Here is a 115,343-nt window from a genome sequence, read left to right on the forward strand (position 1 = left end):
GGCGTTCTTCCCCGCGGGCAGCGACTACGTGATTGCCGAGAACTCGTATCGTCTCGGGTTTCACGGCTTCTCCGCCGGCCGCTGGCTCGCCCAGAAGCTCGAATCCGAGTTCGGGATGTCGTGCGACTACTACGATTTCGCCACCGACATCACCCACTACAGCAGGGTGAACACGAAGCCGCGCAACGAGGTGGTGTTCTACGCACGCCCACCCACGCCGCGGCGAGCCACCGAATTCGGGCTGTTGGCGCTGCTCGAACTGCATCGCCTTCGTCCCGACGTCACCATCAACCTGGTCGGCTGGGACATGTCGACGTACGACGTGCCGTTCCCCTATGTGAACCACGCCGCCGTCGACATTTCGAAGCTCAACGCGATCTACAACCGCTGTGCAGCGGGGTTGGTTCTCTCGCTCACCAACATGTCTCTGGTGCCGATGGAGGTCATGGCGAGCGGCGTTGTCCCTGTCGTCAACGACGCCCCCAATACCCGTGGCGTCTTCGACAGCGAGTACATCGAGTACGTTCCGATGTCGCCGCGGGCCATCGCCGAACGGATGATCGCGATTCTCGACCGTCCCGACCAGGCCGAGCATTCCGCGGTCATCGCCGACTCGCTCGAGGGCGTGGAATGGGAGGACGAGGGTGCGGTGTTCGCGACCTCGTTCGAGCGAGCCATGACCACCGCGCTCTGACCTCGTGACGACGTCATCCTCCGAGGCAGCAGCGGATGCCGCCGCTCCGGCAACCCTCGACGCCACGGTGATCATCCCGACCCTCGACGGAGACCGGTATCTCGCCGAGGTGTTGGACATCCTCGCGCAGCAGGATTTCGCCGGCACTTATGAGGTGCTGGTCATCGATTCGGGATCGACGGATGCGACCCTGTCGATCGTGCGCGACCGTCCGTGGGTTCGGCTCCACCAGATACCGAACGCGGAGTTCGGCCACGGCCGCACGCGCAATCTCGGCGCACGCCTCGCGTCGGGGCGGTTACTCGCCTACCTCAGTCAGGACGCGATCCCGGGTGACCGGTCGTGGCTCGCCCGAATCACCGAGCCGCTTGACCCGGCCGGGGTGAACGCGGTCGCCGTCGTCGGACTCCAGGTTCCCCGGCCCAGCTGTTTTCCGCTGCTTAAGTACGAGATCGATGGAGTTTTCGCCGCCATCGGTCCTGCCGACCGGGTCACCGTCGTCGAGCGTGGGGATGCGATTCCCGAGGAGGAAGAGCTCGATCGGCTCGCCTTCTACTCCGACGTGAATTCGGCGACTCGACGAGAATTTCTGCTCGACGTGATTCCCTATCAAGACGTTCTGTACTCCGAGGATTTCGCGTTCGGCAAAGACGTCATTCTCGCCGGATATCGCAAGGCCTACGCCCCCGCCGGGTTTGTCGTCCACTCCAACGACCTCACTCTGCGTGAGTACCGCAAGCGGGTCTTCGAGGAGACGATCTCTCGCCGTCGCGTGGGTAACCTGGTGCCTCCGGTCGGGGTGATCGGGGCAGTTCTGCGCGCGGGTTACGGTGGTCTGCGCGACGTGCCGCGCATCGTGCGGGATGCCGACTACAGCGCGCGCGCAAAGCTCGGCTGGCTTCTGCGAAATCCGCTCTATCACGCGGCAAAGTGGCTCTCCATCCACTCGGCGAGCACGCTGTCGCTCGACGACCACGCACGCATCGCCCGCGGCTCTCTCGAGGCCGAACGTAAGCCCGACCGCGCCTGAACCCCGGCGTCACCGCCCACGTTTGCCCGAATATGCAGAGTTGGGCACCCCAAAACCTGCATATTCGGGCAAACGTGCGAGATGCGCGGATTAGGCGGTTGTCGCGGCTCCGGGCAGCGGTGCGTTGTTCGGCCGGTAGGTGATCGGCAGTCGTCGGTCACGTCCGAAGGCCATCCCGCTGATCTTCGGCCCTATCGCGCCCTGCCGACGCTTCCACTCTGCCCGATCGACGAGGCGCGTCACGAAGTCGACGGTCTCCGGGTCGTAGCCGAGGTTGACGACATCCGCCCGTCCCAGTTTCTTGGCGATGTACCCGTCGAGGATGCCGTCGAGGATGTCATAAGGCGGCAACGTGTCTTGATCGGTCTGGTCGGGTCGCAGCTCGGCACTCGGGGGCTTCTCGATCGAGTTGGCCGGGATCGGCGGGGTCTCGCCACGGGACGCCGCATACTCGTTGCGCCAGCGGGCGAGTTCCCAGACCAGGGTCTTCGGCACGTCTTTGATCGGAGCAAAGCCGCCAGCGGCATCCCCGTAGATTGTCGAATAGCCGACCGAGATCTCGGTCTTGTTGCCGTTAGTGAGAGCCAGGTGGCCGTGCATGTTCGACTCGGCCATCCAGATCATGCCGCGGATGCGGGCCTGCACGTTTTCGGCGGCGACGCCGGTGAGCTGCAGCTGCTCTTCGATCGGCGCGACCAGGTCGGCGATCGGCTGCACCGAGTAATGGAAGCCGATGCGCTCGGCGAGCTCGCTGGCGTCATCGACCGATCCACCGGAGCTATATCGACTGGGCATGGCGATGCCATATACGCGGTCGGCTCCGATCGCGTCGGCCGCGATGGCGGCGACGACGCTCGAGTCGATCCCGCCAGAGACTCCGAGCACGACGCTCGGGAAGCCGTTCTTCGTCACGTAATCGCGCAGCCCGAGCACGAGTGCATTCCAGATCTGCTCACGGTCGTCCGGAGGCACGGCGATGTCCGACTGCAGAAACGACGGATCGGCCGACGGCGCATCCAGCGACACCCACCGCACATTCTTGGGCAGTTCGGCCGCGGTCGCCGGCTCGACATCGAGATCGGCGACGAGCAGGTATTCGCGAAACTGCGGCGCGCGCGCCACGATCTCGCCCGACGTGTCGACGATCACGCTGTCGCCGTCGAAGACCAGATCGTCCTGCCCGCCGACGATGTTGACGTAGGCGACGATGGTGTCGCTCTCGATCGCCCGCCGGGTTACCAGGGGGAGGCGCACATCGTCTTTATCGCGCTCGAACGGCGAGGCGTTGATGACCAGCAGAAGGCCGGCATCCGCATCGAGCACGCGGGCGAGCGGGCCGCCATCGCGCCAGAGGTCCTCGCACACGATGAGCGCGACATCCACGCCCTTGATACGCAGCACGAGCAGCTCGTCGCCCGGGATGAACACGCGATACTCGTCGAACACCGAGTAGTTGGGCAGGTGGTGCTTGGTATAGCGCGCCTGCACGGCGCCGTGCTGCAGCACGCTGGCCCGGTTCTTCGCGATCGCCGTGGGGGCGCTGCTGGTGCCGAGCAGACGTGGTTCGAATGGTCCGTCCGGATGCCCGACGACCACGGGCAGCTCGCCGAGCCCCGCGTGCTGAAGTTGCCGTGCCAGGAGGTCGACCGCGTCGTGGCATTCGGCGAGGAACGAGGGGCGCGAGGCGAGATCTTCGATCGGATAGCCGGAAATGGCCATCTCGCCCACTGCGAAGAGGTCTGCACCGGCGGCGGCGGCCTCACGAGCGGCATTCAGGATCTGAGCCGAATTGCCCTCAAGATCGCCGATGATCGGGTTTGTCTGGCCGAGCGCCAAGCGGAGTCGAGGCATAGCCACTAGCCTAATAGTCGGGTTGCAGCACCCGCTCCCGGCCGGCCCGTATGGCCAGCACGGAGCCCCATGAACACGGAGCCCATGAGCCCGGAGCAGGTAAATAAGGAGCAGAGTGGATAAGCAGCGTGACTTCGTTCTCCGAACCATCGAAGAGCGCGGCGTCAAGTTCATCCGACTCTGGTTCACGGATGTCGTGGGCACCCTCAAATCCGTCGCCATCGCCCCGGCAGAAGTCGAGGGTGCATTCGCGGAGGGCCTCGGTTTCGACGGTTCCGCCATCGAGGGGCTGACCCGCTCGTACGAGGCGGATGTGCTCGCCCATCCCGACCCCGCGACGTTCCAGATCCTGCCGTGGCGCGGAGAAATCGACCCGACCGCTCGGATGTTCTGCGACATCACGACACCGGACGGTCAACCGGCCGTGGCCGACCCACGCAATGTGCTCAAGCGCACCCTCGCGACCGCCGCCGACCGCGGTTTCACCTTCTACACGCATCCCGAGGTCGAGTTCTACCTGCTGAAGAGCTCGCAGTACGGCCCGGACGGGCCCGTGCCGGTGGACAACGCCGGCTACTTCGACAACGTCCCCGGCGGCACCGCGCACGACTTCCGTCGTCGTTCCGTGCGGATGCTCGAAGACCTCGGAATCTCGGTGGAGTTCAGCCACCACGAGGCGGGGCCCGGCCAGAACGAGATCGACCTGCGCTACGCCGATGCTCTCACCACTGCTGACAACATCATGACCTTCCGAACGGTCGTCAAGGAGGTGGCGATAGAGCAGGGCGTGTACGCGACCTTCATGCCGAAGCCACTCTCGGGCGAGCCCGGTTCTGGCATGCACACGCACATGTCGCTGTTCGAGGGTGATGCCAACGCGTTCTTCGACGCAGGCGGCCAGTACCAGCTCTCGACCATCGGCCGGCAGTTCATCGCCGGACTGCTGCGCCACGCGCCGGAGATCACGGCCGTGACCAACCAGTTCGTCAACTCCTACAAGCGACTCTGGGGCGGTGCGTCGCAGAACAAGCTCGGCGAGGCGCCGAGCTTCGTCACCTGGGGGCACAACAACCGTTCCGCGCTCGTGCGCGTGCCGCTCTACAAGCCGGGCAAGGGGCAGAGCGCTCGCGTGGAGTATCGCGCCATCGACTCGGCCGCCAACCCGTACCTCGCGTACTCGCTGCTACTCGCTGCCGGCCTCAAGGGCATCGAGGAGGGCTATGAACTCCCTCCCGAGGCCGAAGACAACGTCTGGGAGCTGTCCGACTCTGAGCGCCGTGCGCTCGGCTACAACCAGCTGCCGGCGAGCCTCGACCACGCGGTGTCGCTCATGGAAGACTCCGAGCTCGTGGCCGAGACCCTCGGCGAGCAGGTCTTCAACTTCGTGCTGCTCAACAAGCGACAGGAATGGCGTGAGTATCGGGCCCAGGTCACCCCATACGAGCTGAAGAGCAACCTGGAGGCGCTCTAACCGTCACGAATCCGCGTTTCGCGGAACGAGGTAGGTCGAGGGGCAGGCAGCGATGACGCGAGCGCAGACCAGCCTCACCGAGCTCGCCCGCTTGGGCTTCGCCGAACTCGACTCGACGGTGGCATTGCTCGACGAGCTGTCGGCCGCGGTCGAGGTATCACGGGTGCTGCCATTGTTCGCTCTGGCCGCCGATGCCGATCAGGCTCTCGGCTTGCTGTGCGCGTTGCAGAGGCAATCCCCGAGCGACACTGCCGCCGCTCTCGGTGACGCCGACCTGGCTCAGCGCCTGGTGCGGGTACTCGGCGCATCGGCGGGTCTTGGCGAGTTTCTGCTGCGACACCCCGACGAACTCGAGGCGCTGCGAGGTGATCTGCCCAAGCCGCTCGGCGCCGACGAGTATCGCGCCGACCTTCGAGCGTCGGTAACGGATGTCGACGGGGAGGAGGCCGCCTGGAACGCCCTCCGAACGCGCTACCGGCACCACCTCGTGCGTCTGACCGCCTTCGATCTGGCCCAACCCGACCCGCTTGCCGCAATCGCGACCGTGTCGGCCGCGCTGGCCGATCTGGCCGCCGGCGCGCTTGACGCCTCCCTGGATGTGGCGCGAAAGAACGTCGGATTTCCGCCCGATCAGGTCGCGGCAACCAGGCTCGCCATCATCGGAATGGGCAAGGCCGGCGCGCGCGAGCTCAACTACGTCAGCGACGTCGACGTCATTTTTGCTGCCGAGCCGGCATCCGTTCTGCTCGGGGGAGAGTTCGTCGGCGATGGGGCGCCGGAACCCCTGTCTACCGCGCGAGCGGTCGAGATCGCGACCAGGCTGGCCATGCTCACGATGCGAGGAATTCACGAGCTCGCTCTCGAGCCTCCCCTCTGGGAGGTGGATGCCAATCTCCGCCCGGAGGGCAAAGACGGCGCCCTGGTGCGCACGCTCGAATCGCACATCGCCTACTACGACCGCTGGGCGAAGAGCTGGGAGTTTCAGGCACTGCTGAAGGCCAGACCGCTGGCCGGCGACCTCGACCTGGGCAACGCGTACGTCGACGCTATCGCTCCGAAAGTCTGGAATAGCGCCTCGCGAGACGGCTTCGTCGAGGGCGTGCAACGGATGCGCGAGCGGGTCACGCAGAACATCCCCGGCGATGAACTCGACTATCAACTCAAGCTCGGCCCGGGCGGGCTGCGGGACATCGAGTTCACGATCCAGTTGCTCCAGCTGGTCCACGGGCAGACCGACCCGGAGGTGCGCCAGGGCGGCACGCTTCCCGCGCTGGCCGCGCTGGCCGAGCAGGGCTACATCGGTCGGGTCGAGTCGGCAGAGTTCGCGCGGGACTACCGCTTTCTCCGACTGCTCGAACACCGGTTGCAGCTGGCCAAGCTGCGCCGCACCCATCTGATGCCGAGCGATCCCGATGCCGTGCGCATCCTGGCGAGAGCAACGGGGCTGACGTCGAGCGGCGCCGACCTGATCGAGCGCTGGAGCCGCACGAAGCGCGCCGTGCGAAGTCTGCACGAGCGGCTGTTCTACCGTCCGCTCCTCTCGGCGGTGGCGGCCTTGCCCGAAGAGGGCATGGCGCTCACCAGCAGTCAGGCCGAGGCCCGCCTCGCCGCCATCGGGTTCCGCGACCCCCGCGGCGCGCTCGCCCACATCGCGGCGCTCACCACGGGCGTCTCGCGGCGAGCGAACATCCAACGCCACCTTCTTCCCGTGATGCTGCAATGGTTCGCCGAGGGTGCTGATCCGGATTACGGGCTGCTCGCCTTCCGCAAGCTCAGCGATGACCTGGGGGAGTCGTACTGGTTTCTTCGCATGCTGCGCGACTCCTCCGGCGCGGCCCAGCGGCTGACTAGCGTGCTCTCGGCATCCCGATTCGTCGGTGTGCTGCTCGAGCGCATCCCCGAGGCAGCGGCCTGGCTGGAACAGGAGGAGGAGCTGCGCCCGCGGTCGCTCGAGGCCTTGCTGGAGGAGGCGGCGGCGACTGTCGCCCGCCATCATGACGAGGCGGCCGCCGCGCTTGCCCTGCGTTCGGCCCGACGTCGGGAGGTGCTGCGACTCGCCATGGCGGCGGTGCTTGGCCAGATCAATGTCGAGGAGCTCGGCCGAGCGCTGACCGACATCACCACGACGCTGCTGACCGGGGTACTGTCGGTCATCCGCTCTGCTGATCCCCAGGACGGCATCGAGTTCGGCATTATCGCGATGGGCCGCTACGGCGGTGCGGAACTCGGCTTCGGCTCCGATGCAGACGTGGTCTACGTGTATCGGGCGACCACCGCGACACCGGAGACCGCGCAAGCACGCGCAGAGATGATCGTGTCGTTTCTGCAGCGCTACACCGAGGACCTCCGGCTGCCCCTCGACCTCGACATCGGATTGCGCCCAGAGGGCAAGAACGGTGCCGTGGTTCGTTCGCTGGACTCGTATCGGGCCTACTATCGCCGGTGGTCGCTCACCTGGGAGGCGCAGGCGCTGCTTCGCGCCGACGGCGCCGTCGGCGACGAGGGCCTACTGCTCGACTTCGTGACGATGGCAGACGAGGTGCGGTATCCCGCGAACATCCCGGAGCACGATGTTCGCGAAGTGCGACGGATCAAGGCGCGGGTCGAATCCGAGCGCCTGCCGCAGGCCGCCGATCCCGCACGCCACCTCAAGCTCGGCCGCGGCTCGCTCAGCGATGTGGAGTGGTTCGTGCAGTTGATCCAGCTCCAGCATGCCGCCCGCATCCCGGCCCTTCGAACCACGTCGACGCTCGATGCCCTCGATGCTGCGCGCGACAATGGGTTCGTCTCGGACCTCGAGGCGCGAAGACTTCGAGACGCCTGGATCTTCGCTTCGCGTGCCCGCTCGGCGATGACGCTATGGACGGCCAAGACCGCCGATGTGCTCCCGACCGATCGGCAGCAGTTGGAGGGTGTGGCCCGACTTCTGGAATACCCGCCGGGTTCGGCCAGCCGGCTCGAGGAGGACTACCTGCGGGTGACTCGTCTGGCGCGAGCAGTGTTCGAGAAGCGCTTTTACGGCTGAGTAGAGAGTCGTCTCGACGCCAGCTATGACGCGGATTTGATGTCGGTCATGTTACGAGTCGGTAAACGTTCCCAACGCGGGGTTTCGTCACTTTTTCTCTCAGGTCGTTGCGACGTTGTACCCCTTTCGGGCCACACTGGTCATTCTCGGCGAGCCGTGTCGACGAGTTGTGTACCCGGTGCGCGCGTTGAATCGATGCAAAACCATGTATCTAAAAGACCCTCTGAACAGCATTTACGTCTCAGTGGTCCTACCTCTTGCGGACCAGCCCGGGGTGGGGCGGGCAGGGCCTCGCTGTCCGCACAAGGGGGGTCAGCACAATGGTCGGCACAAGTGCTGACACCGCCCTGAATTCCAAAAATGAACATTAATTGAAAATGGTCGACAAGCTGGTCTACCCCCGTTTCGACCCTGTTGCGCCCCCCTCGTTTGCGTGTCAATAATCGGTCAACCCGAAGAAATGACCAGTTCCCCAGCGTCGCGGAAACACAACACAGCATCACATCGAGGAACTCGTGTTCATCTTCATTCTCCAAATCAGGCACATGCTCGAAGGTCACCTTGAGGTCTATGCCTTCGCCGTCTACTCGGCGTTGATCTGGATCCTGTGGCTTCTCAAGCTCATCATCTCAAGCCGTTACAAGCCGTTCACCGGCACTTACACCGGTACGACGAGCGTTGTCGTCCCGGTGGTCGACGAACCACTCGACCTGTTCCGCGACGTCATCTCGCGCATGGTCGAACAGATGCCCGGCGAGATCATCGTGGTCATCAACGGTGCGGTGAACGTGCCGCTCCAGGAAGTGTGCGAGGAGTTCGCGCCCCTGGTGCGCTGGGTTCACACCCCGATCCCCGGCAAGCGCAATGCGGTGATGATCGGCACGGAGATGTCCAACGGCGACATCACGGTGCTGGTCGACTCCGACACCGTCTGGACCGAGGGCACGCTCGCCGAACTGGTGAAGCCGTTCGCCGACGAGTCGGTGGGTGGCGTAACGACGCGCCAGCGCATCCTCGAACCGGAGCGTAGCTGGATCACGCGCTGGGCGGACTGGCTGGAGAACTCGCGGGCGCTGTACTCGATGCCGGCGCAGAGTGTGCTCGGTCAGGTCGGTTGCCTGCCAGGACGCACCATCGCCTTCCGACGCACGATCTTGATGCGCGTCATGGAGAAGTTCATGACTGAGCGCTTCATGGGTGTCTTCCTCGAGGTCAGCGACGACCGTACCCTCACGAATCTCACCCTCAAGGAGGGCTACCGCACGGTGTACCAGTACACGTCGCTGGTGTACACGGATGCCCCGCTCCAGATCAAGAAGCTGTTCAAGCAGCAGCTGCGCTGGGCTCGCGGCAGCCAGTACAACACCCTGCGCATGCTGCCATGGATGCTCGGACATGCGCCGGTGCTCGCGCTGTTCTTCGTGATGGATATTATTCTGCCGTTCATCTTGGCCGGAGTCATCGGCGGCTGGATTTACCGAGCGTTCACGGGCCAGGGCTACAACTTCTATGAAGGCATTCTCAAGGAATACGGCTTTGGGAGCGGCATCGCTTTGGTTGTCTCGTTGATGGTCGTCTCGTCCGTGCTCAGCATGGCGATCCGGCAGATCCGCCACCTCTCAGAGAAACCGTTCGACTTCTTCCGGCTCCCGATCTTCATCATCGTGTCAACGGCGTTCCTCATGCCGATCCGCCTCATCGGGTTCTTCCGCATGGGACACGCCAGCGGATGGGGCACCCGAGCCGGTGCCTACGGTGGCGGCGCCTCGAACGACGACCTGATGGACGAGCTGACCAGTGTCGACCTCCCCGCGGCCCCTCCCGGAGGCGATGCGCTACTCCCCACCCCTGTGCTCGTCGACACTGCCTCGGCGAACGCCGACGGGCTCGCGGCGCTCGGCCTCCAGCCGTCTCCGGTCGGTGCCGCGTCGCACGCCGCAAGCATCGAGGCGTCCCCACGTCGTGCCGGGGCATCGCGAGCGGCCGCGCCGAAGGCGCAGAAACGCCGCCGTCTCAATCCCAAAGCAGCTTGGCCATACGTGATCGGAATCGCGATCTTCGCAATCGAAGGGTACTTCGTTGTCATCAACTAACCGCACGCTGTCCTGGTGGGCGCATTCGAGCACTCGGGCCCGATTCACCCTCGCTGGCGCAGCGCTCATCATCCTCGCTCTCATCTCCACCTCCGTGGTGGTCTGGAATTCGCCGTCCAACCCGATCGCTAAAGCAGTCGCGGCCGTGTCGAAGGAAGACATCGCGCAGCAGAAAGTGCTGCGCGAGCGCAATGCGCTTCTGAGCCAGGTGGTCGCGCTGCAGAAGCAGCTCGTGGCCAAGCAGTCCAACCTGAGCACGACGAAGAACCAACTGGCGTCGATTCAGCAGCAGCTATGGTCGGCGCAGGGCAAGCTCGACGCCGCTGCCGCTGCCGCTGCCGGTGCCGCTGTTGCTCCCGTGGCGCCGGTCAAGAAGCCCACGGTGAAGACCGCGAAACCGGCCGTTGTTCCCGCGGTCGTGTCTGCGCCGAGCAAAGCAGCGATCATGGCACCGACCTCGCCGTATTTCGGTCTGTATACGGAGCAGGCGCCCTTCAGCTTCTCGTCGTACGACGCGATCTCCGACCGGATCGGATCCAGCCCGAACGTCGTCGGCTACTTCGGAGGCTGGGACCAGACCTACCGCGGAGACGTGGTGGCGAACTCCTGGAAGCGCAACACGCTTCCGATCTTGACCTGGGAGTCTCGTCCGATCAACGCCTCCAATGCGGTAGTGGACGAGCCCGACTACGCCTTGCCGAAGATCATCGGGGGAAACTTCGACGCCTATCTGCACCAGTACGCCAAAGACATCGTGGCGACCGGATTGCCGCTTGGCATCCGTCTTGACCACGAAATGAATGGTATTTGGTACCCCTGGGCCGAAGACGACGGCAAGGGTAAGTCGATCAACGGCAACAACGCCGGTGACTACGTCAAGATGTGGCAGCACGTTCACGACATCTTCCAGCAGGAGGGCGCGAACGCTCTCGTGGTCTGGATCTGGGCACCAAACATCGTCAATAACCTCCCGACCACCCACAAGACGAGCGCCTATCTCGACGGGCTGTATCCGGGGGATCAGAACGTCGACGTCGTGGGACTCTCCGGCTACCTCCGCCCGGCCTACAAGCCGGACAACAACTTCACCTTCGATTACACCTTCGGGCCGACGCTCAAGGAACTGCGTCGAGTAGGACACGGCAAGCCGATTCTCCTCGCTGAGATCGGCGCCTCCGAAACTGGCGGTCACAAGCCGGCCTGGGTGACCAGTCTTTTCTCTGGGCTCAACAACCCTGCCAACTCGGACATCATCGGATTCGTGTGGTTCGACCTCGCCGTCACCACGTATACCGAGGGCCAGCTCGGCACCAACGACTGGCGAATCGACTCTCGACCGGAGACCCTGGCGGCCTTCATCGCGGGACTCAACTCGCCCGGCAGCAGGTTCCACCTCCTCCCGCGCTGACGCTGTCACCGCCCCCGTCACCGGGCCGAGCCGGCTCACCCGCACTGCGCCTCGCTTGAACCAGCCCCTCTCGAACCAGCCTTTCTCGAACCAGCTCCGCTCGAACCAGCTCTAGCTCGCTCCCAACACCTAGCTTCCCCTTTCCGTCCCAACCGCATCATTTGGAGGACACCATGAAGAAGAACGACGATAATTCAGAGACCGAGCAGGCGATCGTGTCTGCCGAGCACCCGCCGCAGGCTCCCCGCATCAGCGTCGTCGGCACCGGATACCTCGGTGCGACGCACGCCGCCGCAATGGCCGAGATGGGCTTCGAAGTCATCGGAGTCGACAATGACCCGGCCAAGGCCCAGGCTCTGAGTGAAGGGCGTGTGCCCTTCTTCGAGCCCGGTCTGCCGGAGCTCATCCGCAAGCACGTGAAGAGCGGTCGACTGCGATTCACCACGGACATTGCCGAGGCAACGGCATTCTCCGACGTGCATTTCATCTGTGTGGGAACGCCCCAGCAGCGCGGCAGCAATGCGGCCAACCTCAGCTACGTCGAAGAGGCGACGATGCAGGTTGTGCGCAATCTGACGCACGACGGGCTCATCGTCGGCAAGTCGACCGTGCCGGTGGGGACCGGCATGCGTCTTCGGTCGATCGTGGCGGAGAACGTCCCGGCCGGGATCGACGCCGAACTGATCTGGAACCCCGAGTTTCTCCGCGAAGGCAAAGCGGTCGACGACACGCTGACGCCCGACCGCATTGTGGTTGGCGGGACATCCGCCCGTTCCGAGGCGCTGATGCGAGAGGTGTATGCCAAGCCGATCGCCACCGGTACGCCGGTGATCGTGTGCGATCTGCCCACTGCCGAACTGGTCAAGGTCAGCGCCAACGCCTTCCTGGCCACGAAGATCTCGTTCATCAACGCGATCGCCGAGGTCTGCGAGGCGGCCGGCGCCGACGTGACGGTCTTGGCGGATGCGCTGGGTCACGACGTGCGCATCGGTCGTCAGTTCCTGAACGCCGGGCTCGGCTTCGGAGGCGGATGTCTGCCGAAGGACATCCGCGCCCTCATCTACCGCTCGAGCGAGCTCGGCGCCACCAAGGCGGCGTCACTGCTGCAGCAGGTCGACGAGATCAACATGTCTCAGCGCCAGCGCGTCATCGACATGGCCATCGAGGCGTGTGGGGGATCGGTGCTCAACCGTCGCATCGGCGTGCTGGGCGCGGCGTTCAAGCCGCTCACCGACGACGTGCGCGATTCGCCGGCGCTCAACGTGGCCGCGGCGCTTCACCTGCGCGGGGCACAGGTCGTGATCTACGACCCCGAGGCGAACGAAACGGCGCAGCGCATGTTCCCGACCCTCACCTACGCGGAGTCGGTCGAGGAGGCCGCGACCGGGGCCGACGCGCTGCTCGTGCTCACGGAGTGGAAGGAGTTCTCGGCCGCCAAGCCCGAGGAGATCCGCAGCCTGGTCGCGCGTCCCGTCGTGATCGATGCCCGCAACTGCCTGGATGCGGCCGCCTGGCGCGCCGCCGGCTGGTGGTTCACCGGTCTCGGCGCCTCGCCAGCGCCGACCGCGGTGACCACGGCGACCGGACCCCTGCTGGTCAACACCATCGGACAGCTGGTCGGAGCGCACTAGCCAGCCACAGCCCACGAAGGCCGCATCCTCTTTATCGAGGGTGCGGCCTTCCTCGTCTTCGTCCCTGCCGACCGCCCCTGCCCACCGCCCCCTGGTCACCAGGCCGCCGAAGCGATTAACGACGAAGGCCGCACCCCTTAGGGGTGCGGCCTCATCGTTTGCGGGGTTTAGACGCCGTAGTACAGCTCGTACTCGAACGGGGTCGGACGCTGCGCGGCCGGGATGATCTCGGTCGACCGCTTGTACGAGATCCAGGTCTCGATCAGATCCGGGGTGAACACTCCGCCTGCCGTGAGGAAGTCGTTGTCGGCCTCCAGTGCCTTCAGGGCCTCCTCGAGCGAGCCGGGAACCTGCGGGATGTTCTTCGCCTCCTCCGGGGGAAGCTCGTACAGGTCCTTGTCGACGGGCTCGTGCGGCTCGATGCGGTTCTTGATTCCGTCGAGACCGGCCATGAGCTGCGCGGCGAAGGCGAGGTACGGGTTGCCCGAGGCATCCGGCGCGCGGAATTCGATGCGCTTGGCCTTCGGGTTTGTGCCGGTGATCGGGATGCGGATCGACGCCGAGCGGTTACCCGCCGAGTACACCAGGTTGACGGGCGCCTCGAAGCCGGGGATGAGCCGGCGGTACGAGTTGAGCGTCGGGTTGGTGAAAGCGAGAACCGCGGGGGCGTGCTTGAGCAGGCCACCGATGTACCAGCGTGCGATGTCGCTGAGTCCGCCGTAACCCTGCTCGTCGTAGAACAACGGCTTGCCGTCGCTCCACAGCGACTGGTGGGTGTGCATGCCCGATCCGTTGTCGCCGAAGAGCGGCTTCGGCATGAACGTCGCGGTCTTTCCCCATTCGAGCGCGGTGTTCTTGACGATGTACTTGAACTTAAGGATGTCGTCTGCCGCGTGCACCATCGTGTCGAAGCGGTAGTTGATCTCGGCCTGGCCGCCGGTGCCGACCTCGTGGTGGGCGCGCTCCAGGATGAGACCGGCATCGATCAGCTTGAGGCTGATGTCATCGCGGAGGTCGGCCTGCTTGTCGACCGGGCTGACGGGGAAGTAGCCGCCCTTGTATGCGGTCTTGTTGGCGAGGTTGCCGCCCTCTTCGACGCGTCCCGTGTTCCAAGCGCCCTCTTCGGAGTCGACGGAGTAGAAGCTCGTGTTCTGCTTCACTTCGTAGCGAACGTCATCGAATATGTAGAACTCGGCTTCGGGCGCGAAGAACGCGGTGTCGGCGATTCCGGTCGAGGCGAGGTACTTCTCCGCCTTCTTGGCGATCTGGCGCGGGTCGCGGGCGTAGATCTCGCCGTTGCGCGGGTTGTAGATGTCGAAGACCATGATCAGTGTCTTCTCGGTGCGGAACGGGTCGACGTAGGCGGTGCTGACGTCGGGAATCAGCTGCATGTCCGATTCGTGGATCGATGCGAAGCCGCGGATGGAGGAGCCGTCGAACAGCTGCCCGACGGAGAAGAACTCCTCGTCGACGGTCGACGCGGGGATGTTGAAGTGCTGCTGCACACCGGGAAGGTCGGTGAAGCGGATGTCAAGGAACTTGATGTCGTTTTCCTTGATGAACTTCAGCACCTCTGAAGAATCATTGAACATGTGAGGTACTCCAATGAGTTTGGTACGGGGATGGCCAAAGACAGCCACTGCGAGGCTAGACGGACGGAGTTTCCCCGTGGTGTCGCTATTGTTTCGCGCAGGTTACGTGTCACGTGAATCCGTAGACTCGACGGCATGGCCCCTGCGAATCCGACCGTCGACCGCGCCCAGCAGGATGATTGGCCCGGACGCCAGCTCGGCCTTCCGGCATCCGGCCCGCGATCGATCGCGCGCCTGGGGCGTCGCATCGCCGGCATCGCCATCGATTGGGCGATCGCGGTTCTGATCTCCTTGGCGTTCTTCCACTACAACGGGGGAGCCACGCTGGCCGTCTTCGCGATCGAGCAGGTGCTCTTCATCTCACTGTTGAGCGGCAGTGTCGGGCATCTCATCCTCGGGATGCGCGTGGTTCCGCTCGCGGGCGGCTGGGTCGGTGTGTGGCGACCCGCCGTGCGAACCGTACTGCTCTGCCTGGTGATCCCCGCCGTCATCTACGACAAAGATCAGCGCGGCCTGCACGACAAGCTCGCGGGTACCGTGCTGGTACGTCGCTAGCGCGGGCCGGACTGCGTTAAGCCGGACTGCGCTAGAGCGGACTGGGCTAGCGCGGTCGAGGTGCGCGCGCCCGCAGCGGGTCGACGCCCTTGGGGATCGGCAGCTGGTTCTTGCCCAGCGAGCTGAGGCGGTTGCTCACCGCGTAGACCTCGGCCTTGGTGAGCGAGCGCTTGAAGCGCGCCATCCGGGCCGGAAGACGGTGCAGCGGAACCGAGTCGGCATCCGGACCCACCTGAAGGTAGTTGACCGCCACGTTGGGGAGGATTCGGGCGACCCGACGGCGCTCATCTTCGAGCATCTTCAGGGTGCGCGACTTGGGACCCTCGCCGATGAGGACGACCCCGCCGGTTCCCACCGCACGATAGACGGCATCCTGCGTCTTCGGACTCACCGCAACCGGCATCTCGCTCGCGGTCCAGCCGCGACGCAGAGAACTCTTGAGCACCGCGCCGACCGCACCGGGCTGACCCTCGATCTGACTGTAGGCGGCACGCTCGGCCTTGCGGCCGAGCACCACGAGAAAGAGCAGCACTCCACCGAGCACGCCGGCGACGATCCAGAGCACGAGTCCGAAGGGGTTGTCGCGGGTGAGGATGAACCCCACGATGAGTGCGACCGCGATCGGCGCGACGAACGCGAGAATCATCCACCACACCGCGGTCGAGTCGTACCGACGGGTCATCTGGAAGACCTGGAACATCTGCTTGAGACGACCGGGCTCTTTCGCCGGTTTCGCCGACGAACTCTGAGTGCGTGCCATGGAGTCAAGGATACGGCCTGGTGACGGTCGTGGCCGCACGGTTCCGCGGCGAGCGGACGACAATCTCCGCTCCTCCACCGGCGGCTGTGGTGACGAGCTCTCCACCGGGCCGCACCGTGATCTGCTGCGCGGTGTGGGCTCGGAGCACCATGAATCGTATGGAAACCGTGGGCGGCTATCGACTCGTGCGGAGATTGGGCGAGGGCGCCCGTGCCGAGGTCTGGTTGGGGCACGCCACGCGCCATGACGATCGGGTGGCGGCGATCAAGCTCTTCCGAGAAACGACGCTCGACGAGCAGATCGATATCGAACTCGACGCGATTGCTCGCTGCACATCGCGGCACCTGCTTCGTCTCGACGATGTCGGTTCGGCTCCAGACGGAAGGCCGTGCCTGATCCTTCCGCGCCTCGGCACCAGCATCGCTCGGCTTCTCGGCGCGCGAGCCGCCATCGGGATGGGGGAGCTGGTGACCGCCGCTGCGCCCGTGGTCGCCGCCGTTCAAGAACTCCGGCGGGTCGGTGTCGTCCACGGCGCCATCGGGCCATCGACCGTGCTTCTGGATGATCTCGGCGCTCCGGTCGTCGCCGCGTTCGGTTACGCCCGCGTGGTCGGCCCTGCGCCGGAGGCACTGGACGCCTCGAGCCTCACCCCGGCCGAGCGGCATGCCGAACCAGAACTCCGCATCGATCTGACACGGCTCTGCGGCTACGTCGAATCGCTGGCGGTACGGGCGGCCGACCGACGAGGACTGAGGCCGCCCGCCGTTGACGATCTGATCGGCTGGCTCGGCACGATCTCCGGTGGCGAGGGTGGAGACGGTGACGCGTTTCTCGACGAGCTCGGCGGTCGCCTGTTCGATCTGGCTCCGGCCGCTCCGATCGCCACCGACAGCGCGCCGGCGGCACCAGCCGTGGTCTCGCGGCACATCCCGGTTGCCCAGATGCCTGTTACCCACGTGCCTGTTGCCCATGTCCCTGTTGCCGATGTCCCTGTTGCCCATACCCCTGGCGCCCGCGACCTCGCCACGCCGGCCGCCGCGCCCGACCGCGCAGCTGATCGGCTGAGGGACCGCGTTGACGTCAGCTCAGTCGACGCGCTCCGGGCGGCGCTCGGCTCGCGGATTCGTTCAGCCCTTGCTCCCGTTCGCACCCCAGTGTGGATCGCCGGCGGCGTTGGACTCATCGCGTTGCTGGTGGGGGTGATGGTGGTGCCGGCGCTGGGTGACGAGGGCGATGGGCGCGGCACATCCAGCGAGAGGGCACACGCCACGCCGCCCGCGAGTGTGAGTCCTGCACGCACGCCACCCGCCAGCGCGCCACCCGCCAGTACGTCAGAGGGAGCGGTCCCGCCCGATGCCACGGCAGCTCTCGCGGGGGACGACCCCGTGGCGGCGGCATCCGCTCTCGTCGCCGGTCGCGCGCTGTGTTTGGCGGCGCGAAAGGTCGCCTGCTTCGACGGCATCGATCAGCCGGTGTCGGCCGCGCTCGAATCCGATCGCTATGCCGTTCGGACCAAGACCGGTGCTGCAGCGCGCGGTGCGCGCCCACTCCCGAGCGCGCCCATCGCGCTGGTGCAGTTGCTCGGAGAGTCAGCGATCATCGGGCTGGGACAACCGACGGCGACGGATGGCGCGGCTGACGCGCCGCCCCAGACCTATCCGGCGTCGCTGCTCATCGTGAAAACGACGAACGGCTGGCGGATCCGGGATCTCACCACCGGGGTGAGTCCGTGATCAACCAGCCGTTCAGAGCCGAGTCGACGGCGTGCCGTTTACCCGTTGTGGGAAGTGGCCGCCGCGTCGTTATATGCCGAGATTGCCGGCGAAGTTGCCGCCCTCGAGGCGGTTCTTCACCGCCACCAGGAAGCGTGCGGCGTCTGCACCGTCAACGATGCGGTGGTCGTACGACAGCGCGAGATATACCGTGGAGCGGATCGCGATAGCGTCTGAGCCGTCGACGGTCACCACGACGGGCTTCTTGGCCACGATGCCCGTGCCGAGAATGGCCGACTGTGGCAGGAACACGATCGGGGTGTCGAACAGTGCCCCGCGCGACCCGGTGTTGGTCAGCGTGAAGGTGCCGCCGGCGAGCTCATCGGGCTTCAGCTTGTTGTCGCGGGTGCGGGCGGCGAGATCGGCGATCTGGGCCGCGAGACCGGCGAGGTCGAGCGAGCCGGCGTCCCGGATCACCGGGGTGAGCAGACCGCGCTCGGTGTCGACGGCGATGGAGATGTTCTCCTGTGCCGGGTAGACGATGGTCTCGCCGTCGATCGTCGCGTTGATGATCGGGTAGGCCTTGAGTGCCTCCGCCGCGGCGAGGGCAAAGAACGGCAGGAAGGAGAGCTTGAGGCCGGTCTTGGCCTGGAAGTCCGCCTTGACCTGGTCGCGGTACTTGGCCACCAGGGTGACGTCCACCTCGACCACGGAGGTGAGCTGCGCCGAGGTCTGCATAGAGATGACCGCGCGCTCGGCGACGACCTTGCGCAGACGAGACATCGGAACGCTGCTTCCGCGCAGGGGCGAGGTCTCGAGCGAAACCGGAGCGACGGGTGCGGTGACCAGCACCTCGTTGCTCGCGGTCGGGACCGCAGCGAGCACGTCCTCCTTGCGGATGCGGCCGCCGACACCGGTGCCGATGACCGCCGCGAGATCGATGCCCTTTTCGTTCGCGAGCTTGCGAACGAGCGGGGTCACGTAGCCGGCGTTGGCGTCGACCGAGGTCGCGTCAGCGGCGGGCGCCGAACTGGCCGGTGCTGCAGCGGCCGGAGCCGGTGCTGCGGCGGCCGGAGCCGGTGCTGCGGCGGCCGGAGCCGGAGTTGCGGCCGGAGCCGGAGTTGCGGCCGGAGCCGGAGTTGCGGCCGGAGCCGGGGCAGCAGCAGGCGCCTCGGCAGCGGGCTGCGCGTCCTCGGGAACCGGGGCAGAGACGGGCTCTGCTGCCGGCGCCGGGGTCGGTTCGACCGATGCGGCTGGAGCAGCGGCGGGCTCGGCAGGTGCCGCGGCCTCTGCCGGAGCGGCCTCCGGAGCAGCAGGTTCTGCTGCCGCCGGTGCCGAGCCGTCGCCGATGGTGACGAGCGGGGTGCCGACCTCGACGGTCTCGTCCTCGGCGACCAGAATGGCCTCGATGACTCCGGCGATCGGCGAAGGGATTTCGGTGTCGACCTTGTCGGTCGAGACCTCGAGCAGAGGCTCGTCGACCTCCACCCGGTCGCCGACGTTCTTCAACCAGCGGGTGACCGTACCCTCGGTGACACTCTCGCCGAGTGCCGGGAGGTTGACGGATTCGCTCATCAGTGATGCTCCTTATGCGGTTCTTGTGATTTTTAGTTTAGAGACTGCGGCGCTTACAGCGCGTGCAGCGGCTTGCCCGCGATGGCGAGGAATGCCTCGCCGAGAGCTTCGTTCTGGGTCGGGTGCGCGTGGATGAGCGGGGCGACGTCCTCGGGGTACGCCTCCCAGTTCACGGCGAGCTGAGCTTCGCCGATGAGTTCGCCCACGCGGGCGCCGATCATGTGGACGCCGATGACGGGGCCGTCGACGACGCGGACGACCTTGACCGAACCCGACGTGCCGATGATGTGGCTCTTGCCGTTGCCGGCCAGGTTGTAGTCGTAGCTGGCGACCTTGTCGGCGCCGTATTTCTCCTGCGCCTTGGCCTCGGAGAGGCCAACCGACGCGACCTCGGGGTCGGAGTAGGTGACCTTCGGGATGTTCGTGTCTTCGATGACGATCGGGTTGAGGCCCGCGATCTCCTCGGCCACGAAAATGCCGTGCTGGAAGCCACGGTGTGCGAGCTGCAGGCCGGGGACGATGTCGCCGACCGCGTAGACGCCGGGGATGTTGGTCTGCAGGCGCTCATTGGTGAGCACGAACCCGCGATCCATGCCGATCCCGACTTCCTCATAGCCGACATTGCTGGTCATGGGGCCGCGGCCGACGGCGACGAGCAGCAGCTCCGCCTCGAAGGTCTGGCCGTCTTCGAGAGTGACGACGACCCCCTGGTCGTTCTGCGTCACGCTCTGGAAGCGCTTGCCGAGGCTGAAGTTGATGCCGCGCTTACGGAAGGCGCGCTCGAACTGCTTGCTGATGGCCTCGTCCTCGTTGGGAACCAGGTGGGGGAGCGCTTCGATGATCTGCACATCGGCGCCCCACGACTTCCACACGCTCGAGAACTCGACGCCGATGACTCCGCCGCCGAGGACCAGCACCTTCTTGGGCACGAAGTCGAGCTCGAGTGCCTGCTCGGACGTGATGACGCGGCCACCGATCTCGAGGCCGGGGAGCGAACGCGAGTACGACCCGGTCGCGAGCACGATGTTCTTGCCGGTCAGGGTGATGTCACCCACCTGAACGGTGGTCGGCGAGGTGAGCTTGCCGAAGCCCTCGATCACGGTGATGCCGCGGGCCTTGATCAGACCCTGCAGGCCCTTCCACTTGCTGGCGACGATGCCTTCGCGGTAGCTGGTCACGGCGGAGATGTCGATGCCCTCGAAAGTGGACGTGACGCCGTATTTGGCGGACTCGCGCGTGACATCCGCCACCTCGGCGGAGTGCAGCAGCGCCTTGGTGGGGATGCAGCCGACGTGCAGGCAGGTGCCGCCGAGCTTGCCCTTCTCCACCAGGGCTACCGAGAAGCCCAACTGGCTTGCGCGCAGGGCAGCGGCATAGCCACCGCTTCCTGCTCCGAGTACGACGATGTCAAAATTCTGCTCGGACAACCCAGCGGCTCCTTGAGGTATCAGATCTGCGCGTCGACCTCGCCATTGTGGTGGCGTCGGTCGTCATGGCGAGAGTTTTTCGCGCCTCAAAGACCCTACTACTTGTTGACTGGGCTCCCGCGGGATTGACCATCCCGGGTCGCGGCGCTACTCGGAGGGCTTGACCTCCGCGCTCGGGGCACCGGATGCCTCGGCGAGCGCGAGAAGGGCGCGCACAGTGACCGCCGTGGCCCCCTTGCCGGTGAACCCCCACGGGCCGGCGTTGTTGACCGCCGGACCGGCGATGTCGATGTGGGCCCAGGGGATTCGGCTGCCGTCTTCGCGCGTTCCGACGAACTCCTGGAGAAATACGCCGGCGACGAGCATCCCGGCAGCGGTGTTGCCGATCTTCGCGTTCGCGATGTCCGCGACGTCGGAATTGAGCAGCGCCCGCAGCTCGCCGGGAAGCGGCATCGGCCAGAGCTGCTCGCCCGTTGACGCACCAGCGGCGAGGATCGAGTCCACGAGCGTGTCGTCTCCCATCACCCCCGAGTAGCGATCGCCCAGGGCCACGCGTTGCGCGCCAGTGAGCGTGGCGACGTCGATGATGGCGTCTGGCTGTTCTTCACCGGCGGCCACGATGCCGTCGGCCATGACCAGGCGGCCCTCCGCATCGGTGTTGAGAACCTCGACCGTGCGCCCGCCGCGCATCCGCAGCACATCGTTCGGGCGGATCGCGGAGCCGGACGGCATGTTCTCCGCCATGCACAGCCATGCCGTGAGGCGCACAGGAAGCGCGAGCTTCGCGGCGGCCACGACGACGGCCATGACGGTTGCAGCGCCGGCCATATCGTCTTTCATCCCCACCATTCCGGCCGCGGGCTTGAGCGAGAGGCCGCCGGTGTCGAAGGTGATTCCCTTGCCCACCAGAGCCAGATGCGTCGTCGCGTCCGACGGGGAGTAGCTGAGCTTGATCAGGCGCGGCCCCCGGCTAGACCCCTGGCCGACACCGAGGATGCCGCCGAAACCGCCGGCGGCGAGCTCCGGCTCGCGAAGGATGTCGATCTCGATCGGCAACTCGCCCACCAGGTCCACCGTCGCCGCGGCGAAGGTCTCCGGGTAGAGCACATCCGCGGGGGCGTTGACCAGGTTGCGCACGCTTTCCATCGCGGTGGCGACCACAACGGCGCGGTCGAGAAGCTTCTGATTCGTGTCGGTTGCGCCGAGTGTCGTGACCACGGTGATCTCCGACGCCGGCAGCTTCGTCGCCGCGAGGCTCGCCTGGCGGAACTCCGTGAACGCGTACGCGCCGATCGCCGAGCCCTCGAGAACCGCGAGCGTCTGCGCATCGTCGGCGACCGGTAGCGCGAGCACGAGCGATTCGACGCCGACCAGCTGGCGCGACGCGGCACCGGCGGCGGAGCGTAGGGCGTCCGCTGAGATCGACCCGTCTGTCTCGGCAGAACCGAGGCCGATCAGCGCCAAGCTGGATGCTGCGCCGATTCCCTGCAGGCGGCGAATGGAGTCCGCAGCACCCGTGATGCCGATCGCAGAGAGCGACTCGCGCAACGAATCGAACTCGGGGCCTGCGAAGGCCTCACCATCCGCGTGCAGGCGGGGGCCGTCATCCGTTGCAGAGACGCCGAGCACGAGCACGTCGGCGGCGATGGTGGGGGCGGGTGCAGCGGAAAGGATGAGGCGAGGCACGGTCATCCCGCCATGCTAACCGGCACTCAGCGGCGCCCCGGACCTCGCCGAAATTAGGTGGGGTGGCCTGTTCGCTGAGGGCATCACTGCGGGTGCCGCTGCGCGCGTCCGCGTCGCCGGGCCCCGATTACAGTGGACATATGCGAGATCCAGACGCCCTTTTCGAGCTCACCCCGGATGCCGCCGGTGTGCCCGCTGGACTCCACCTGGTCGCCGGCCTCACCGGTTTCGCCGACGCTGGCGGGGGAGTAACTCAGCTCAGCGAGTACCTGACCGAGAGCGTCGACCACCGCCTGATCGCTACTTTCCACGCCGATGAACTGCTGGATTACCGGGCACGCCGCCCCACCATCCATTTCGACGAGGATCATGTCACCGACTACCGCCCGCCGATGCTGGCGCTGTACCTCGGCACGGACGAGATAGGTCAGCAGTTCCTCTTTCTCACCGGGTTCGAACCGGACTTCCAGTGGGAACGGTTCTCGGCGGCCTTGCTCGGCCTGATCGCCCATTTCCACGTGAAGACCACCACCTGGGTGCATGCAATACCCATACCAACGCCGCACACCCGACCCATCGGGGTCACGGTGAGCGGAAACCGCGTAGAGCTGATCGATTCGATGTCGATCTGGAAGCCCAACACTCAGGCTCCGGCCACCGCGCTGCACCTGGTGGAATACCGTCTGCAGGAGATGGGGCACCCGACCGTCGGATTCGTCCTGCTCATCCCGCACTACCTCGCCGACACCGAGTACCCGGATGCCGCGGTGACGGCGATCGAGTCGATCAGCGCCGCGACCGGGCTGATCTTCCCGACCGATCGGCTCCGCGAGGAGGGGCGCGAGTTCCTCGCCAAGATCGACGCGCAGCTCGAGACGAACCAGGAGCTCGCGCGTCTGGTCGGAACCCTCGAGGAGCGGCACGACTCCTACATGGAGGGCAACCCGCTGCGGTCCCCCCTCACCGACGAGGACGGCGAGCTCCCGACCGCCGACGAGATCGCCGCCGAGCTGGAGAATTTCTTGGCGATTCGGCGCAACGGCGAAGACGACCAGCCAGGCCTGGTGTAGTCGGGTCCCATTCGGGCCGATCCGCGGCCGCGATTAGGCTTGCCGGGTGAACTCCCGACGCTCCTGGCTCATCTGGGGCGTCGCGGTCTTCGCCTATATGATCGCCGTGCTTCAGCGCACGTCTCTGGGGGTATCCGGCGTCGCCGCAAGCGAACGTTTCGGCGTGACGGCTTCTGTCCTCTCGAGTCTCGCGGTTGTTCAACTCGTCGTGTACGCAGCGCTGCAGATCCCGGTCGGCATCCTGCTCGACCGCTTCGGACCCAAGCGCCTGATCACCATCGGCGCGGCGCTCATGTTCCTCGGTCAGATCGTGCTCGCCTTCGCCCCCTCGATCGGCATCGCCATCGGCGGTCGAATCCTGGTGGGGGCAGGCGACGCGATGACCTTCATCTCCGTGGTGCGTCTGCTGTCATCGTGGTTCCAGGGCCCGATTCTGCCGCAGTTGTCGCAATGGACCGGCAACATCGGCCAGCTCGGACAGGTGCTCTCCGCGATTCCGCTGTCGTTGGTGCTGCACGGCGCCGGGTGGACCCAGGCCTTCCTCGGTGCGGCGTCGCTTTCGGCGATAGCCCTGGTACTCGTCATCCTGTTGCTCGCGGATCGTCATACGGATGTCGAACCGCCGGTCGTCGCGCCCGGCGCGTTGCGCAGACTGCGTGACGCGCTCGCGCGGCCGGGGACCCAGCTCGGATTCTGGTCGCACTTCGTCACCCAGTCATCCGGCACCGTGTTCACGCTGCTCTGGGGTTTTCCGCTTCTCACCGCGGGGCTGCACTACTCGACTACGGAGGCGTCGGAGCTGCTCACCCTGATCGTGATCACGGGATTCGTCAGCGGTCCGGTGCTGGGCATCCTCACCGCTCGCTTTCCGCTGCGACGTTCGAACCTGGTTTTGGGCATCGTCACCGCGCTGGGCGTGGTCTGGACCGCGGTTCTGGTGTGGCCGGGCAGCCCGCCGCCCTGGTTGATCATCGTGCTCGTGGTGGTGCTGGGGATCGGCGGCCCTGGTTCCCTCATCGGCTTCGACTTCGCGCGCAGCTTCAATCCGCTGCGGAGCCTCGGGTCGGCGAACGGTGTGGTGAACGTCGGAGGCTTTCTGGCCAGTTTCGTCATGATGTACCTGATCGGGGTGGTGCTCGACCTGCTCAATCAGCGACGGATCGCTTCGGGCGTGCCGAGCGACATATTCGCTTGGGACTCATTTCGCGTCGCCCTCTGTGTGCAGTACCTCATCGTCGGTGCGGGAGTCGTCTTCCTGCTGCACGCGCGTCGTCGCACGCGCCGTCGCATGCAAGAGGAGGAAGGAATACAGGTCGGCCCTCTTTGGGTTGTACTCGTAGGACGATGGCGCAGACGTAGGGCGGCGCGGCCAGTGAATGGCTCCAGCGACTCACTGAGCGACTGACTTATAGCCACATCGCCCGAAGTTGGCAAGGGGCACGGGAAAACCATGCAATAATTGGATTAAGACCCGTTCTTGACCTCGGGGATCGTTCGTACCTTCATGGTGCTCGCGCCCAGGACTTGACATGGGTCTTAATGCTGTCCAAAAACTGCTGTCCAAAAACTGCTGTCCAAAAACTGCTGTCCAAAAACTGCTGTCCAAAAACTGCTGTCCAAAAACTGCTGTCCAAAAACTGCTCTAGTTCCACTTGCTTCACCCGCTGCCCCGCATGCAGCAACACCCCGATCGGAAGGTGCCCACATGGCTACCACAGCAAAGTCCGCGGCTCTCGTAGAGTCCGAGGCGGTCGAAGAGGTCAGCGTCGACCCCACGGCCGCTGCCCCCAAGAAGACCACCGCCCGCGCGAAGGCGGCGCCCAAGACCGCGGCCGCGAAGGCCAAGGCACCCGCGAAGGCTCCGGCCAAGCGCGCCACCAAGGCGAAGGCCACGGATGACGGGCCCGACGGCGAAGAGATCGATGACGACGTCGAGGTGGTTGTCGTCGTCGACGACGTGAAGGACGACAGCGCGGAAGACGCCGAAGAAACGGAAGAGACCGAGAGTAAGACGGAGAAGGCCCCCGAGGTCCTTCCCAGTGGCGCGCTCGTGCTCTCCCTTGTGGACGATGAAGACGAGGTTCCCGTCTATTCGTCCGCCATCACGGGAGCTACGGCCGACCCGGTCAAGGACTACCTGAAGCAGATCGGTAAGGTCGCCCTGTTGAACGCGGCCGAAGAGGTCGAGCTCGCGATGCGCATCGAGGCCGGTCTGTTCGCCGAAGACAAGCTCTCCCAGATGGCGCCGGCCGAGCTGAAGTCCTCGCTCGGTCGCGAGTTGTCCTGGGTCGCCAAAGACGGCCAGCGTGCCAAGAGCCACCTGCTCGGCGCCAACCTCCGTCTCGTGGTCTCCCTGGCCAAGCGTTACACCGGTCGCGGTATGCAGTTCCTCGACCTGATCCAGGAGGGCAACCTGGGCCTCATCCGTGCCGTCGAGAAGTTCGACTACACCAAGGGCTTCAAGTTCTCCACCTATGCGACCTGGTGGATCCGCCAGGCGATCACCCGCGCCATGGCCGACCAGGCCCGCACCATCCGCATCCCTGTGCACATGGTCGAGGTCATCAACAAGCTGGCCCGCGTTCAGCGCCAGATGCTGCAGGACCTCGGTCGCGAGCCCACCCCGGAAGAGTTGAGCCGTGAGCTCGACATGACCCCGGAGAAGGTCATCGAGGTGCAGAAGTACGGTCGCGAGCCGATCTCGCTGCACACCCCGCTCGGTGAGGACGGCGACAGCGAGTTCGGCGACCTGATCGAGGACACCGAGGCAGTCGTGCCCGCGGATGCCGTGGGCTTCACCATGTTGCAGAAGCAGCTGGAGTCGCTGCTCGACTCCCTCTCCGAGCGCGAGGCGGGCGTCATCCGCATGCGCTTCGGTCTGGGTGACGGCATGCCGAAGACTCTCGACCAGATCGGCGACACGTTCGGTGTGACGCGCGAGCGCATCCGCCAGATCGAGTCGAAGACCATGGCGAAGTTGCGCCACCCCTCGCGGTCGCAGTCGCTGCGCGACTACCTCGAGTAAATCGACACTCAGCTATACCTAGAGACGCGCCGACGGGCATCACCGTCGGCGCGTTTCTGCATGCACCGCTCTGTAGGCTCGATAGTCGGCCACGGGGGAACGTGCTCCGCTGGACTCCACACACGCAGAACCACTGAAACGGATGTGACTCAATGGTCGCCGACAACACTCCCGCAGCCTCCCAGCCCGCCGCGAACGACGGCAAGAAGCTCGAGACCATCGTGGATGGCGTGCGCTATTCGCGGATCCCGATCAAGACCCGCCTGGTCGGCCCTGACGATGACATTGTCGAGGTCGTCACCTCCTTTGCCGACCCCGTGATCGAGGCAGGCGACCTCCTCTTCGTCACCGAGAAGATCGTGGCCATCACCCAGGGCCGGGCCTATCCGGTCGACTCGATCCAGGCGCGACCGCTGGCCGTGCGTCTGTCGCGCTACGTCACCAAGACCCCGTCCGGCATCGGCCTAGGCCTGCCGCAGACCATGGAGATGGCGCTGCGTGAATGTGGAGTGCCGCGCATTCTCTTCGCCGCAGCGGTTGCCGCCGTGACGAAGAAGCTCGGTCGTTCCGGCGACTTCTACCGCGTGGCCGGGCCGAAGGCCCGCGGCATCGACGGCCCGACCAGCGGCACCATCCCGCCGTACAACTCTCAGGTGGTGCTCGCGCCGTCACGTCCGGCGGAGGTGGCGAAGCGGCTGCAGAGCGCGCTGGCGACCCCGGTGGAGGTGCTCATCGTCGACATCAATGACTTCGGTGGCAACATCCTGGGCTCCACCGTGGATCGGGCCACCGATCGCGCGATGGAGAAGGTGTTGGGCGACAACCCACTCGGTCAGGGGCACGAGAGCACGCCGCTAGGCGTGATCCGCCGGGCACGCTGATCGGTGGCGGCGCGGACGCCCGGATGACTCTCTCGGCTAGAAGCCGACGAACTCGCGGAAGCGCGGGCGGCTGCCGGTGCGGATACCGGTGACGCTTGGCTTGTTCTCGTAGACCCCAGCCGCCCAGTTGCCCTCTACCAGCACCGGACCGGTCTCGCCGATGACGATGTCCCAGCCGACGTATTGGATCTGCGGCACCACCCGGGCGGCCTTGTCGATGAAGGCGAACAGTTCGTCGACCATCGGGAGCTGGAAGTCGACGATCGAGACGCCGGACTCCGGGTGGGTCTTGTACACGTTGTCGTGCGAGTCATAGCCGGCGCCGCGCGAGTGACCCTGCAGGTCGAGCATCGTGTAGAAGCCGCCGAAGGTCTGTTGGTCGCTCGCAGCGCCCCGCCCGAACTTCTGCGCCATCGAGAGCACGTGGGTGTCGGTGCCGTCGAAGAACGTGGTGACCCGCGTGGTGTTGGCGGTGCCGGGGCAGATCGCGGCCAGCGTGGGGTGCTGGGTGATGTACTCCTCGAGCAGGGTCTGGCCCTTGGCGAGCAGCTGGGCGCGGAACTTCTGCCAGTCGACGACATCCGTTGCTTCGTAGCGCTCGACGCCGTGGCCGGAGTCGCTGAACGGTACCTTGCCCATGACCTTCTCGTGGGCGAGCACGAAGTCGCGGATCTGATCGACTGACGACTCTCGCACATCGATCCAGCCGCGACCGAGCAGGTCGGCGAACTTGTGGTTGAACTCCAGCTTGTCGTGGAACAGCGAGCGGAATTCGGGCTGGTCGTACTTCATGGCGATGTGGTTCGACAGCGAGTGCGTCATGAAGGTCTCGCGCTCGGTGGCGGTGAGCATCGCGAAGTCGTAATCGACGTAGTCCTGGAACGCCGTGTTCTTGAACGCCGCCGACCAGAGCATGTCGGCGAAGACGACCGGGGTCGGCTTGCCGAACCGTGCGCCGACCTCGCGGGAACGCTGCAGTACGGAGGCCGCATCGAAGCCTCGGGCGCGACGCCCCAGGTAGCTGAGGCGGTTCTTGAGGCCGAGGCCCTGTGCTGTCACGGTGGTCGTTCTCCCGTCGGTGGCCGGCGTGTGCCAGACGATTCTACCGTTCGGGCGCTGGGCTCCTCCCGCCCGGCTTCGGCACGGCGAATGGCCGACACCGTATTCTCGAGGCATGCAGTCCTCCCACCGCCACGCGCTCGGTGTCGAACCCGCGCCCGTCGGCCGGCATCGGCTGCGCGTCGATTTGGAGGCAATTCGCCACAACACCGCGGTGTTGCTCTCCCGCGGGCGACCGGTGCTCGCCGACGTTTCGGCAGATGGCTACGGCCACGGCGCTGCCGAGGTCGCCCGCGTCGCCACGGAAGCCGGTGCGACTTCCATCGATGGTGAGCGTGGCGAGTCCAACCTGGCCCTGTATGGAATGACGGATGACCCGGCCCTCCGCCCGGCGATGCGCGTGTCTGCCGTGGTCGTCGCCACCAAGACCATCGATGCAGGGGAGGGTGTCTCCTACGGCCTCACATACCGCGCCACCGCTCGAACGAACCTCGCCCTGGTCGGCATTGGCTACGCGGACGGGTTGGACCGCTCGGCCAGCAACACTGCGAGCCTGCTGTTGAACGGCACGCAGCGCCGCATCGTCGGACGCGTGGCCATGAACGCGCTCGTGCTGGAACTAGGCGACGACACCGCCCAGGTCGGCGACGAGGCGGTCGTGTTCGGTGACCCGGCCGCTGGAGACCCGCACGTCCGGGAGTGGGCCGCATCGATCGGGCGCCCTCCTGCCGAGGTCACCGCGGTCATCGGGCTTCATTTGCCGAGGAGTTACGCATGAACGACGAGCTCGGCATCTCCCAGGTGATGCCCCCGCGCATCACCGTCGACCTGTCCGCGTACGCGCAGAACCTCGACGCCATCCGCACCCGCGTCGCGCCGGCCGAGGTGATGGCGGTGCTGAAGAGCGACGGATACGGTCACGGCCTGCTGCCGATCGCTCACGCCGCACTCGATGCCGGGATCACCGCCCTCGGCGCTCTCGACATCGACACGTCGTTGCGGCTGCGCGACTCCGGCATCGGCGAGGAGGTGCTGATCTTCGCCTGGTTGCTCGCGCCAGATGACGACCTCACGGCGGCGGTCGCCGCGGGGATCGATCTCGGTGTCTCGTCTCTGGACGAGCTGAACCGCATCGCGGCAGCGGCATCCGCTCGGTCCGATGGTCGCCGCGCCCGCGTGCACCTCAAGATCGACACCGGGTTGCACCGCAACGGTGTCAGCCCGGAGCACTGGCCGGCCGTCGTCGAGCGCGCCGTGCTGGTGCGCGAGAGCGTCGACCTCGTAGGCATCTGGACCCATATCGCCGAGGCCTCCGACGAAGAAGACACGGATGCCATCAGCCGCTTCCACGCGGCCGTGGCGGTGGCCCAGGCGGTCGGCGCCGAACCGCAACTGCGGCACCTCGCGGCCAGTGCGGCGTCGTACTTCCGGGCGGACTCGCGGCTCGACCTGGTGCGGGTCGGAGCCTTCGGGTACGGCATCTCGCCCGGCGGCGGGATCACCCCGGGAGAACTCGGCCTCACCCCGGTGATGACACTGACGGCGACCGTATACGCGAGTGACGACGGCACGGCCCGACTGGCGATCGGGTCGGGCGACGGTATCTCGAGCGCGGCTGCGGGGCGGGTCTCCGTCGCGGTAAACGGTCGGCGATTTCCGGTGGCCGATGTCGGGCTGGACTGGATCGGACTCGCGGACCCCAATGGTGAGCTGCAGCGTGGCGACGAGGCGGTGCTGTTCGGTCCTGGGACCCGGGGCGAGGCGACGCTTCAGGAGTGGGCGGACGCGACCGGCACGATCGGCGAGGAGATCGTCACTCGCCTGAGCGCAGACATCCCTCGGTCGTATCCGAAGGGTTAACGACGAAACGCCCCGGCCGAAGCCGAGGCGTTTCGTGAAGATCGTGGGTGAGCGCTACTTGTTCTCGAGCAGGCGAGCCGACTCGTCGTGCCAGTCGCTGGCGATCGTCGACAGCTTCTCCTGGTACTTCTTGCCGTGGTGGGCGCAGAACAGGAGTTCGCTCTCACCGATGGCAACACGGATGTAGGCCTGGGCGCCGCAGCTGTCGCAACGGTCGGCGGCGGTGAGTTCGTGGCTGGAGCCGAGGTCAACTGCAGTCGTTTCGGGTGCGATCTGTGACATGAGATGCTCCTCCACTTTCGTACGGGTCGGTGTGACGTTGTTCTATACAAGCACGCGGATGTTTCGCCGGTGGGACAAACGTCCACTATTTCGCTGAACGCGTAGCCCGACCGGTACCACTGGGGTCGGGGGGTGTCGGGTGCCGAGAGATGCCCCTTGCTTCATTAGTCTTGAACGCGGTCCGCCTCCCCGTCATTCCTCATGACCGGCTTTTCGATCGGTCGGGAGGCTCGGCCCGCGTAAAGGAGAACACACGTGGCGAGTTCCGACTACTCCGCACGGCATCTTTCGGTGCTCGAGGGGCTGGAGGCCGTGCGCAAGCGGCCCGGCATGTACATCGGCTCGACCGACTCCCGTGGACTGATGCACTGCCTGTGGGAGATCATCGACAACTCGGTCGATGAGGCCCTCGGCGGCAATGGCGAGGACATCGAGGTCATCCTGCACCCCGACGCCAGCGTGGAGGTGCGCGACCATGCTCGCGGCATCCCGGTGGACATCGAGCCGAAAACGGGGCTCTCCGGCGTCGAGGTCGTGTTCACCAAGTTGCACGCCGGCGGAAAGTTCGGCAGCGGTTCGTACGCGGCATCAGGCGGACTGCACGGCGTCGGCGCGTCGGTCGTCAACGCGCTCTCCGAGCGGCTCGACGTCGAGGTCGACCGCGACGGCAAGACCTGGGCAATGTCATTCCATCGTGGCGAGCCCGGGCGATTCGCGGATGTCGACCCGAAAGATCCGAAGCCCGATTCGCCGTTCAGTCCCTTCATCTCCGGGAGCGAACTCACCGTCGTCGGCAAGGTGAAGAAAGACGTCACCGGCACCCGCGTGCGTTACTGGGCCGACCCGCAGATCTTCACCAGGGGCGCCACCTTCCAGACCGAAGAACTGCTGGCCCGCGCCCGCCAGACCGCATTCCTGGTGCGCGGCCTCGGCATCGACATCGTCGATGCACGGGGGAGCGAGAGCGGCGAGGGGCCCACCCGCGAGCTGTTCAAGTTCGACGGCGGCATCGCCGAATACGTCGACTTCCTGGCACCAGACTCCCCGATCACCGAGACCTGGCGGATGACCGGCTCCGGCACGTTCGCCGAGACGGTCCCCGTGCTCGACGACAAGGGCCACATGGTCGCGACCGAGTTGCAGCGCGAGTGCACCGTCGACATCGCCCTGCGCTGGGGCACCGGCTACGACACGGTGTTCCGCAGCTACGTCAACATCATCGCGACGCCGAAGGGCGGAACGCACCAGACCGGGTTCGAAGCCGGGATGCTCAAGTTCCTGCGCGCCCAGGTCGAGCAGAACTCGCGCCGGCTCAAGGTCGGCAACGACAAGCTGGAGAAGGATGACATCCTCGCCGGCCTCACCGCTGTGCTCACGGTGCGCCTCCCGGAGCCGCAGTTCGAGGGTCAGACGAAGGAGATCCTGGGCACGCCCGCCGTGCGCAACATCGTGTCCGCGGTGGTCGCCAAGGCCATGGCCGAACGGTTCGGCTCGTCGAAACGCGACGACAAGACCCAGGCATCGCTCGTGCTCGACAAGATCGTCGCCGAGATGAAGTCCCGCGTTTCCGCCCGCGCCCACAAGGAGACCCAGCGCCGAAAGAACGCCTTGGAGAGTTCCTCGCTTCCGGCCAAGCTGGTCGACTGCCGCTCCAGCGACGTGGCCAACAGCGAGCTGTTCATCGTGGAGGGTGATTCCGCCCTCGGCACCGCGAAGCTCGCCCGTGACAGCGAGTACCAGGCTCTGCTGCCTATCCGCGGCAAGATCCTCAACGTGCAGAAGGCCTCCGTGGCCGACATGCTGTCGAACTCGGAGTGCGCCTCGATTATCCAAGTGATCGGCGCTGGCTCGGGACGCAGCTTCGACCTCGCCACAGCTCGCTACGGCAAGGTGATCATCATGAGTGACGCAGATGTCGACGGCGCCCACATCCGTACGCTGCTGCTCACCCTGTTCATGCGCTACATGCCCGACATGATCCGTGACGGACGGGTCTACGCCGCGGTGCCGCCGCTGCATCGGGTGATCGTGATGAACCCGGGGTCGAAGCCGAACGAGACGATCTACACCTATTCCGAGGCAGAGCTGAATGGCGTGCTCGCCGGGCTGAAGAAGTCGAACAAGCGGTATCAGGATCCGATCCAGCGGTACAAGGGGCTCGGCGAGATGGACGCAGACCAGCTGGCCACCACGACCATGGACCGAGCTCACCGCACCCTGCGTCGGGTGCAGATCGGCGATGCCGCCAACGCCGAGAGGGTCTTCGAGCTGCTGATGGGAAACGACGTCGCACCGCGCAAGGACTTCATCATCGCCGGCTCGGAAGGGTTGTCACGCGAGCGCATCGACGTCTGAGTTTCGGTCAATCGGCGGATTACGCCGTTCACCCCGTCGGCATAGGATGCGATCATGCCCACCCGAACCGCTACCGCAGACGGCGTGAGCACCGACCTCCTGACGGTCGACACGGCGAGCGGCGCGGTTCGCGGCGTGGTCAGGCGTGGACTACGGATGTGGCGCGGCCTCCCGTATGCGACGGCTCCCGTCGGCGCACTCCGGTTCCGTGCTCCCCAGCCGCCGCGGCCGTGGGACGGTGTGCGCGACGCGACGCACTTCGGTCCCGTCGCCGTTCAGGATCGCAAGGGGCCGTTCGTCGGCGCCTCGCGCACGGTCGTCATGTCGGAGGAGTGCCTGAGCCTCAACGTGATCGCCCCGGGGGAGGCATCCGTCGTGCCGTTGCCGGTGATGGTCTGGATTCACGGCGGCGCATACACGGTCGGCTCCTCACAGGAGATGGACCGGCAAGGCGAGGTGCTGGTGCGCGAGGGCGGCGTGATCTTCGTCAATTTCAACTATCGTCTTGGCGCCCTCGGCTACCTCGACTTCAGCAGCTTCTCCACCCCGGAACGCACCTTCGAGAGCAATCTCGGGCTGCGCGATCAGGTCGCGGCGCTGGAATGGGTGCGTGACAACATCGCCATGTTCGGGGGAGACCCCGGCAACGTCACGCTGTTCGGCGAATCCGCCGGCGCGAATGCGGTGACCACGCTGCTCGCCGTGCCCCGCGCCCGGGGGCTGTTCGCCCGGGCGATCGCCGAGAGTCCGCCGGCCGACGCGGTCTACGGCAGCGAGACGACCGCGGTCTGGGCAGGGGAGTTCCTCGAACTGCTGACCGAGATCGTCGACGACCACAGCACAGACAGCACCTCGCATGAGGACGCCGCTGCACTTCTCGACGCCGCGCCACTCGACGCGCTGGTGCGGGCGGCGACCAGGATGCAGCTGCTCACGCCCGACGTCAACCCGGGCACGATCAGCTTTTGTCCGGTGATCGACGGCGACTTCCTTCCCGAACGGCCGATCGATGCGATCGACAACGGCCACGCGCATCCTGTACCGCTCATCATCGGCACCAACGACCGCGAGGGCTCGCTTTTCCGCGGGCGGCTGGACATTCTCGCGACGACGCCACCGCGCATCCGCGCCATCTTCGCCAAGACCAAGAAGAAGGCGCGCAAGCGGCTGAAGGCCCTGTATCCCGGCCTCCCCGATAAGCGTGCGGCCGCCGACTTCGGCGGTGACTACTCGTTCTGGTACCCGTCGATCCGCGTCGCCGAACGGCATGCCGATGTCGCGCCAGTGCACTTCTACCGATTCGATCTCGCGCCCCGGCTGATCCGGTTGATGGGGCTCGATGCCACCCACGGCATCGAGATGTTCGCCGTCTTCGATAAGGGCTCTGGCTTGCGGGGGAGGGCGATCGGCGTGCTCGGCGGCTACAACGCCTTCCAGGCGACCGGACGACGGATGCGCGCGAACTGGCTGCGCTTCGCCCACACCGGGCGAGTTGACCCCTCGTGGCCGACCTACACCTCTCGCAAGCGCAACACCCTGATCATCGACGAGACCGATCGCGTGGAGCAAGACCCGCGGGGCGACAAGCGTCGCGCCTGGCAGGAGTTCGTGCCGCACGTGTGACCCGTCGCGCCGCGACGGAGGAGCAGCCGTATCGAGACCCATCACCCGTACGCTGAACACCGTGATCTTCCACCTCGCCCCGGCCGCCGACTGGGCGGCCGCGCTGACCGGCACGCCGTACCCCCGATCGAGCCGTGAAGAGCTGTTCGCTGACGTCGGGTTCGTCCACGCCTCCACCGCCGAGCAACTCCCGGGCGTCGTCGAACGGTTCTACCGCGATGAGACGGGAGCGCTGATGCTGCTCACCATCGACGAGGCGCTGGTGGAGTCATCCGGTGTCGAGGTCCGCTGGGAGGGGCGCAGCGACCGCTACCCACACGTCTACGCGCCGCTGCGACCGGAGTGGGTGGTGCGCGCCGAGCCGGCACACATCGTCGACGGCGTGCTGGTCGTCGGCAGCTGAACGCTGCCCTCGTGCCGGCTAGCTGGACCAGGCGTTCGCGCTGGCGATGCTCTCGCCCACGCTGCCGATGACGCCCTCGAGCGGCGTTCCTGACGCGTCGCGCTTGGCTCCGGCCTCGGGGAGGGCGCGCACGGCGCCATCCGGGGCGACCGGAATCGCGGGGGCGGCCCCCGCCCAGCCGAGCGCGAGCACATCTTCTCCCTTCAGGAAGGTGTGAGCCCGCACGCCGCCGGTGGCGCGGCCTTTACTGGGGAACTCCGTGAGATACGAGACCTTCGCCCGCCCGGCATCGACGCCCACGAGGGCCGAGCTGCTGGACGATACGGTCACCACCACCGGCTCTGTGGTCGGGTCGATCACACCAAAGAAGATCACCTCTGCCGTTGCGCCCAGATTGATGCCAGCCATGCCGCCTGCGGTGCGCCCCTGGGGGCGGACCGCGGATGCCGCGTAGTGCAGCACCTGCGCGTCGGAGGTCATGAACAAGAGCGTGTCGCCGTCGCCGCCCTGCCGAGCACCGACCACCTCGTCGCCGGGCTTCAGCGCGATGACCTCGAAGTCGGGCTTGTTCGGGTAGTCGCCTGGCGCGAGCCGCTTGACCACCCCCTGCCGAGTGCCGAGGGCGATCGGGTCGTCGGAGGTCAGGGAGACCAGAGCGAGCACCCGCTCGCGCGTGGAGTCCAACCCGAGGTAGTCGGTGATCCGCACCCCCGCGGCGAGCTGGATCGAGTTCTCTGGCACCACCGGCAGATCGACCGGGGTCAGCTTGATCAGGCGCCCGAGATTGGTGATCGCACCGATCTCGGCGCGGCTCGTCGTGACCAGGGCGGACAGGATGGCGTCGTGCTTGCTTCGGCGCGCGATCCGGGCGGGTAGCGCGGCCTCGTCCGCGATCTCCTCGGCGAGGTCGATGCGGATGGCGCGACCCGTCGTAGAGAGGAGCACGCGGCACGGGGCATCCGCGATCTCGAGAATCGGAGCGGATTTGCGGGACGACGTGGCGATGCTGGGACGCGCCTCGGTGAGCAGGGTGCGGCGCGGGGTGCCGAACTTCTCGGCGATCTCCTCCAGCTCGTCGGAGACCAGGCTGCGGATGCGTTGGGGCACGGCCAGCAGCTCCTGCAACTGAGCGATCTCGGCACGCAACTGGTCGCGTTCGGTCTCGAGCTCGATGCGCGAGAACTTGGTCAGCCGACGCAGGCGCAGCTCGAGGATGTACTCGGCCTGGATCTGGCTGAGGTCGAAGACCTCGATCAGCCGAGCGCGCGCAGCCTCGGTATCGTCGCTCGACCGGATGACCTGAATGACCTCGTCGATGTCGAGGATCGCGATGAGGAGGCCCTCAACCAGGTGCAGGCGGTCGAGCTTGCGGGCGAGCCGGAAGCGGCTGCGTCGAGTGACCACCGAGATGCGGTGGTCGATGTAGACCTGCAGAAGTTCCTTCAGGCCCAGCGTCTTGGGGCCGCCGTCGACGAGGGCGACGTTGTTGATATTGAAGCTGTCTTCGAGCGGGGTGAAGCGGTAGAGCTGCTCGAGCACGGCGTCCGGACTAAAACCGGTCTTGATGCCGACCACCAGACGCGTGCCGTGTGCGCGGTCGGTGAGGTCGGTGACGTCGGAGATGCCCGAGAGCTTCTTCGAGTTGACGCCGTCTTTGATCTTCTCAATGACCTTCTCGGCGCCGACCATGAAGGGCAGCTCGGTGATCACGAGCCCCGCCTTGCGAGCCGTGATGTTTTCGACCGACACCCGGGCGCGGGTCTTGAACGCGCCACGGCCTGTCTCGTATGCATCACGGATGCCCGCGAGGCCGATGATCGTGCCACCGGTAGGCAGATCCGGGCCAGGCACATACGACATGAGGTCATCGAGGGTGGCGTTCGGGTTGTCGATGAGGTGCCGAGCTGCGCCCACGACCTCGATGAGATTGTGCGGCGCCATGTTGGTCGCCATGCCGACCGCGATGCCGGAGGCACCGTTGACCAGCAGGTTCGGGAAGGCGGCGGGCAGCACCTCGGGCTGCTGAAGCTGGGCGTCGTAGTTGGGCACGAAGTCGACGACGTCCTCGTCGAGATCTTGGGTCATTGCCAGAGCCGCTGCGGTCAGCCTCGCCTCGGTGTATCGCGCTGCCGCGGGGCCGTCGTCCAGAGTTCCGAAGTTGCCGTGCCCATCGATGAGCGGCACGCGCATGATGAAGGGCTGAGCGAGGCGCACCATGGCGTCGTAGATGGAGCTGTCACCGTGCGGGTGAAGCTTTCCCATCACCTCGCCGGTGACGCGGGCGGACTTGACGTGCCCGCGATCGGGCCGCAGTCCCATCTCGGTCATTTGGTAAAGAATGCGTCGTTGAACGGGCTTGAGACCGTCGCGCGCGTCGGGGAGTGCCCGCGAGTAGATGACGGAGTACGCGTATTCGAGGAAGGACCCCTCCATCTCGGCCGAAACGTCGACGATGTCGATGCGTTCTCCGGTCGAGGCCTGTGCAGTTGATTGCTGAGCGGCGTCGGAGGTGGGTGTATCTGAGGTAGCCATAGGATTGCCACCATGCTACCGGCCACGAAATCGCACCGGTTGAGCCTCGCGGATGTCGTCCCGAGTTCGCTCTCCGCCCTTGCCGGTCGAGAGAATCCGCTGGGCCTCGCCGCCGCCGATAAGGCGATCGTGCTGCTCGTCGACGGGCTCGGAAGCGCCCAGCTCGCCGCACGCGCCGGGCACGCACGAACGCTCGCCCCGCTGCTCACCAAGAGCGCGGTGATCGGGTCGCGGTTCCCCACCACGACGGCGGCCGCCCTGGCCACGCTGACCACCGGTGAGCCGTCGGGAACGCATGGCCTGGTCGGCTATTCGGTGTTCGACGTCGCTCACGATCGCGTGGTCAATCAGTTGAGCGGCTGGGAGGGAGACAACAAGGCGGGGTACCTCGATCCGGCGACCTGGCAGCGCGTTCCCACCCTGTTCGAGACGGCATCGGTTGCAAGCTTCGTCATCGGGCCTGAGCGCTACCGCGACAGCGGCTTCACCCGCGCGGTCTTGCGGGGCGCCGAATACCGCGCGGGCGCATCCGTCTCCGACCGGTTCGCGGTTGCACGGCAGACGCTGGACGAGATCGAAACCGGGCTGCTCTACCTCTACGTTCCCGAGCTCGACCAAGCAGGGCACGCGAAGGGCTGGGAATCGCCCGAGTGGACCCGCGCCCTCGAAGACCTCGATGGCGAGGTCGGGCGCTTCGCTTCCACCCTGGGTCGCCGGGAGGGGATGCTTCTCACCGCCGATCACGGAATGCTCGACGTTCCCGTCAGCTCGCACGTTCTCTTCGACGCGGAGCCGGGCCTACTCGACGGCATCCGTCACGTGGCGGGGGAGCCACGCGCCCTGCAGCTGCACTTCGAGCCGGACGCGAGCGAGCAGCACCGTGCAACAGTGCTCGAGCGCTGGCGGATCGAGGAGGGGTCACGCTCGTGGATCGTGTCCCGTCGCGAGGCAGTCGACTCCGGCTGGTTCGGACACGTCGCCCCTGAGGTCGAACCCCGCATCGGCGACCTGGTGATCGCCGCGCGCAAGGCGGTCGCCTACTACACGCAAGCCTCGCACGCGAAGAACTCGATGATCGGCCAGCACGGTTCGTGGACCGCGGAGGAGACGAGCGTGCCTCTCCTGCGGTTCGGCGCCTTCGCCTGAGGCATCAGCGCGCCCGTTTGTTATCCACGCGCGTGCTGTAACCGGCGCGGGGATGACAACGGGGCGCGCGGATGACACCGGAGCGTCGTTGCCGAGCTAGTCGTCTTCCGAGCGGGCGCCGAAGACGATGTCATCCCAGCTGGGCATCGCGGTGCGGCCCTTCTTCGCGCGAGCGGTGGAACGCGGAGCGAAGACACTCGGCTGGGGAGCCGTATCGCCCGGGGTCTCGTGGTCCACATCCACGGCGGGCAGCGGGACGTCGACCAGACGAATGCTCCCGGTTGACGGATGCGCGGCCATCGAGCCTTCATCGTGGAAGTTGGCGGCCTCGCGTTCGCCCCGACGACGACGCAGCGCCTCGAGCAGGTCGGCGGTCTGGTTGGACTCGGCTTCCTGCTCGGCCGGCGCCCGGTTGATCACCGCGTCGGCGACACCGCGGGGGGCGTCAGCGAGGCGACCATACGGCACCGGTTCCAATAACGGACCGGTCACGCGCTCGGTGAGCTCGTCGGCGGTGAAGGCACCGCTGTCGAAGCGGGATTGGTCGGGCAGTCGTTCCTCGTCACCGACCGCACGCAGCCGGGGGATGAGCGCACCGGTCATCTCGCCCTGCTGTGACAGTGTGATCGCCTCGTTGTTGAGCGGCGAGAGTGCCGACTTCTTAGGGTCGAAGCGCCAGCGGGCGTCGTGGTCGATCTCTTCGGAAGTGAAAGACAGCTTGACGATCCAGCCGCCGCCGACCTCTTTCCAGCTCGCCCAGCGTTCGTTGATCGCGCCGAGGTCGTGAAGTCGTTCGCGGATGACCGTGCCGAAGGTGGAGCCGGACAGTGGGCCGGTGTCGGCGGCGGTGTGCACCGGGACGGCGAGGGCGGCGGTTACGACGAACTCGCGTTCGGCCAGCACCGGCCCCTCGAACTTCTGGATGTATTCGAGCGGAACGCCGGTGATGGCGGCGACATCCTGAGCGGACATTCCTGAGCGGATATGCGCCTGGATCTCGCGTGGCGCGAGCTTGCGGCCGGTGCCGGGATCGGGAATGGCTTGCCGCAATCGGGACTGCAGCACTTCGTCGATGGGTACACGAAAACGCGTGCCGTCGTCTGTGGCGACGAGGAGGGCTCCGCTCTCCACTCCGATGACTCTGAGGTCTTGCATAACTGAACGCCTCTCGCGGTCCGTTGGTATCTCTAGGGTGACACGCAAAACGCTGATCCTCCGGGAATAACGCGGGCGTGCCGTGAGTTCCATCAGCGTCGGATTCACGGTCGTGTGGCAGTGGTTTGCTATTCGCAAACTATTGATGCAAACTATGGCCGCCGATTAGGGCCAAACAACGATTTTCAGAACTGGATGGGCATGGCAACCGACTACGACGCACCCCGTAAGACCGACGACGACTCCGAGTCGATCGAGGCTCTGAAGGAGCGCGTTCCGGACAAGATGTCGGGCGTCGTTGACGTCGATGACGCAGACAACCCCGGTGGATTCGAGCTCCCTGGAGCCGACCTCTCCGACCTCGACCTCGACGTCGTGGTGCTCCCTCCGCAGGCGGATGAGTTCACGTGCGTGAACTGCTTCCTGGTGAAGCACCGCTCACAGCTAGACCACGAGGAGAAGCTCGGCCCGATCTGCCAGGAGTGCGCCGCCTAACCGCGTCACGACTGGTCGGCTGAGCCTTCCACGCGAGCCCGAGCGCTGCTGATCGCTTCGATCAGCGCCTCGGGCTTTCGTGTTGATACGAGCCAGTACGGAGTCGGGTCTTCTGGGTCGAGCACGTCGATCTTCGCCACCGGCGATACCCATCCGCGGATGAGGAGCCACGCCCGGGCGTCGAGCTTGCGTCCCCGCGCGAGCGTCGCAGCCTCTCCGCGGTACGCGGTGAGTTCCCCGACGAACACCAGCGGGATCGTGGCGCGACCTGCGGTGAGTGCGTCGTCGGTGACCCGAAGCACGGGCGACCCGAGGATGAGGGCGGCGACGATTGCCAGATAGAGCAGAATCGCCACGAACACGCCCGCCGTGGGGTTGATCGGCAGGAACACCAGCAGGCTGGCCGGGATGATGAGCGCGGTGCTGATGAACACCAGGGGCGACGCCCACAGGCGTTCGCGGTAAATCGTCATGCCCCCATTCGATCAGACTTTGACTGCTCGAACCTGCACGATCACCCTCCTGCGACCCCGTCGGGCTCTGCACTAGCCTCATCACGTGCCTGAAAGCGTGGAAGTCCTGATCGTGGCGGAGTCTGTTCCGTCGTACGCGCATCCCGGTGACGCGGGCGCCGACCTGACCTCCGCGGATGCCGTGGAGCTGGCGCCGGGACAACGCGCGACCGTGGGAACTGGCGTCTCCATCGCGCTGCCAGACGGATACGCCGCCTTCGTGGTTCCCCGCAGCGGCCTCGCCGCGAAGCACGGGATCACCATCGTCAACAGTCCGGGGACGGTGGATGCCGGCTACCGAGGCGAGATCCGGGTGACGCTCCTGAACACCGACACCTCGGTGTCGTATCCTGTCGCAGTCGGAGACCGGATCGCGCAGCTCGTGATCATGCCGGTGACGCGGGCGCGGTTCGTGCCGGTGGAGAGATTGCCCGGAAGCCATCGCGGAGAAGCGGGCTTCGGGTCCACCGGGTACAGCACTGCACCCTGACCGACAGCACCCTGACCGGCAGTATCCGGACCGCGAATCTCGAGCGGCCCCACCAACGACCACCGAATATCGGAGACAACCCGTGAGTGACACGACGTCAATCGAAGGCGACGACGAACTGATCCAGGCCAAGTCGGCCCCGGCTGACCGCGCGACGGAAGGCCCCCTAGACGAGAGCGAGGCCAATGCGGTTCGTCCCTACGTCGACCTCGGCGGCGTGAAGATCCTTCCGCGCGAGGGACTCCACCTGCGCCTCGAGGTCGAGGAGGGCAGCCAGCGCGTCGTGGCCGTCGGACTGGATTACGCGGGCTCGACCCTGCAGGTGCAGCCGTTCGCGGCGCCGCGCACCTCGGGGCTGTGGCACGAGATCCGTGACCAGATCGCGGAGCAGATCGAGAAGCAGGGCGGAACCACCACGCTGTCCGTCGGACCGTTCGGGCCGGAGCTCCTGGCCGAGATTCCGGCGGCGACGGCGGAGCAGCCGCGGGCGACCCGTCTGGCGCGATTCATCGGCGTCGACGGTCCGCGCTGGTTCCTGCGCGGCGTCATCGCGGGAGAAGGCGCCGTCGACCCGGTCGCCGCTGCCGAGGTCGAAGACCTGTTCCGCAGCGTCGTCGTGGTGCGGGGCAAGACCCCGATGCCCCCGCGTGACCTCATCCCGCTGCAGATGCCGAAGACCGACGGGCTCTGATTCACGTGGCAGACCCGACTCCGAGGGACCCCGCTCCAGACGATGAGCAGCCGATCAGCTTCCGGGATTCCATGGCCGCGGCCATGCGCAAGACCGGCTTCGGCCAGGTGACGCCCGGGGAGGTGCCAACCGCGGGCTCACTGCTCAGCGCGGTCGGTGGGGTGCGCGGCCTGATCGAATCGATCCTCCCCGGCCTCGTCTTCCTGGTGCTGTACACGATCACCAAGAGCGTGCCGCTCGCGGTGCTCGTGCCCGTGATTGTCGGCGCTGCCTTCATCGTGGTGCGCCTAGTGACTCGCAGCCCCGTGATGTCGGCGGTCATCGGACTGCTCTTGCTCGCGGTCTCGGCCGTCCTCGCGCTCATCTCGGGGCGCGCAGAGCAGGCGTTCATCCCCGGCATGGTCATCAACGCGAGCAGCGTGCTCGTGCTGCTGATCAGTATCATCGTTGGCTGGCCATTGATCGGACTGATCGTGGGCTTCCTCACCAATGAGGGCGTGGAGTGGAAGAAGGATGCGGCCAAGCGCCGCGTGCTCTACATCGCCACCTGGATGTGGCTGGGCCTGTTCGCCCTGCGCCTGGCCGTCGAAGTGCCGCTGTACCTCGCCCGCCAGACCGAATGGCTGGCCGGCACCAAGCTCGTGCTCGGTGTGCCGCTCTACGCGGTGCTGCTCTGGGTGACGTGGTTGCTGGTGCGCGCGGCGTACGGCCGTGCGGCGGTCGTCGCGCGCGACTGAGTCCATTCGACTTCGTGTCGGAGCCCAGGACATCCGCGACTATGATTTATCTTGATGTCAAGATAGTTTCATCCTCGATCGGCCGGAGTTGCGCCGCCCAGACTTAGGTTCGCCTTGCTGGTCACCGGGCGCTCACGGCGAGAGAATGGCTTCGCCAGATCGCAGGGTTCGTACAAGGGAGACGACGGAATGTCGCAGGTCAACAGCTTCGGGTCGAAGGACACACTGACGGTCGGCGGGACCGACTACGAGGTGTTCCGGGTCGACTCGGTCCCCGGGTACGAGAAGCTCCCGTTCAGCCTCAAGGTGCTGCTGGAGAACCTCCTTCGCACCGAGGACGGCAAGAACGTCACCCGCTCTCAGATCGAGGCGCTCGGCTCATGGGTTCCCACGGCGGAGCCCGACACCGAGATCCAGTTCACCCCGGCGCGCGTCGTAATGCAGGACTTCACCGGCGTTCCCTGCATCGTCGACCTGGCCACCATGCGTGAGGCCGTCGCGAACCTCGGCGGCGACCCGAAGAAAATCAACCCGCTGGCTCCGGCCGAGATGGTCATCGATCACTCCGTCATCGCCGATCTGTTCGGCACCGAGAATGCCTTCGAACGCAACGTCGAGATCGAATACGAGCGCAACGGCGAGCGGTACCAGTTCTTGCGCTGGGGCCAGACGGCGTTCGATGACTTCAAGGTGGTGCCTCCGGGAACCGGCATCGTGCACCAGGTCAACATCGAGTACCTGGCCCGCGCCACCATGACCCGCACCGTCGACGGCGTGCTTCAGGCCTACCCAGACACCTGCGTCGGCACCGACTCGCACACGACCATGGTCAATGGCCTCGGCGTGCTGGGATGGGGTGTCGGCGGCATCGAGGCCGAGGCGGCCATGCTCGGCCAGCCGGTCTCCATGCTCATCCCCAAGGTCGTCGGCTTCAAGCTGTCCGGCGAGATCCCGATGGGCGTCACGGCGACGGATGTCGTGCTCACCATCACGCAGATGCTGCGGAAGCACGGGGTCGTCGGCAAGTTCGTCGAGTTCTACGGCGAAGGCGTCGCGGCGGTGCCGCTGGCCAACCGCGCCACCATCGGCAACATGAGCCCCGAGTTCGGCTCCACCGCCGCCATGTTCCCGATCGACGACGTCACCCTCGACTACCTGCGCCTTACCGGGCGGAGCGAGGAGCAGGTCGCCCTGGTGGAGAGCTACTCGAAGCTGCAGAAGCTCTGGCACGATGCATCCGTCGAGCCCTCGTTCAGCGAATACCTCGAGCTCGACCTCGGCACCGTCGTGCCGTCGATCGCCGGCCCGAAGCGCCCGCAGGATCGGGTCGAGCTCAGCAAGGCGAAGTCGCAGTTCGAGGTCGACCTCGGCGCATACGCCGAAACCACCACCCGCGTCGATGAGGCGCTCGAAGGTACCTTCCCGGCCTCCGACCCGGTCGGCACCACCGCTCAGGACGAGAACTGGTCGGATGCCCCGGTCGTCACCAGCCCGAGTCCAGCGCACGCGTCGAACCCGGCCGCTGTGACGACGGCCGACGGTGAGACCTTCACCATCGACCACGGTGCCGTCGCCATCGCCGCGATCACTTCGTGCACCAACACGTCGAACCCGAGCGTGATGCTCGCTGCTGGCTTGCTGGCCCGCAACGCCAGCAAGAAGGGCCTGAAGTCCAAGCCGTGGGTGAAGACCACCCTGGCCCCCGGATCGAAGGTCGTCACCGACTACTACGAGAAGGCCGGCCTCAACGGCTACCTCGAAGACCTCGGCTTCTACCTGGTCGGCTACGGCTGCACCACCTGCATCGGCAACTCGGGCCCGCTCGAAGACGAAATCTCGCAGGCTGTTCAAGACAACGACCTCGCCGTCACCGCGGTGCTGTCGGGTAACCGCAACTTCGAGGGTCGCATCAACCCCGACGTGAAGATGAACTATCTCGCCTCGCCGCCGCTGGTGATCGCCTACGCCCTGGCCGGCTCGATGAACTTCGACTTCGAGACGGATGCCCTGGGCCAGGATCAGGACGGCAACGACGTCTTCCTCGCCGACATCTGGCCCGACGCGGCCGAGGTGCAGGCCACGATCGACTCCTCTATCGACACCGAGATGTTCACGCACGAGTACGCGGGCGTCTTCGATGGTGACGAGCGCTGGCGTTCGCTTCCCACCCCTACCGGCTCGACCTTCGAGTGGGACGAGAAGTCGACGTACGTGCGCAAGCCCCCGTACTTCGACGGCATGACGATGGAGACCACCCCGGTCAGCGACATCGTCGGAGCCCGGGTGCTCGCCAAGCTCGGCGACTCGGTCACCACCGACCACATCAGCCCGGCTGGCAACATCAAGGCTGATAGCCCGGCTGGTCGCTACCTGGACGAGCACGGCATCGCCCGCGCCGACTACAACTCGTACGGCTCGCGCCGCGGCAACCATGAGGTGATGATTCGCGGGACCTTCGCGAACATCCGTCTCAAGAACCAGCTGTTGGACGGAGTCGAGGGTGGCTACACCCGCGACTTCACCACCGCCGATGGTGAGCAGTCGTTCATCTACGACGCCAGTCAGCACTACCAGGAAGCCGGCACCCCGCTCGTCATCTTCGGAGGCAAGGAGTACGGCTCCGGGTCATCCCGTGACTGGGCAGCCAAGGGCACCAGCCTTCTCGGCGTCAAGGCGGTCATCACCGAGAGCTTCGAGCGCATCCACCGTTCCAACCTGATCGGTATGGGCGTCGTTCCGCTGCAGTTTCCGGCCGGAGAGAGCTGGGCGTCCCTTGGCCTTGATGGCACGGAGATCGTCTCGATCGCCGGTCTCGAGGAGCTGAACTCGGGTACGACCCCGAAGACGGTGCGGGTCACCGCCGTTCCGAGCGAGCACTCGCCCGAGGGTAAGCAGCCGATCGAGTTCGACGCGGTCGTGCGGATCGACACCCCCGGCGAGGCGGACTACTACCGCAACGGCGGCATCCTGCAGTACGTATTGCGCTCGCTCGTCTAGACGCTACGGGGTCAGACCCTGTCAAGGCCCACGTGGCGCTCACCGTGCGTGAGCGTCACGTGGGTATGGTGGAGATATGTCGTTGCTTGAGAACATCCATGGGCCACGAGACCTGGATGGGCTCGACCAGGGGCAGCTGACGCAGCTCGCGGCCGAGATTCGTGCCTTTCTGATCGCCGAGGTCTCCAAAACCGGTGGTCACCTGGGGCCGAACCTCGGTGTCGTCGAGCTGACCATGGCCGTACATCGCGTCTTCGACTCGCCTAATGACGCGATCGTCTTCGATACTGGCCACCAGGCGTATGTGCACAAGCTGCTCACCGGGCGGCAGGACTTCAGCCACCTGCGCGAAAAGGGTGGGCTGGCCGGCTACCCGCAGCGATCCGAGTCCATCCACGACATCGTCGAGAGTTCGCACGCCTCCAGCTCGCTGAGCTGGGCGGATGGGATCTCCCGCGCCTTCCAGATGACGGGTCAGAAAGACCGTTCAGTGGTGGCGATCGTCGGCGACGGCGCGCTCACCGGGGGGATGACGTGGGAGGCGCTGAACAACATCAGCGACGACAACAGCCGTGGCTTGGTGATCATCGTCAACGACAACGGCCGGTCGTATGCCCCCACCATCGGAGGTATGGCCCGCTTCCTCAACGGCGTGCGCACCCGTCGCGAGTACCGCGACCTCTACATGACCACGCGTCGGTTCGCCGACCACTTCGGCTCCGTCGGCCGAGCGATGTACCGCGGCCTGCGCGGCGGGATGCACGGATTCCTCTCCCGCTTCTCCAACAACGAGGCGCTGTACTCGAACCTCGACATCAAGTACATCGGGCCGATCCATGGCCACGACGAGGCCGCGATGGAGGAGGCGCTCCGACAGGCGAAGGCATACGGAGCGCCGGTGATCGTGCATGTGATCACCCAGAAGGGCAAGGGCTTCGAGCCCGCTGTGCTCGACACCGCCGACCAGTTCCACGCGGTTGGTCACATCGACCCAGAAACCGGCGAGCCGATCGGCGGAACGGGCAGCCCGTCCTGGACCTCGGTGTTCTCTGACGAGATTGTGAAGCTCGCCGACAAAGACCCGAAGATCGTCGGGATCACGGCGGCCATGCTCATCCCCACCGGACTGCACAAGCTCGCCGCGAAGTACCCCGAGCGGGTGTTCGACGTAGGAATTGCCGAACAGCACGCCGTCACCTCGGCCGCCGGGCTCGCCTTCGGCGGCCTTCACCCCGTAGTCGCGCTCTACGCCACGTTCATCAACCGCGCCTTCGACCAGGTGCTGATGGATGTCGCCCTGCACAAGGCGGGCGTCACCTTCGTGCTCGACCGGGCCGGTGTCACCGGTCCGGACGGGCCCAGCCACCACGGCATGTGGGATTTGGCCATTCTGCAGGTCGTCCCGGGCATCCGTCTCGCCGCGCCGCGTGACGCGACGCGGCTACGCGAAGAGCTGGGGGAGGCGGTCGCCGTCGGCGATGCGCCCACCGTGCTGCGGTTCTCGAAGGGCAGCGTCGGCGCGGAGATCGACGCCGTGCGTCGAACGGATGACGGGGTCGACGTGCTGCGCGAGGCACCGCACAAAGACGTGCTGATCGTCGCGGTCGGGCCGATGGCCGAACTCGGCATGCAGGTTGCCGAGCGCCTCGCCGCCCAGGGCATTGGTGCGACCGTCGTCGATCCGCGCTGGGTAGTCCCCGTGCCGCAGAGCATCATCGGGCTGGCGGCGGATCACCGACTGGTCGTGAGCATCGAAGACGGCATCAGGGTCGGTGGTATCGGCACGCGCATCCGTCAAGACCTTCGCGCGGCCGGGGTCGACACGGCGCTCACCGAACTCGGGCTGCCCGACGAGTTCATCGATCACGCCTCGCGCGCCGAAATTCTCGAGCAGGTTGGTCTGACACCGCAGCACATCGCCCGTGATGTGGTGGCGCAGGTGCTCGGCAGCCGCATCCCGGTCGCCCGGCCCCTCCCCGAGGAAGCTGACGAGCGTTCACTGGGGATCGACCGGCAGTAGCTGGTCCGGGCAGCTGCGCTCGAAGCTCGAACTGACGACACACGGTCGTCCTCGCTCCGCATTTGACTTAGAGCGCGCTCTAAGTCTTAGCCTCGTAGTGTGACCATCGAGCGCACCACGTCAGTCCTGACTATCTCCCAGGTAGCCGAGCTCACCGGACTCTCCACCCATACCCTCCGCTACTACGAACGCGCCGGGCTTATGCTCGCGCCGATCGACCGGGCGCCGTCCCGGCAGCGGCGATACTCGGATGCCGATGTGAGCTTCGTGAGATTCCTCACGATGCTGCGCGCGACATCCATGCCGATCGCTCAGGTGCGCGAGTATGTGGACCTGGTGCGGGCCGGAGACGGCGCGACCCCGGAGCGACTCGAACTGCTACTGCGGCACCGCATCGCAGTGAAGGCGCAGCTCGATGAGATCACCACCAGCCTGGCCGCGATCGACTACAAGATCACGACCTATCAAGGAAAGGCCCCCCGGCTATGAAGAAAATCACCCTCGGAACCGACGGACTTGAGGTCTCCCGCATCGGTCTCGGTGCGATGGGGATGTCGGCGTTCTACACCGGCGCCGGCGTCGACGACATCGCGTCGATCAAGACCCTGCACCGTGCTATCGACCTCGGCGTCACCTTCTTCGACACGGCGGAGACGTACGGCCCGTACATCAACGAGGAACTGCTGTCACGGGCATTCGACGGCAAGCGTGACCAGATTGTCCTCGCCAGCAAGTTCGGCACCATCTCGCACGTGAACGGCGATACTCGTGGACTGGACGGCAGCCCGAAGAACGTGCGGCTATCGATCGAGGGCACCCTCACTCGACTGGGCACCGACTACGTCGACCTGTACTACCAGCACCGCATGGACCCGAACACGCCCATCGAAGACACCGTCGGGACGCTGGCCGAGCTCATCGCCGAGGGCAAGATCCGCAGTTACGGGCTGTCGGAGGCGGCACCGGCCACCATCCGTCGGGCGCACGCGGTGCATCCCGTTACTGCGCTGCAGACGGAGTACTCGCTGTGGTCGCGAGAGCCCGAAGCGGAGTTGCTGCCACTCGTTCAGGAGCTGGGCATCGGTTTCGTGGCGTACTCGCCGCTCGGCCGCGGCTTCCTCACCGGCACGATCCGCAGCATCGACCAGCTGGACGAGACCGACTTTCGCCGCGACAACCCGCGCTTTGCCGGAGAGAACCTGGCCGCGAACATCCGAATCGTCGAGCAGGTGGATGCCGTCGCTCGTGAGTTGGCGGTCAAGCCTGGCCAGGTCGCCCTCGCCTGGCTGCTGGCGCAGGGTGACTACATCTCGCCGATCCCGGGCACCAAGCGCATCCCGTACCTCGAGGAAAATGTGGCAGCGGATGACGTGGTGCTGTCACCCGCGCACCTGGCAGCCCTCGACGCCCTCGCAGCGCCCGTCGGCGACCGCTACGCCGACATGTCCACGGTCAACCGCTAGCGGGGGGCCCGCCGGCACCGAGTCGGCGCATTCCCCTTCGGAATGCCGTCCCCTTCCGAAATGAAGGCAAAACTTCCGACACGCCGTTCGTCAAGCACGATCAAACGGCATGTCGCGAAAAAAGCCTTCATTTCGGAAGTATGGCTGCGGAGTGACCGTTCCTCCACAGGGGCGCGAGTGGGTGACGCTTCCACAGAACTACTCAGCGAGACCACCGGACGCCGCAGCTCGGTCAGCCTTGCCGCATGCGAACGGATCCAGCTCGTGCGTCATTGCGCTCCCTGCTGGCCGAAATCCACCATCGCGGCGGAGTGGCAGCGACTCATGAGCTGCTGCGAGTGGGAGCAACGAGCCATCAACTCGCGGCGGCGGTGAGGGCCGGTGATCTAGTGCGACCTCGGCAGGGTTGGTACATGGGCCCGACGACCGGTGAGCCGTACGTTCGTGCTGTCCGGGTTGGCGGGCGACTCGCCGGTGTCTCGGCCGCGGAGACCTACGGTCTGGCTGTGCCGCGAGACGTCGCGCTTCACGTGCACGTTCCGGCGTACGCTGCCCGGCTGCGCTCGGAACACGACCCCGTGCTGCGGTTGCGCGATGCGGAGGGCGCCACCACCGTGGTGCATTGGGGAGCGGCGGGGCCGCCAACGAAATCGACGAGATTGCGGGTCGGTGTGTTGGATTGCTTGGCTCAGGTCGCGCTAAGCGAGGACGAGGATGATGCCGTCGCCTGCATCGACTCGGCCTTGCATGTCGGTCTGATTGCCCCGTCTGTAACGGCAGTGATTGCGCGACGATTGCCCGCGCGGCTCTCACATCTTCCTCAGATCGTTGACGGTCGAAGCGAGAGCTATCTGGAGAGCGTCGCACGCCGGAAGCTCGCGAGGGCGGGCATCAGTACAGAGCTGCAGGTGGCGGTGCTCGGCGAGCGGTGGATCGATCTCCTCATCGGAGACTGTTTAGCGCTGGAGCTCGACGGTGCTGGCAAGTACCAGGGCCTTAGCGATGCAGAGATTGCGCGAAAGGTGCACGGCGACCGCGATCGGGATTCGTTTCTCGAGGCGTTGGGTTATCACGTCATTCGCATCAGTTATCGAATGGTCATTGATGACTGGCCCGCCACTCTCGCCATGATTCAGGCCGTAATGGACCGCGGAGACCATCTCCATTCCCGCTGACTCTCAGCGACCACGGAGGCACCTCGAGGCACCCGACGCACCTCGAGGTACCCCAAAACACCTCGATGTACCTCAAGCTACCTTCTGTCATTTCCGAAATGAAGGCGATTGTTGAGGATGCGCGGCGTGTTCGACATCTGTTGCGGCGTGGCGGCCAATTGATCCTTCATTTCGGAAGAGAGACGTCGGATTTCGGAAGAGAGAAGTCGGAAGTCGGAAGTCGGAACAGGGAAGTCGGAACAGGGAAGGGGACAGCGTGGCGGCGTCCGGGAGGTGACAGCGTTGCAGGTCAACCCGTAGACGCACGAACGCCCGCCCAGCGGTGCCGGGCGGGCGTTCGTGCGTGGTACGCGGTGCCTAGTCGGTGCCGCGGATGACCGGGTGGTGGAAGGTGTCGTGGAAGACACGTTCTGACGCTCCCACGCGGTCGAGGTACGGCGTGACGCCGCCCATCTGGAACGGGTAACCGGCACCGAGGATGAGGCAGAGGTCGATGTCTTCGGGGGCCGAGACGACCTTGTCCTCGAGCATCCGGTGCACCTCGTCGGCCAGACCGTCTTCGATGCGGGTCTGCAGCTGGGCCGCCGTCATCGGGTCCTTGCCACCCTCGACGATCTTGCGCGCCTTCTTGTCGATACCGGTGACCTTGCCCTTCGAGTCGCGCTCGAAGATGTGACCGAGCTCGGCCAGCTTGTGCAGGTTCTCGCTCTCGAAGAAGCGCTCGGGGAAGGCGGCGTGATGCGTGTCGAGTACGTGGGCGCCGACCTTCAGCCCCACCAGTTCGAGCAGTTCGAACGGCGTCATCGGCAGACCGAAGGGCTTCGTCGATTCCTCGACCACCTCGAACGGCGTGCCGGTGTCGACCGCGTGCATTGCTTCACCGAGCACCTTGGCCAACACACGGTTGACCACGAAACCGGGAGTATCTCGGGTGATGACCGCGTTCTTGTAGAGCTTTGCGGCAACGACCATCGCGGTGCTGAGGGTCGCCTCATCCGTCTGCGGCGTGTTCACTACCTCGATCAGCGGCATGACGGCCACCGGGTTGAAGAAGTGGAAACCGACCAGACGCTCGGGGTGCTTGAGCTTCGCGCCGATCTGCTCCACCGACAGCGAGGACGTGTTCGTCGCGAGCACGGCTTCGGCGGAGATGTACTGCTCGACGTCCGCGAAGACGTCCTGCTTGACGCCTAGCTCCTCGAACACGGCCTCGATCACCCAGTCGGCGTCGGCGAAGTCAGCCTTGTTCGTCGTACCGCTGACCAAAGCCTTCAGGCGGTTGGCCTCGTCGGGGGAGATGCGCTTCTTGCCGAGCAGCGCGTCGATCTCGCCGCGGATGTAGTCGAGCCCCTTGTCGACGCGTGCCTGGTCGAGGTCGGTGATGACCACCGGCACCTTGAGGCGGCGCACGAACAGAAGCGCGAACTGGCTGGCCATGAGGCCCGCACCGATCACGCCGACCTTGGTTACCGGCTTGGCGAGCTTCTTGTCCGGGGCGCCAGCGGGCTTCTTCGCCCGTTTCTGCACCAGGTTGAAGGCGTAGATGCTGGCCTGGAACTGGTCCCCGGAGATCAGCTCAGACAGCGCCTCGTCCTCGGCAGCGAAACCGGTCTTCTTGTCGGTGTTTTTCGCGGCCTTGAGCAGCTCCAGTGCCTTGTACGGCGACTTCGCGACGGTGCCGATGCGGTTCTGCAGCATCTTGGTGGCGATGCCGATCGCGACGTCCCACTTCACCGCCCGCTCGATCTTGCCGGGCACGTTCGGGCGCTTGACCTTGATACTGCCGGAGATCACGCCGTCGGCCCAGCGCACCGAGTCTTCGAGAAAGCTCACCGAGTCGAAGATCGCATCGGCGATCCCCAGGTCGAAGGCTTCTTGACCCTTGAGCGTGCGGTTGTTCTTGAGCGGATTCTCGACGATGACCTTCAGGGCGTTCTCAATACCGATGAGGTTCGGCAGCAACCACGCTCCACCCCAGCCCGGGATGATGCCGAGGAAGACCTCGGGCAACGCTAGCGCCGGGATGTTGCGGTCGATGGTGCGGTAGTCGGCGTTGAGGCCGATCTCCACGCCGCCGCCGAGCGCGAGTCCGTTGATGAACACGAACGACGGCACACCGAGCTCCGACAGGCGGCCGAGGGCGGCGTGGCCGAGCTGTGCCATCTGCTTGCCGATCGCTTTGCTCGGGATCTCGCTGACCTTCGACAGGTCGGCGCCGGCAGCGAGGATGAACGGCTTACCGGTGACGGCGACGCCGGCGATCTCGCCCTTGGCCGCGCGCTCCTTCAGGCCGTCGAGCGTCTCGGCGAACTCGAGCAACGTCAATGGGCCGAGGGTGGATGGCCGGGTGTGGTCGCGGCCGTTGTCCAGAGTGACGAGGGCAAGCGTCTTGCCACCCGAGATCGGGATGTCTCGCACGTAGGAATGCGTGACGACCTCGTCATCCGACATGTTCTTGAGGTCGGCGAACTGGTCCAGGTCTGGGCTGGACGAGGGGCCGGCGGTCTGTTCGATCGTCATCTACTTCTTCTTCTTTCCGTCGAAGTACGGGTTCTCCCAGATGACCGAGCCGCCCTGGCCGAGACCGATGCACATGGCGGTGAGGCCGTAGCGCACGTCGGGGCGCTCGGCGAACTGCGCGGCGAGCTGGATCATCAGGCGCACGCCGGACGAGGCGAGCGGATGTCCGATCGCGATCGCGCCGCCCCACTGGTTGACCCGGGGGTCGTCGTCGTCGATCCCAAAGTGGTCGAGCAGCGACAGAACCTGGATGGCGAACGCCTCGTTCAACTCGAACAGGCCGATGTCGTCGATCGTCAGGCCTGCCTTCTTCAGCGCCTTCTCGGTCGAGGGGACCGGTCCGATGCCCATGATCTCCGGCTCGACGCCGGCGAAGGCAAAGCTGACGAGCTTCATCTTGGTGGGGAGACCGAGTTCCTTGGCGGTCGCCTCACTGGCGAGCAGGCTGATGGTCGCGCCATCGTTGAGCCCAGACGAGTTTCCGGCGGTGACGCGACCGTGCGGGCGAAACGGCGTGCGGAGTCCGGCGAGACCCTCCAGCGTGGTCTCGGGGCGGAGGGCTTCGTCGCGCGTGGCGAGCCCCCATCCGTTCTCTCCGCGGGTTGCGACCGGGATGAGGTCGGGCTGGAACTTGCCCTTGTCGTACGCAGCCGCGGCCTTCTGCTGGCTGCGCAGGGCGTAGTGATCCGCGCGTTCCTTGGTGAGGTGCGGGAAGCGGTCGTGGATGCGCTCGGCGGTGGAGCCCATGTTGAGCGCCTCCTCGCCGACCAGCTTCTCGGACAGGAAACGGGGGTTCGGGTCGGCGCCGAATCCCATGGGGTGGCGGCCCATGTGCTCGACCCCGCCGGCGAGGGCGAGGTCGTACGCGCCGAAGCCGATGGCCCCGGCGATGGTGGTGACCGATGTCATCGCGCCAGCACACATGCGGTCGATTGCGTAACCGGGCACCGACTTCGGCAGCCCCGCGAGCAGAGCGGCGGTGCGGCCGAGCGTCAGACCCTGGTCGCCCTGCTGAGTGGTGGCGGCGATGGCCACGTCATCGATGCGGTCCTGGGGAAGTTCGGGGTGACGATCGAGGAGTCCGACCATTGCCTTGACGACGAGGTCGTCGGCCCTGGTGTTCCAGTACATCCCTTTTTCGCCGGCGCGTCCAAACGGGGTGCGTACCCCGTCGACGAACACGACTTCATGTCTCTCGGCCACAATGCCTCCACTTTCGATGAGTACCGCAGACGATCCTATGGTTGGGCGAAAAACCCTGAGAATCGTTTGCTTGTTCCTACGAAACGGGCTCGCCGGGCTCTTCCTCGATTTGGCTGGCATCGACAAAGGCATCGTGAATTACCTGTGAGGTAGCGTCAACCTGCCACGGACGGGCACCGAGCTCGGTGAGGGCGGAACGGATGCTGTCCACGTCGAGATCTGACGGCGGGCTCCAGGCCAGCCGACGCAGCAACTCCGGTGTCAACAGGTTCTCGAGCGGAATCGTCAACTCGGTCGACAGGTCGGTGATCGCGGCGCGAGCGGCCTTCAGGCGCTTATCGGCGGCCGGGTTGCGGTCCGACCAGGCGCGCGGTGGCGGCATCGCGTCGCCGGGGCCGCGGAGTGCGGGCAGGTCGTCGGTGCTCATGCCGGCTTCGATGGCAGCCCACCAGCGATTGAGTTCTGAACGGCTGGCCCGCCCGGTGAAATCACGCATGCCGGCGAGAGCATGCTTCGAGTCGGGCATCGCCTTGGCCGCTGCGACCAGCGAGGAGTCAGGCACGAGCCGACCGGGCGCGGTGTCGATCTCTTGGGCGTAGTCGTCGCGCGCCTGCCAGAGCGAGCGGGCGACGGCGAGGTTGCGCGCCCCACGAACCGTATGGAGCCCGGAGAGCTTTCGCCAGGCATCCGTCTTCGGCGGCTTCGCCTCGCGGTGCAGCACCTCCGAGAACTCCTGCTCGGCGATGTCGGCCTTGCCAGCCTCGGTGAGGAGCGCGCCGACGGCGTCGCGCAGGTCGGGGAGCAGCTCGACATCGAGCGCGGCGTACACCAGCCAGGACTGGGGGAGCGGCCGGGTCGACCAGTCGGCGGCGGAGTGCTCCTTTGCCAGATGGATGCCGAGAAGTTCTTCGACCACGGTGCCAAGACCGACCCGGGGCAGCCCGGCGAGGCGCGCGCCGAGCTCGGTGTCGAAGATTCGCTCGGGATCGAGGCCGACCTCGCGCAGGCAGGCGAGGTCTTGGCTGGCGGCGTGCAGCACCCACTCCTCGTCGGAAATCAGCGCATTGAGGTCGCTGAAGTCACCGATCGCTGGCGGGTCGAACAGAAAGACGCCGGAGCCCCGACGGAAGATCTGAATCAGGTACGCGCGTTGCGAATAGCGAAAACCGGATGCTCGCTCCGCGTCGATAGCGATCGGCCCGTGCCCCGCGGCGATCGCTTCTACCGCGGCGAGATACGCCTCACGGGTATCGATGACGGAGACGACGGCGTGCGGCTCCTGAACCGGTGCGACATCCACCTCCGGTTCGACCGCGGGCACGGTCTCTTCGCTATTACTCACGTCCAGCTCGACGGGCAGCCAACACACTCACTCCTTCAGCAGCCGGCGGAAGGCCCGCCAACATGCACAACAACTCGCCCCAGCTTTCCACATGCGAGGTCACCTCGTGGCCGAGCGGGGTCCATGATGCCCGGAGTTCGATCTGCGCGCCGTCGCCCTGGCTCTCCAATTCGCCGTATCCGGTGGACAAGATCTTGGTGGCAGTGCCCGACGCAGCCCGGTATTTCGCTCCTCGCGCATCGAGCGCATCGACCAGCCACGACCACGTGACATCGGCAAGAAAAGGGTCGAGGCCCATCTCGGTCTCGAGCGGCGCCTGGGCGAAGCAGACCACGCGGAATTGGCCGCCCCACGCGTCCGAACCGGCAGGGTCGTAGAGCAGGATGAAGCGACCGGTGCCCAACTCGGAGTCTTCCGAATGTCGTGCCGGGGTGACATCCGCGGCCAGGGCGATCGAGTACGGTGCGAGGCTCCCCGGGGCCGGTATCTCCGTCAGCACCAGTTCCGGTCGCAGTGTCGCACTGCGCACCGCGGCCAACGCGGCGGCGAAGGCCGCGGGTACCGCCGGTCCATCCAGGTTTTCGGGCACGGTACGAAGACTAAAGTTCTCTCGTGGCAGATCATCGCAGGCACGCCGCCCGCCGAATCCCATGGTGGGGTGTCTCGCTCGTGGCCGCGGGCACGCTTGCCACCCTGCTCACTGCTGGCGCGGCGGCTCTGACCCTCTTCGTGGCGCGCACGATCGTCACTCCGCCGAAACGGCGGGAGGAGAACATCCGCATCCTCGCTGTGCGCCCCGACGACGGGACGATCGTGCTGTCGTCCACCGTCGATTCGCGGCTGCCCGGCGACTACGGCCTGTGGTTCGCGGGGGATGCGGGCTACGCGCGGGTGGGCGAGATCCTTGCCGCGACGCCGACCGCGGTCACCCGCACGCTCATCGATGTTTCGTTCGGCGACCTGGAGGCGGCGACGCGAGCTCGGCTGTCCGGGTGGTACTACCTGCATCCGTCCGAGCTGGGGGTCCCCACCGAGGAAGTCGCCGTGCAGACCGAACTCGGACCGGCCCCCGCGTGGCGGGTGCCGCCGGCAGAACCCCGGGCCGACGGACGGATGCCGTGGGTGATCCAGGTGCATGGCCGCGCGGTGCGTCGCACCGAGACCATCCGGGCGACCCCGATCTTCCGAGAGGCCGGCTATACGACCCTGATGGTGTCGTACCGCAACGATGGCGAAGCTCCTTTCAGCCTCGACCGCCGCTATGGGCTTGGCGATACCGAATGGCGTGATATCGACGCGGCTATGGCCTATGCGAAAGAGCACGGGGCGACCGATCTGGTGCTGATGGGCTGGTCGATGGGCGGCGCGACGGTGCTGCAGGCCCTGACGCGCTCCGAGCATGCAGAGCTCGTGCGAGGAATCGCGCTGGACTCTCCCGTGATCGACTGGGTCACCGCGCTGCGCTATCAGGGCACTCTCAATCGGCTGCCGACACCGATCAGTTCGGCGGTGCTCGCCCTCATCGGCAAGCCCTGGGGCCGCCGACTCACCGGGCAGGGCAGGGCGATCGACCTGCCACGGCTCGACTTCGTCGCGCGCGCGCCGGAGCTGAACCTGCCGATTCTGCTCATGCACAGCGTGGATGACGGCTTCGTACCGGTCACCGCGTCGCGCGCCCTCGCCGAGGAGCGGCCCGACATCGTCGACTTCGAGGCCTTCACGGGCGCTGCGCACTGCAAACTGTGGAACTACGACCGCCCGCGCTGGACGATGGCGATTCGCGACTGGCTTGCCGCGCTGCCCCTAACGGGAGATCCGCGCGACTGACCAGCGCGCGAACACGACGCCGGCATCGTCGACGGCGAGGCGTTCGAGCCGCAACTCCGTGGCGGCGACGGACAGCGGATGCTGTGGCCCGCCGATCCGCGGACTCGTGCTGAGACACAGCTCATCGACCAGTCCCGCGTCGACCAGGGTGCCCGCGAGACTTGGGCCACCCTCGCAGACGATGGATCCAAACCCGCGGGCACGCAGGGCGGCGATGATCTCACCAGCGGCCATCCGCCCTTCCGTCTCGGGCAGCACGATCACCGTTGCGGCGGGCAGTTCGGCGGTGACTCGATCGCGGGCGGAGTCCGGGCACAGCACGAGCAGCCGACCAGGCTCGACGCCGGCGAGAGCATGTCCGCTCAGCTCTCCGCTGCCGGTGACGATCGCGAGCGGAGCGGTTTTCGGCAGCACGTAGCCTTCACGGCGCACCGACTCTGCGCCGACGAGAACGACATCGGCAGCACGGCGGATCGCGCCGAGCACCTTTCGGTCGGCACCCGCCGTGAGTGATGCGGAGGTTCCGTCGCTGCCGGCCGCGCTGCCGTCGACCGACAGAACCAGGTTGATGCGGAGCCACTCGGTGCTCGGGGTGGCGTAGAGCGCGTCGAGGCGCGAGCGGGCGTCATCCGTCGCCAGGTCGATGGGCGGGCCGACCTCGGGGAAGACCGGCCGAACGATCACGCGCCGGACTCGGTTAAGGGAGCGCTCTTCTCGCGGATCTGTCGCTTGGACCGGGCGAGCAGAGCGGTCATGCCCCGGATGCGCAGCGGGCTGACGGCAGCGGTCAGGCCGATGGTGTTGGGGAAGTCGTCGGGAACGGCGAGAGCCTGCTCGACGGTGAGGCCGCCGAGGCCCTGCGCGATGATCGACGCGAAACCGCGGGTGGTCGGCGCCTCCTTGGGCGCGGTGGCGTAGACATGCACGCGGTTGTCATCATCGACCTCGACGAAGATGAAGACGGGGGACTGGCATTCGACGACCTGCTCGAGCAGATCGGGGTGCTCGGAGTAGCGCGCCGGCAGCTCGGGGAGTTCGTTGGCGAACTCCAACAACAGCAGAAGCCTGTCTTTCTCGGGAAGGTCGAGGAAGTCGGTGCGGATCTCGCTGAGCTGTTCAGGCAGCTGCGGTTCGGGGAGCTCGTCAGTCATGGTCTCTCCAGTATCCCAGCGCCGGGACGAGCAGTTGCCCGTCCCGGCACCGTGGTCACGAGAACCGTGGTCAGCGAGCGACGGCCACGCCGGGCTCGGTGCCGCGCACGATCGGGACGCGCACTGCAGAGCCCCACTCGGTCCATGAGCCGTCGTAGTTGCGCACGCTGTCGAAGCCGAGCAGATGCGTGAGCACAAACCAGGTGTGACTCGACCGCTCGCCGATGCGGCAGTAGGCGATCACGCTGTCGCCGTCGTGGAGACCGGCCTGGTCGCGGTAGAGCGCGTTCAACTCGTCGAGGGAGCGGAAGGTGCCGTCTTCGGCGGCAGCCTTGCCCCACGGAACGTTCTGCGCGCTGGGGATATGGCCGGCGCGCAGCGCACCCTCGTCGGGGTAGGCGGGGGCGGTGGTGCGCTCTCCGCTGTATTCCTCGGGTGAGCGGACGTCGATCAGGGGATCCGTGCCGAGAGCGGCAAGCACGTCGTCTTTGAACGCACGGATGTCGGCGTCGTCGCGCTCGACGACCGGGTAGTCGACGGCGACGGGAGTGGAGGCATCCGTCGTGTAGTCGCGGCCTTCGGCCTCCCACTTGGCCCGGCCGCCGTCGAGGATGCGGACATCCTGGTGGCCGAACAGGGTGAAGACCCAGAGGGCGTACGCGGCCCACCAGTTGTTCTTGTCGCCGTAGACGACGATGGTCGTGTCGCGGCCGATGCCGCGGGAGCCCAGGAGCGCGGCGAACTGCTCACCGTCGATGTAGTCGCGCTCGACCGGGTCGTTGAGGTCGGTGTGCCAATCGATCTTGACGGCACCGGGGATGTGGCCCGTCTCGTAGAGCAGCACGTCTTCGTCGGACTCGACGACGACGAGCCCCGGCGTGCCGAGGTGGTCGGCCAGCCACTGCGTGCTGACCAGACGTTCGGGGTGAGCGAACTCGGCGAAGCGTGGTGAAGAGTCGACCTCGACGGCCATGGGTACCTCCAGTTGGCGCCCGAGTGGGCGACCGATCGTGTGGGATGCGCGGGCTAGTCTGGGACAGCAGGCCGCCGAACAAATCTACGCGGGAATGCGGTCGTCGAGGCCGCCTCACCGAAGGTCGCCGCAAGACTTCGACACATAGCCCATCCACGTCCGTAAGGTGCCTTTCGTGACATCGCAGCAGACCGGCGCCCCCGAGCGCCTGGTCGACCGCTCGCCCACGCTCAGTGGCGAGGAGATCGCCGCTCATCTGGTGCCGCCGCGGCAGTTTCTCACTGCCACCCTCGACACCTATCGTCCCGACCGTGACTACCCATCGCAGGGCGCTGCGATCGCCGCGATCCGCGCTTTCGCGACCGGCTGGCACGGAGGCAAGAAGGGTGGGCTGTTCACCCGAAAGAAGGCCGCACAGACACTCCCGGGCATCTATCTCGACGGTGGCTTCGGAGTCGGAAAAACCCACCTGCTCGCCGCCCTCTGGCACCTCGCGCCCGAGCGCAAGTACTTCGGCACGTTCATCGAGTACACCGCGCTGGTCGGCGCGCTCGGCTACCAACAGGCGGTCGCGCTGCTGAAGGGAGCTTCGCTCGTCTGCATCGACGAGTTCGAACTCGACGATCCCGGTGACACCCGGTTGATGTCGCGGCTGCTGTCTGAGCTCGTCGCCAGCGGGTCCAAGATCGCGGCGACCTCCAATACCCCGCCGAATGCGCTCGGTGAGGGACGCTTCGCCGCGCAGGACTTCCTGCGCGAGATCGACGCCCTCTCGGCCAGATTCGACACGCTGCGGATCGACGGCACGGACTACCGGCGGCGCGATCTCGAGGGTCATGCGGTGACACTGGATGACGAATCCTTCGCCGCCGCAGTCGCGGGCCAGGTCGGCGGGGTCACGGTCGACTCGTTCGATGGGGTGCTCGCGCACCTGGCATCCGTTCACCCGTCCCGGTATGTGAAGCTCATCGATGGGCTGGAGGCGGTCGGGTTCGAGGGGGTGCACCTGCTTGACAATCAGACGGATGCCCTCCGCCTGGTCGCCTTCGTCGACCGGCTCTACGACGCTCAGGTGCGCATCATCGCCACCGGCCTCTCGCTCGATCAGGTCTTCGCGGAGGACATGCTCGCCGGGGGCTATCGCAAGAAGTACCTGCGTGCCGTATCGCGCATGATCGCGCTGACCTCGTCCTGATCCGGTGACCTCGTCCTGATCCGCTGGCCTAGGCTGGATCCTGGTGCGCCGGGAAGTCTGGTCGGCAGGTGATCGAAGAGATCGCTTCACGAGATTACGCGCGCCGCGATGCGGCAGTGGGGACACCGAATGAGCATCATGAGGTCGGAGCGGGTGGCGGCCGTGCTGCTGCTGATCGCAGCGGTACTGGGATTGATCGCCGCCAACAGTCCCCTCGGTGCGGGGCTGATGGCCATTCAGCATGCGCACCTGTCGATTCCCGGTACGCCGGTCGACCTCTCCGTCGGGCACTGGATCAGCGACGGCCTCCTCGCCGTCTTCTTCTTCGTCGTTGCCATCGAGCTGAAGAACGAGCTCACCGTCGGGCAACTCAACTCGGTGTCGAAGGCGGTGCGTCCGGCGATCGCCGCAATCGGGGGAGTGCTCGTTCCCGCCCTGATCTACCTCGCGGTGACGGCGGGCTCGGGCTATTCCGGGGGGTGGCCCATTCCCACGGCGACGGACATCGCCTTTGCGCTCGGCGTTCTCGCCGTTTTCGGCAAGGGCATCCCGTCGAGGCTGCGCATCTTCATTCTGGCGTTGGCGATCCTCGATGACATCGTGGCGATCCTGATCATCGCGCTGTTCTTCACGAAAGACCCGAACCTGCTCTTCCTGGCGATCGCCGTTGTCGGAGTCGCGGTGTTTGCCCTGCTCAGCCGGTTGCTCGGCACCCGGATGCGCGTCCCGGTAACCATCGCGATGGTGCCGGTCGCGCTGCTCACCTGGTTCCTCGTCTACGAGTCCGGCGTGCATGCGACCATCGCGGGAGTCGCTCTGGGGCTCGCGATGCTGCGAAAGCCGGGCATGCGCGTGCGGCACGCACTGGAGCCGATAACGAACGGCGGCATCCTTCCCCTATTCGCGTTCTCTGCTGCGCTGGTGGCGATTCCGCAGGTAACCATCGGCGAGCTGAAGGCTCCGTTCTGGGGGATCCTGATCGCACTCCCGGTCGGCAAGCTGATCGGGATAGGTCTCGGCGGTTGGCTCTCCAGCTTCGTCGGCGCCAAGGGCAACCGACCGCAGCTGACTTTCCAGGGACTGGTCACCGCCGGAGCGCTCGGCGGCGTCGGGTTCACCGTTTCGCTCCTCATGAACGAGTTGGCTTTTGCTCGACGGCCGGAGGTGGCCGACGAAGGAACCCTGGCCGTGCTGCTCGGCTCGGCGATCTCGATAGTGCTCGCGGGCATCCTTGTCTCGCGGTTGGCCGCCTACTACCGGCGATTGGCCGCGCTGCGGCACGATGCGGAGCGTCGGCTCTCGGCTCCGTGAACATCCGCGCGCAGTGATGGCGGTGTCAGACGCCGGCGAAACACAGTGTTTACACGCCCGATGATCGCGTAACCCACTCGAAACACGTCTACACCCGTGCGGAAATATCGACGCAGCAAACTTGCGTGCACCCGACGTCTTTTGCGCAGGCTGCCCGCCACGCGCACGAAGTCGGAGGGTAACCCCTTGTAATCAGAGAGAGGCAACCCCCACATGGTCGACTTGTCGGTCTTAACGAATGCCACTACAGACGGCATTACTTCAAACCTGAACTCGCTGTGGCTTCTTGTCGCTGCTGCCCTCGTGCTCATCATGACTCCCGGCGTTGCCTTCTTCTACGGCGGTATGGTCCGCGCCAAGAGCGTCATCAGCATGATGATGATGAGCTTCGGCGCAATGGGACTCGTCGGTGTGCTGTGGGTTCTCTACGGCTACGGACTCGCCTTCGGCAAGCCGCTCATCCCGCACTGGTTGGGTAACCCGTTCGCCGGATCGCTCGGTCTCGGCAGCCTGATCAACATCGGCAAGGACGGGGCCATGGATGCCGACCTCAACGGTCTCGCTTTCGCCGGTTTCCAGGCTACGTTCGCGATCATCACCGTCGCGCTGATCTCCGGCGCCATCGCCGACCGTGCCAAGTTCGGCTCCTGGATGATCTTCGCGGGCATCTGGGTCACCATCGTCTACTTCCCCGTCGCCTACTGGGTCTTCAACCTGACCGATGGGTGGGCCCCGGCTCTGCTCAAGGTCAATGACTTCGCTGGTGGTACCGCTGTGCACATCAACGCCGGTGCCGCGGGCCTGGCCCTGGCACTGGTGCTCGGCAAGCGCGTCGGCTTCAGCAAGGGCATGTCCAAGCCGCACAACGTGCCGCTGACGCTCCTCGGCGCGGCGCTGCTCTGGTTCGGCTGGTTCGGATTCAACTCCGGCTCCGAGGCCGCTGTCGACGGTGTCGCCGCCATCGCCTGGATCAACACCCTTGCAGCCCCGGCCGCGGCCATCCTCGGCTGGCTGATCGTCGAACGGATCAAAGACGGCAAGCCCACCTCGATCGGTGCAGCATCGGGCGCCGTAGCCGGTCTTGTCGCGATCACCCCGGCCTGTAACATCCTGACCCCGGGGTGGGCGATCGTGCTGGGCATCCTGGCCGGTGCGGTCTGCGCCCTCGCTATCGACCTGAAGTTCAAGCTCGGCTTCGATGACTCGCTCGATGTCGTCGGCATCCACCTCGTCGGTGGCCTGCTCGGCACGCTCTACATCGGTATCTTCGGCTCCGGCATCGGCCTCATCGACACCGGCAGCTTCAAGCAGCTCGGTGTGCAGGCGTTGGCGGGAATCGGAATCGGCGTCTACTCGTTCGGACTCGCCTGGATCATCGGCACCGTCATCCAGAAGACCATCGGATTCCGTATCACCAACGAGGATGAGGTCGCCGGGGTCGACACCATCGTCCACGGTGAAGAGGGCTACGCACTCGAAACCGTCTAGGCACTAGCGGCACACAGCCAGTGGGGTGCCGTCCTTCGGGACGGCACCCCTTACTGTTGGCTGGCGAGTGTCAGACCGATTCGAAGGACCGAGATGGATGCTGCGCCCGTCGCTACGGCGGCGTTGAGTGGATTGAGTGCCGCTGGCATCCTGGCCCTGGTGCCGCTGTTCGCGCTGCTGCGGGCCCGGTCGGCGGGGGAGTCCCTCCGGGCGCGACGGATGTTTTTCGTCGCGACGCTCGGTGCGGTGATGACCGGCATCGCGGTGCTGACCGGAATCACCGGCATCGCCCCGGCGTACATCGCCCCGGCGATCGCTCTCGGAGCCCTGTTCGCGACCGTGGCGACGCTGGGGATCGCCGGCGCGCCACTCGGGCGGCAGCTCATCTACGCGCTGGTGCTGACCGCGGCGGTGTTCGTGCCGATCGTGAGCGTCGTGCTGACGCTGTGGTGGGATCCGTTCGCAACGGGGCTCGGCTACCTCGACTTCGGGGTGGCGCTGCCGATCGTGATCGCGGCTGCCTGCGCGACGCTAGGCACCCTCGTGGTGGCCAGAGTGGTGGACAGAGCCCGCCCGCAGCCCGTGCGGCTCGGGACGGGCTCGCTCGGACTCGTTGCGGCGATCTGGCTTGCCTGGCTGGCCTGGCTGCTCGGTTTGCAGCTCGGCATCGACCCGGTTGCCGGGCTCATCGTCATCAACACCGTGGTCATGCCGATCGCTGCCGTGGCGACCGCAGCGCTGGTTGAGCGGTTACGTCGACGGCGGAACACCATCTCGGGGGTGGTCTTCGGTGCGCTGGGAGGCCTCGCCGCCGCGGCGCCTACCGCCGCCTACCTGATCACCCCGGTTGCGCTCGTCGTCGGGCTACTCGCGGGGATGCTGGTCGCCTTCCTCCCCGAGGGCGGAGCGGCGCGCCGGATCGCCGCGACGCTCCTCGTGGCAGGGGGCTCGGGCATCCTGCTTCTGGGGCTGGTCGCGAAAGACGTGAGCTTCATCTACACCGGCCAGCCCGAGGTGCTGTTCGGCCAGGTGCTGGCCGTCATTCTGGCCGGGATCGCCGGGTTCGGTGTCGCCGCGCTGCTCTGGCTCGCCCTGAGGCCGCGGCGGTAGCCGGGGTCAGCGCATCGCGCGGCGCATGACCTCGCGCGCAGCCTTCGCCTCGCCGATAGGCAGCAGCGGGTAGACGTGAATCATGCCTGGCGCCTCATGGAAGTCGAGGTCGACGCCGGCGACAGCCGCGGCATCCACCAGGCGGTGAGCGTCGGCATTCAGGATGTCGCGGGTGCCGCTGAACATCGTGATCGGTCCGAGGCCCAGCAGGTTGCCGTAGATCGGACTCACCAGCGGATCGAGCTCGGGAAGGTCACCGCGATAGAGCTCCCCGGCGGCGTGCGAACCCGGGACGGCCAGCCATGGGTCGCTGGGCGCGATCTGCGCCAGGCGGGGGTCGGTGCCGCTGATGTCCAGCCACGGGGAGATAAGCACGGTCGCCCGCGGGGCGGGGAATCCGCGGTCGCGCAGCTGCTGGGCGACGGCCAGCGCCATCCCCCCACCGGCCGAGTCGCCGAACAGACCGAAATGGCGCGCGCCGTGTTCGGTGATGAGGGACGCCGCGAGCTCCGTCATCGTGGGCACGATGGTCGACGCGGTCGCCTCGGGCGCGAGCGGAAAGATCGGAACGGTGAAACGGATGCCAGCGGTCGCGGCGAGGTCGGCAATCAGCGTCCAGTGCTGTCGTTGGATCTGGAACACGTACGACCCGCCGTGCAGGTAGAGAGCAACCCTGGTTACGGTGCCGTCACGCGGGCCGACCGTGTACACGGGCATGCCGCCCACCGTCGTTTGCTCGACGCGAACCTTTTTCGCGAGTGCGGGCGGGGGAGCCCACGATGCGGGATGTGCGCGCAGTTCGTCTACCCGCTTCAGCGTGAGCTCGGCCGACGAATAGCGCCGCTTCGCACCCCGCAGCGTCATCACGAGCGGCATCAGGCGGCTGGAGAGGCTCTGCATGCTCTTCCTTCGTAGCGGGGTCTCCCTATGATGGCCGGATGTCGAGCTCAGCGTGGACCGAAATCGCCGACGGCGTGTCCCAGCGCCGTTACGACCCGGAGGATGTGTCGATTGTGGCCATCGTCGGGACCTCGGGCGTCTCGGTCATCGACACCCGTAACAATCCGGCGGAGGGCGAGGAGATGATCGCCGATGTCGAGCACGAGTTCGGCCTCCCGATCGTTGCGGTAATCAACACCCACGCCCACTACGACCACACCTTCGGCAACCAGGTCTTCGCGGCGCGAGGCATCCCGATCTACGGGCACTACCGCATCGCCGCCCACCACGCTGACTATGAGGCGCCGAGAGTCGCCGCGGCGCAGGCCGATCCGGCACGAGAGCCGGGTCAGAGTTGGGCGGATGTCGTGCTGACGGCGCCGACGGTGCTCATTTCCGAGCCCAGCACCGTCGATCTCGGCGGGAGGGCGGTCGAGCTGATCCCGATCGACCCCGGCCACACCGACACGGATATCGCCGTTTTCGTCCCCGATGTGCGGGTCTGGGCGCTCGGCGACGTGATCGAACAGTCCGGTCCGCCGATGTTCGGGTCTGGCAGCTTTCCGCTGCTCTGGCCGGACGCCGTGGCGCGTCTGCTCGACTCGATCTCGTCGAGCGATCCCATCATCCCGGGGCATGGCACGGTGGTCGATCGCGATTTTGTCGAGCGTCAGATTGACCAGCTCGCAGCCGTGGCTCACGCCATCCGCTCGAGGCATGCCGCCGGATTGTCCGTGGCTGCCGCGGTGGCCGAAGGCGGCCTCGAGCTCTGGCCAGCGTGGATGCTCGAGTCGGCCTTTGCCCGCGGGTACGCGCAGCTCGATGCGCAAACATCCTGAATCGACGCGATCTGAAACGACGAAAGCCCCGGAAAACCGGGGCTTCAGAAGTGATTCTGGTGGGCGATACCGGACTCGAACCGATGACCTCTTCCGTGTGAAGGAAGCGCGCTACCAACTGCGCCAATCGCCCTGACTCGACAATCTTGCCATATCGCGAGCGGTGGTCCGTGCCGATAACCGGCGCGACTCGCGTGACACGCGCGGCGTGCGCGCCCGAATTGGCTCTCTGCGCTCGGCTGGGCTAGAGTCATTTCCGCACGCAGAAATGTAAAGCGAAATGCGGATGTGGCGCAGTGGTAGCGCATCACCTTGCCAAGGTGAGGGTCGCGAGTTCGAATCTCGTCATCCGCTCGAAGGAAGAGTCTCACGACTTATACACACAGAGCTGAATAAAGTGTGCTGAAGTAGTTGTCAGCACTGGTAGTACTGAAGTTCAGATCATGGTGGCGTGGCCGAGAGGCGAGGCAGCGGCCTGCAAAGCCGTCCACACGGGTTCAAATCCCGTCGTCACCTCCACAGATATAAATAGCTTGAGCGATTGGCGCAGCGGTAGCGCGCTTCCCTGACACGGAAGAGGTCGCTGGTTCGATCCCAGTATCGCTCACACGAGTAAGGCCCCGGACTTCGGTCCGGGGCCTTACGTGTTTCTCGCGCCGCTACAGTTGGAACTACATTTCCACCCTGTAAGGAGCACCTTCGTCGTGTCTGAATCGCCTGCCGGCAACGAGTCCACCGCTGTACCGAATGGGGCAGTCGAGTCGATCACGGCGACGGAGACCACGACCGGGTTCGGGCTCTTCTCCGACCGCAAGATCGTCGCCATGTACGTGAACGGCGACCTGCTCGACCTCGCGGCGACGGTGGAGGCCGGCCAGACCGCAGAACCGGTGTTGATCTCTTCTCCAGCGGGACTCAGCATCCTGCGCCATTCCGCCGCGCACGTCGCAGCCCAGGCCGTGCAGTCGATCAACCCCGAGGCGAAGCTCGGTATCGGTCCGCCGATCACCGACGGTTTCTACTACGACTTCGATGTCGACACCCCATTCACCCCGGAAGACCTGAAGGCCATCGACAAGGCAATGGCGGCGATCATCAAGCAGGGTCAGCGTTTCCAGCGTCGCGTGGTCACCGAGGACGAGGCGCGCGCCGAACTGTCGAACGAGCCGTACAAGCTCGAGCTGATCGGCCTGAAGGGTCATGTCGGCGAGGGCGACGGCAGCACCGACGACAACGAATCCGTCGAGGTAGGCGGCGCGGAGCTGACAATCTACGACAACGTCGACCCGAAGACGGGGGAGACGGTCTGGAAAGACCTCTGCCGCGGCCCGCACCTGCCGAACACCCGCATGATCGGCAACGGATACGCGCTCACCCGCTCCGCCGCCGCCTACTGGCGCGGCTCGGAGAAGAACAAGCAGTTGCAACGCGTCTATGGCACGGCCTGGCCGACCAAGGAGGAGCTGCGCGCCTACCAGAGCCGTCTCGAGGAGGCTGCTAAGCGCGACCACCGCAAGCTCGGGGCAGAGCTCGACCTGTTCTCGTTCCCGGAGGAGATCGGCTCCGGACTCGCGGTGTTCCACCCGAAGGGCGGCATCATCCGTGCCGAGATCGAGGACTACATGCGCCAGCGGCTTCGCGCCAATGGCTATGAGCTCGTCAACTCGCCCCACATCACCAAGGGCGCGCTGTTCGAGACCAGTGGTCACCTGCAGTGGTACCGGGAGGGGATGTTCCCCCCGATGCACCTGGACGAAGAGGTCGATGCCGACGGCCACGTCACCAAGCAGGGCCAGGACTACTACCTCAAGCCGATGAACTGCCCGTTCCACAACCTGATCTTCCGGGCGCGCGGACGCAGCTATCGGGAGCTTCCCCTGCGCCTCGCCGAGTTCGGCACGGTGTATCGGTACGAGAAGAGCGGAACCCTGCAGGGTCTCACCCGCGTGCGCGGCCTCACCCAGGACGACGCGCACATCTACGTCACACCGGAGCAGGTCAAGGACGAGGTTGCGAGCCAGCTCGAGTTCGTGCTCGAAACTCTGCGCGGCTACGGTCTCACCGACTTCTATCTCGAGCTCTCCACCCGCAACCCGGAGAAGTCCGTCGGGGCTGACGAACTGTGGGAGCAGGCGACCGAGACGCTGCGCGAAGTGGCGGTCGCATCCGGCCTTGATCTCGTTCCCGACCCGGGCGGAGCGGCCTTCTACGGTCCGAAGATCTCGGTGCAGGCACGGGACGCCATCGGGCGCACCTGGCAGCTGTCGACCGTGCAGCTCGACTTCAACCAGCCGGATCGCTTCGACCTCGAGTACACCGCGGCCGACGGCAGTCATCAGCAGCCGGTGATGATCCACCGCGCGCTGCTCGGCTCGATCGAGCGGTTCTTCGCCATCCTGCTCGAGCACTATGCCGGAGCCTTCCCGGTCTGGCTGTCCCCGGTGCAGGTCATGGGCATCCCGGTGGCGGAGGAGTACCAGGAGTACCTCGCCGGCATCATCGACCAGCTGAAAGTTCTGGGCGTGCGCGCAGAGCTCGACACCTCCAGCGACCGGATGCCGAAGAAGATCCGCACGCACACGCTGCAGAAGATCCCGTTCCAGTTGATCGCAGGCGAAGAGGACCGCGCGAACGGTGCGGTCAGCTTCCGCTTCCGCGACGGCCACCAGGAGAACGGCATCCCCATCGCCGAGGCGATCGAGAGGATCACGTCGGCTATCGCCACCAAGGCGCAGGTCTAGACATGGAGTCGACGGGGGACCGCGCGGCGGACGCCTACGGGAGCGATCCCGTCATCGGTGATGCCAGCTTCGGCGAGGTGAGCATCGAGTCATCCGCCGACTTCGCCGCGGTTCCGGATGCTTTCCAGCGCCTGTGGACCCCACACCGGATGGTCTACATCGAGGCAGGGCCCACCCCGCACGAACAGGAGTGCCCGTTCTGCGTCGCACCATCGATGTCCGACGAGAAGGCGTTGATCGTGGCGCGGGGAGAGCATTGCTACGTGCTGCTCAATCTGTTCCCCTACAACTCCGGTCATCTGCTCATCGTGCCGTACCGCCACATCGCCACCTACGACGAGGCGAATGCGGACGAGGTCGCCGAGATGGGCAGCCTGACCCAGATCGCCATGCGGGTGCTGACCGCGACCTCACACTGCGATGGCTTCAACATCGGCATGAACCAGGGAAAGATCGCCGGGGCCGGCATCGCCGGGCACCTGCACCAGCACATCGTGCCACGGTGGGCGACCGACTCGAACTTCTTCCCCATCATTGCCGGAACGAAGGCGGTACCGCGCCTGCTCGGTGAGGTGCGGGCGGAAGTGGCGGGAGCCTGGCCGGCCGCGTAATGCAGCACCACCGGAATCGTCGGGCACCCGCGCCCGCAATACAATGAAATGGCCTCGAAACCCACCGAGGCACAAGAGAGGCAATCGTGAGTGACGACACCCAGACCAACAATTCCGAGACAATCGGCTCGAGCCGTGTGAAGCGCGGGCTCGCCGAGATGCTCAAGGGCGGCGTGATCATGGATGTCGTCAACGCCGAGCAGGCCAAAATCGCCGAAGAGGCGGGCGCCGTCGCCGTCATGGCGCTGGAGCGCGTGCCCGCAGACATCCGTTCGCAGGGTGGCGTCGCGCGCATGAGCGACCCCGACCTCATCGACGGCATCATCGCCGCCGTCTCGATTCCGGTCATGGCCAAGGCGCGCATCGGCCACTTCGTCGAAGCACAGGTGCTGCAGGCCCTCAAGGTGGACTACATCGACGAGTCCGAGGTGCTGTCGCCGGCCGACTACGTCAACCACATCGACAAGTGGCCCTTCACCGTTCCGTTCGTCTGTGGCGCGACCAACCTCGGTGAGGCGCTGCGTCGCATCAACGAGGGCGCGGCCATGATCCGCTCGAAGGGCGAGGCCGGCACCGGCGACGTCTCCGAGGCGACTAAGCACATCCGCACCATCAAGGGCGAGATCGCCGCGCTGACCGCGATGTCGCACGACCAGCTGTACGTCGCGGCGAAAGAACTGCAGGCACCGTACGAGCTCGTCGTCGAGATCGCGCGCACCGGCAAGCTCCCCGTCGTGCTGTTCACCGCGGGCGGAGTCGCCACGCCGGCCGACGCCGCACTCATGATGCAACTCGGTGCTGACGGCGTGTTCGTCGGCTCCGGCATCTTCAAGTCGGGCGACCCGGCGAAGCGTGCAGCCGCGATCGTCAAGGCCACCACCTTCTTCGACGACCCGGCCGTTATCGCCGAAACCTCGCGCGGGCTGGGCGAGGCGATGGTCGGCATCAACGTCGCCGACCTCGCCGCGCCGCACCGTCTCGCCGAGCGCGGCTGGTAATTCGGGTGACCTCCGACGCCGTTCCGGTCGGGGTTCTCGCCCTGCAGGGCGACTTCCGCGAGCATCTCGCGGTTCTCGCCTCGCTGGGTGCGGATGCCCGGCCGATCCGTCGGGAGAGCGAGCTTGCCGAGGTGCGCGGCCTCGTCATCCCGGGTGGGGAGTCGAGCGTGATGGACAAGCTGTCGCGGGCTTTTGGGCTCGCGGATCCGCTGAAGGACGCCATCCGTTCGGGTATGCCGGTCTACGGCACCTGCGCGGGCCTCATCATGCTCGCCGACCGCATCCTCGACGGTATCCCCGGGCAACAGAGCCTGGGCGGTCTGGATGTGGCGGTACGGCGCAATGCGTTCGGCTCTCAGTTGGATTCCTTCGAGACCGACCTCGACATCCCGGAGCTCGGGGAGCCCGCGATGCACGCGGTGTTCATCCGCGCGCCCATCGTCGAGGAGACCGGGCCCGCCGCGACCGCGCTCGCGACCGTGGCGGATGGCCGCGTGGTCGCCGTCGAGCAGGGCAATCTGCTGGGCACCTCATTCCACCCGGAGATCACCGGGGACACGCGGTTTCATGAGTACTTCCTGCGGAAGGTGCGCGCGCGGGAGTAGTTCGCGCGCCTGGCAACCACTGAGTTGCCCGAATATGCAGGTGTGAGCGCCCGAAACGTTGCATTTTCGGGCAACTCAGTGGGGGCGAGTTACGGAACGTTGGCGGCGTGCTCCCACGGTTCCTCTTCACGGTCGCGATGCCAGCCCTCTTTCGAACCATTCGGCCGCACCATGTCAGCCAGCCAGTACGTTTCGTCGGGGTTGAAGTTCGCCAGTACGGTGTGACCGCCGGCAACCGGGAGCGCTCGTCCGGCCGTGGCGAGATATCCAGCGACGGTGAGGTGCACTCCGTCAAAGACAGTGGATGCCGCGAGCCAGTCCGGAATGAACCATCGGCCGTCGACCCCGGTCGCCCTCCACCAGTTGTGCCGGCGGGATCGCGTGACTTCGAGCGGGAACCGTTCGACCAGCCCAATCCAAGCTTCCGGACCCTCGATCTCGAGCACCCGCGCTGAGGGTGCCACCGACACGGGAGTGGCCTCCGCGTCGGTCCATCCGAATCCGTCCTCGACAAGGGTGAGGCCGATGGGCCCTCCCCGGGTCAGCTCGCGGGTGGTCACGGCAAGCCCGGTGAAATTGGGGATGGACCACCACGGTCCGCTGATGCGCTCGGTCACCGGCACGGCTAATTCAGGTGCGCTGGCTTCGTCGTCGATCGTCCGGATGCTCCAGTTCGCGAGTCGCTCGGAGAAGTCCCAGCGCGACTCTTGCTTATCCCGCCCCGGATTGTCGAAGGCGACGATCCGTTGAGACTCGGCTGCGCAGGGGGACTCCCACCACTGGGCTCCGGGCGCGGCGCTGACGGCCGTTGCCAATGTGCGTAAAGCCTCGATGCATTCGGGCCTCGCGAGCAGCGCGTCTTCGTCGTCGGGCGCCTGCCAGTACATCGCCCGATCGACGGATTCTCGGAGGGATGCCAGTTCGAACCTCTCGACCACATTCGAGATCACTCGGGCCGGGGCTGGCACCAGAGTCGCGATCGCCTCGCAGAAGGCGGAGCGAGCGGCGACATCATCCGGAGCCCAGGCGGCAATAAGGCCGAGATTCCATACCTGCTGGTCCAGCCGGTGACCAATGGCGAACAGGAGGCGCCGGCCACGCGGTCCCGCAAGCAGTGACTGCGCGTCCATGCTGAGCCTCCGTCGTGTTTCTCTCACCCTATGACCTCACCCTCCCGGTGAGTCTTCATGAATGGCGCTTCGTCCGCGCGCGAAGAGCCATTGGTGACGACTCACGATGTGGAGAGCAGCCGTTCTGCCGGGGCGCCTGCACGACGGAATCGCGCGGGCTCCGATCAGCCGCGATCGGGGCGGAGGCGTCCGAAATGACGGAGATTCTGTCAGGGTGACCCATCTCGCCCGATGGGATTAGATGAGGAAGCAATTTCTCCGTCATTTCGGACAGAGATAGACGCTGCCCGCCCCCGGAGGCCAATCGAGTGTCGCCTTCTGCCGGGTGCCGGCAGATAGTCGATGCGGGGGGCCGACGTCATCCGCGACCCGTGGGCGCGACGGGCCGGGCTGCGGGGGAGGCGTCGCGACCCTCGCCGGGTAGAATGTTCAGCATGTCAGGCCACTCCAAATGGGCAACCACCAAGCACCAGAAGGCGATCAAAGACTCGCGCCGTGCCAAGTCGTTCGCCAAGCTCATCAAGAACATCGAGGTCGCCGCCAAGATGGGCGGTGCAGATCTCTCCGGTAACCCCACCCTCGTGGATGCGGTTCAGAAGGCGAAGAAGACCTCTGTTCCCAACTCCAACATCGACAATGCCATCAAGCGCGGTTCCGGCCAACTCGGTGAGGCCGTCGATTATCAGACCATCATGTACGAGGGCTACGCCGCCGGTGGCGTCGCACTCCTGATCGAATGTCTCACCGACAACAAGAACCGTGCCGCCGCCAACGTGCGTGCCATCATGTCCCGCAACGGCGGCACTATGGGCGACCCGGGCAGCGTCGCGTACAACTTCAGCCGCAAAGGCGTCATCTCGGTGACGAAGACCGACGGCACCGACGAGGATGACATCCTGGGCGCGGTGCTCGACGCGGGAGCGGAAGAGGTCAACGACCGCGGTGCCGGGTTCGAGATCGTCACGGAGCCGCAGGACCTGGTCGCTGCGCGCACCGCCCTGCAGGATGCCGGTATCGACTACGACTCGGCCGACGTCGAGTTCGTCCCCGGTCTCACCATCGCGGTCGACCTCGAGACGGCGAAGAAGGTCTTCCGCCTGATCGACGCGCTCGACGACGACGACGATGTGCAGAACGTCTACGGCAACTTCGAGGTGCCCGCCGACGTGCAGGCGCAGCTCGACGAGGAATAAGCGACTCAGGTGGGCTCCGTGCGGGTGCTCGGGATCGACCCCGGCCTCACCCGCTGCGGCGTCGGAATCGTGGATGTCGCCCCCAACCGCACCGCGGTGCTGGTCGACGTCGTCGTGATTCGCACCCCCTCGACCATGGCGCTCGAGAAGCGGCTGCTCGAGGTCGGCGAGGAGATCGAGCGACTGCTCGACGTTCACCGTCCCGCGGCCGTGGCGATCGAGCGAGTGTTCGCCCAGCAGAACCTCGGCACGGTGATGGGCGTCGCCCAGATCAGCGGCATCGCGCTGTATCACGCGTCGAAGCGCGGACTGCCGGTCGGCCTTCATACGCCGTCGGAGGTCAAGGCGGCGGTCACCGGGTACGGGTCGGCCGACAAACAGCAGGTGGCGACGATGGTCGCCCGCGTGCTCGGTCTCGCGGAGCTGCCGAAGCCCGCCGACGCCTCCGACGCCCTCGCGATCGCGCTCTGCCACGGCTGGAAGCGGGGAACGGTCATTGCTCCCGCCGGGGGAGCGCTGACCCAGGCCCAGCAGGCATGGCTCGCCGCAGAGCGCTCGACCGCAAAGTCGGCGCCCAAACGTAGGCTTGGCGCATGATCTCCTCCGTCCGTGGCACCGTTCTCGGTGTCGCCGGAACCACTGCTGTCATCGAGGTCGGTGGCCTCGGTCTCTCCATCAACGTCACCCCCCAGCACGCCCTGTCCCTGCGCATCGGCACCGAGGCGACGGTGCGTACCGCGCTCATCGTGCGCGAAGACGACCTCTCACTGTTCGGGTTTCAGGATGCTGACGAGCTCATGGTCTTCGACCTGCTCCGTGGCACCACCGGCGTGGGGCCGAAGTCGGCGATGGGAGTGCTGGCGGCGATGACCCCGAGCCAGATCTCCGCAGCCGTGGCCTCCGACGACGATGCTGCGTTCCGCAAGGTCTCCGGCATCGGCCCCAAGACCGCGAAGCTCATCGTGGTGTCCTTGACCGGCAAGATCCAGGCCTTTGCATCCAGCGCTCCGGCGCCACGGGCGGCGACCACCGTGACCGAGAGTGTGCTCGTCGCACTGGTCGGGCTCGGTTGGAGCGAGCGCGTTGCGGCTCAGGCTGTCGACGAGGCTCTGGCCGAAGCATCCGCCGATCAAGCCGCGGCGGACCAACCGCACACGGTGCAGCAGTTGTTGCGACTCACGCTGTCGCGTCTCGGACCGCAGTCGGCAGACCCGGTGGGGAGCAGTAGGTGAGCATGTCCGACGACCCGTCCGTCGCCATCGTGCGGCCCACGCCAGAGTCGGATGCCGAACTCGCCTTCGAGGGGGCGCTCCGCCCGAAGTCGCTGGCCGAATTCGTCGGCCAGGCCAAGGTGCGCGCGCAGCTGCAGCTGTTGCTCGAGGCCGCACGCATCCAGAACCGCACGCCCGACCACATTCTGCTGGCCGGCCCTCCCGGACTCGGCAAGACCACGCTCGCGATGATCGTGGCGCAGGAGAGCGGCAGACCGCTGCGGATGTCGAGCGGCCCCGCCATCCAACACGCCGGCGATCTCGCCGCGGTGTTGTCGTCGCTGGTACCGGGGGAGATCCTGTTCATCGACGAGATCCACCGCATGGCGCGTTCCGCGGAGGAGATGCTGTACCTCGCGATGGAGGATTTCCGCATCGACATCATGGTGGGTAAGGGGGCAGGGGCGACCTCTATCCCGCTCGATCTCGCACCGTTCACCCTGGTGGGCGCGACGACGCGCTCCGGCATGCTGCCGAATCCGCTGCGCGACCGCTTCGGCTTCACCGCGCATCTCGAGTTCTACTCGGAACCGGAGCTGGAGCAGGTGCTGAGCCGTGCTGCCCTTCTCCTAGACCTTCCGATCGATCGTGCCGCTCTGGCCGAGATCGCCGGGCGTTGCCGGGGAACGCCACGAATCGCCAACCGGCTGCTTCGTCGAGTGCGGGACTACGCCCTGGTGCACGGCGACGAGGCGGGACTCGGCGCGGTGCAGGCCGCCCTGGAGCTGTATGACGTCGACCAGCTCGGGCTGGACCGCCTGGATCGAGCCGTGATGGAGATCATCCTGACCCGCTTCGACGGGGGACCGGTGGGGTTGAACACGCTCGCGGTCTCGGTCGGCGAGGAGGCGGAGACCATCGAGTCGGTGGTCGAACCCTTCTTGGTGCGCATCGGACTGATCACGCGAACCCCCCGCGGCCGCGTCGCGACCCGGCTGGCCTGGCGCCATTTCGGACTGTCGCAGTCGAACGGGGCGTTGTTCGGCGATGACCTATAATTCAAGCTGGCCACTCAGCACGCAGGGTTAGACTCCCCGTGTTTCCCTAAGAACTCGGAAGGTTCCTTCGCGCATGCAATTCGATCCCACCCTTATCCTCATCGCAGTTGTACTGGTGGCTTTCGTCATCTTCCAGTTCCGCTCCTCCCGCAAGAAGGCCAAGGCGGCGGCCGAGCGTCAGAAGCAGATCGTTCCGGGCGTGGAGATCATGACCAACTACGGACTGTTCGGCACGATCACCGAGCTCGACGACGAGAACAACTTCGCGTTCATCGAGATTTCTCCCGGCAACGTGATCAAGATCCACAAGTCCACAATCCTCAAGGCCGCTGACGACACCGTCGAGCCCGAGACCGTGGAAGAGCTCGAATCCGAGGGTGGCGGCGAGACCACCATCGTCGTACCCGAGCAGTCCTCGTCGACCGTTAAAGAGCCGCAGTTCGGCGAGCGTGTCGAACCCGCGTCGACGCCCGAGACCGGTGCGGCAAAAAAGCTCGAAGACTAACCGCTAATCTGAACGGGGCCGCTCGAGATCCTCGGGTTGGCCCCGCTCCAGCGTTTCGCCTTGCACCCTAGCCTGCGCGCGTGCTGACCTCCCCGCTCACAGAAAGCTGAGTTCCCTTTGGCAAGAACGACCCCGGTCAAGAAGGCGACACGTTCGCTGGTTTGGCTCCTGGTCATCGCGGCTCTTCTCGCGATCGCAAACGGGGCGAATGCCTTCTTCACTGCGAATCCCAAGGGACCGGATATCAGCAAGGTGGTCGCCGCGGCGACCTGGACGCCGAAGCTCGCGCTCGACCTCGAGGGCGGCACCGAAATCATCCTGCAGCCCCAGGTGGCCTCTGGCCAGGCTGCTCCGACGGCGGAGCAGCTCGATCAGGCCGTGGCGATCATCCGTCAGCGCATCGATGCGAGCGGTGTCTCCGAGGCGGAGATCAACACGCAGGGCAGCCAGAACGTCGTCGTGAGCATCCCCGGAATTCCGGATCAGGCGACGATCAACCGCATCGAGTCCTCGGCGAAGCTCGAGTTCCGTCCGGTGCTGGTGACGGATGCCGCGGCCAGCAGCGCCGTGGGAGGTTCGGCCACTCCGAGCCCGACGCCGAGCGATTTCACTACGCTCCAGGCGACCCCGAGCACCAAGCCGACCAACGGCAGTGACCTCGCCTACGTCACCCCGAAGCTGAAGGCCGAGTTCGATGCCTTCAGCTGCGCCGACGTCGACAAGACCAAGGCGAACGTCGCGGATCCGAAGATCCCGCTCATCACCTGCGATGACAGCGGTGCATACAAGTACATCCTCGGCCCGGTCGAGGTGGCAGGCGAGACCATCTCCGACGCCACCAACGGCCAGGTGCAGAACTCGCAGGGAGCGACGACCGGCCAGTGGGCGGTCAATATCGTCTTCAACGCCAAGGGCACCAAGGAGTTCGCCGCGGTCACCACCCGACTCAACGCCTTCCCGCAGACCGATGCGCGCAACCGTTTCGCCATCGTGCTCGACGGCCGCATCATCTCGGCGCCGACCACCAACGCGGTGATCACCAACGGCAAGCCCCAGATCAGCGGCAACTTCACCCAGGCGACGTCGAAGACCCTTGCGGACCAGCTCAAGTTCGGCGCGTTGCCGATCGGGTTCAAGGTGCAGAGCAACGAGACCATCACGGCGACCCTCGGTAAGACCCAGCTCCAGAGTGGTCTGCTCGCCGGGCTGATCGGTCTGATCCTGGTCGTCTTGTACTCGCTGCTGCAGTACCGCAGCCTCGCCTCGATCACGATCGCGTCGCTGGTGGTGGCGGCGGTGCTCACCTACCTTGTCGTCGTTCTGCTCTCCGGTCGAGAAGGGTTCAGGCTCTCCCTCGCCGGTGTGGCCGGCCTCATCGTCGCCATCGGTATCACGGCGGACTCGTTCATCGTCTACTTCGAACGAATACGAGACGAACTGCGGGATGGCCGGGCGCTCGACGGGGCCGTCGAGGCGGGCTGGAAGCGCGCGCTGCGCACCATCATCGCGTCCGACGCCGTCAACTTTCTCGCCGCGGCCATCCTGTTCGCCGTCGCGGTCGGAAACGTCAAGGGCTTCGCGCTCACCCTCGGCATCACCACCCTGATCGACCTCGTCGTGGTCACCCTGTTCACGCACCCAATGCTTCAGCTGATCGCCCGGCGACCGTTCTTCGCGGAGGGCCACCGATTCAGCGGGCTTGACCCGAAGGCTCTCGGCGCGGTGTACCGCGGGCGTGCCCAGTTCCGCGAGCCGGCCGCCGCGGTCGCTGCCAAGAAGACGGCGGCGTCGGGCGAGGCTCAGCGTCGCCAGACGATTGCCGAGCGCAAGGCCGCCGAAGCCGCAGCCTCGCAGCCATCCACTAGCCGCACCAAGGGGAAGGACTCCTGATGGCCAGCTTCTCCCAGTTCGGCAACGACCTCTACACCGGCGCTCGTTCGTACAACATCGTCGGCCGCCGCAAGGTCTGGTATCTGGTCTCCGGCCTCCTTCTGCTCATCGTGATCGTGGTTCCGATCGCCCGGGGCGGCTTCGTCTTCGGCATCGAGTTCCTCGGGGGATCGCAGTTTCAGATCTCGAACACCGCGAACACCAACCAGCCGTTCGCCCAGAACACCGTCAACGACACCGTTGCCGGCAAGAACCCGCGCGTCACCGTCGTCGGCAACGACTCCGTACGCATCCAGACCGATCAGCTGACATCTGACCAGAGCGTCGAGGTCAAGGATGCGCTGGCCAAGGCCTACGACATCCCGAGCAAGCAGGTCACGGCTTCCTTCATCGGTGCGACCTGGGGTCAGGACATCACGCGCCAGGCGCTCACCGGTCTCATCATCTTCGTGGTTCTCGCCGCGATCGTGATGGCACTCTACTTCCGCACCTGGAAGATGTCGGTCGCTGCCCTCGTCGCATTGCTTCACGACCTGGTCATCACCGCCGGCGTCTACGGCGTCTTCGGTATCGAGGTCACGCCGGCCGCGGTCATCGGCTTCCTGACGATCCTCGGCTATTCGCTGTATGACACGGTCGTCGTCTTCGACAAGATCCGAGAGAACACATCGGAGGACGGCGACCTGTCGCGGCGCACGTTCGGGGAGTCGGTCAACCTCGCCGTCAACCAGACCCTGGTGCGATCGATCAACACGTCGATCGTCGCGATCTTGCCGGTCGGCTCGATCCTCTTCATCGGAGCGGTACTCCTCGGTGCCGGAACGCTGCGCGACATCTCGCTCGCGCTCTTCATCGGCATCATCGTGGGCACCTATTCGACGATCTTCGTCGCAGCGCCGCTATACGCGCAGTTGCGTGGAACCGAGCCCGCGGTGAAGAAGCGCAATCAGCGGGCGTTGGCGAACCGTGAGGCTAGTCTCACCAAGTAGTTCCGCGCAGTCCTCCCGAACCACCCGTCGAACGGAAGAAGCAGTCATGGCCGGCATCCCCGAGATCAGTGCAGCGAATGCGATCACCGCGGTCGCGGAGGGAGCCTGGCTCATGGATGTCCGCGAGCAGGACGAATGGGATCGCGGTCACGCACCCGGCGCTCACCTGGTGCCGACGTCGCGGCTGAATGAGCTGCTCGGCGAGGTACCGACCGATCAGAAGGTCTTGGTGGTCTGCCACTCGGGCATGCGGTCTGCGCGGGTTACGGCTGCTCTGTTGCGCGAAGATTACGACGTGATCAACGTTGAGGGCGGGATGATGGCCTGGGCCGACGCCGGCGGCGCCCTCGAGACGGACGGCGAGGACGCACCACGCGTCGACTGATGGGCGGCAGTGCGGGGGTATGCCGCAGGCGTCCCGCTCAGAGCGAACCGGCACGGCACGTCCAGCGTGCGGTGCTAACTTTGCAGTGGAGGCTGGCATGACCGAGACCACACCGCGCCAGGCAGCGCCCGAGGCCAAGAATTCCGGGCGCGACACCGGTCCCGTGATCACGGGGACCGGCGGTTCGAACAATTCGTTGCGAACTCTGCTTCCCCGCATCTTCTCTCGGGCCCAACCGGCGGGGGCCGTTGACCGCCTCATCAAGACGGCCAAACTGCACCATCCGAAGTCGGACATCAGCATCATCGAGCGCGCCTATGCGACCGCAGAGCTCGCGCATCGCGGCCAGAAGCGCAAAAGCGGCGAACCGTACATCACGCATCCCGTTGCTGTCGCCCAGATACTGGCCGACCTCGGCATCGGACCGAAGACCCTCGCGGCCGCGCTCCTTCACGACACGGTCGAAGACACCGAGTACACGCTCGACATGTTGCGACACGATTTCGGTGACGAGATCGCGATGCTGGTCGACGGCGTCACGAAGCTCGACAAGCTGAAGTACGGCGACAGCGCCCAGGCCGAAACCGTGCGCAAGATGGTCGTGGCGATGTCGAAAGACATCCGCGTGTTGGTGATCAAGCTCGCCGACCGACTGCACAACGCGCGTACCTGGGGCTTCGTGCCCGCCGAGTCGTCCCGTCGTAAGGCGCAGGAGACCCTCGAGATCTATGCGCCGCTCGCGCACCGCCTGGGCATTCAGAACATCAAGTGGGAGCTCGAAGACCTTTCGTTCGCGGTGCTCTACCCGAAGCTGTACGTCGAGATCGAGAACCTGGTGAAGCAGCGCACCCCGCAGCGTGAGGAATTCGTGCAGCAGGTGATCAACGCCGTAAACAACGATCTGAAGTCGGCGAAGATCAAGGGCAAGGTCGTCGGTCGACCGAAGCAGTACTACTCGATCTACCAGAAGATGATCGTGCGCGGTCGTGATTTCGATGAGATCTACGACCTGGTCGGCATTCGGATTCTGGTGGGCTCTGTGCGCGACTGCTACGCGGTGCTCGGGTCGATCCACGCACGCTGGAATCCGATCCCCGGTCGGTTCAAGGACTATATCGCCACCCCGAAGTTCAACCTGTATCAGTCGCTGCACACCACGGTCATCGGGCCGAAGGGGCGCGCGGTGGAGATCCAGATCCGCACGGACGAGATGCACCAGCGCGCCGAGTTCGGTGTGGCCGCGCACTGGAAGTACAAGGAGCGGGTCAACGGCGGCAAAACCAGTTCTGACTCGCACGATGACGCCGACATGGCGTGGCTGGCACACATCAGCGACTGGCAGGCCGAGACCGCCGACCCGAATGAATTCCTCGACAGCCTGCGCTTCGAGATCGGTGCCAAAGAGGTCTACGTCTTCACACCGCAGGGCAAAGTCATCGGCCTGCCCGCCGGTGCCACGCCGGTCGACTTCGCCTACGCGGTGCACACCGAGGTCGGGCATCGCACCATGGGATCCAAGGTCAACGGCCGCCTGGTGCCGCTCGAGTCCACCCTGCAGAGCGGTGACGTGGTCGAGGTGTTCACCTCGAAGAACCCCGACGCGGGTCCCAGCCAAGGCTGGCTGAACTTCGTCAAAAGTCCCCGCGCGCGCAACAAGATCCGCCAGTGGTTCACCAAGGAGCGCCGCGACGAGGCGATCGAACAGGGCAAAGACGCCATCGCCCGAGCGATGCGCAAGCAGAACCTGCCGTTACAGAAGTTGATGAGTCAGGACTCGTTCAGCGAGGTCGCCGCGCAGATGCGGTACGAGGATGTCTCCGCGCTCTACGCCGCCGTCGGTGAGGGGCACGTCTCCACCCAGTCGGTGATCGAGAAGGTGGTCGCCGCCGTTCGCACCGAGGCGGAGGACGAAGACACCGAGGTCGAGTTTCCGAGCAAGGGCCGCACCCGGCCGTTGCGTCCGAGCGACTCTGGCGTGCTCGTGCGGGGCGCGCCAGACATCTTGGTCAAGCTCGCCAAGTGCTGCACGCCGGTGCCGGGCGACGAGATCGTGGGCTTCGTTACGCGGGGTGCGGGGGTTTCGGTGCATCAGGCAAGCTGTCACAACGTGGCCGAGTTGCTCACCGAGCCGGAGCGCATGATCGACGTCGAGTGGGCGCCGTCGACCTCGAGCGTCTTTCTGGTGCAGATTCAGGTGGAGGCGCTCGACCGTGCCGGTTTGCTGTCGGATGTCACCCGGGTTCTGTCGGAACATCACGTCAACATCCTCTCGGCCTCGGTCTCCACCTCGAGTGATCGCCTGGCGATCAGTCGCTTCGTGTTCGAGATGGGCGACACCACCCATCTCGATCGGGTGCTGAACGCGGTGCGCCGCATCGATGCCGTCTACGACGTCTATCGCGTCACCGGCGGCTGAGCCTGCTGTAGGCGGCGTAGTGCCCGCCGTTTGTCGGGAAGGTTGCGGCGTCGCTGGATGAGGGCCTCGCAGTCGGCTAGCCCGAACCCCCCGATGGCGAACAGCCGGGTGATCACCTCGCGGTGCGGTTCGGGGTCGAGGCGCGCGAGATCGACGGCGGTGCGGAGCGGCGTCGTGATGCGCAGTGGCCCGAGGGTGACGACATCCGTTGCGTCGACAACCACCTCACGCAGGATCGCCGGACCGATCGGTGGGCGAGTGCGGGCGGTGATGTCTGCACACAGTCGGTGGCGCGACGGCGGCTGATCGAGCGCTCCCCACACCCAGGCAGCGCTGTGCAGTTCGGCGATGAGTCTGCGCGGGGTTATCGCCGCGAGTGCGAGGGCTCGGTGGTGAAGGCCGGTCGGCTGATCGATCGGACTGAAGCACTCGTCGACCCGATAGAGCTCGCCATCGAGTCGGGCGGCTTGGAGCTCGGCCGACGGGAGGTCGGCGGGGGAGAGGACGGATGCCAGTCGCATTTCCCCATGTTCCGCCGCTGCCGACCGGTGTCATCGGCTGCGCGGCGGAACTGTGGAGAACCAGCACGGTGGAGAACGAGCACTGTAGAGAACCAGCCCTGTAGAGAACCAGCACCGTGCAGGGCAGGGCCGGTGTGACTAGTTGATGACCTTGAGCCAGGCCTTACGGGCGTCGAGCGCCTCTTGCGCGTCTTTGACCTTCTTGGCGTCGCCGCCGGCCTTCGCGTCGTCGAGCTCTTTCTCGAGCTTGGCGATCGCATCCTGCAGTTGACCGGCCAGACCCTCGGCGCGGGCGATGCGCTCGGGGTTGCTCTTCTGCCAGTGATCGTCGTCGAGCTTGCGAACCGCCGCCTCGACCTTGCGTAGGCGCTCCTCGACCGGCTTGACCTGCTCGCGCGGAACCTTGCCGATCGCGTCCCAGCGTCGCTGAATCGAGATCAGGGCGTTGCGGGCGGAGACCCGGTCGGTGGCGGTGAGCAGCGGCTCGGCCTCGGTCAGAAGCGCCAGCTTCTGCTCGAGATTGGCAGAGAACTCCTCGTTCTCGATCGCGTCGACCTCGGACTTGGCTGCATACAGCTCGTCGCCAGCGGCCTTGAATCGAGCCCAGAGCGCGTCGTCGAACTTCTTGCCGGCGCGGCCGGCAGCCTTCCACTGGTCAAGCAGGGATCGATAGGTCGGGATGCCGGCCTGCCCCTGCCCGACGAGGGCCTCAGCCTGCTCGGCGAGAGCGGTCTTCTTGGTCCTCGCGTCTTTGTGAACGGAGTCCAGCTCGGCGAAGAAGGCCTTGCGGTGCGTCTCGATGGTGGTTCGCGCGGCACGGAACCGCTTCCAGAGCTCGTTGCTCTCGTTCTTCGGCAGGCGCGGGCCGTCCTGCTGGTGCTTCTGCCAGCGGGCGAAGAGGTCGTCGAGGGTGGCGCTGACCTGCTTCCACTGCGCCTTGGCCGGGTCTTGTGCAGCGAGCGTCTCCGCCTCGACGACGAGGGCTTCGCGCTCGGCGAGTGCGGCATCCGTCGTGGCTTTATTCTCGGCGGTCTGCTTCTCGGTCAGCTCGTTCACGGCCCCGCCGAGCGCATTCAGCCGGGCGGTGAGGGAGGCGAGGTCGCCCACGGCGTTGGCCGTAACCACGGTCTCTTTGAGGTGCGCGATCGTCTTAGCGACGTCGGCGGCCGCGGTGCCGCGCTTGATCCGCTGCTCGAGCAGGGTCACCTGACCGGCGAGCTCTGCGTACTTACGGACGAAGTAGGCCATCGCCTCTTCGGGGGTGCCGTCGGGGTATTGTCCAACGGCGCGTTCGGTAGCCGGCCCATCGCCGTTTGCCTCGCGCACGAAGACGGTGCCCGTCTCGTCAACGCGGCCCCACGGAGCTTGATCGTCTGTAGCCAAAATTCTCACCTTGCTGCTCGGGCGGAAATCGCCGGGCACCAGCCTATTGCACCCGGCGAAGGAGGTCTCGGCCTCCGAGGTCACCTGGCGGGCAAATCGGCGCCAGTCGTACCTCTAGTTCAGCGTGAGCCGGGTGATCGAGGTCGCCACCTTCGGCGCGCCGTCGGTCGATCCGTTGGCGACCCCGGCATCCGCGATCTTCGAGATGAAGTCGGACAGTCCGCTAGTGACCTTGCCGAACACGGTGTAGCCGCCGCCGGAGGTGTCGAGCGTGCTGTCTTTGTAGACGATGAAGAACTGGCTGCTGTTGCTGTACTGGTCGGTGCCGCGGGCCATCGCGATGGTGCCGGCCGGGTAGACGCCGTCGACGGGAGCGTTCTCGACCGGTCCGAAGCTGAACCCGGGGTCGCCGGTGCCGTCACCGTTGACCGAGCCGCACTGGATGACGCTCAGGCCGCCGGTGGTGAGACGGTGACAGGTCTTTCCGGTGGTCGTGTAGAAGTTCTTCTTCGCAAGCGAGATGAATGCCGAGGTCGCTTGCGGCGCGACCTTGCCGTCGAGAGTGATGCCGAGCTTCACGGAGTTCAGGTCGAGTTCGCCGGACCAGTCGCGGTCTTCGGCGATGGTCTTCGCGGGAACGTCGCCGGTGTTCTTGCCTTCCGGGCTGGCGCTGGGCGAGGAGGATGCCGACGGAGACGCGGAGGCGGACGGCGAGCTGGTCGGTGTGTAGCCGGGGCCAGCGGTGAAGTAGAGCACCTGGGTGACGGTGGCGAGGGCCGCAACGACGACGACGCCGACGATCGCGATGATGTTGTCGCGCTTGCGGCGCGTTACCTGGTGACCGAAGACGGCCTGTCGAGCGTTGTACCGGCGCAGCCGGTCCCGTGCCTCGCGTGCGTCCCGCTCGGCGTTCCTGCTCGGTGCCACATGTCCTCCAGGTGCTGATGTCCTCCAGAACTGTATAGGACGAAGCCTCATGAGTGAGGCAGGCGGTGTCGGAGGCCGCAACTACGATTGAGGGATGGTGGATGCCCAGCTCGGCCTTCGCGGAGGCGCGACGCCGCTGGCCGTCCGTATGCGTCCGCGCAGTCTCGACGAGGTCGCCGGGCAGCGTCACCTGCTCGGCCCCGGTTCCCCGCTGGTCAGTCTCGCCTCCGATCAGACCGGAGAGCGCGGATCGGTGTCGGTCATTCTCTGGGGACCGCCCGGCACCGGCAAGACGACCCTCGCGCAGGCCATCGCCCACAGCTCCGGCCGACGGTTCGTCGAGCTCTCCGCGGTCAACGCTGGCGTGAAAGATGTCCGCGAGGTCATGGAACAGGCGATGTCGAACCGCGACCTGTATGGCGTGTCGACCGTGCTGTTCCTCGACGAGATCCACCGCTTCACCAAGGCGCAGCAAGACGCCCTGCTGCCCGGGGTGGAGAACGGCTGGGTGATCCTGGTCGCGGCGACGACCGAGAATCCGTCGTTCTCCGTCATCTCACCGCTGCTCTCCCGCTCGCTCCTGCTCACGCTGGAGGTGCTCAGCGACGAGGATCTCGGCATTCTCGTCGACCGGGCGGTCAGCGATGAGCGCGGGCTGTTCGGCAGGGTCGTGTTGGACGAGGAGGCGAGGGCGGCGATCATCCGTCTGGCTTCCGGCGATGCGCGCCGTGCGCTCACCGCTCTCGAGGCGGCGGCACTGTCGGCGACCACGACCAGTGATGAGTCGTCGGCAAGCGCCGACGGAAAGCCGGTCATCACGGTCGACATCGTCTCGCTGGCGGTCGACCGTGCGTTGCTGCGCTACGACCGCAACGGCGATGAGCACTACGACGTGATCAGCGCGTTCATCAAGTCGGTGCGCGGTTCTGACGTCGACGCGGCGCTGCACTACCTGGCGCGCATGATCGAGGCGGGGGAAGACCCGCGTTTCATCGCCCGCCGCGTGATGATCAGCGCGGCCGAAGACATCGGCATGGCCGACCCGCAGGCGCTCGTGATCGCGGTGGCGGCGGCCGATGCCGTGCAATACGTCGGCATGCCAGAGGGGCGCATCCCGTTGGCTGAGGCGGTCGTCTATCTCGCCACCGCACCCAAGTCGAACGCCGCATACATGGCGCTCGATGCGGCGATTGCGGATGTCCGCGCCGGCAAGATCGGGCGGGTTCCGAAGCACCTGCGCGACGCCCACTACGCAGGGGCGAAGAAGCTCGGCCACGGCAAGGGCTACAAGTACTCCCACGACTATGAGTTCGGGGTGGCGGAGCAGCAGTACCTGCCCGATGAATTGCGCGACACGCGGTACTACCGTCCGAGCGAGAACGGCAACGAACGCGACGTTGGTCCGCGCGTCGAGAAGCTCCGCAGGATCATCCGAGGCGAGTAGTCGAGAATCGAGACCATGAACAGCCTCGATCTCTCCCCGGGTGCAGACCTCAGCGGTCTGTGGGGCGAGGTCGCCCCGTTCTGGCCCGAGTTGCCGTGGCCGGAGCTGATCCCGGGCTACGGCGCCTACCATCGGGTCGCTCTATTTCCGGGCCGCGCGGTCATCCGGGTGTCGACCGGGCTCGGACACGAGCGCCGCGCCCGACGCGAACATGCCAACGCGACGGCCGTGGGGCTGCTGGATCTGCCGGTGCCGACTCCGGGTCCGATCGGACGGCCGGTTGTCGCCACCGAATGGACGGCATGTGCCATCGATTATCTGCCCGGGCGTCGGCGCCAAGACGAGGAGTGGGATGTCGTCGGACCCGAGCTCACGCGAGTGCTCGCCGAGCTGCGCTCCGTACCGCTGCCTGTCTCGGCGGGCCTGCGTCCGGTGCGGGACTGGTGCGGGGGACCGGAATGGCCTGCCGTCGTGGAGCGGATCGCCGCGCCGCTCGGGCGCACGTTGCGGCGAACCGCCATCGATGCCGCGGCCGCCGTGTTGGAGGTGGAGCGCGACATCCGCCCGGTGTTCGTGCACGGTGACTTCGGCATGCACAACCTCCTCTGGTTGGGTGGGCGCATCGCCGGGGTGCTCGACCTCGACACGGCCTGCGCGGGCGACCCTGCCATCGATGTGGCCCAGTTGCTCGGCGCTTTCGACCCGGACGATGTCGAGCGGATGACCGGTGCAGCCGTTTTCGCTCGTGCGGTGGTGCACAAGCGCACGCTCCCATTGCAGGTTGCGGCCGCCGCTGACCTTGCGGGCGACGCGGTGCTGCGTGACCATGCGCTCAGCAACTTCGTCGAGCGGCTGGACGAGATCTAGCGGGGCTGGACGAGATCTAGGGCGGCTGGACGAGATCTAGAGCGGCCGGGCGACGGGCTGCCGGAGACCGGCGCGCGGCGCCCGAACGCCGCAGGCATCTACTTCTGCCGGGTGCCCGCGATCTGTTAGTATTTACAGGCCCACAGGGGATCTCCATGCATGGCTGCTGCGGAGATCATTACTGAAGGGGAGAGTGTCCTTTAGCCGGACCCTCCTCGGTGGCACATCCCTCTTCACTGGATCGCGGCATCCGCGCGCGATCTCGAAGACCGATGAAAGGAAACCGTGTCTACTCAGTCACGTACCCGTAGCAAGACCCGCTTGTCGCGGGCGCTGGGCATCCCGCTCACGCCTAAGGCAGCAAAGTACCTGGAGAAGCGTCCGTACCCCCCGGGGGAGCACGGCCGCACCAAGCGCAAGACCGACAGCGACTACGCCGTCCGTCTGCGTGAGAAGCAGCGTCTGCGTGCCCAGTACGGCATCCGCGAGGCGCAGCTGAAGATCCAGTTCGAAGAGGCACGTCGCGCAGCAGGCCTGACCGGTGAGAACCTGGTTGAGCAGCTCGAGATGCGTCTCGATGCGCTTGTCGTCCGTGCCGCCATCGCGCGCACCACGGCACAGGCACGTCAGATGATCGTGCACCGTCACATCCTCGTCGATGGACAGCGTGTCGACCGTCCCTCCTTCCGCGTGAAGCCGGGCCAGTTGATCCACGTCCACCCGAAGAGCGAGGGCATGGAGCCGTTCCAGGTTGCAGCGGCCGGCGGTCACGTCGACGTTCTGCCGAAGACGCCCGGCTACCTCGAGGTCGAGATCGACAAGCTGCAGGCGCGCCTCGTGCGTCGCCCGAAGCGTGCCGAAGTTCCGATCACGTGTGAAGTTCAGCTCGTCGTCGAGTACTACGCAGCGCGCTAGTCGCGAAAGCAGTACAGCAGTTCAGTAATACCGAGGAAGGGTCGCAGCGAAAGCTGCGGCCCTTTCTGCGTTAACGTAAGAGGCTCGGCCACTCGAACGGATGGCCGCACGCGTGGATGGGGAAACGACAATGACGGGTGGCGACATCGCCGGACTCATCGCGGCGGGCATCTTCGCCGTTCTGGTGGCACTGCTCGCGGTTCCCCTGCTCAAGCTCGGCAAGGTCTTCGACGAGACCACAAGCGCCATCCACGAGCTGAGCGAGAACGTCACACCGCTGCTCGAAGAGGCGACCACCACCATCAGCGAGACCAACAAGCAGCTGGCCAGGGTCGACACGATCACCAGCGGGGTCGCGGATGCGACGGCGAACGTCTCCTCCCTGATCGCCCTGTTCGCGGCCACCCTGGGTGGTCCGCTCATCAAATTCGCCGGGTTCACCGCCGCCGTGCGGGTCGCGGTCGTCGGACTCCGGCCGGGCCGGAAGGCCGCGGAGACTTCGAAGTAAGCTTTCCCGTGCGGTCGTGCGCCGCGCATCCGCTTCGCACCGTGTCGTACCGGCTCGAGTGTCGAGTCTCACCATCTGAGGGAGAAACCTATGAAGAGCATCCTGATCCTCGCCGCCGGTGTGGCCGTCGGCCTTCTCGCCGCGCACCAGCTGAACAAGACGCCAGAGGGAAAGAAGTTCTTTGAGGGAGTCGACAGCCGCGCCAAGGAGTTCTCCGGCGCCGTCGTCGACGGGTACAAGGCCCGCGAGGCAGAACTGCGTGCAGCGGTCGCCGACGCGGAGGGCGTCATCGCCGATCTGCGCGCCAAGGCGTAGCCCACAGCTTCTCCGCTCAACCATCTTTCCCGGTCGCGCCGCGCGACCTCTTTGATTCAGGACACCATGCAGACCGCAGACATCCGCCAGCGCTGGCTGGACTTCTTCTCCGAGCGCGGACACACCGTCGTTCCCTCCGCATCGCTTGTGAGCGACGATCCGTCACTGCTGTTCACCGTGGCCGGCATGGTTCCGTTCGTGCCGTATCTCACCGGACTCGTTCCGGCGCCGTTCCCGCGCGCGACCAGTGTGCAGAAGTGCATCCGCACCCTCGACATCGAGGAGGTCGGCAAGACTCCGCGGCACGGCACGTTCTTTCAGATGAACGGCAACTTCTCCTTCGGCGACTACTTCAAGGAGGGGGCGATCACCTACGCGTGGGAGCTCCTCACCACCTCGGAAGCCGACGGCGGCTACGGCTTCGAGGAGAAAGACCTCTGGGTCACGGTCTACGAGGAGGACGACGTCTCGTTCGACCTCTGGCGGCGCATCGCCGGGCTGCCGGAGCACCGCATCCAGCGCCTCGGCAAGTCGGAGAACTACTGGTCGACCGGCCAGCCCGGCCCGGCCGGACCCGACTCGGAGATCTTCTTCGACCGCGGTTCCGCGTACGGTGCAGACGGCGGCCCGGCGACCGGTGACGATCGTTACGTCGAGATCTGGAACCTCGTCTTCATGCAGTATCTGCGCGGCGCGGGAAGCGGCTACGACTTCCCGATCCTTGGCGACCTTCCCCAGCAGAACATCGACACCGGCATGGGTCTCGAGCGCGTCGCGTTTCTCAAGCAGGGCGTCGAGAACATCTACGAGATCGACCAGATCCGTCCGGTGCTCGACCGCGCGGCCGAGCTCTCCGGGCGCGCCTACGGCGCGAACCACGACGACGACGTGCGGATGCGCGTGGTCGCCGATCACGTGCGCTCGAGCCTGATGCTCATGTCCGACGGTGTGACGCCGTCGAACGAGGGGCGCGGCTACATCCTGCGCCGCCTGTTGCGACGTTCGGTGCGCTCGATGCGTCTGCTCGGCGTCGACGCGCCGACCTTCGAGGCGCTGTTCCCCGCATCGCGTGACGCGATGAAGGCGGCATACCCCGAGGTGGAGACCGACTACGACCGCATCGGTCGCCTCGCGTACGCGGAGGAGGAGACCTTCCTTCGCACGCTCGCGAGTGGGACGACCATCCTCGACGTCGCCGTGGATAAGTCGAAGTCCGCGGGATCCGCGCAGCTGCCCGGCGATACCGCATTCCTGCTGCATGACACCTTCGGGTTCCCGATCGACCTCACCCTCGAGATCGCCGAGGAGTCCGGCCTCAGCGTCGACCGTGCCGCCTTCGATATGCTCATGACCGAGCAGCGCACCAAGGCGAAGGCCGATGCGAAGTCGAAGAAGAGCCACCTCGCCGACCTCTCGGTCTACAGCGCATTCCGTGCCAAGGGCGAGACGATCTTCACCGGCTACGACTTCCTCGACACCGACTCGTCGGTGCTCGGCATCATCAAGGACGGCGAGTCCATCACCCGCGCGGTGGTGGGAGACATCGTCGAGGTCATCCTGCAGGAGACGTCGCTCTACCCCGAGTCCGGTGGACAGGAGGCCGACCAGGGCAGCATCGTCGGCAACGGTTTCGACCTCGAGGTGCTCGATGTGCAGCGGCCGGTCAAGGGACTGGTGAGCCACAAGGTGCAGGTGCGCAGCGGCGAGGTCGGAGTGGGGGACGCCGCCAGCAGCATCGTCGACCCCGGGTATCGGCGGGGCGCAGAGCAGGCGCACTCGGCCACCCACCTCATCCATGCGGCTCTGCGACAGGTACTCGGCGCCGAAGCGCACCAGGCCGGGTCGTACAACAAGTCCGGCTACATGCGCCTCGACTTCAACTGGTCGAAGCCGCTCTCGCTCGAGACCCGCAGCGAGATCGAGGACATCGCCAACGGCGCCATCCGAGACGACCTCGAGGTCAGCACCCGCATCATGCCGCTCGACGAAGCCCGGTCGCTCGGGGCCATGGCGCTGTTCGGTGAGAAGTACGGCGACACCGTGCGCGTCGTCCAGATCGGCAGCCCGTGGTCGCTCGAGCTCTGCGCGGGCACTCACGTCGCCCGCAGCTCGCAGGTGGGTCTGATCAACCTGGTCAGCGAGGCGTCCATCGGGTCATCGAACCGTCGCGTCGAGTCACTGGTCGGCATCGATGCCTTCCGCGATCTGGCCGCTGAGCGCGCCATCGTGAACGAGCTGACCGCCAACCTGAAGACGCCGCGCGAGCAGCTGCCCGAGCGGATCAGCGACCTGGTCGCAAGCCTCAAGGCCGCGGAGAAGCGCATCGCGGAGTTCGAGTCGGCAGCGCTGAACGAGCGCGTTCCCGCTCTCGTCGGTGCAGCATCCCGAATCGGTGCGGTCACCGCCCTGGTCGAGAACGTCGGAGAGCTGAATAGCTCGGACGACCTCCGCACCCTGGTCACCTCGGTGCGCGGTCGTCTCGGCTCCGATGCTGTTGTGGTCGCCCTGGCGGCGAGCGTGGGCGGCAAGCCCGCGGTGATCGTCGCGACCAACGAGGCGGCTCGCTCGCTCGGCGCCAAGGCTGGAGCGCTGGCGAAGACCGCGGCGGGTATCCTCGGCGGTGGCGGCGGCGGCAAGGACGATCTGGCCCAGGGCGGCGGCTCCGACGTCTCGGCGATCGGCATCGCGCTCGAGGCGATCAGTTCGGCGCTGCCGCGCTGACCGCGCGGCACACGGAGACCCGTCGATGAGGACTGGAGTGCGGCTCGGCATCGACGTGGGCAAAGCCCGCATCGGTGTTGCCCGCAGTGACCCGCACGGCATGCTCGCGACCCCCGTGGAGACCGTTGCGCGCGGACCCGGCGACGTCGCCAGGATCGTGGCGATCGCGCGCGAACTGGAGGCCGTCGAAGTGGTCGTCGGGCTCCCGCTCGCCTTGTCCGGCAACGAGACGGCGTCGACGCAAGACGCGAAGGACTTCGCGCGTGACCTGTTCACCGCTGTCGGCGTGCCGGTGCGAATGGTGGATGAGCGGCTATCGACGGTGTCGGCGGGGCGTGCGCTGCAGGCATCCGGTCGCAACACCAAGAAGCAACGTCCGGTCATCGATCAGGTGGCCGCTGTTATCATTTTGCAACATGCCCTCGACTTCGAGCGCTCTGGGGGACTGACCCCGGGAACACTCCTCGACCCGGACGAAGGACAGTAACGCGTGGCAGATGAACCGAGCTGGGACGAGATCTTCACCTCCCAACCAGGTGCGCAGATACCGAAAACACCGGAGCCGGGGTCACCGCAGATCCCCACTGGTGCATCGTCGACCCCCGATCGTCCGCTGACCCGTCGGCAGTTGCGCGAGGCTCACGACGCTGCGGCCGCTCCGCGCCAACGCAGCACCTACGAGCCCCCGGTCGATCATTACGGACTGCCGCCGGCTCCGAAGCGCAAGCGCAAGCTGACCTGGCTGTGGGCTCTACTCAGCGTGATCGTGCTGCTCGGAGCAGGCACGGCCGCGGTGTACGTTGCGTTCGGCCCGCAGATCCGTCACGTGCTCGGCACCGAGGAGCCCAACGACTACGTCGGATCGGGCACCGGCAAGGTCGTCGTGACCATCACGAACGGCCAGATCGGGGCGGATGTCGCCACGACGCTCGCGAAGGACGGCGTCACCAAGAGCTACGACGCCTTCTACAAACTGTTGCTGACGAAGCCTGATGTGAGCTTCCACCCCGGTAGTTACGCGCTGAAGAGCCGCATGAGTGCCAAGGCGGCTCTCGCCGCGCTCATCGATCCGGCCAATAAGGTCACCACCCAGGTGTCACTGCCGGAGGGCATCTCGGTCAAGGGAGTCATCTCGAGGCTCGGCGCCCTGAGTGAGAGCACCGGTGTCACCGCGGATCAGCTCACCGCGGCCTCGACCGACCTCGCCTCCTTCGGCCTGCCCGCCGACGCTCCGAGTCTCGAGGGCTACCTGTTCCCGGCCACCTACAGCTTCGATCCGGGCACAGACGCCCACGCGATGCTGCAGACGATGGTGACCAAGATGTTCTCGGTGCTGGACGCCGCGGGCGTCGCCCCGGCCGACCGCAACCGCGTGCTGACCCTCGCCGCTCTCACCCAGAAGGAGGGCGGCAGCGTGCAGGACTTCTACAAGGTCGCGCGAGTCTGGGACAACCGCCTCGCCCAGGGAATGAACCTGCAGTCGGATGCCACGGTCAGCTACGGGGCCGGAAGCACGTCGATCAACACCACGCCGGCGCAGCGTGCAGACAAGTCGAACAAGTACAACACCTACGCCAATCCGGGGCTGCCCATCGGGCCGATCTCCAACCCGGGGGAGAAGGCGATCGACGCGACCCTGCACCCTGCCGACGGCAAATGGCTGTATTTTGTCGTGGTGAACTGCTCGACCGGCGAGTCCGCGTTCTCCGATACCTATGCGCAGCACCAGGCCGCGATCGGTCAGCTCGATGCCTGGCTCAAGGCCAACCCCGGTGGCTGCAACTGAGCACGCCGGAGTGAGTGCTCGATTGGCCGTGCTAGGCCATCCGATCGCGCACTCCAAGTCTCCGGCGTTGCATGCCGCCGCCTATAGCGTGCTCGGTCTCGATTGGAGCTATGACGCCCAGGACGTGACGGGGGAGACCCTCGGCGCGTTCATCGAGTCTCGCGACGGTGCGTGGCGCGGCCTCTCGCTGACCATGCCGCTCAAGCGGGACGTGTTGCCGCTGCTCCACGGTATCGACCACTTCGCCGAACTCACCGGCGGCGCCAACACGGTCCTCTTCGACGGTGGGAAGCTCCGTGGCTTCAACACCGACGTCCATGGCGTCGTCGAGGCTTTCCGCGGCGTCGGTATCGAGCGGCTCGGCTCGGTGCGCGTGCTCGGCGGCGGAGCGACCGCCGCCTCGGTTCTCGTGGCGGTGCAGCGGATGGGCGCCGAACGGGTGGCGCTGGCGGTGCGGGCACCCGAGCGGCTCGGGTCGCTCATCTCCCTCGCCGAGCGGCTCGACCTCGCGTTGACCGTGGAGACGCTGGGCACCTTTGACCCGGCATTCGTGACGGATGCCGTGGTCAGCACGTTACCCAATGGAACCGAGCTCTCGTTCCGACCGGCAGCCCTCGCGGCTGTGACTGTGGCGGGGGGTGCCCTCTTCGATGTCGCCTACGAGCCATGGCCTACCGTGTTGGCGGCAGGGTGGGCCGGCCCGGTGATCCCAGGGCTCGAGATGCTCGCCCACCAGGCTCTCGTGCAGGTGAGGATCTTCGTGAATGCCTCGCCCGACGCGGAGCTGCCGGGCGAGGCATCCGTTTTCCAGGCGATGCGTAGCGCGGTAGGACTGGGCTGAGCCGACCCGCGCGCTGTGGGAGGATTTGGGGGTCGGTCTCCGCGAGGAGCCGACCACAGCTGAGAGGACTGGCATGCTGCGTTGGTTGACCGCGGGTGAGTCGCACGGCCCGGAGTTGGTCGCGATCCTGGAGGGCATGCCCGCCGGAGTGCCGGTGTCTCCCGAGGCGATCCAAGCCGACCTTCACCGCCGCACGCTGGGCTACGGTCGCGGCGCCCGGCAGAAGTTCGAGCAGGATGCGCTGAGCATCAGCGGCGGGATCCGTTTCGGTCTCACGATGGGCAGCCCGGTCGCGCTGCGCATCGGCAACACCGAGTGGCCGCGCTGGACCGCCGTCATGAGCGCGGTGCCCGTCGACCCCGAGACCCTCCCCGCGGGGCGAGGAGCAGCGCTGACCCGCCCGCGCCCCGGCCACGCCGACCTGGTCGGCATGCAGAAGTACGGTTTCGACGAGTCGCGGAACGTGCTGGAGCGGGCAAGCGCGCGCGAGACCGCCGCGCGTGTCGCCCTCGGCGCCGTCGCCCGGTCGTTTCTGGCCGAGCTGGGCATTCAGCTGGTCTCCCACACCCTCTCCATCGGCCCTGTGCGCGTGCCAGAAGGCAGCACGCTGCCGGGACCGGCGGATGTCGCTGCCCTCGACCTCGACCCCCTGCGCTGTTTCGACGCCACGACCTCGGCACTCATGGTCGAGGAGGTCGACCGCGCCCACGACGACGGCGACACCCTCGGCGGAGTGGTCGAGGTGCTCGCCTACAACGTGCCCCCCGGCCTTGGGTCGTACACCCATTGGGACCGCCGACTCGACTCGCAGCTCGCTGCCGCACTGATGGGGATCCAGGCGATCAAGGGTGTCGAGGTCGGCGACGGCTTCGCCACCGCGGCCCGCCGCGGATCGCGTGCACACGACGAGCTGTTCCAGACGGACGACGGCATCGTGCGCTCCACCGATCGGGCCGGCGGTACCGAGGGTGGGATGAGCACGGGAACCGTGCTGAGGGTAAGTGCGGCGATGAAGCCGATCTCCACGGTGCCGCACGCGCTGCGCACCGTTGACGTCGCCGCGGGTGGGGCCGCAGAGGCACATCACCAACGCTCCGACGTCTGCGCGGTCCCCGCCGCGGGCGTCGTGGCCGAGGCGATGGTGGCCCTGGTGCTCGCGAACGCCGTGCTGGAGAAGTTCGGCGGAGATTCCATCGTGGAGACCAAGCGCAACCTCGACGGATATCTGGCGGCGATCCCGGAGAACCTGCGCACGGCATCCGCGTCCGACAGCAGCGCCGGCCAGAACAGCAGCGCGGGCTCGTGAGCCCGGCGCCACACGTCGTGCTGATCGGCCCGCCCGGTGCGGGCAAGACCCGGTTGGGCAAGCGCGTCGCGCGCATCCTGCGCACAGACTTCATCGACACCGACCGCCGTATCGTCGCCCAGCATGGTCCGATCGCGCAGATCTTTGGCGAGCAGGGCGAGGTCGCCTTCCGTCGTTTCGAACGCGAGGTCGTCGCGCAGGCGCTCACCGAGCGCGCAGTGGTGTCGCTCGGCGGGGGAGCGGTGCTCGACCGGGACACCCAACGCGAGCTTGCACGACTGCGCGTCGCGCTGATCACGGTGAGTCCCGAGGCCGTCGAGGCCCGCATCGCCGGGTCGAAGCGGCCGCTGGTCGCCGACGGCATCGCATCGTGGTCGGCGCTGGTCGAGGCGCGACGCGAAACCTACGAACGTCTGGCGACGCGCACCTGGGACACCAGCCATCGCCCCATCGAGCACATCGCGGCGGAGATCGCGGCCTGGGTCGAGGCCCCGGTACTCACAGAGGAAGCACCATGAGCACCAGCATCATCACCGTTCCCGGCACCGACTCGTACGACGTTCTCGTCGGACGCGGCATCCTCGGCCAACTGCCCGAGTTGATCGGACCGGACGTCCGCAAGGTGCTGATCGTGCACCCGCCCACGCTCGGGGCCCGTGCCGAGAAGCTGCGTTCGTCGCTCAGCGACCGATATGAGGTTCTCCTGGCCGAGGTTCCGGATGCCGAGACCGGCAAGCGGGTCGAGGTCGCGGCGTTCTGTTGGCAGATCCTCGGGCAGTCGGACTTCACTCGCTCCGACCTCGTCATCGGTTTCGGCGGCGGTGCGGTGACCGACCTGGCCGGCTTCGTGGCGGCCACCTGGCTGCGCGGTGTGCGCCTCATTCAGGTCCCCACCACCCTGCTCGGCATGGTCGATGCCTCGATCGGCGGCAAGACCGGCATCAATACCAACGAGGGCAAGAACCTGGTCGGGGCGTTCTACGCTCCGTCCGCCGTGCTGGTCGATCTCGACACGCTCGACGGGCTGAGCCAGATGGAGATTCTGGCCGGCTTCGGCGAGGTGGTCAAGGCCGGGTTCATCGCCGAACCCGAGATCCTCGACATCATCGAGCGGGATGTGGATGTCGCGACGAACCCGCAGAGCGAGGAGTTCCGTCGCATGGTGGAGCTCTCCATCGCGCTGAAGGCCCGCGTCGTCGGCGAGGACTTTACCGAGCACGGGCTACGCGAGATCCTGAATTACGGTCACACGCTCGGGCACGCGATCGAGTACGCGGAGCGGTTCCAGTGGCGGCACGGCGCTGCCGTCGCCATCGGTATGGTGTACGCGGCGGAGCTGGGCCGGCTCACCGGACGGCTGTCGGATGCGGTCGTGGATCGGCACCGCAGCATCCTCACGTCTCTGCAACTGCCGATCGGCTACCCGGCCGGGCGCTGGCAGACCCTGCTCTCGGTGATGAAGCGGGACAAGAAGGCGCGCGGCAGCATGCTGCGCTTCATCGTGCTCGACGACATCGCCAAGCCGACCGTGCTCACCGGTCCGGATGAGAGCCTGCTGTTCGCGGCCTACCAGGAGATCGGCCTGTAGCGCTGCCGCTGATTGAGTAGCGCACGCCGTCTACGGCGTACGCGTATCGAAATCGGGGCCTCGCTGCTCGACCGGCGGGTCGGGCGCTAGCCTGAGCGCATGGAATCCTCACGTCCGATTGTGCTGCTCACCGGACTGGGCAGAAGCATCGGCATCGCCGCCGGAATCGCCGAGCAGCTGGCCCGGGACGGCTGGGACATCGCCTTCGTCTACAACGCTGAATACGACGCCACCCTGAACGGCGGCGCTGGCGATGTCAAGGGAATCGAGGAGAGTCTGCGCGCCCTCGGCGCGCAGACCCTCGCCATCAACGCCGACCTCGCCGAGCCGGAGGTCGCCACCGCCGTCTTCGATGTCGCCGAGACGCTCGGACCGGTCAGCGCGCTGGTTCTCAGCCACGCCCACAGCGTCAACGCCACGCTGCTCACGGAGACGATCGAGGGCTTCGACCGGCACTTCGCGGTGAACACGCGCGCGAGCTGGCTGCTGATGCGAGAACTCGCCCGGCGATTCATCGGCACCTCCGGGCGCATCGTCGCTCTCACGAGCGACGCGATCGATGGCGAGATCGCCTACGGGGCGAGCAAGGGCGCCCTCGATCGATTGGTGCGAGCCGCCGCGGCGGAGTTCGGGCCGCTCGGCATCAGCGCCAATCTGCTGAACCCCGGCCCGATCGACACCGGGTGGATGACCCAGCAGATCCGCGAATGGGGGATCGAGCAGACCCCGGCCGGCCGTCTCGGTACCCCGGCGGACATCGCGGCCCTCGTGTCGTTTCTGCTCTCCGAGCGCGGGGGCTGGATCAGCGGGCAGCTGCTGAAGGCCGACGGCGGCTTCAGCACGTACCGGTAGTGAGCTAGGGCTGAGCAGCGCCGATATGCTCGCAGCATGCCCAGCATCCTCGTCCTCAACGGCCCCAACCTCGGCCGCCTCGGTTCTCGTGAGCCCGAGGTGTACGGCAGCGGAACCCTCGAAGATCTGCGGGCCGAACTGAGCGAGGCTGCCCCTCCTGGATACGACCTCGACCTGCGTCAGACCGACGACGAGGCCGAACTGATCTCCTGGCTGCACGAGGCGGTAGATCGAGGCTGCCCGGTCATCCTGAATCCCGCAGCCTTCACGCACTACTCGTACGGGCTGCGGGATGCCGCGGCTCTGGTCTCGAAAGCGGGCCTGATCCTCATCGAGGTGCACATCTCGAACCCGCACTCGCGGGAGGCCTTCCGGCACACCAGCGTGATCTCCGGCGTCGCGACCGGGATCATCGCGGGCTTCGGGTTCGACTCCTACCGGCTGGCCATCCGCGCGATCGACCTCAAGCTCGGATAACGCGGGCTCGGATACCGGGTAGACTTCATAGCTGGTTTCCCCTTGCGGGATCGCTTCCTTCCCCAACTTCACCATTCCTCATAGATACGGATTCACAGTCATGGCCTCTACCGCTGACATCAGGAACGGCGTCGTTCTCAACATGGACGGCCAGCTCTGGACCGTGATCGACTTCCAGCACGTCAAGCCCGGCAAGGGTGGGGCGTTCGTTCGCACCAAGGTCAAGAACGTCATGAGTGGCAAGGTTGTCGACCGCACGTTCAACGCCGGCGCGAAGATCGAGACCGAGACGGTCGACCGCTCCGAGTTCCAGTACCTCTACGCGGACGGCGAGAACTACGTCTTCATGGACGTGGGAAACTACGACCAGATCACCCTGACCGCCGCGCAGGTCGGTGACGCTGCCAACTTCATGCTCGAGAACCAGAACGTGACGATCGCGCTGCACAACGAGGCTCCGCTCTACGTCGAGCTGCCGGCATCCGTCACGCTGGAGATCACCTACACGGAGCCCGGCCTGCAGGGCGACCGCTCCACGGGTGGCACCAAGCCCGCGACCGTCGAGACCGGATACCAGATCCAGGTTCCGCTGTTCCTCGAGACCGGTACCAAGGTCAAGGTCGACACCCGCGACGGCAGCTACCTCGGCCGCGTCAACTAATGAGCGCACGGACGAAGGCGCGTAAGCGCGCCATCGACCTGCTGTACGGCGCAGACCTCCGCGAGATCTCCCTCAATCAGGCGATCGAGATGGAGGCCGAACGGGCCAAGGCAGATCCGAACCGCTGGAACTCCTGGATCTATGCGCGCCAGATCGTCGAGGGGATCGCCGAGCACGGCGACGAGATCGACGAGCTGATCGAGACCTATGCGCAGGGCTGGACCATCAATCGGATGCCCGTCACCGACCGTGCGATCATCCGCATCGGTATCTGGGAGATCCTGTTCAACGACGAGGTGCCGGATGGCGTGGCCATCGACGAGGCGGTGGAGGCGGCCAAGTCGCTCAGCACCGACGATTCGGGCAGCTTCGTGAACGGCCTCCTCGGCCGCATCGCCCAAACCCGCGCCTGAGCCCTTCCGCGCGACCGCACTCCTACTCTCGCGATCGCTGATCTCCCCTTCCGAAATGAAGGAAACGTTCCGCGACGGTCGGTGTGTCGGCGTCGACACTCCGGCGGGCGCCTAGTTTTGCCTTCATTTCGGAAGAGAGTGGGCGGAGTAGGTGGCGGAGTGTGGGGCGGCGAGTGGGCAGGAGGCCGCTCACGGATCGGGTAGGGTTGAGTCATCCAGACATCCTTTAACTTCCGTCCTGTGAGGCGGGGAAGGAGGTCAGATTGCCCGCACGAATCGTGCTTCAGCAAGCTGATATCACCCGCGCGTTGACCCGCATCTCCCACGAGATCCTCGAATCGGTCCGCGACGGCGACAGGCTCGTGATCCTCGGCATTCCGACGCGCGGCATCGTGCTGGCGGAGCGAATTGCCGAGATCATCCGATCGGTGTCCGATCAGCAGGTGGCGCTCGGCACGCTCGACGTGACGATGTACCGCGACGATCTTGACCGCAATCCGACTCGCAGCCCCGCACCGACCCAGATGCCGGCCGATGGCATCGACGGCGCGGTCGTCGTACTCGTCGATGACGTGCTCTACTCGGGCCGCACCATTCGTGCTGCTCTCGACGCGCTGCAGGCGATCGGCCGCCCGCGCTTCGTGCGCCTGGCCACCCTGGTCGATCGCGGTCATCGGGAGTTGCCTATCCGCCCGGACTTCGTCGGCAAGAATCTGCCCTCATCGCGCTCCGAGCGCATCAACGTGCATCTGACCGAGATCGACGGCGACGAGTTCGTCAGTATCGATGGACCCAGCATCGACGGACCCAGCATCGATGGACCGCGTATCGATGAGCGCGCGGAAGGAGCAGCATCGTGAGACACCTGCTCAGCACCCGCGACCTCGGCCGCGACGAGGCCATCGCCATTCTCGACGTCGCCGAAGACATGGCGGATGTCGCCGACCGTGAGGTGCGCAAACTCCCGACCCTGCGCGGCAAGACCGTCGTCAATCTCTTCTTCGAGGACTCCACGCGCACCCGCATCTCGTTCGAGGCCGCGGCCAAGCGGCTGAGCGCGGACGTGATCAACTTCTCGGCGAAGGGGTCGAGCGTCTCCAAGGGCGAGAGCCTCAAAGACACCGCGCAGACCCTCGCTGCTATCGGTGCGGATGCCGTGGTCATCCGGCACGGCGCATCTGGAGCGCCCCTGGTTCTCGCCCAGTCAGCCTGGATCGATGCGGCGATCATCAACGCCGGCGACGGCACCCACGAGCACCCCACCCAGGCGCTGCTCGACGCCTTCACCATCCGGCGCCGGCTGCACGGTCGAGGCTCGCGCGGTCGGGCGCTCGACGGGGTGTCGGTGACCATCGTCGGGGACATCCTTCACTCCCGTGTGGCTCGCTCGAACGTCTGGCTGCTCTCGACCCTCGGCGCCGAGGTCACCCTGGTCGCCCCAGCAACGCTGCTTCCGGTAGGAGTGCGAGACTGGCCGGTCGCGGTGACCTACGACCTCGATGAGGCGCTCGATGCCATCCCCGACGTGGTGATGATGCTGCGCATCCAGAGCGAGCGGATGCACGCCGCCTTCTTCCCCAACGCTCGCGAGTACTCGCGGCAGTGGGGTCTCGGCGACGAGCGGCTCGCCCGGCTCGCCGCGGATAGCATCGTCATGCACCCTGGCCCGATGAACCGTGGCCTCGAGATCTCGTCCGGAGCGGCGGATTCGCCGCGCTCGACGGTGCTCGAACAGGTCGCCAACGGCGTCTCGGTGCGGATGGCAGTGCTGTACCTCGCGCTGTCCGGGCAGCGGGGGCTCGCCGAATCCACATCCGTCAGTCACGCAGGGAGCAACCGATGACCACCATCCTCGTCAAGGGCGCAACGCTTGCCGACGGCAGCGGCAGCGACATCCTGGTGCGTGACGGCCGAATCGCCGAGCTGGGCAGCAACCTCTCGGATGCGGCGGCCGAGATCATCCACGCCGACGGCCTCCTGGCGCTTCCGGGCCTGGTCGACCTCCACACGCATCTGCGCGAGCCCGGCTTCGAGCAGAGCGAGACGGTACTCACAGGTTCGCGGGCAGCGGCCATCGGCGGCTTCACCACGGTGCACGCCATGGCGAACACGTCACCCGTCTCCGATACGGCCGGGGTCGTCGAGCAGGTGCAGCGCCTCGGCGAGGACGCCGGCTACGTCACGGTGCGCCCGATCGGTGCGGTCACCGTGGGGCTCGAGGGGCAGCAGCTCAGCGAGATCGGCGCCATGGCCGGCAGCCGCGCCCGAGTGCGGGTGTTCTCCGACGACGGCAAGTGTGTCTCAGACGCCCTGCTGATGCGCCGTGCGCTCGAGTACGTCAGCACCTTCGGCGGCGTCGTCGCCCAGCACGCGCAAGAGCCCAGGCTCACCGAGGGTGCCCAGATGAACGAGGGCACACTGTCGGGCGAACTCGGGCTGGCCGGGTGGCCCGCAGTCGCCGAGGAATCGATCATCGCCCGCGATGTGCTGCTCGCCCAACACGTCGGCGCCCGCCTGCACATCTGCCACGTCTCCACCGCCGGCTCGGTCGACGTCGTGCGCTGGGCCAAGGCTCGCGGGATCGACGTGACCGCCGAGGTCACCCCGCACCACCTGCTGCTCACCGAGCAGCCGGTGTCGAGCTACGACTCCCGGTACAAGGTCAACCCGCCGCTCCGCTCGGAGGAGGATGTGCTCGCGCTGCGCGAGGGCCTCGCCGACGGAACCATCGACATCGTCGCCACCGACCACGCTCCGCATCCGGTCGAGGCGAAAGACTGCGAGTGGGGAGCTGCCGCCTTCGGCATGGTCGGCCTCGAGTCCGCGCTGAGTGTGGTGCAGGCATCCGTCGTCGACACCGGCATGCTCGGTTGGGAAGATGTCGCCCGGGTGCTCTCCCGAGTGCCGGCCGAGATCGGTCTGGTTCCCGGCTACGAGTTCGGCATCGCGGTCGGAGCCCCCGCCGAGTTCACGCTCTACGACACGAACGCGAGCCGCGTCTTCGGCCTGAGCGACCTGCACGGCAAGGGCATCAACTCGCCCTACCTGTCGATGCCGCTGCCGGGGCGCGTGCTCACCACCGTGCATCGCGGCTACGTCACGGTGCGCGACGGTGAACTGGTCGACGCTGAGACCATCGCGGGGTTCGCTCGCACGAACCCGCAGGCGGTGAGCCTGCGTGGATAGAACCACCTCGACCACGATCGTCGTCATCGTCATCCTGCTCGCCCTCGTCGGCATGGTGCTCAGCTGGCGGGCACGCCAGCGTCGGCACGCGAGTCTCGGGGTTCCGGATGCCGTCCCGGCGAATCCGGGAGCCACCCTCTTCAGCACCGAGAGCTTCTATGCCGCCACGACCCTCGCCAACGAACCGCTCAATCGCGTGGCCGTCCGCGGGCTCGGCTTCCGCGGTCGGGCGACCATCACGGTCACCACGACCGGCGTGATCCTCGGCATCGCCGGAACGCCGGAGGCATTCATCCCCTCGGCTGCCCTTCGCGCGGTGGAGCGGGCCACCTTCACCATCGACCGCGTGGTCGAGAGCGGGGGACTGGTGGTCATCGCCTGGACCCTGCACGGCACTACCTCGACCGACGTCGACTCCTTCTTCCGCGTGACCGACCCCGCGGACCTCACCCCCCTGATCGACGCCATCACGGGACTCATTCCCGCTGAGGCCACGCCCGGAAAGGCATCATGAGTCGTTTCGACCCGGCATTCTTCGTCCTCGAGGACGGCACCCGTTACACCGGCCACGCCTACGGAGCGCGAGGCCGCAGCCTCGGCGAGGCGGTCTTCACCACCGGCATGACCGGCTACCAGGAGACCATCACCGACCCGTCGTATGCGGGGCAGATCGTCATCATGACGGCTCCGCACATCGGCAACACCGGCGTGAACGACGAAGACCCGGAATCCCGGCGCATCTGGGTCGAGGGCTTCGTCGTGCGCGACCCCTCCCGAGTGGTCTCCAATTACCGGGCAACCGGCAGTCTCGACGACCAGCTGGTGACGGAGGGAGTCGTCGGCATCAGCGGCATCGACACCCGCGCGGTCACCCTGCGACTGCGGGACGCCGGCGTGATGCGCTCCGGCATATTCTCGGGAGCGGATGCCGAGCTCAGCGCCGAAGAACAGCTCGCCATCGTGCGGGCCGGCGCCGAGATGACCGGCCAGAACCTCTCCGGCCAGGTCTCGGTGACCGAGCGTCGCGTGGTCGAGGCAGACGGTGAGAAGATCGGCACCGTCGCGGTGCTCGACCTCGGCGTGAAGGAATCCACCCTCCGCTACCTCGCGGCCCGCGGCCTCGAGGTCGTCGTGCTACCCCAGTCGGTCACCGCGGCCGAGCTGCTCGAGCTCAAGCCGAACGCGCTGTTCTTCTCCAACGGTCCGGGCGACCCGGCCGCCTCCGACCAGCACGTCGAACTGTTGCGGGCCGGGCTGCGCGCCGGGCTCCCGTTCTTCGGCATCTGCTTCGGCAACCAGCTGCTCGGCCGTGCGCTCGGGCTCGACACCTACAAGCTGCCTTTCGGCCACCGCGGAATAAACCAGCCGGTGGTCGACAAGACCACGGGCAAGGTCGAGATCACCTCGCACAACCACGGTTTCGCCGTGCAGGCCCCGCTCGACGGACCGTTCGACTCGCCCGCAGGCTTCGGCCGGGTCGAGGTGAGCCACGTCAACCTCAACGACGACGTAGTGGAGGGCCTCAACGCCCTCGACATCCCCGCCTTCTCCGTGCAGTACCACCCGGAGGCCGCCGCCGGCCCCCACGACGCCAACTACCTATTCGACCGGTTCCGCGACCTCATCGTCGTCGCGAAGGCCTTCACGACCCCTGAAAGCGAAGCGAAGTAATGCCCAAGCGCGACGACATCCACTCCGTCCTCGTCATCGGCTCCGGCCCGATCGTGATCGGTCAGGCCGCGGAGTTCGACTACTCGGGAACCCAGGCCTGCCGCGCCCTGCGTGAAGAAGGCATCCGGGTCATCCTGATCAACTCGAACCCGGCGACGATCATGACCGACCCCGACTTCGCCGACGCCACCTACGTCGAGCCGATCACCTGGGAGGTCATCGAGACCATCATCGCCAAGGAGAAGCCGGATGCCATCCTGCCGACTCTCGGCGGCCAGACCGCTCTGAACGCGGCCATCCAGCTGCACCACCACGGCATCCTGGAGAAGTACGACGTCGAGCTGATCGGCGCCAACTTCGAGGCGATCAACAAGGGCGAGGACCGCCAGATCTTCAAGCAGCTGGTGCTGGACGCCGGCGCGGATGTCGCCCGCTCCCACATCGCCCACACCGTCGAAGAGGCGGTCGGCTTCGCCGCAGACCTCGGGTATCCGCTGGTCGTGCGCCCGTCGTTCACCATGGGTGGCCTCGGCTCGGGCTTCGCCTATACGCCGGAGGAGCTCATCCGGATCGTCACCGACGGTCTTCACCAGAGCCCGACGACGGAGGTTCTGCTCGAGGAGTCGATCCTCGGCTGGAAGGAGTACGAGCTCGAGCTGATGCGCGACACCGCTGATAACACGGTCGTCGTCTGCTCGATCGAGAACGTCGACCCGGTCGGCGTGCACACCGGCGACTCGATCACAGTCGCCCCGGCGCTCACCCTCACCGACCGCGAGTACCAGAACCTGCGCGACATCGGCATCGACATCATCCGCGCGGTCGGCGTCGACACCGGCGGCTGCAACATCCAGTTCGCCATCGACCCGTCGAACGGCCGCGTCATCGTCATCGAGATGAACCCGCGCGTGTCCCGCTCGTCGGCGCTGGCATCGAAGGCCACCGGCTTCCCGATCGCGAAGATCGCCGCCAAACTCGCCATCGGTTACCGCCTCGACGAGATCCCGAACGACATCACCAAGGTGACCCCGGCAAGCTTCGAGCCGACCCTCGACTACGTCGTCGTGAAGGTGCCGCGCTTTGCCTTCGAGAAGTTCCCGGCGGCGGATGCCACGCTGACCACCACCATGAAGTCGGTCGGCGAGGCCATGGCGATCGGCCGCAACTACTCGACCGCTTTGCAGAAGGCGCTGCGCTCGCTCGAGAAGCGCGGCTCCAGCTTCCACTGGAACGGCGTGCCCGGCGACAAGGCCGCGCTGCTGGCCAAGGCCTCCGTGCCCACCGACGGCCGCATCGTCACCGTGCAGCAGGCGCTGCGGGCCGGCGCGACGATCGAGGAGGTCTTCGAGTCGACCAAGATCGATCCGTGGTTCATCGACCAGATCGTGCTGATCAACGAGGTCGCCGAGGAGATCGGATCCTTCCACGAGCTCGACGAGCGCATCCTGCGGCTGGCGAAAGACCACGGCTTCAGCGACGTACAGATCGCGGAACTCCGGGGGATCGACGAGGCGGAGGTGCGCAGCATCCGTCATTCGCACGGTGTGCGTCCGGTGTTCAAGACCGTCGACACCTGCGCCGGCGAGTTCCCGGCGCTGACCCCGTACCACTACTCGAGCTACGACCTCGAGTCCGAGGTGCGGCCGAGCGACCGCCGCAAGGTCGTCATCCTCGGCTCCGGCCCGAACCGCATCGGCCAGGGAGTCGAGTTCGACTACTCCTGCGTGCAGGCGAGCTTTGCGCTCTCCGAGGCGGGCTACGAGACGATCATGATCAACTGCAATCCCGAGACGGTCTCTACCGACTACGACACCAGTGACCGCCTGTACTTCGAGCCGCTCACTCTCGAAGACGTGCTCGAGGTCATCCACGCGGAGAGCCAGAGCGGCGAGCTCGTGGGCGTCGTCGTGCAACTCGGCGGTCAGACCGCCCTCGGTCTCGCCAAGGGTCTCAAGGCCGCCGGCGTCACCATCCTCGGCACCACGCCCGAGGCGATCGACCTGGCCGAAGAGCGCGGGCTGTTCCAGGGGATTCTGGATGCCGCGGGGCTGGTCGCACCGCGCAACGGCACGGCTTTCGACTACGAGGGTGCCGTCGCGGTCGCGGAGGAGATCGGCTACCCGGTGCTCGTTCGTCCGTCGTACGTGCTCGGTGGCCGCGGCATGGAGATCGTCTACGACAGCCCGTCGCTCGACGACTACTTCGTGCGGGTCGCCGACCAGGGAATCGTCGGTGCAGAGCACCCGTTGCTGGTCGACCGCTTCCTGGATGACGCCATCGAGATCGACATCGACGCGCTCTACGACGGCACCGAGCTCTACGTCGGCGGCGTGATGGAGCACATCGAGGAGGCCGGAATCCACTCCGGTGACTCGAGTTGCACCCTTCCGCCGGTGACCCTCGGCCGCGAGCAGATCGCCCGGGTCGTCGAGGCCACCCGCGCCATCGCCGAGGGCGTCGGCGTGCGCGGTCTGATCAACGTGCAGTTCGCGATCGGCGCCGGGGTGCTCTATGTGCTCGAAGCGAACCCCCGGGCCTCCCGCACGGTCCCGTTCGTGGCGAAGGCACTCGGGCTGCCGATCGCGAAGGCCGCCTCGCTGATCATGGTGGGGGAGAGCATCCGTTCCCTCGTCGAGAGCGGGATGCTGCCCGAAGCCGACGGCTCGATCGTGCCGATGGACTCGCCGGTCGCCGTGAAGGAAGCGGTGCTGCCGTTCAAGCGCTTCCGCACCAAGGACGGGCTGATCGTCGACTCAGTGCTCGGGCCGGAGATGCGGTCAACCGGAGAGGTGATGGGAATCGATGCGAACTTCCCGACCGCCTTCGCCAAGAGCCAGGAAGCCGCGTACGGCGGGCTGCCGACCAGCGGATCGGTGTTCGTGTCGGTCGCCGATCGCGACAAGCGCGCGATCATCCTTCCGGTACTGCGCCTGCAGCAGCTCGGCTTCGAGATCCTCGGCACCATCGGCACCGCGGAGGTACTCAGCCGCAACGGCATCACCGCCACCGTCGTGCGCAAGTACGACCAGGGCGAGGCGACGCTGGCGGGGGAGCCCTCGATCGTCGACCTGATCAACCGCGGCGAGGTCGACATCGTGATCAACACGCCGAGCGGACGAGCCGCCCGCGCGGACGGCTATGAGATCCGCGCCGCGGCGGTCGCTGCGGACCTGCCGCTGTTCACCACCATCGCTCAGCTCGGCGCCGCCGTGGCGTCGATCGAGGCGACCGCGAACAGTTTCGACGTGAAGTCGCTCCAGGACTACGCGCTCGAGCGTGCCGAGCGACTGGCGGTGCTCGTTGGCTGATTCCGCGTCGCCACATTCCGCGGCACCAATCCGCGGGTTCGGTGAACGGCTGACCAAGGTCTTTGATCGTCTCGGTCAGCTCTGCGTCGGCATCGATCCGCACCCGTATCTGCTCGAGCAGTGGGGGCTTCCCGATACCGCAGCGGGGCTCCGTGAGTTCGGACTCTCCGTCGTGGCCGCCACGGTCGACGGCGACGCCGGGATCATCAAGCCGCAGGTTGCCTTCTTCGAGCGTCACGGCGCTGCAGGGTTCTCCGCCCTCGAAGACGTGATCGCCGCGGCCCGTCATTCCGGCCTTCTCGTGATCGCCGACGCCAAGCGCGGCGACCTGGGAACCAGCGTCGAAGCCTACGGTCAGGCCTGGCTCACGCCAGGAAGCCCGCTGGAGGCCGATGCGATGACCATCAGTGCCTACATGGGCGTCGGCTCGATCCAGGCTCCGATGGAGCTCGCCGAAGCCACCGGCAAGGGCCTATTCGTGCTGGCGGCGACGTCGAACCCCGAGGCTCGCTCACTCCAGACGGCACGGCTGGGAGGCGGACAGACCGTTGCGTCCAGTATCGTCAGTGACGTGGTGGAGTGGAATCGAGCACAGGGCGCTGAGCGCGTGATGGGGTCTGTCGGTCTGGTGCTCGGTGCGACCGTGGATTTCGCCGACTACGCCATCGATCTCGACAGTCTCTCGGGTGTTGCGGCCACACCCGTTCTCGCGCCGGGCTTCGGGCACCAGGGTGCGAGCTTCTCCGATCTCGGCCGGATCTATGGTGCCGCGGTCGGGTCGACCGTCGTTGCCGCATCCCGCAGCATCCTGCATGCCGGTCCCGATGGCGTCGCGGAGGCCGTGGCGGCCCAGGCTGCGGAGGTGCGGGCATGCCGCGCGTAGCTCCCCCCGACGTCGACCGTGTCGCCGCAGCCCAGGCCGCGGTGGCCGCTCGCCGTGCGCGAGCGGCAGTCAAGCAGGACATTCACGATCGCAAGCGCAGCGCCCTCGAGGTAGCCGAGGCCGCCTGGACCGGCGAGCACACGGCCCCCGAGGCGACCCTTCGGGTGCGGGAACTGCTGACGAGCATGCCGGGCCTCGGACCCACACGAGTGGCGCGGGTGATGGAGCAGCTCGAAATCGCCGAGTCGAAGCGGGTCGGGGGGCTGGGCATCCGTCAGCGTCGTCGCCTGCTCGAGTGGCTGGTCGCCCGCGAGCACCGTGGATCGACGCCGGAGCCGGCACGGTTGGTCGTGCTGGCCGGGCCCACTGCCGTGGGCAAGGGAACGGTCTCCACTTACATCCGCGACAACTACCCCGATGTTCACCTCTCGGTGTCGGCCACCACCCGCACGGCCCGGCCCGGTGAGGTCGATGGGGTGCACTACTTCTTCGTCAGTGATGACGAGTTCGACCAGCTGATCGAATCCGGCCAGATGCTCGAGACCGCGACGGTGCACAACAGCTTCCGCTACGGCACTCCGCGTCCGCCGATCGACGCCGCGCTGGCCGAGGGCAAGAGCGTGCTGCTCGAGATCGATCTGCAGGGCGCACGCTCGGTGCGCCGCGCGATGCCGGAGGCCGTTCTGGTATTTCTGCTGCCCCCGACCTGGGAAGAACTCGTCCGCCGGCTGATCGGCCGGGGCACCGAAGACTCCGTGGAGCAGGCGCGTCGGCTCGAGACGGCCAAGATCGAGCTGGCCGCGCAGGATGAATTCGACTACAAGGTGATCAATAGCGAGGTGAGTCGCGCGGCCCAGGAGGTCGTCGACCTGCTCTCCTGAGTCATCATCCGGGGCGGATGACCGGCGAACTTGCGCGAGGCCGTAGACTTGACGTTCACCCCCAGATTTGAATTTTTGGAGTACCACCATGGTTGAACGCGCCAAGGGCATCATCGACCCGCCCATCGACGAACTGCTGTCGAAGGTCGACTCGAAGTACGCACTCGTGATCTTCGCGTCCAAGCGGGCCCGTCAGATCAACGACTACTACGCCGACCTGCACGAGGGAAGCCTCTTCGACAACGTCGGACCGCTGGTCGACTCGACCATCGAAGACAAGCCGCTCTCCGTGGCGATGCACGAGATCAACGAGGACAAGCTCACCGTCACGCCGCTCGCCGAGCCGGCCGAGTAACTCCTCTCGCCTCACCCCCGATGACCGGTTCGGTGTATGTCAGAAGCCTGAACATCATCGTCGGCATGACGGGCGGCATCGCGGCGTATCACGCCGTCGGTGTCGTCCGTCTTCTCGTTCTGGTCGGCTGACCAGCGCGCGTCGCGCGCACGGGCTGTGACTCTCTCGTCCTCAACAGGGTGGGCTAGAGCGAGGGTTTCGCCACAGAGAGCAACACGATCGTGGTGCTCGACAGCGCCGCAGCTATAGTGATGGAGGCCTCCGGAAGCACGGCGTCGGTGGCCGATCGTCTGTTGGACTCGCTCGTCTGAGAGCCTCCGGCAGCCGCCTCCACGACTCGATCCAGGGGATACCCATGAGCACTGCACCTTTCCGACTGTTCACCTCGGAGTCGGTGACCGAGGGTCACCCCGACAAGATCTGCGACCAGATCTCCGACAGCATTTTGGATGCTCTTCTCGAGGTCGACCCGAACAGTCGCGTCGCCGTGGAGACGTTGGTCACCACCGGCCTAGTGCACGTCGCCGGCGAGGTCACCACCACCGGGTACGTCGACATCCCCACCATCGTGCGCGAGCGCATCTGGAACATCGGCTACAACTCATCCGACGTCTGGTTCGACGGTCGTTCCTGCGGCGTGAGCATCTCGATCGGCGGACAATCTCCCGATATTGCCCAGGGCGTCGACGACGCGTTCGAGGCGCGCGAGCAGGCCAGCATCGATGAGCTCGACCGGCAGGGCGCTGGCGATCAAGGCATCATGTTCGGCTATGCGACCACCGAGACGCCCGAGTACATGCCGGTGCCGATCTGGCTTGCTCACCGCATGGCCGAGCGCCTCGCCGAGGTGCGCAACACCGGCCTGGTCGACTACCTGCGCCCCGACGGCAAGACCCAGGTGACGGTGGGCTACGACGGAATCGTGCCGCGCACGGTGGACACCGTCGTTCTCTCCACCCAGCACTCGCCGCGGGTCAGCACCGAGCAGCTGCGCGCCGAGATCGAGGAGCTGGTGATCCGCCCGGTGCTCGATCGCGTCGACCTCGAGAGCGTCGATCCCCGCGTGCTCATCAACCCGACCGGCCGCTTCGAGATCGGCGGACCGCAGGGAGACGCCGGCCTCACCGGCCGCAAGATCATCGTCGACACCTACGGTGGCGCGAGTCGCCACGGTGGCGGAGCCTTCAGCGGAAAAGACCCGTCGAAGGTCGACCGCTCTGCCGCGTACGCAATGCGTTGGGTGGCCAAGAACGCGGTCGCCGCCGGTCTCGCCGACCGCCTCGAGGTGCAGGTCGCCTACGCGATCGGCACCGCGTCGCCGGTCGGACTGTACGTGGAGACATTCGGCACCGGGCACGTCTCGGAGGAGACCATCATCGGGGCGATCCGGGATGTCTTCGACCTGCGCCCCGCCGCGATCATCCGGGACCTCGACCTGCTCCGCCCGATCTACGCCAAGACCTCCACCTACGGTCACTTCGGCCGCGAGCTTCCCGAGTTCACCTGGGAGCGTCTCGACCGGGTCGACGCGCTGCGCAGCGTCGCCGGTCTCTGATTCGGGCAGCATCCCGATGAGCGATCTGCCCGCGCTCGACGGTTCCGGCCGTCAGACCGTGGCGCGCGTGCTCATCGACTCGCCGCTTCCTCAACTGGACCGCCTGTTCGACTACCGGATCCCCCCCGCTCTCGTCGCCGAGGCGGTTCCTGGCGTTCGCGTGCGAGTTCCGCTGCGCTCGGCCGGGCGCATCGCCGACGGCCTGCTGGTGGAGCTGGCGGAGGTCGGTGACTACTCCGGCACGCTCAGCGACCTCGACGCGGTGGTCTCCCCGGCGCGGGTGCTGACCCCCGAGGTGTGGGCGCTGGCGCGCAAGGTGGCCGATCGGGCGGCCGGCAGTGTGAGCGACGTCGTGCGCCTCGCCATCCCGAAGCGCCAGGTGCGGGTCGAGAAGGCCTGGCTGGCCCGGGAAGCCCCGTCGGCGCCGGTGCCCATCGTGCCCCGAGAACTCGACGCATACGACACCGCACGATTCGACACCGTCGTGGCAGCCGGGGGCCGTGTGGCGATGGACGCGCTGCCGCTGGTCCGCGAGATCCGCAGCGGCGACCAGCCGGGCGCGTGGGTGGGGCACTGGGCGACGACCCTCGCGGCCGCCGCGACGCGCGCGCTCGAGGCGGGCTCGGTCATCCTCGCCGTTCCCGACTATCGAGATCAAGACCAGCTCATTGCGGCACTTCGCGCCGTACTGCCCGCCGAGCGCATTGTCCATCTCGACGCCAAGCAGGCGAACCCCGATCGCTATCGCGCGCTACTCGACTGTCTCGGCGAGACCCCGCTGGTCATCGTCGGCAATCGCTCGGTCGTCTATGCCCCGGCCGCCCGTCTCTCGCTCATCGCGATCTGGGATGACGGTGACCCGCTGCACTCTGAGCCGCTCAGCCCCTACATTCATACCCGCGACGCCGCTCTGGTGCGGCAGGAGCAGCAGGGTGCCGCGCTGCTGTTTCTCGGTCACGCCAGAAGCACGGATGTCGAGCGCCTGGTGGAGATCGGCTGGGTCGAATCGATGTCCCCGATCCGCTCGTACCTGCCCAAGGTGATCCCGACGGCGCAGCAGCAGTCGCAAGACCGCCTTGCCGCTCAGGCCAGAATCCCCTCCAGCGCCTGGCGTGAGGCCCGCGCGGCGCTCGAGCGCGGCCCCGTGCTGGTGCAGGTCGCTCGCCCCGGCTATGCGCCGAGGCTCGCCTGCGCCAACTGCACGCAGTCCGCGCGGTGCGAGTTCTGCGAGGGCCCGCTCGGACTGAAGTCCTCCCGCTCGGTGCCCGGCTGCCAGTGGTGCGGCCGACTGGCCACGAACTGGACCTGCTCCAACTGCGAAGGCACCACCCTGCGCAACATCGGCCAGGGCGCCGGCCGCACCGCCGAAGACCTCGGCCGAGCCTTCCCTGGCGTTCGCGTGCTGATCGCGGATGGAGAGCGACCGATCCTCCACGTGGGCGCCGAGCCCGCCCTGGTGATCGCTACCCGCGGAGCCGAACCGATCGCTGCTGGCGGCTACCGCGCCGTGCTGCTCCTGGACGGAGAGCGGATGCTCGCCCGCGAGAGCCTGCGCGTCGCCGAAGACTGCCTGCGCTGGTGGTCCAATGCCATCGCCCTCGCCGCGCCCGGCGCGCCCACCGTGCTGGTCGGGGTCGGGGGCGCCTTGGCGTCGGCCCTCACCACCTGGCGGCTCGCGGCATACGCGCGGTCAGAGCTCGACGATCGTCGCCGGCTGCGGTTTCCGCCCGCCGTGCGCGTCGCGACCATCACGGGTGACCCCGCCGCCGTGCAGCGAGCCAGCGAGATCGTCTCCGAGCTCGAGCGGGTGGACGTGCTCGGGCCGGTGGAAGTGCAACCGACGCCCGGCAAGGAGTCGGGCGGCGAGCGGGCGATCGTACGATTCGACTACGCGGAGGGGGCGGCCGTGGCATCCGCTCTGCGAGCAGAGGTCATTCGCAACGCCACGAGCAGGCGCAAGCGGGTGACCGCGGCCGCCCCCCGCCCGGTGCCTCCTACACTTAAGGTGCGGTTCGACGACACCGAGCCATTCGACCAACAATGAGTTCGACCACCTGAATTCGACCACCTGAGCTCGACCAAACGACTGTGATCCACCACGCCATGCACCTTTCGCCCGCCCGCGCCCACTCCCGGAACTCCGCCGATGTCTGATCTCGAGATCGTCTTCGCCGGGAGTCCGTCCGCCGCGGTTCCGAGTCTGCAGGCCCTCACCGCCAGCCGCCACGACGTGCTCGCAGTACTTACCCGTGAGGATTCGCCGCAGGGGCGCAAGCGCACGCTAACCCCGACCGCTGTCGCCGAGGCCGCGGATGCTCTCGCACTCCCGATCATCAAGGCGAATCGGCTCGCGGGTGCCGCGACCGAACAGCTCACCGCCCTGCAGCCCGACCTCGGGGTGATCGTCGCGTACGGCGGACTCGTCCGTGAGCCGTTGCTGTCGATGCCGCGCCTGGGCTGGATCAACCTCCATTTCTCGCTGTTGCCGCGCTGGCGCGGGGCGGCCCCGGTGCAGCGTGCCATCATCGCGGGCGACGAGACGACAGGCGCATCCGTCTTCCAGCTGGTGCCGGAGCTCGACGCCGGCGACCTGTACGGCCACCTGCGGCAGCCGATCGGTGCCCACGAGACGGCCGGGCACCTGCTCGATTCGCTCTCACTGTCTGGCGCTGAACTGCTGGTGCAGGTGATCGATGCGATCGCCGACGGCGACGCGCGGCCCGAGCCGCAGGTCGGTGAGGTCACCCTGGCCCCCAAACTCACCCTCGACGACGGCCGGATCGACTGGGCGCAGCCCGCGATCGCGGTCGACAGTCTCATCCGCGGCGTCACGCCCGAACCGGGAGCGTTCACGATGCTCGACGATCAGCGCCTCAAGGTGCTCCAGGCCACCATCGCCCGCGACCGAGCCCCGCTCGCTCCCGGGGCCTTCGCCCTCGACGGGGGAGTGCTCCTGGTGGGTACCGCCTCCGATCCGATCGAGCTGACCACCGTGCATCCGGCCGGTAAGAAGCCGATGGGAGCTACCGACTGGTGGCGTGGTCGTCCGACTGGCGCGGCGGCGGTGGCATCGTGAGCAACCAGCATCCCTCCGGCCGCATCCGCCCCGCGCGCTCGGAGCAGAATCGCGTCGCCCCCGCGCGCATCCAGCCGGCCCGCCGGGTCGCGTACGAAGTGATCACCGCGGTACGCCGCGACGACGCGTATGCCAACCTGCTGCTCCCGGTGAAGCTGGAGCGCGCCCGGCTCGGTGCGCAGGACGCCGCCCTCGCTACCGAGTTGACCTACGGAACGCTGCGTCAGCAGGGCTACTACGACGCCGTGATCGAGCTGGCGGCGAAACGCCCGACCAGCGAGATCGACGAGGCGATCCTCGACGTGTTGCGCCTCGGAGTGCACCAGCTACTCTCCATGCGTGTCGCCGCGCATGCCGCCGTCGACGAGTCGGTGTCGCTGGCGCGTGAGGTCGGCTCACGCTCCGCCACGGGCTTCGTCAACGGTGTGCTCCGCACCATCACCCGCTCCGAACCGGATGAGTGGCGCGCTCGAGTGATGGCTGCGCCGCGCACCGACGACGAGCGGCTCTCGCTCGAGTTCTCGCATCCGGTCTGGATCGTGCGCGCATTTCGGCAGGCCCTGGCCGCCGAGGGGCGCGAGGAGGAGCTCGAGGCGCTGCTCGAGGCGGATAACTTCGCTCCGAAGGTGAGCCTGGTCGCGCTGCCCGGCATCGCGAAGGTGTCCGAGATCCGGGGCGAGCGGGCGTCCAAGTACTCGCCGGTCGCCGGGGTCAGCGATGGGGGAGATCCCGCACTGCTTCCCGCGGTGCACGAGGGCCGAGCCCGGGTGCAAGACGAGGGCTCGCAACTCG

Annotated in this window: 99 protein-coding genes and 4 tRNA genes (2 of these 103 cut by a window edge); 79 read left to right on the forward strand and 24 right to left on the reverse strand. The window is 66.4% G+C overall.

Annotated features, from left to right (window positions below):
• Positions 1-694: the 3' portion of a rhamnosyltransferase WsaF family glycosyltransferase gene (locus IV501_RS03540; RefSeq protein WP_200555006.1), read on the forward strand. 548 nt of this gene lie to the left of the window's left edge; the window shows 694 of its 1,242 coding nt (coding positions 549-1,242); the start codon falls outside the window, past its left edge; its stop codon occupies positions 692-694.
• A 4-nt stretch (positions 695-698) separates the two neighbouring features.
• Positions 699-1,724 (forward strand): glycosyltransferase family 2 protein, encoded by a 1,026-nt coding sequence (locus tag IV501_RS03545; RefSeq protein ID WP_200555007.1) that lies wholly within the window; start codon positions 699-701, stop codon positions 1,722-1,724.
• Between the two features lie 90 nt (positions 1,725-1,814).
• Here the strand turns inward: IV501_RS03545 and IV501_RS03550 are convergent, their stop codons facing one another.
• A complete protein-coding gene (locus tag IV501_RS03550; RefSeq protein ID WP_200555008.1) occupies positions 1,815-3,575 on the reverse strand; it encodes an NAD+ synthase in 1,761 nt (586 codons plus the stop codon).
• 115 nt (positions 3,576-3,690) lie between these two features.
• Here IV501_RS03550 and IV501_RS03555 point away from each other — a divergent pair, with 115 nt between their 5' ends.
• The 5 genes from IV501_RS03555 (at position 3,691) to IV501_RS03575 (ending at position 13,203) form a co-directional block, all read left to right on the forward strand.
• Entirely contained in the window at positions 3,691-5,046 is a 1,356-nt protein-coding gene (locus IV501_RS03555) for a glutamine synthetase family protein (protein ID WP_200555009.1), read from the forward strand.
• A 52-nt stretch (positions 5,047-5,098) separates the two neighbouring features.
• Complete coding sequence (locus IV501_RS03560) at positions 5,099-8,071, forward strand: bifunctional [glutamine synthetase] adenylyltransferase/[glutamine synthetase]-adenylyl-L-tyrosine phosphorylase (RefSeq protein WP_200555010.1); 2,973 nt, start codon at positions 5,099-5,101, stop codon at positions 8,069-8,071.
• Between the two features lie 515 nt (positions 8,072-8,586).
• Positions 8,587-10,164: a glycosyltransferase family 2 protein gene (locus tag IV501_RS03565; protein ID WP_200555011.1), complete on the forward strand. Its 1,578-nt coding sequence runs from the start codon at positions 8,587-8,589 to the stop codon at positions 10,162-10,164.
• The gene (locus IV501_RS03570) at positions 10,151-11,572 is read left to right on the forward strand and encodes a glycosyl hydrolase (protein ID WP_200555012.1); all 1,422 of its coding nucleotides are present in this window, start codon (positions 10,151-10,153) and stop codon (positions 11,570-11,572) included. The genes IV501_RS03565 and IV501_RS03570 overlap by 14 nt, the downstream gene beginning before the upstream one ends.
• 173 nt (positions 11,573-11,745) lie before the next feature.
• A complete protein-coding gene (locus tag IV501_RS03575) occupies positions 11,746-13,203 on the forward strand; it encodes a UDP-glucose dehydrogenase family protein (RefSeq protein ID WP_200555013.1) in 1,458 nt (485 codons plus the stop codon).
• 167 nt (positions 13,204-13,370) lie between these two features.
• Here IV501_RS03575 and glnA read toward each other — a convergent pair whose 3' ends face one another.
• Positions 13,371-14,795, reverse strand: coding sequence for a type I glutamate--ammonia ligase (gene glnA, locus IV501_RS03580; RefSeq protein ID WP_200555014.1), 1,425 nt, complete (start codon positions 14,793-14,795; stop codon positions 13,371-13,373).
• Positions 14,796-14,930: 135 nt separating this feature from the next.
• Between glnA and IV501_RS03585 the strand changes: the two genes are divergently transcribed.
• The gene (locus IV501_RS03585) at positions 14,931-15,350 is read left to right on the forward strand and encodes an RDD family protein (RefSeq protein WP_200555015.1); all 420 of its coding nucleotides are present in this window, start codon (positions 14,931-14,933) and stop codon (positions 15,348-15,350) included.
• A gap of 46 nt (positions 15,351-15,396) precedes the next feature.
• Here the strand turns inward: IV501_RS03585 and IV501_RS03590 are convergent, their stop codons facing one another.
• Positions 15,397-16,110: a DUF4191 domain-containing protein gene (locus IV501_RS03590; RefSeq protein ID WP_200555016.1), complete on the reverse strand. Its 714-nt coding sequence runs from the start codon at positions 16,108-16,110 to the stop codon at positions 15,397-15,399.
• Positions 16,111-16,259: 149 nt separating this feature from the next.
• Here IV501_RS03590 and IV501_RS03595 point away from each other — a divergent pair, with 149 nt between their 5' ends.
• Positions 16,260-17,843, forward strand: coding sequence for a protein kinase (locus IV501_RS03595; RefSeq protein ID WP_200555017.1), 1,584 nt, complete (start codon positions 16,260-16,262; stop codon positions 17,841-17,843).
• Between the two features lie 69 nt (positions 17,844-17,912).
• On the opposite strand, the gene sucB is transcribed toward IV501_RS03595, so the two are convergent.
• The 3 genes from sucB to IV501_RS03610 all read right to left on the reverse strand — a co-directional run bounded on the left by sucB (position 17,913) and on the right by IV501_RS03610 (position 22,516).
• A complete protein-coding gene (sucB, locus tag IV501_RS03600; RefSeq protein WP_200555018.1) occupies positions 17,913-19,397 on the reverse strand; it encodes a 2-oxoglutarate dehydrogenase, E2 component, dihydrolipoamide succinyltransferase in 1,485 nt (494 codons plus the stop codon).
• 53 nt (positions 19,398-19,450) lie between these two features.
• Complete coding sequence (gene lpdA / locus IV501_RS03605; RefSeq protein ID WP_200555019.1) at positions 19,451-20,824, reverse strand: dihydrolipoyl dehydrogenase; 1,374 nt, start codon at positions 20,822-20,824, stop codon at positions 19,451-19,453.
• 147 nt (positions 20,825-20,971) lie between these two features.
• Entirely contained in the window at positions 20,972-22,516 is a 1,545-nt protein-coding gene (locus IV501_RS03610) for a leucyl aminopeptidase (protein ID WP_200555020.1), read from the reverse strand.
• 134 nt (positions 22,517-22,650) lie between these two features.
• Between IV501_RS03610 and IV501_RS03615 the strand changes: the two genes are divergently transcribed.
• The 4 genes from IV501_RS03615 (at position 22,651) to IV501_RS03630 (ending at position 27,486) form a co-directional block, all read left to right on the forward strand.
• A complete protein-coding gene (locus IV501_RS03615) occupies positions 22,651-23,580 on the forward strand; it encodes a proteasome assembly chaperone family protein (RefSeq protein ID WP_200555021.1) in 930 nt (309 codons plus the stop codon).
• A gap of 46 nt (positions 23,581-23,626) precedes the next feature.
• On the forward strand, positions 23,627-24,985 hold the full coding sequence (locus IV501_RS03620) for an MFS transporter (protein WP_200555022.1): 1,359 nt from the start codon (positions 23,627-23,629) through the stop codon (positions 24,983-24,985).
• 300 nt (positions 24,986-25,285) lie between these two features.
• Positions 25,286-26,605 (forward strand): RNA polymerase sigma factor, encoded by a 1,320-nt coding sequence (locus tag IV501_RS03625; RefSeq protein WP_200555023.1) that lies wholly within the window; start codon positions 25,286-25,288, stop codon positions 26,603-26,605.
• A 152-nt stretch (positions 26,606-26,757) separates the two neighbouring features.
• Positions 26,758-27,486: a coenzyme F420-0:L-glutamate ligase gene (locus IV501_RS03630; RefSeq protein WP_200555024.1), complete on the forward strand. Its 729-nt coding sequence runs from the start codon at positions 26,758-26,760 to the stop codon at positions 27,484-27,486.
• A gap of 36 nt (positions 27,487-27,522) precedes the next feature.
• On the opposite strand, the gene IV501_RS03635 is transcribed toward IV501_RS03630, so the two are convergent.
• On the reverse strand, positions 27,523-28,545 hold the full coding sequence (locus IV501_RS03635; RefSeq protein WP_307812160.1) for a sugar-transfer associated ATP-grasp domain-containing protein: 1,023 nt from the start codon (positions 28,543-28,545) through the stop codon (positions 27,523-27,525).
• A gap of 115 nt (positions 28,546-28,660) precedes the next feature.
• Between IV501_RS03635 and IV501_RS03640 the strand changes: the two genes are divergently transcribed.
• Both IV501_RS03640 and IV501_RS03645 read left to right on the forward strand, forming a co-directional pair.
• Positions 28,661-29,323, forward strand: a complete 663-nt coding sequence (locus IV501_RS03640) for an alanine racemase C-terminal domain-containing protein (RefSeq protein ID WP_200555026.1) — start codon at positions 28,661-28,663, stop codon at positions 29,321-29,323.
• Entirely contained in the window at positions 29,320-30,405 is a 1,086-nt protein-coding gene (locus tag IV501_RS03645; protein WP_200555027.1) for an alanine racemase, read from the forward strand. Before IV501_RS03640 ends, IV501_RS03645 begins: the two co-directional genes overlap by 4 nt.
• A 54-nt stretch (positions 30,406-30,459) precedes the next feature.
• Here the strand turns inward: IV501_RS03645 and IV501_RS03650 are convergent, their stop codons facing one another.
• A complete protein-coding gene (locus IV501_RS03650; protein ID WP_200555028.1) occupies positions 30,460-30,687 on the reverse strand; it encodes a DUF7455 domain-containing protein in 228 nt (75 codons plus the stop codon).
• 255 nt (positions 30,688-30,942) lie between these two features.
• Between IV501_RS03650 and IV501_RS03655 the strand changes: the two genes are divergently transcribed.
• From IV501_RS03655 to IV501_RS03665, 3 genes are all read left to right on the forward strand, one after another.
• The gene (locus IV501_RS03655) at positions 30,943-33,042 is read left to right on the forward strand and encodes a DNA gyrase/topoisomerase IV subunit B (RefSeq protein ID WP_200555029.1); all 2,100 of its coding nucleotides are present in this window, start codon (positions 30,943-30,945) and stop codon (positions 33,040-33,042) included.
• A gap of 54 nt (positions 33,043-33,096) precedes the next feature.
• Complete coding sequence (locus tag IV501_RS03660) at positions 33,097-34,665, forward strand: carboxylesterase/lipase family protein (protein ID WP_200555030.1); 1,569 nt, start codon at positions 33,097-33,099, stop codon at positions 34,663-34,665.
• Between the two features lie 61 nt (positions 34,666-34,726).
• Complete coding sequence (locus IV501_RS03665; RefSeq protein ID WP_200555031.1) at positions 34,727-35,068, forward strand: DUF952 domain-containing protein; 342 nt, start codon at positions 34,727-34,729, stop codon at positions 35,066-35,068.
• Between the two features lie 18 nt (positions 35,069-35,086).
• Here the strand turns inward: IV501_RS03665 and IV501_RS03670 are convergent, their stop codons facing one another.
• Entirely contained in the window at positions 35,087-37,600 is a 2,514-nt protein-coding gene (locus IV501_RS03670; RefSeq protein ID WP_200555032.1) for a DNA gyrase/topoisomerase IV subunit A, read from the reverse strand.
• A gap of 12 nt (positions 37,601-37,612) precedes the next feature.
• Between IV501_RS03670 and IV501_RS03675 the strand changes: the two genes are divergently transcribed.
• Complete coding sequence (locus tag IV501_RS03675) at positions 37,613-38,746, forward strand: alkaline phosphatase family protein (protein WP_200555033.1); 1,134 nt, start codon at positions 37,613-37,615, stop codon at positions 38,744-38,746.
• 96 nt (positions 38,747-38,842) lie between these two features.
• Here the strand turns inward: IV501_RS03675 and sepH are convergent, their stop codons facing one another.
• Positions 38,843-39,901: a septation protein SepH gene (gene sepH, locus IV501_RS03680; RefSeq protein ID WP_200555034.1), complete on the reverse strand. Its 1,059-nt coding sequence runs from the start codon at positions 39,899-39,901 to the stop codon at positions 38,843-38,845.
• A gap of 201 nt (positions 39,902-40,102) precedes the next feature.
• Between sepH and IV501_RS03685 the strand changes: the two genes are divergently transcribed.
• On the forward strand, positions 40,103-40,396 hold the full coding sequence (locus IV501_RS03685) for a DUF4193 domain-containing protein (RefSeq protein ID WP_147782392.1): 294 nt from the start codon (positions 40,103-40,105) through the stop codon (positions 40,394-40,396).
• 5 nt (positions 40,397-40,401) lie between these two features.
• On the opposite strand, the gene IV501_RS03690 is transcribed toward IV501_RS03685, so the two are convergent.
• On the reverse strand, positions 40,402-40,869 hold the full coding sequence (locus tag IV501_RS03690; RefSeq protein WP_200555035.1) for a DUF3093 domain-containing protein: 468 nt from the start codon (positions 40,867-40,869) through the stop codon (positions 40,402-40,404).
• Positions 40,870-40,954: 85 nt separating this feature from the next.
• Here IV501_RS03690 and dut point away from each other — a divergent pair, with 85 nt between their 5' ends.
• The 8 genes from dut (at position 40,955) to IV501_RS03730 (ending at position 50,481) form a co-directional block, all read left to right on the forward strand.
• The gene (dut, locus tag IV501_RS03695; protein ID WP_200555036.1) at positions 40,955-41,398 is read left to right on the forward strand and encodes a dUTP diphosphatase; all 444 of its coding nucleotides are present in this window, start codon (positions 40,955-40,957) and stop codon (positions 41,396-41,398) included.
• An 82-nt stretch (positions 41,399-41,480) separates the two neighbouring features.
• Complete coding sequence (locus tag IV501_RS03700) at positions 41,481-42,089, forward strand: DUF3710 domain-containing protein (RefSeq protein ID WP_200555037.1); 609 nt, start codon at positions 41,481-41,483, stop codon at positions 42,087-42,089.
• Positions 42,090-42,094: 5 nt separating this feature from the next.
• Positions 42,095-42,826, forward strand: coding sequence for a DUF3159 domain-containing protein (locus IV501_RS03705; RefSeq protein WP_307812161.1), 732 nt, complete (start codon positions 42,095-42,097; stop codon positions 42,824-42,826).
• Positions 42,827-43,015: 189 nt separating this feature from the next.
• The gene (gene acnA / locus IV501_RS03710) at positions 43,016-45,823 is read left to right on the forward strand and encodes an aconitate hydratase AcnA (RefSeq protein WP_200555038.1); all 2,808 of its coding nucleotides are present in this window, start codon (positions 43,016-43,018) and stop codon (positions 45,821-45,823) included.
• A gap of 76 nt (positions 45,824-45,899) precedes the next feature.
• Positions 45,900-47,843, forward strand: a complete 1,944-nt coding sequence (gene dxs / locus IV501_RS03715) for a 1-deoxy-D-xylulose-5-phosphate synthase (RefSeq protein ID WP_200555039.1) — start codon at positions 45,900-45,902, stop codon at positions 47,841-47,843.
• 99 nt (positions 47,844-47,942) lie between these two features.
• Positions 47,943-48,332 (forward strand): MerR family transcriptional regulator, encoded by a 390-nt coding sequence (locus IV501_RS03720; protein ID WP_307812162.1) that lies wholly within the window; start codon positions 47,943-47,945, stop codon positions 48,330-48,332.
• Entirely contained in the window at positions 48,329-49,306 is a 978-nt protein-coding gene (locus IV501_RS03725) for an aldo/keto reductase (protein WP_200555040.1), read from the forward strand. The genes IV501_RS03720 and IV501_RS03725 overlap by 4 nt, the downstream gene beginning before the upstream one ends.
• 578 nt (positions 49,307-49,884) lie before the next feature.
• Positions 49,885-50,481: an endonuclease domain-containing protein gene (locus IV501_RS03730; protein ID WP_200555041.1), complete on the forward strand. Its 597-nt coding sequence runs from the start codon at positions 49,885-49,887 to the stop codon at positions 50,479-50,481.
• Positions 50,482-50,838: 357 nt separating this feature from the next.
• Here IV501_RS03730 and IV501_RS03735 read toward each other — a convergent pair whose 3' ends face one another.
• The 4 genes from IV501_RS03735 to IV501_RS03750 all read right to left on the reverse strand — a co-directional run bounded on the left by IV501_RS03735 (position 50,839) and on the right by IV501_RS03750 (position 56,135).
• On the reverse strand, positions 50,839-52,932 hold the full coding sequence (locus IV501_RS03735; RefSeq protein ID WP_372430738.1) for a 3-hydroxyacyl-CoA dehydrogenase NAD-binding domain-containing protein: 2,094 nt from the start codon (positions 52,930-52,932) through the stop codon (positions 50,839-50,841).
• A 69-nt stretch (positions 52,933-53,001) separates the two neighbouring features.
• Complete coding sequence (locus IV501_RS03740) at positions 53,002-54,204, reverse strand: thiolase family protein (protein ID WP_200555043.1); 1,203 nt, start codon at positions 54,202-54,204, stop codon at positions 53,002-53,004.
• Between the two features lie 76 nt (positions 54,205-54,280).
• The gene (locus IV501_RS03745; protein WP_200555429.1) at positions 54,281-55,504 is read right to left on the reverse strand and encodes a ribonuclease D; all 1,224 of its coding nucleotides are present in this window, start codon (positions 55,502-55,504) and stop codon (positions 54,281-54,283) included.
• A 34-nt stretch (positions 55,505-55,538) separates the two neighbouring features.
• Positions 55,539-56,135, reverse strand: a complete 597-nt coding sequence (locus IV501_RS03750) for a DUF3000 domain-containing protein (protein WP_307812163.1) — start codon at positions 56,133-56,135, stop codon at positions 55,539-55,541.
• A 23-nt stretch (positions 56,136-56,158) separates the two neighbouring features.
• Here IV501_RS03750 and IV501_RS16520 point away from each other — a divergent pair, with 23 nt between their 5' ends.
• On the forward strand, positions 56,159-57,373 hold the full coding sequence (locus IV501_RS16520; RefSeq protein WP_307812164.1) for an alpha/beta hydrolase family protein: 1,215 nt from the start codon (positions 56,159-56,161) through the stop codon (positions 57,371-57,373).
• On the opposite strand, the gene IV501_RS03760 is transcribed toward IV501_RS16520, so the two are convergent.
• The 3 genes from IV501_RS03760 to IV501_RS03770 all read right to left on the reverse strand — a co-directional run bounded on the left by IV501_RS03760 (position 57,350) and on the right by IV501_RS03770 (position 59,497).
• The gene (locus IV501_RS03760) at positions 57,350-58,057 is read right to left on the reverse strand and encodes a dihydrofolate reductase family protein (protein WP_200555045.1); all 708 of its coding nucleotides are present in this window, start codon (positions 58,055-58,057) and stop codon (positions 57,350-57,352) included. The two genes, IV501_RS16520 and IV501_RS03760, sit on opposite strands and share 24 nt — an antisense overlap.
• Positions 58,054-58,524 (reverse strand): SufE family protein, encoded by a 471-nt coding sequence (locus IV501_RS03765; protein ID WP_200555046.1) that lies wholly within the window; start codon positions 58,522-58,524, stop codon positions 58,054-58,056. The genes IV501_RS03760 and IV501_RS03765 overlap by 4 nt, the downstream gene beginning before the upstream one ends.
• A 70-nt stretch (positions 58,525-58,594) precedes the next feature.
• The gene (locus IV501_RS03770) at positions 58,595-59,497 is read right to left on the reverse strand and encodes a sulfurtransferase (protein ID WP_200555047.1); all 903 of its coding nucleotides are present in this window, start codon (positions 59,495-59,497) and stop codon (positions 58,595-58,597) included.
• 175 nt (positions 59,498-59,672) lie between these two features.
• Here IV501_RS03770 and zapE point away from each other — a divergent pair, with 175 nt between their 5' ends.
• From zapE to IV501_RS03790, 4 genes are all read left to right on the forward strand, one after another.
• Positions 59,673-60,692, forward strand: a complete 1,020-nt coding sequence (gene zapE / locus IV501_RS03775) for a cell division protein ZapE (protein WP_200555048.1) — start codon at positions 59,673-59,675, stop codon at positions 60,690-60,692.
• 129 nt (positions 60,693-60,821) lie between these two features.
• Complete coding sequence (gene nhaA / locus IV501_RS03780) at positions 60,822-62,003, forward strand: Na+/H+ antiporter NhaA (protein ID WP_200555049.1); 1,182 nt, start codon at positions 60,822-60,824, stop codon at positions 62,001-62,003.
• Positions 62,004-62,216: 213 nt separating this feature from the next.
• Entirely contained in the window at positions 62,217-63,491 is a 1,275-nt protein-coding gene (locus tag IV501_RS03785; RefSeq protein ID WP_200555050.1) for an ammonium transporter, read from the forward strand.
• 93 nt (positions 63,492-63,584) lie between these two features.
• Complete coding sequence (locus tag IV501_RS03790; protein ID WP_200555051.1) at positions 63,585-64,601, forward strand: hypothetical protein; 1,017 nt, start codon at positions 63,585-63,587, stop codon at positions 64,599-64,601.
• Between the two features lie 6 nt (positions 64,602-64,607).
• On the opposite strand, the gene IV501_RS03795 is transcribed toward IV501_RS03790, so the two are convergent.
• Positions 64,608-65,501, reverse strand: a complete 894-nt coding sequence (locus IV501_RS03795) for an alpha/beta hydrolase fold domain-containing protein (RefSeq protein ID WP_200555052.1) — start codon at positions 65,499-65,501, stop codon at positions 64,608-64,610.
• Between the two features lie 38 nt (positions 65,502-65,539).
• Here IV501_RS03795 and IV501_RS03800 point away from each other — a divergent pair, with 38 nt between their 5' ends.
• Positions 65,540-66,379, forward strand: a complete 840-nt coding sequence (locus IV501_RS03800) for an MBL fold metallo-hydrolase (protein WP_200555053.1) — start codon at positions 65,540-65,542, stop codon at positions 66,377-66,379.
• 57 nt (positions 66,380-66,436) lie between these two features.
• Here the strand turns inward: IV501_RS03800 and IV501_RS03805 are convergent.
• Positions 66,437-66,512 (reverse strand) — tRNA-Val (locus IV501_RS03805).
• 149 nt (positions 66,513-66,661) lie between these two features.
• Between IV501_RS03805 and IV501_RS03810 the strand changes: the two genes are divergently transcribed.
• The 7 genes from IV501_RS03810 (at position 66,662) to pdxT (ending at position 71,334) form a co-directional block, all read left to right on the forward strand.
• Positions 66,662-66,733 (forward strand) — tRNA-Gly (locus IV501_RS03810).
• A 91-nt stretch (positions 66,734-66,824) separates the two neighbouring features.
• Positions 66,825-66,898 (forward strand) — tRNA-Cys (locus IV501_RS03815).
• Between the two features lie 16 nt (positions 66,899-66,914).
• Positions 66,915-66,986 (forward strand) — tRNA-Val (locus IV501_RS03820).
• A gap of 217 nt (positions 66,987-67,203) precedes the next feature.
• Positions 67,204-69,120, forward strand: a complete 1,917-nt coding sequence (gene thrS, locus IV501_RS03825) for a threonine--tRNA ligase (RefSeq protein ID WP_234698268.1) — start codon at positions 67,204-67,206, stop codon at positions 69,118-69,120.
• Between the two features lie 2 nt (positions 69,121-69,122).
• Positions 69,123-69,731: an HIT family protein gene (locus IV501_RS03830; RefSeq protein ID WP_200555054.1), complete on the forward strand. Its 609-nt coding sequence runs from the start codon at positions 69,123-69,125 to the stop codon at positions 69,729-69,731.
• A gap of 86 nt (positions 69,732-69,817) precedes the next feature.
• Entirely contained in the window at positions 69,818-70,729 is a 912-nt protein-coding gene (pdxS, locus tag IV501_RS03835) for a pyridoxal 5'-phosphate synthase lyase subunit PdxS (RefSeq protein ID WP_307812165.1), read from the forward strand.
• Between the two features lie 5 nt (positions 70,730-70,734).
• On the forward strand, positions 70,735-71,334 hold the full coding sequence (gene pdxT, locus IV501_RS03840; protein WP_200555055.1) for a pyridoxal 5'-phosphate synthase glutaminase subunit PdxT: 600 nt from the start codon (positions 70,735-70,737) through the stop codon (positions 71,332-71,334).
• Between the two features lie 89 nt (positions 71,335-71,423).
• On the opposite strand, the gene IV501_RS03845 is transcribed toward pdxT, so the two are convergent.
• Positions 71,424-72,464: a hypothetical protein gene (locus tag IV501_RS03845; RefSeq protein ID WP_200555056.1), complete on the reverse strand. Its 1,041-nt coding sequence runs from the start codon at positions 72,462-72,464 to the stop codon at positions 71,424-71,426.
• Positions 72,465-72,898: 434 nt separating this feature from the next.
• Between IV501_RS03845 and IV501_RS03850 the strand changes: the two genes are divergently transcribed.
• The 9 genes from IV501_RS03850 (at position 72,899) to IV501_RS03890 (ending at position 82,111) form a co-directional block, all read left to right on the forward strand.
• Positions 72,899-73,657, forward strand: a complete 759-nt coding sequence (locus tag IV501_RS03850) for a YebC/PmpR family DNA-binding transcriptional regulator (protein WP_200555057.1) — start codon at positions 72,899-72,901, stop codon at positions 73,655-73,657.
• Between the two features lie 18 nt (positions 73,658-73,675).
• On the forward strand, positions 73,676-74,254 hold the full coding sequence (gene ruvC / locus IV501_RS03855) for a crossover junction endodeoxyribonuclease RuvC (RefSeq protein WP_200555433.1): 579 nt from the start codon (positions 73,676-73,678) through the stop codon (positions 74,252-74,254).
• A complete protein-coding gene (gene ruvA, locus IV501_RS03860) occupies positions 74,251-74,889 on the forward strand; it encodes a Holliday junction branch migration protein RuvA (RefSeq protein WP_200555058.1) in 639 nt (212 codons plus the stop codon). The genes ruvC and ruvA overlap by 4 nt, the downstream gene beginning before the upstream one ends.
• Positions 74,890-74,891: 2 nt before the next feature.
• Positions 74,892-75,926: a Holliday junction branch migration DNA helicase RuvB gene (gene ruvB, locus IV501_RS03865; RefSeq protein WP_200555434.1), complete on the forward strand. Its 1,035-nt coding sequence runs from the start codon at positions 74,892-74,894 to the stop codon at positions 75,924-75,926.
• 73 nt (positions 75,927-75,999) lie between these two features.
• A complete protein-coding gene (locus IV501_RS03870; protein ID WP_200555059.1) occupies positions 76,000-76,431 on the forward strand; it encodes a preprotein translocase subunit YajC in 432 nt (143 codons plus the stop codon).
• Between the two features lie 117 nt (positions 76,432-76,548).
• Complete coding sequence (gene secD / locus IV501_RS03875; RefSeq protein WP_200555060.1) at positions 76,549-78,321, forward strand: protein translocase subunit SecD; 1,773 nt, start codon at positions 76,549-76,551, stop codon at positions 78,319-78,321.
• Complete coding sequence (gene secF / locus IV501_RS03880) at positions 78,321-79,310, forward strand: protein translocase subunit SecF (protein WP_200555061.1); 990 nt, start codon at positions 78,321-78,323, stop codon at positions 79,308-79,310. Before secD ends, secF begins: the two co-directional genes overlap by 1 nt.
• A gap of 46 nt (positions 79,311-79,356) precedes the next feature.
• Complete coding sequence (locus IV501_RS03885; protein ID WP_200555062.1) at positions 79,357-79,695, forward strand: rhodanese-like domain-containing protein; 339 nt, start codon at positions 79,357-79,359, stop codon at positions 79,693-79,695.
• Positions 79,696-79,792: 97 nt separating this feature from the next.
• Positions 79,793-82,111 (forward strand): RelA/SpoT family protein, encoded by a 2,319-nt coding sequence (locus IV501_RS03890; protein WP_200555063.1) that lies wholly within the window; start codon positions 79,793-79,795, stop codon positions 82,109-82,111.
• On the opposite strand, the gene IV501_RS03895 is transcribed toward IV501_RS03890, so the two are convergent.
• From IV501_RS03895 to IV501_RS03905, 3 genes are all read right to left on the reverse strand, one after another.
• Positions 82,090-82,632: a type IV toxin-antitoxin system AbiEi family antitoxin gene (locus tag IV501_RS03895; protein ID WP_200555064.1), complete on the reverse strand. Its 543-nt coding sequence runs from the start codon at positions 82,630-82,632 to the stop codon at positions 82,090-82,092. The genes IV501_RS03890 and IV501_RS03895 overlap by 22 nt on opposite strands.
• 138 nt (positions 82,633-82,770) lie before the next feature.
• A complete protein-coding gene (locus IV501_RS03900) occupies positions 82,771-84,015 on the reverse strand; it encodes a DUF349 domain-containing protein (RefSeq protein WP_200555065.1) in 1,245 nt (414 codons plus the stop codon).
• 114 nt (positions 84,016-84,129) lie between these two features.
• Positions 84,130-84,942 (reverse strand): peptidylprolyl isomerase, encoded by an 813-nt coding sequence (locus IV501_RS03905; protein WP_307812166.1) that lies wholly within the window; start codon positions 84,940-84,942, stop codon positions 84,130-84,132.
• 94 nt (positions 84,943-85,036) lie between these two features.
• On the opposite strand from IV501_RS03905, the gene IV501_RS03910 reads away from it, so the two are divergent.
• The 29 genes from IV501_RS03910 to IV501_RS04050 form a co-directional block, all read left to right on the forward strand.
• Entirely contained in the window at positions 85,037-86,386 is a 1,350-nt protein-coding gene (locus IV501_RS03910) for a replication-associated recombination protein A (protein WP_200555067.1), read from the forward strand.
• A gap of 15 nt (positions 86,387-86,401) precedes the next feature.
• The gene (locus IV501_RS03915; RefSeq protein WP_200555068.1) at positions 86,402-87,253 is read left to right on the forward strand and encodes a phosphotransferase family protein; all 852 of its coding nucleotides are present in this window, start codon (positions 86,402-86,404) and stop codon (positions 87,251-87,253) included.
• A gap of 285 nt (positions 87,254-87,538) precedes the next feature.
• Complete coding sequence (rpsD, locus tag IV501_RS03920) at positions 87,539-88,168, forward strand: 30S ribosomal protein S4 (protein ID WP_200555069.1); 630 nt, start codon at positions 87,539-87,541, stop codon at positions 88,166-88,168.
• Positions 88,169-88,298: 130 nt separating this feature from the next.
• Positions 88,299-88,676, forward strand: coding sequence for a DUF948 domain-containing protein (locus IV501_RS03925; protein WP_200555435.1), 378 nt, complete (start codon positions 88,299-88,301; stop codon positions 88,674-88,676).
• A gap of 90 nt (positions 88,677-88,766) precedes the next feature.
• A complete protein-coding gene (locus IV501_RS03930) occupies positions 88,767-88,991 on the forward strand; it encodes a hypothetical protein (protein WP_200555070.1) in 225 nt (74 codons plus the stop codon).
• Positions 88,992-89,057: 66 nt separating this feature from the next.
• Positions 89,058-91,712 (forward strand): alanine--tRNA ligase, encoded by a 2,655-nt coding sequence (gene alaS, locus IV501_RS03935; RefSeq protein WP_200555071.1) that lies wholly within the window; start codon positions 89,058-89,060, stop codon positions 91,710-91,712.
• A 25-nt stretch (positions 91,713-91,737) separates the two neighbouring features.
• On the forward strand, positions 91,738-92,199 hold the full coding sequence (ruvX, locus tag IV501_RS03940; protein ID WP_200555072.1) for a Holliday junction resolvase RuvX: 462 nt from the start codon (positions 91,738-91,740) through the stop codon (positions 92,197-92,199).
• 3 nt (positions 92,200-92,202) lie between these two features.
• Positions 92,203-93,498 (forward strand): endolytic transglycosylase MltG, encoded by a 1,296-nt coding sequence (gene mltG / locus IV501_RS03945; RefSeq protein ID WP_307812167.1) that lies wholly within the window; start codon positions 92,203-92,205, stop codon positions 93,496-93,498.
• A gap of 10 nt (positions 93,499-93,508) precedes the next feature.
• Positions 93,509-94,339, forward strand: coding sequence for a shikimate dehydrogenase family protein (locus IV501_RS03950; RefSeq protein WP_307812168.1), 831 nt, complete (start codon positions 93,509-93,511; stop codon positions 94,337-94,339).
• Between the two features lie 73 nt (positions 94,340-94,412).
• Complete coding sequence (gene aroC, locus IV501_RS03955; protein WP_200555074.1) at positions 94,413-95,645, forward strand: chorismate synthase; 1,233 nt, start codon at positions 94,413-94,415, stop codon at positions 95,643-95,645.
• Positions 95,642-96,163, forward strand: a complete 522-nt coding sequence (locus IV501_RS03960; protein WP_307812169.1) for a shikimate kinase — start codon at positions 95,642-95,644, stop codon at positions 96,161-96,163. Before aroC ends, IV501_RS03960 begins: the two co-directional genes overlap by 4 nt.
• Positions 96,160-97,233, forward strand: a complete 1,074-nt coding sequence (gene aroB, locus IV501_RS03965) for a 3-dehydroquinate synthase (protein ID WP_200555075.1) — start codon at positions 96,160-96,162, stop codon at positions 97,231-97,233. The genes IV501_RS03960 and aroB overlap by 4 nt, the downstream gene beginning before the upstream one ends.
• Before the next feature lie 99 nt (positions 97,234-97,332).
• A complete protein-coding gene (locus IV501_RS03970) occupies positions 97,333-98,085 on the forward strand; it encodes an SDR family oxidoreductase (protein WP_200555076.1) in 753 nt (250 codons plus the stop codon).
• 36 nt (positions 98,086-98,121) lie between these two features.
• On the forward strand, positions 98,122-98,562 hold the full coding sequence (locus IV501_RS03975; RefSeq protein ID WP_200555077.1) for a type II 3-dehydroquinate dehydratase: 441 nt from the start codon (positions 98,122-98,124) through the stop codon (positions 98,560-98,562).
• A gap of 100 nt (positions 98,563-98,662) precedes the next feature.
• Entirely contained in the window at positions 98,663-99,223 is a 561-nt protein-coding gene (gene efp / locus IV501_RS03980) for an elongation factor P (RefSeq protein WP_200555078.1), read from the forward strand.
• Positions 99,223-99,636, forward strand: a complete 414-nt coding sequence (nusB, locus tag IV501_RS03985; RefSeq protein WP_200555079.1) for a transcription antitermination factor NusB — start codon at positions 99,223-99,225, stop codon at positions 99,634-99,636. Before efp ends, nusB begins: the two co-directional genes overlap by 1 nt.
• 263 nt (positions 99,637-99,899) lie before the next feature.
• Positions 99,900-100,496, forward strand: coding sequence for a bifunctional pyr operon transcriptional regulator/uracil phosphoribosyltransferase PyrR (gene pyrR, locus IV501_RS03990; protein ID WP_200555080.1), 597 nt, complete (start codon positions 99,900-99,902; stop codon positions 100,494-100,496).
• Entirely contained in the window at positions 100,493-101,479 is a 987-nt protein-coding gene (locus tag IV501_RS03995) for an aspartate carbamoyltransferase catalytic subunit (protein WP_200555081.1), read from the forward strand. The genes pyrR and IV501_RS03995 overlap by 4 nt, the downstream gene beginning before the upstream one ends.
• Entirely contained in the window at positions 101,476-102,822 is a 1,347-nt protein-coding gene (locus tag IV501_RS04000) for a dihydroorotase (RefSeq protein ID WP_200555082.1), read from the forward strand. Before IV501_RS03995 ends, IV501_RS04000 begins: the two co-directional genes overlap by 4 nt.
• Positions 102,815-103,336: a PH-like domain-containing protein gene (locus tag IV501_RS04005; protein WP_200555083.1), complete on the forward strand. Its 522-nt coding sequence runs from the start codon at positions 102,815-102,817 to the stop codon at positions 103,334-103,336. The genes IV501_RS04000 and IV501_RS04005 overlap by 8 nt, the downstream gene beginning before the upstream one ends.
• Complete coding sequence (carA, locus tag IV501_RS04010; protein ID WP_200555084.1) at positions 103,333-104,493, forward strand: glutamine-hydrolyzing carbamoyl-phosphate synthase small subunit; 1,161 nt, start codon at positions 103,333-103,335, stop codon at positions 104,491-104,493. Before IV501_RS04005 ends, carA begins: the two co-directional genes overlap by 4 nt.
• Positions 104,493-107,801: a carbamoyl-phosphate synthase large subunit gene (carB, locus tag IV501_RS04015; protein ID WP_200555085.1), complete on the forward strand. Its 3,309-nt coding sequence runs from the start codon at positions 104,493-104,495 to the stop codon at positions 107,799-107,801. Before carA ends, carB begins: the two co-directional genes overlap by 1 nt.
• Positions 107,794-108,684, forward strand: coding sequence for an orotidine-5'-phosphate decarboxylase (gene pyrF, locus IV501_RS04020; protein WP_234698110.1), 891 nt, complete (start codon positions 107,794-107,796; stop codon positions 108,682-108,684). The genes carB and pyrF overlap by 8 nt, the downstream gene beginning before the upstream one ends.
• Positions 108,672-109,565: a guanylate kinase gene (gmk, locus tag IV501_RS04025; RefSeq protein ID WP_200555086.1), complete on the forward strand. Its 894-nt coding sequence runs from the start codon at positions 108,672-108,674 to the stop codon at positions 109,563-109,565. The genes pyrF and gmk overlap by 13 nt, the downstream gene beginning before the upstream one ends.
• A gap of 88 nt (positions 109,566-109,653) precedes the next feature.
• Positions 109,654-109,920 carry a DNA-directed RNA polymerase subunit omega gene (rpoZ, locus tag IV501_RS04030; protein WP_200555087.1) on the forward strand — a complete coding sequence of 89 codons (267 nt, stop codon included), beginning with the start codon at positions 109,654-109,656 and terminating at the stop codon, positions 109,918-109,920.
• A gap of 355 nt (positions 109,921-110,275) precedes the next feature.
• Positions 110,276-111,475: a methionine adenosyltransferase gene (gene metK / locus IV501_RS04035; protein WP_200555088.1), complete on the forward strand. Its 1,200-nt coding sequence runs from the start codon at positions 110,276-110,278 to the stop codon at positions 111,473-111,475.
• 16 nt (positions 111,476-111,491) lie between these two features.
• Positions 111,492-113,519 (forward strand): primosomal protein N' family DNA-binding protein, encoded by a 2,028-nt coding sequence (locus IV501_RS04040; RefSeq protein WP_200555089.1) that lies wholly within the window; start codon positions 111,492-111,494, stop codon positions 113,517-113,519.
• Positions 113,520-113,621: 102 nt separating this feature from the next.
• Positions 113,622-114,551, forward strand: coding sequence for a methionyl-tRNA formyltransferase (fmt, locus tag IV501_RS04045; RefSeq protein ID WP_200555090.1), 930 nt, complete (start codon positions 113,622-113,624; stop codon positions 114,549-114,551).
• Between the two features lie 23 nt (positions 114,552-114,574).
• Positions 114,575-115,343, forward strand: partial view of an RsmB/NOP family class I SAM-dependent RNA methyltransferase gene (locus tag IV501_RS04050; protein WP_307812197.1) — the 5' portion only. Its footprint extends 638 nt past the window's final position; the window shows 769 of its 1,407 coding nt (coding positions 1-769); the start codon lies at positions 114,575-114,577; its stop codon lies off the right edge, out of view.

Source organism: Lacisediminihabitans changchengi (genome assembly GCF_016634425.1).
Lineage (GTDB): Bacteria > Actinomycetota > Actinomycetes > Actinomycetales > Microbacteriaceae > Lacisediminihabitans > Lacisediminihabitans changchengi.

What these genes read in the sequence shown, in the direction of transcription:
- IV501_RS03850 (WP_200555057.1), top strand. Translation starts at nt 72,899, where the DNA reads ATGTCAGGCCACTCCAAATGGGCAACCACCAAGCACCAGAAGGCGATC.
- gmk (WP_200555086.1), top strand. Translation starts at nt 108,672, where the DNA reads ATGCCGCGCGTAGCTCCCCCCGACGTCGACCGTGTCGCCGCAGCCCAG.
- IV501_RS03630 (WP_200555024.1), top strand. Translation starts at nt 26,758, where the DNA reads ATGGTCGCCGACAACACTCCCGCAGCCTCCCAGCCCGCCGCGAACGAC.
- fmt (WP_200555090.1), top strand. Translation starts at nt 113,622, where the DNA reads ATGTCTGATCTCGAGATCGTCTTCGCCGGGAGTCCGTCCGCCGCGGTT.
- IV501_RS03685 (WP_147782392.1), top strand. Translation starts at nt 40,103, where the DNA reads ATGGCAACCGACTACGACGCACCCCGTAAGACCGACGACGACTCCGAG.
- IV501_RS03640 (WP_200555026.1), top strand. Translation starts at nt 28,661, where the DNA reads ATGCAGTCCTCCCACCGCCACGCGCTCGGTGTCGAACCCGCGCCCGTC.
- alaS (WP_200555071.1), top strand. Translation starts at nt 89,058, where the DNA reads ATGCAGACCGCAGACATCCGCCAGCGCTGGCTGGACTTCTTCTCCGAG.
- IV501_RS03795 (WP_200555052.1), bottom strand. Translation starts at nt 65,501, where the DNA reads ATGCAGAGCCTCTCCAGCCGCCTGATGCCGCTCGTGATGACGCTGCGG.
- IV501_RS03675 (WP_200555033.1), top strand. Translation starts at nt 37,613, where the DNA reads ATGCTACCGGCCACGAAATCGCACCGGTTGAGCCTCGCGGATGTCGTC.
- carA (WP_200555084.1), top strand. Translation starts at nt 103,333, where the DNA reads ATGAGTCGTTTCGACCCGGCATTCTTCGTCCTCGAGGACGGCACCCGT.
- IV501_RS03725 (WP_200555040.1), top strand. Translation starts at nt 48,329, where the DNA reads ATGAAGAAAATCACCCTCGGAACCGACGGACTTGAGGTCTCCCGCATC.
- IV501_RS03660 (WP_200555030.1), top strand. Translation starts at nt 33,097, where the DNA reads ATGCCCACCCGAACCGCTACCGCAGACGGCGTGAGCACCGACCTCCTG.
- IV501_RS03830 (WP_200555054.1), top strand. Translation starts at nt 69,123, where the DNA reads ATGGAGTCGACGGGGGACCGCGCGGCGGACGCCTACGGGAGCGATCCC.
- acnA (WP_200555038.1), top strand. Translation starts at nt 43,016, where the DNA reads ATGTCGCAGGTCAACAGCTTCGGGTCGAAGGACACACTGACGGTCGGC.
- aroB (WP_200555075.1), top strand. Translation starts at nt 96,160, where the DNA reads ATGAGCACCAGCATCATCACCGTTCCCGGCACCGACTCGTACGACGTT.
- IV501_RS03785 (WP_200555050.1), top strand. Translation starts at nt 62,217, where the DNA reads ATGGTCGACTTGTCGGTCTTAACGAATGCCACTACAGACGGCATTACT.
- IV501_RS03895 (WP_200555064.1), bottom strand. Translation starts at nt 82,632, where the DNA reads ATGCGACTGGCATCCGTCCTCTCCCCCGCCGACCTCCCGTCGGCCGAG.
- IV501_RS03910 (WP_200555067.1), top strand. Translation starts at nt 85,037, where the DNA reads ATGGTGGATGCCCAGCTCGGCCTTCGCGGAGGCGCGACGCCGCTGGCC.
- dxs (WP_200555039.1), top strand. Translation starts at nt 45,900, where the DNA reads ATGTCGTTGCTTGAGAACATCCATGGGCCACGAGACCTGGATGGGCTC.
- thrS (WP_234698268.1), top strand. Translation starts at nt 67,204, where the DNA reads ATGTACGTGAACGGCGACCTGCTCGACCTCGCGGCGACGGTGGAGGCC.
- IV501_RS03670 (WP_200555032.1), bottom strand. Translation starts at nt 37,600, where the DNA reads ATGGCTACCTCAGATACACCCACCTCCGACGCCGCTCAGCAATCAACT.
- IV501_RS03625 (WP_200555023.1), top strand. Translation starts at nt 25,286, where the DNA reads ATGGCTACCACAGCAAAGTCCGCGGCTCTCGTAGAGTCCGAGGCGGTC.
- IV501_RS03915 (WP_200555068.1), top strand. Translation starts at nt 86,402, where the DNA reads ATGAACAGCCTCGATCTCTCCCCGGGTGCAGACCTCAGCGGTCTGTGG.
- ruvX (WP_200555072.1), top strand. Translation starts at nt 91,738, where the DNA reads ATGAGGACTGGAGTGCGGCTCGGCATCGACGTGGGCAAAGCCCGCATC.
- IV501_RS03800 (WP_200555053.1), top strand. Translation starts at nt 65,540, where the DNA reads ATGTCGAGCTCAGCGTGGACCGAAATCGCCGACGGCGTGTCCCAGCGC.
- IV501_RS03560 (WP_200555010.1), top strand. Translation starts at nt 5,099, where the DNA reads ATGACGCGAGCGCAGACCAGCCTCACCGAGCTCGCCCGCTTGGGCTTC.
- rpoZ (WP_200555087.1), top strand. Translation starts at nt 109,654, where the DNA reads ATGGTTGAACGCGCCAAGGGCATCATCGACCCGCCCATCGACGAACTG.
- carB (WP_200555085.1), top strand. Translation starts at nt 104,493, where the DNA reads ATGCCCAAGCGCGACGACATCCACTCCGTCCTCGTCATCGGCTCCGGC.
- IV501_RS04040 (WP_200555089.1), top strand. Translation starts at nt 111,492, where the DNA reads ATGAGCGATCTGCCCGCGCTCGACGGTTCCGGCCGTCAGACCGTGGCG.
- aroC (WP_200555074.1), top strand. Translation starts at nt 94,413, where the DNA reads ATGCTGCGTTGGTTGACCGCGGGTGAGTCGCACGGCCCGGAGTTGGTC.
- sepH (WP_200555034.1), bottom strand. Translation starts at nt 39,901, where the DNA reads ATGCAAGACCTCAGAGTCATCGGAGTGGAGAGCGGAGCCCTCCTCGTC.
- IV501_RS03615 (WP_200555021.1), top strand. Translation starts at nt 22,651, where the DNA reads ATGCGAGATCCAGACGCCCTTTTCGAGCTCACCCCGGATGCCGCCGGT.
- IV501_RS03870 (WP_200555059.1), top strand. Translation starts at nt 76,000, where the DNA reads ATGCAATTCGATCCCACCCTTATCCTCATCGCAGTTGTACTGGTGGCT.
- IV501_RS03585 (WP_200555015.1), top strand. Translation starts at nt 14,931, where the DNA reads ATGGCCCCTGCGAATCCGACCGTCGACCGCGCCCAGCAGGATGATTGG.
- IV501_RS03885 (WP_200555062.1), top strand. Translation starts at nt 79,357, where the DNA reads ATGGCCGGCATCCCCGAGATCAGTGCAGCGAATGCGATCACCGCGGTC.
- metK (WP_200555088.1), top strand. Translation starts at nt 110,276, where the DNA reads ATGAGCACTGCACCTTTCCGACTGTTCACCTCGGAGTCGGTGACCGAG.
- IV501_RS03975 (WP_200555077.1), top strand. Translation starts at nt 98,122, where the DNA reads ATGCCCAGCATCCTCGTCCTCAACGGCCCCAACCTCGGCCGCCTCGGT.
- nusB (WP_200555079.1), top strand. Translation starts at nt 99,223, where the DNA reads ATGAGCGCACGGACGAAGGCGCGTAAGCGCGCCATCGACCTGCTGTAC.
- efp (WP_200555078.1), top strand. Translation starts at nt 98,663, where the DNA reads ATGGCCTCTACCGCTGACATCAGGAACGGCGTCGTTCTCAACATGGAC.
- IV501_RS03970 (WP_200555076.1), top strand. Translation starts at nt 97,333, where the DNA reads ATGGAATCCTCACGTCCGATTGTGCTGCTCACCGGACTGGGCAGAAGC.
- IV501_RS03735 (WP_372430738.1), bottom strand. Translation starts at nt 52,932, where the DNA reads ATGTCGGATGACGAGGTCGTCACGCATTCCTACGTGCGAGACATCCCG.
- IV501_RS03595 (WP_200555017.1), top strand. Translation starts at nt 16,260, where the DNA reads ATGAATCGTATGGAAACCGTGGGCGGCTATCGACTCGTGCGGAGATTG.
- secF (WP_200555061.1), top strand. Translation starts at nt 78,321, where the DNA reads ATGGCCAGCTTCTCCCAGTTCGGCAACGACCTCTACACCGGCGCTCGT.
- IV501_RS03790 (WP_200555051.1), top strand. Translation starts at nt 63,585, where the DNA reads ATGGATGCTGCGCCCGTCGCTACGGCGGCGTTGAGTGGATTGAGTGCC.
- ruvA (WP_200555058.1), top strand. Translation starts at nt 74,251, where the DNA reads ATGATCTCCTCCGTCCGTGGCACCGTTCTCGGTGTCGCCGGAACCACT.
- ruvB (WP_200555434.1), top strand. Translation starts at nt 74,892, where the DNA reads ATGTCCGACGACCCGTCCGTCGCCATCGTGCGGCCCACGCCAGAGTCG.
- IV501_RS04000 (WP_200555082.1), top strand. Translation starts at nt 101,476, where the DNA reads ATGACCACCATCCTCGTCAAGGGCGCAACGCTTGCCGACGGCAGCGGC.
- IV501_RS03930 (WP_200555070.1), top strand. Translation starts at nt 88,767, where the DNA reads ATGAAGAGCATCCTGATCCTCGCCGCCGGTGTGGCCGTCGGCCTTCTC.
- IV501_RS03610 (WP_200555020.1), bottom strand. Translation starts at nt 22,516, where the DNA reads ATGACCGTGCCTCGCCTCATCCTTTCCGCTGCACCCGCCCCCACCATC.
- IV501_RS03550 (WP_200555008.1), bottom strand. Translation starts at nt 3,575, where the DNA reads ATGCCTCGACTCCGCTTGGCGCTCGGCCAGACAAACCCGATCATCGGC.
- sucB (WP_200555018.1), bottom strand. Translation starts at nt 19,397, where the DNA reads ATGAGCGAATCCGTCAACCTCCCGGCACTCGGCGAGAGTGTCACCGAG.
- IV501_RS03890 (WP_200555063.1), top strand. Translation starts at nt 79,793, where the DNA reads ATGACCGAGACCACACCGCGCCAGGCAGCGCCCGAGGCCAAGAATTCC.
- nhaA (WP_200555049.1), top strand. Translation starts at nt 60,822, where the DNA reads ATGAGCATCATGAGGTCGGAGCGGGTGGCGGCCGTGCTGCTGCTGATC.
- IV501_RS03650 (WP_200555028.1), bottom strand. Translation starts at nt 30,687, where the DNA reads ATGTCACAGATCGCACCCGAAACGACTGCAGTTGACCTCGGCTCCAGC.
- IV501_RS03925 (WP_200555435.1), top strand. Translation starts at nt 88,299, where the DNA reads ATGACGGGTGGCGACATCGCCGGACTCATCGCGGCGGGCATCTTCGCC.
- IV501_RS03845 (WP_200555056.1), bottom strand. Translation starts at nt 72,464, where the DNA reads ATGGACGCGCAGTCACTGCTTGCGGGACCGCGTGGCCGGCGCCTCCTG.
- IV501_RS03645 (WP_200555027.1), top strand. Translation starts at nt 29,320, where the DNA reads ATGAACGACGAGCTCGGCATCTCCCAGGTGATGCCCCCGCGCATCACC.
- IV501_RS03770 (WP_200555047.1), bottom strand. Translation starts at nt 59,497, where the DNA reads ATGGCCGTCGAGGTCGACTCTTCACCACGCTTCGCCGAGTTCGCTCAC.
- IV501_RS03575 (WP_200555013.1), top strand. Translation starts at nt 11,746, where the DNA reads ATGAAGAAGAACGACGATAATTCAGAGACCGAGCAGGCGATCGTGTCT.
- IV501_RS03690 (WP_200555035.1), bottom strand. Translation starts at nt 40,869, where the DNA reads ATGACGATTTACCGCGAACGCCTGTGGGCGTCGCCCCTGGTGTTCATC.
- IV501_RS03590 (WP_200555016.1), bottom strand. Translation starts at nt 16,110, where the DNA reads ATGGCACGCACTCAGAGTTCGTCGGCGAAACCGGCGAAAGAGCCCGGT.
- IV501_RS03765 (WP_200555046.1), bottom strand. Translation starts at nt 58,524, where the DNA reads ATGACTGACGAGCTCCCCGAACCGCAGCTGCCTGAACAGCTCAGCGAG.
- glnA (WP_200555014.1), bottom strand. Translation starts at nt 14,795, where the DNA reads ATGTTCAATGATTCTTCAGAGGTGCTGAAGTTCATCAAGGAAAACGAC.